The organism is Mesorhizobium sp. Cs1299R1N3 (genome assembly GCF_037179625.1).
In the GTDB taxonomy this organism is placed as follows: Bacteria; Pseudomonadota; Alphaproteobacteria; order Rhizobiales; family Rhizobiaceae; genus Mesorhizobium; species Mesorhizobium salmacidum.
In genome coordinates this window covers 111,201-206,410 of sequence record NZ_JAPYKQ010000011.1, presented here as the reverse complement: position 1 = coordinate 206,410, position 95,210 = coordinate 111,201, and the positions used below count along the sequence as shown (strand labels likewise).

Here is a 95,210-nt window from a genome sequence, read left to right as displayed (position 1 = left end):
ATTTGCGCGGTATTATCCGTCGAGCCATCGTCGACGATGATCGCCTCCCAATCAGCAATGCCCTGGCCGAGGAGGCAATCGAGCGCTTGTGTGAGCGTGACCTCGGCGTTCCGCGCAGGCACCACGACTGAAACCAAGGGATTATGCGCCACGCCGTCTTACCCTGGTTCGGAGGTAGAACAGGATTCCCGAAGCATAGCCGGCGATTTCCTGCCAAAGGAAATGGTCCTCAGGGACCCTGCGTCCAAGCAGCCTCCTGCGAACCCTGCCAAGGTACCAAAGTGGCTTCCATTTGAGAACCTGCGTCAAATTCGCCTTGACGCCGGTCCGTTCGTGCTGGACGAGCAACGCGGCTGAGTGACCGCGCATGTAGGAGTAGATTTGCTTGGCCAAGCCTTCCATCGTCCGCCTGTGGAAATGGAACGCCACGGAGGTGGGCTGGTAACGGCAGTCATATCCATTGGCGAGCAGCCGGTACCAATATTCGGAATCGCCCGAACATCCGGCCTGACCGACATCGAGGCGCTCGTCGAACAACCCGGCATGGTCGAACACGTCGCGCCGGAACGCCATGCTGGCGCCGGCACCGATTTTCCAGGCAGGGAACACCTCGTGCCTGCTGGCGGCAAAATCGGCCGCGCGGAAAATTCGGGGTGTATAGCCCTGCCCGAAACTCCAGAATGTCTCGAAATAGCGCTGCGCTTCGGTGGCAAGCTCGGCGGGCAATACGAGACCCGTCACCGCGCCGATCGAGGGGCTGTCGAATGCCGTGACCAGCCGCTCAAGCCATTGCGGATGAAGCAGAACGTCATCATCAGTGTATGCAACGATCTCCGAGGATGCACGCAAGGCTCCCCGGTTGCGGGCTATATCCAGGCCAGGTCGATCCTCGCGCACATAGATCGCGCCGGCAGCGAGCGCTACCTCGCGCGTTTCGCCGCCTCTCGATGCGTTGTCGACCACAATGACCTCTTCAGGCGGGAAGGTTTGCCGGGGAAGCGAGGCGAGGCAGCGCCGCAATTCGTTCGGCCTGTCGCGCGTGCAGATGACCACGCTGGCGCTCGGCAGGTCCAGAACCGGTGCAATCAGGCTTGAGTCTTGATCGGTCGCCATTGGGGCAATGCGGCACTCCCCGTCGCTCGCCCTGAGCAAATGCCCGACCGGCAGTCCGCCGCGCCACAAGACGATCATGCCGGCATCGCAGCCTTCGGGAGCATCTTGGATGTCCAAATCCACATGGCGGACACCCGCGCAGCCTTCCACGCCAAACATCTCGCGCAGTTCCGCTTCCAGTCTATTCGTGTGCCCGTCTGGGGTGGATGACATCTTCACCAGCTAATTTCGCCATAAACAGGCCGAAACTCGGCGTCTGTGCGTAGCATCCGTTTCATGCCAACCTTGATCCAGCGAGGAACCAGCCTGGCCCGGCAATATGCGTTTACCATGTCGGGCAAACACGAAATCGTCGTGCGCGGGTCCAGGGTGACTGACGTCTTCAACAGGCTGCCGGCCGCGCGAAACCGCCCCTCAATCAAGGCTCTTGTTGCAAGCCACTGGATCATGTCGACCAGATGGGCATCGAGATCGCTTTCGAATTGCGGATATTTTCGACGAAACTCGGCAAGGACAATTTCACAGGAACGAAGCATCTGCATGACATCGCTCGACATGTTGAAATTCGTCGTCCGGTAACCCACGAGGTACTGGGGCACGACGCGGAACTCGTAACTTTCCGCTATTCTCAGACACATCAGAAGGTCCTCGCAGCCCTGTGCGCTCCTGGCTCGCAGCGACGGATCGAATTGTCCGGCTCGCTCGAATGCTGAGCGGCGGACAAGCATCGAACTTCCGTTACCGACAAAATTCTGTCTGCACATGCGCTGGAGAACGTGACCTTGGGCATCGGGCTGATTGTGCAGCGAGAATACCCGATCGTCCTCGTCGATATGCGCAAACCAACAATAGGCCAGGCCTGCTGACGAGCCACCCTCCCTCAAGGCGCCCAACTGAAGGGCTATTTTGGATGGAGCCCAAAGATCATCCGCGTCGACAAACGCCAGAAACTCTGCGTCAGTAGAAGCGGCACCGCTGTTGCGAGCCTGCGCGACACCACCATTTGACTGCCCTATGAGGCGTATGCGCCGATCCTTCTCGGCGCAGGAGGCCACGATCGATGCGGACCCGTCCGTCGATCCATCGTCGACCACGACGATGTCCAATGTCTGGTAGCTCTGCCGGCAGATGCTGGTCAGGGTAGAGCGAATGGTTCGCTCGGCATTGAACATCGGCACCACGACGCCAACTGTGGCTTTGTCCGAGATCATCGGGACTTCGTTTTCTCCGCAAGGGTTGATAAAAATTATGCGGGCATGGTCGTCGGTACCGCTCTCGTCAAAGATCGGGGCGAATTCGCGGCGAAACCGCCAGTCCATTAGCTTTTCCTTAACAAGCCAGTCAACCGAAAGGCTCCGCTCGCCGAGTCCTGTCCGGTAGCGAATATCCTGGTCGCGCAGTGATTGCGGCGTCGCTGAATCCAAATTTGGCAGGCTCGGCCCTATTGCCCGATCAACGTCAACCCAAACAGAACGGCTAGCCACAGGCCTGTCGCCGCCACCGCCAGCCGGGGCAAGATGCCCTCGCTGGTCAGGTGCATGAACAGAGTGGCGATGATCGCGGCCTTGGCCGCCGCGATCGCCAGGTTGAGCGCGGAGTTCAATCCGCCGAGGTCGAGGAACGACGAGCCCACCGTCAATGCCAGCAAGGCCAGCAGCCCGAGATAAGCGACTATGAGTTTGCGGATGTGGCTCATCGGTTGATCAGATAGAGAACGGGAAACAGGAAGACCCAGACGATATCGACAAAATGCCAGTAAAGCCCGATTGCCTGGACACGATGGATGCGGCTGGCCTCCGTGGTTCCTGGCCAAAGCAGCAGCACGCCGGCGATCACGGCGATGCCACATATCAGGTGCAGCGCATGCAGCGATGTCATGGCGAAATAAAGCGCGAAGAAGAACTCGGCGTGGGTCGGATCGGGGCCTGTGAAACTGAACGGCGCACCAAGAACCGGCGCCAGGCCCTCCTTGAATTCCCTGCCGTACTCGACGGCCTTGATGAACAGAAAGACAATTCCAAGCAGGCTCGTGCAGATCAACGCCCAGACAGCCGGGCGCCAACGCCGGCTGGCCGTGAACGTGTGAGCAAGCACCATCGCAAAGCTGCTGGTCAAGAGAACGGCCGTGTTCAGCGTGCCGAGCGGCAGCGACAGGCGTTGTGAAGCAGCCGCAAAAGCCGTGCCGTAGCTGATCCTTGCGATCAGGAACACCAGCAGGATGGCGCCGAACAGCATCGCCTCGGACCCGATGAACACCCACATGCCGAACGTGTCGGCAGCCTTCTCGCGGGCCTTTGTATCGAAGGCGACACTTTCGGTGGATGAACGCATCAGGCTTCGTCCTTGTGGGGACTGAACGTCTCGTGCTGCAACCCCTTCATCGCATAGTCATAAGCGGGCCGGCTGACGCTCGGCATGGCATCGAAATTATGCGGTGGCGGTGGTGAAGCCGTCTGCCATTCGAGCCCGGTCGCGCGCCATGGATTGGCTGGCGCTCGCGCACCTCGAAACATCGACCAGCCGAGATAGAACAACGGCATCAGGTAGCCAAACGCCAGCACCACCGCGCCAGCGGACGACAGGACATGCCAGAATTGAAATTCGGGCGGATAGGTATGATAGCGCCGCGGCATGCCGATAAAACCGAGCACGAATTGCGGGAAGAAGGTCAGGTTGAAGCCGAGGAAGGTGACGGTCGCCGCGATCCGCCCCCACGTCTCGGAATACATGCGGCCGGTCAGTTTCGGCCACCAGAAATGCAGCCCGGCCATGTAGGCCGTCACCATGCCGCCAACCATGATGTAGTGGAAATGCGCCACGACGAAGTAGGTGTCGTGGACGTGGACGTCGATGGCGAGGGCCGCCAGGAACAGACCAGCCAGCCCGCCGAAGGTGAACAGCGCCAGGAAGAACAGCGCGTAAAGCATCGGCGTCTCGAAGGTGACCTCGCCCTTGCGCAGCGTCAGGCTCCAGTTGAACACTTTTATGGCCGAGGGGATGGCGACGCAGAACGACAGGAAAGAGAACAGCACCCCGGCATAGGCCGATTGGCCGGAGACGAACATGTGGTGGCCCCAGACGAGGAAGCCGAACACCGCGATTGCCATTGAGGACAGGGCAACGGCCTTGTAGCCGAACAGCGGCCGGCGGCTGAAGCAGGGCAGCACCTCCGAGACCACGCCCATGCCTGGCAAAATCATGATGTAGACGGCCGGGTGCGAATAGAACCAGAACAGATGTTGGAACAGCAACGGGTCGCCGCCGAGCGCCGGGTTGAAGATGCCGATGCCGAACGCCCGCTCAAGCACGATCAGGATCAGCGAGGCCGCCAGCACCGGCGTTGCCAGCACCATCACCAGCGCGGTGGCGTACATCGTCCAGACGAAGATCGGCAGCCGGAACCAGGTCAGTCCCGGCGCGCGCAACGTGTGGATGGTGACGATGAAATTGATGCCGGTCATGATCGTCGAGAAACCGACGATAAAGACGCCAAGCGCCGCCATGGAGACGAAGCCGTTGGCGTAGAGCGTCGAGAGCGGCGTGTAGAACGTCCAGCCCGTGTCGACGCCGCCGGCGAGCACTGAGGCCAGGGCAAAGGCACTGCCGAGGATGAACACATACCAGCTGGCGAGGTTGAGGCGCGGGAAGGCGAGATCGCGGGCGCCGATCATCAGTGGCAAAAGGAAATTGCCTAATGTCGCCGGGATCGACGGCACCAGGAAAAACCAAACCATGATGATGCCGTGCAGGGAGAACAATCGGTTGTAGGTATCGTCGGAGACGAGGTCGCCGGCAGGCGTGGCAAGTTCCACGCGCATCAGCACGGCAAAGGCGCCGCCGAGGAAGAAGAAAGCCGTAAGCGACATCAAATAGAGCCAGGCGACGCGCTTGTGGTCGGTGGTCAACAGCCATGCGGCGGGACCGGCGCCCTCGCCAAGATAGCTCGAAGGCCTCAGCGCTTCGGTGCTCATTGGGTCGCCTCGTTCCTGGTTGCCGCCCGCGGTGAAAGCGATTTGAGATAGGCGAGCAGCATCTGCATCTCGCCCTCGTCGACAATTCCATCGAAGCTCGGCATCACCGGATCGTAACCGGCGGCGATTTCCTTCTTCGGCTCGATGATGGAATCGCGCAGATAGCGTTCGTCGGCGATGACTGTCTGCTGGTTCTCCAACGCCACCGGCCGTCCGAAGATGCCGGCAAGATCCGGAGCCCTCACCTTGCTGGACTTTTCATGGCAGCCGGAACAGCCGAGCGCCCGAAACAGTTTTTCACCATCGGCCGCGAGCGTGTCGCCCTTGCCCTGGTTTCCCAGCCACGCCGCATAATCTTCCGGCGGCATCGCCGTTACCCAGCCACCCATTTCCGAATGCTGCGTGCCGCAATATTGCGCGCAGAACAGATGATAGCGCCCGGGCTCGTCAGCTATGAACCAGACATGGGTGGTGCGCCCCGGCACGGCGTCCTGCTTGACCCGGAAGGCCGGCACGAAGAACGAGTGGATGACATCCTGCGATGCCAGCGAGACGATCACCGTCTTTCCGACCGGCACATGCAGTTCGTTGATCTCGCGCTGGCCGCCGGGATGGCGGAACTCCCACATCCATTGCTTGCCGAGGCCGGCGATTTCGAGCGCGTCGAGCGGCGGATGTTCGCGGCGCAGGAACAGCACGGCGCCCCACCCGAAGATGACGAAAGCGATCAGCAGGCTCGCTACTGTCCAGGCCACTTCCAGGGGCAGGCTGCGCGCGCGCTCGCCGGTTCGTTCCGCCTTGGAGCCGGCGCGATATTTGATGGCATAGAAGACGACGAGGCTGGCCAGGAAGATCCCCAGGGCCGCGGTGAATGCCAGCAAGGTGTAAAACAACATGTCGACGCTGCCGGCGATCGACGAGGCCTCGGGTGGCGTGAAGGGGATGCCGAAGCTCAAACCCGCCTCCCCCGCGTCAGCATGAAAAGGCTCGCACAGAGCCCCAGCAGCGTTGCCAGCCCCGCTGTCTTCAGAACCGCCTGTATCGTCGAGGTGTACTGCCCTTTGGAGCTATCGAACCCGGCGCAGAGCAGGAAGACATGGTCGGCGATCGATCCCAGCCGCCCCGCCGACGCCTCGACCAGAGCAAGCCTCAAATCGCGCGGCTCGAAAGTCAGCGCCGGCAGCACCTGTGCGATCCGCCCTTGCGGCGTCAGCGCGATGACGGCGATCGGATGGACGTATTGGGCGATGCGGTCACGCCGGTCGAAGGTGATGCCGGCCTCCGATGCAAGGTCGGCACCGCCGCCATCAGCACTGGTCAGAAAGCGCCAGGCCGACAAGCCGGCCTCACCGGCGGACCGCGCGACCTCGCTCCGGACGAAGGCCGCGTCTGCAACGGCCTCGGAAGGATCTATCGAGACGAAAAGCGCGTGATAGGTCGAAGGATCCAGGCCGGTCTTGTTCAGATCCGAGGCCACCGCCTGCTGTGTGACACCGCACAAATTGGGACACTTGTCATAGCCGAAGATGACGAGCGCCGGCCGACCGTCGAGGATAGCAGACAACGGCGCCAGCTTGCCGGAGCTATCTCTGAAAACCCGGTCGAGATCGAGCTGGGCGCCGATTTGCGGATCGAAAGACGGCGGCGCCGAAGCGCTGGCGGCAGCTGGAAGAAGCAACAAGAATACCAGCAGCCCCAAACGCGTCATGGGCTCACCCCAGGAGCCGGTGCGGCTTGGCTCGGCTGGGGTGCCTTGTCGTTTGGCTGCGCGGTGAATGATCCGGCGTGGCAATCGCCGGCCTGTGGCGCGCGTGGGACCTGGTCTTCGAGCAAGCCGCAATCCTGACCTGGCGAAGCGGCCGCGCCTGCCCAGTCCGGCAGACCTTGCGCTGCAACCAGCTTCATCGCGTCTTGGATTGGAATGCGCGCTATGCCGGCACCGCGATCAACCCAGGCAAGCCTGCCGAGTTCCTCATCTTCCCGCTTGCGGAACGCCGCGAGGTCGGCTCCCGGCAAGCGCTGTAATGCGGGACCTGCTTCGCTGGTCTTCTCGGCATTCACCAAGGGCAAGTATGGCGCCGTGTCGAAAATCAGCTTCAGCGCCAGCGCCGCAAGCGCCAAGAAGACCAGCAGGGCGACCCCGAAGAGCAGCAGGGCGCGTGGCCAGACGTCACGCGTTTCAGGATGCGAGGCCTTAGCCACGGACCAGCCTCCTGCGCCACACAGCAATGCGATCCGGCCTCGCCCAGAGATAGAGGAAACACGCGCACCACGCGCCTCCCGCTCCTGCAAACGCCGCCAGGTCCGGCCACGACACCTGCGCACCGGCTGCCGACAGCGACGGGCGAACGCGCCAGACGACGTCAAGGAAATGTCCGGCAAGAACGACCGCGCCAAGCCCCAGCAGGCCACGATGGCTGCGCTTGACCGAACGTATGAGGAAGGCGAAGAACGGCACCACGAACTGCAGCGCGATCAGCAGCCAGAGCAGACATTGCCAGCCGTTCCGGCCACGAAGGACGTACCAGTGGATTTCTTCCGGCAGGTCGCCGGCCCAGACGATCAGCCACTGCATGAAGGACAGGTACGTCCACATCAGCATGAAGCCGAACAGCATGTTGGCGACGTCTTCGCCAAGCGCCACGTCCTCCTCGCCACCGGGCATCGTCTCGATCGCGCGGCTGGCTGCCAACACCACCAGAGCCAATGCACACGCGCCGACGACTTCGGCAGCGGCTTCGAGCAGCGCGTAGATGGTCGACGTGAACTCCGGCTCGATTGACAGCATCCAGTCGATGGCAAGCACTGTTGCTGCCAGGCCGTGGACGATGAGTCCGATCGCATAGCCGGTAGCGGTCCCGCGGCTGGATCTGTCGCCCTCAGGCGCTGTCCAGCCGACGACGAGCCAAGCGAGCACCAGCCACGCCAGTGCACACGCCAGGAAGCGACCGATGAAGAATGGCACGTTGAGATAGGCAAGTTTTTGCCGCACCGCTTCCGGCAGCATCGCAGGGTCCGCTCCCACCCAGGGAAAGACCAGATCGAGCCGGGCGAGAACAGGTAGAAACAACAACAGCCCCACAGGCAGTGTCGCGACGATGGCGCGCAGGGGCGGACGCAGCGCGTCGCCCCAGCGGCCGCCGGTCAGGCCATGGACCATCAGGACAGTCATCGCGCCAAGCGGGAATCCGAGCAGGAACAGCGCTGTCGTCAGCCAACCGGCAAGCGTTGCCTGCGGATTGAAAAAAAGTCCGATGCCGCAAAGCAGAAGTCCCGCGGCGGCCGCAACAACCATCGGAGCAAAAACACCATCGGGCCATGCGAAACGCCTCATCGCGCGGCCTCCGCATCTAGTTTCGCGCGAAGCGTATCCGGCAGCGCCTTGCCAGGTGCGTAGCGTGAATATTGCAAGGCCCTGATATAGGCGACGATCGCCCATCGATCGGTCGGTGGCACCCGCGCGGCATAGGAATACATCGCACCATAGCCGTTGGTGATCACGTCGTAGAAATGGCGATCAGGTGCCTTGCGCAGCGCGTCCTGATGATAGCTCGGCGGCGCCGGGAAACCGCGCTGAACCACCATCCCATGACCGTCGCCGGTGCGGCCATGGCAGGGCGAGCAGAAGATGTCGAAGCGTTGCTGCCCGCGCTGGAGAAGCGCTGTGGTGACCGGGTACGGAAATCTGTCCGGCGTTGCCGCGAGGTCGGTGTCGCGCGCCACGCTGCCATCGACCGGCGTCCGGGCCGACATGCCGTCGGCGAATTGCTTGCTGGCCTCGAGCGGATTGTAACGTGGCTGGTCGGCCATGTCCTGTTTGCAGCCGGCGAGCAGCAGGATGAATGGCAAGAGCGGCGTCCGCCATCTCATGCCTCCACATCCTCGACTGTCTCCGCGCCAAGCCGGGTCAGCTGCCGCTTGGTGATGCCCTTGCGGTATTTCGGATCGGCGGCTTCGACGAGAAGGTAGAATTTGCCGCCCTGCGCGTAGGTGAAAGTTTTGGCGTTGAACACCGGATGGTAATATTGCGGCAAACCGTTCGCGCGGAGCATGCCGACGAAGCCGGCCAGAGCCGCGCCCAGTATGGCTGCCTCGAAGGCGATCACCATGAAAGGCGGCCAGGAATGCAGTGGCCGGCCGCCGACATTGACGGGATAGTCGATCTCAACGGAATAGAGGATCAGCGCATAGACCAGCAGGCCACCGGCAATGCCGCCCGCCAGCACCGCCCATGGCAGCCGCGTCCTTGGCATGCCCAAAATTTCGGCAAGGTCGCGCACCTCGAAGGGCGAGAACGCATCCATGCGCCGGTAACCCTTGTCGCGCATCGTCCGCGCCGCCTGCGTCAGCGCATCGGCATCGGCGAATGCCGCGATGACGCCATGGAGGCTCATGCCGCCCCGCTTTTCTCTTCGACCAATTCCTCGACCTCGAAGATGGTGATCGCCGGCAGGATGCGGATGAACAGGAAGACCAGCGCGAAGAAGGTGCCGATCGAACCGAACAGGATGCCGAAATCGAGCCAGGTCAGCGACTGCTCGCCCCAGGACGACGGCAGGTAGTCACGGCTCGGACCGGTCACCACGATGACATAGCGCTCCAGCCACATGCCGATGTTGACGACCAGCGCGATGGAAAACAAAACCGGCATGTTGAGCCGCACGCGGCGCAGCCAGAGCAGCTGCAGCACGATGCAATTGCAAAACAGCATGATCCAGAACAATGGCGCGTAAGGACCGACGGCGCGCTGGGCCATCATCGCGCGCTCATAAGGCTGCCCGGAATACCAGGCGAAGAATGCTTCCGACGCATAGCCGTAGATGACGATCATGCCGGCCGCGATCATCAGCTTGGCGGCGTTCTCCATGTGGCGCAACGTGATCAGGTCTTCGACCGCGAAGGCCCAGCGCAAGGGAATGGCGATGGTCAGCACCATGGCAAAGCCGGAGAGCAGCGCGCCGGCGACGAAGTAAGGCGGGAAGATCGTCGAGTGATAGCCCGGCGTGATGGCATAGGTGAAATCGAGCGCGACGATCGAATGCACCGACACGACGAGCGGTGTGGCAAGGGCCGCCATCACGAAATAGACGGTCCGATAGCGCGCCCAATGGAAGGCCGAGCCGCGCCAGCCAAGCGCCAGGATGCCGTAGAAGAGTTGGCCGGCGCGCGATCTGGCGCGGTCGCGCAGCACGCCGAGATCCGGCAGCAGTTCCATGTACCAGAACAGCAGCGACACGCTGGCGTAGGTGGAAATCGCGGCAAAATCCCAGACCAGCGGGCTGCGCCATTGTGGCCAATGCATATGGGTGTTGGGCAGGGGCAGCAGCCAGTAGAAGAACCATGGCCGGCCGAGATGCAGGATCGGGTAGAGCCCGGCCATTGCCACGGCAAACAGCGTCATCGCCTCGGCGAAGCGGTTGATCGAGGCACGCCAGGGCTGGCGCAGCAAAAGCAGCACCGCCGAGATCAGCGTGCCGGCGTGGCCGATGCCGATCCACCAGACGAAGCTGGAAATCATCGTGCCCCAGACGACAGGAATGTTGACGCCGTAAGCGCCCACGCCGACCGAGATCAGGTAGGTGATGGAATAGAGGAACAGCAGCACGAAGGCGAAGCAGACGAAGAACGCCGCCCAGAAGAAGCGCGGCAGCTTGCCTTGCAGGACGATCGCGCTGATACGGCCGCTGATCTCGGGAAAATCATGGCGCCCCCGCAGCACCGGCGCTTGCGGCTGGGCTTTTCCGGCTCTGACGGCGACCGCTTCAGCCATCGCCGGTCTCTGTGCCTGGCTTGCCGGCGATCCCGGCGTTCGGATTGGTGATCTTGCCGAGATAGGTGGTGCGCGGCCGCGTGTTCAGCTCTTCGAGCAGGGCATAGTCATGCGGCGCGGCTTTCTCGCGCGATACCTGAGAACCCTTCCTGTTGAGGTCCCCAAAGGTGATGGCCTGTGTCGGGCATGCCTGCTGGCAAGCGGTGACGACTTCGCCATCGGCGATTTCGCGGTTCTCGATCTGCGCGCGGATGCGCTTTTCGGCAACGCGCTGGACGCAATAAGTGCATTTTTCCATGACGCCGCGCGAGCGCACGGTGACGTCGGGATTATGCACGGCCTGCTGTGGCCCGGCGCTGTCCTTGTCGAACTCCTGGTACTCGAGGAAATTGAAGCGGCGCACCTTGTAGGGGCAGTTCTGCGAACAGTAGCGCGTGCCGATGCAGCGGTTGTAGACCTGCGCGTTCAGGCCGTCATGGGTGTGGATCGTCGCGTTGACCGGACAGACCGCCTCGCAGGGCGCCTTCTCGCAATGCATGCAAGGCACGGGTTGGAAGAAGGTGTCGGGGTCGTCGACCGCGCCGGCGTAGTAACGGTCGATGCGCAGCCAATGCATTTCGTGACCGCGGGCGGCTTCATCCGGTCCGACGGTCGCGATGTTGTTCTCGGCCTGGCAGGCCGATACGCAAGCCATGCAGCCGATGCAGGCCGAGAGGTCGATCGACATGCCCCAGGCTTCCTGGTCGTAGGTCCAGTCGCGGTACAGCGATTCCGTCGGCGCCGGCGGCACACCGTCACGCACGAAATGCGGATCTTGCCTAAAGGCGTCGAGCGTCGCGTGCCGCACGATCGCCCTGCCCTCCATCGCCTGGTGGTGCTGGGTCGTCACCACCCGCGCCGACCCGTCGCGCGCGGTCAACACGAGGCCATCGGCAAACCACGGAGCCTCTGTGGTACGCAGGATGAAGGCATCGTAGCCACCGGACAACGCGGCGACCGAACCGATCTTGCGGCTGAACCCGAGCGACAGCGTCACCGTGTCGTCAGGCTGTCCGGGCATGATCCAGGCCGGCGCGTCGAGATCCTTGCCGCCTCGCGCCAGATTGACCACCTGCCCGTTTTCGAGCCCCAGGCGCTGTGCGGTCGCCGGCGAGATCAGGGCCGCATTGCCCCAGACGAGTTTGCTCAGCGGGCGGGGCAACTCCTGCAGCCACGGCGAATTGGCGTTGCGGCCGTCGCGAAGCCAGGGATCGGCTTCGAAGCGAACCTCCAGCCGATTGGCAACAGGAGCATGCGGCGCGGGATCGCCGATATCCGCCGGCATCGAGACGACGACAGGAGCAGTGACGCTGTTCGGTATGACGCCATCGCGCAATGCCTTTCGCCAGCCTGCCTCGTCCATGTCAGCCCATGTCGGGCGCACCAGGGCTTGCATATCGGCATCGAACTCACCGCCGAGCGCCGCCAGCAGCTGATGCAGGCTCCTGCCTCCGAACAGAGGCTGGATCAGCGGCTGCACGATCGAGGCCGTGCCGTCATACGCACGGATGTCGCTCCAGCTCTCCAACTCGTGCGCGGCGGGAATGTGCCAGCCGGCTATGAATGCTGTCTCGTCGCGATAGAGTCCCCAGTGTAGGAGAAGCTTCAGCTTCGAAAAGGCCTTGCGCACATCGACGTCCGACGGCGCCGTGTGCAAGGGATTGGAGCCGAGCACGATGGCGCTGTCGACCGATCCGCTCGTGATGGCTAGGCAAAGCGCGGCAAGATCGCCGTCGATCGGCATGGCGTCCGGCGGCTCGATGAAATCCAGCGTGTTGCCGACGGCTCCAAGCCTGGCATTCATGGCAAAGGTCACGGCATGCACGAACGGCGTCTGGTGCGCGCCAGGCACCACCAGGGCGTTGCGGCCGGCATCGCGGAGATCGTCGACAAGCGCGTATTCCATGCCGAGCGACGGCAAACTCGCCCCATCGTGCTCGCCTTCGAGAGTTGCCTTGATCGCCGCCGCAATGCCTTCCACCAGACTCGGTCTGACGGCACGGCGATGATCCGCCGCCGCACCCGTGATTGTGGGCGTCGTTTCGACGACGTAGAGACGGTTCATCGTGTCCGTCGGCTTGCGCACGCGCCGCCGCTGCGCGAAATCGCGGGCATAGGCCAGACGCCCCGGCCCTTCGCCGAGGAAATCGGCATCAAGGCTGACGACCACATCGGCGCGGTCGAAATGGTAGATCGGTGCCAGCGGCCTGCCGAACAGTTTAGCCGTTGCCTGCTCGTTCGCGCTGGCCGCAAGCGGGTCGTGCTTGAAGACGCGAAATTTGGGGTAGCGCTGCTTGAGCGATCCGATCTGCGCCTTGGTCGTCGGCGATGTTGTCGCCTCGATCAGCAGTGCCAAACCATGCCCGCCCGAAGCCGCCAATCCGCCGGCAAGCTTCGCCATGTCTTTGAGAAAGTCGCCGTAACTCGCAGGTTCGCCTTGCCTGAGCGGGGTGCGAGACCGTTCGGGATCGAATAGCGACAGCACCGCCGCCTGCATTATGGCGTCGGTAGCGCCGCGCGAGGCCGGATGATCCGGATTGCCTTCGACCTTGGTGGGTCGGCCTTCATGGCTCTCGACGACCGCGCCGATGCCGTAGCCATCGCTGGAAAGGGCCGTCGCATAATAGAGCGGCTTGCCGGGAATAATGTCTTCCGGCTGGCGCACGTAAGGCACGATGCGTTCGGCCTCGCTGCAGGCGGTCAGACCGGCCAGCGAGAGTGACGCGCCCATCAGCTTCAACAAGGTGCGCCGGTCGAGGCTGAACGGCAGGCGTTCGGCGATGGCCGGAAATTCCGCCTCGACGAAGCGCCGGAACTCGGCCGTATCGGCCAGTTCATCCAGGCTCCGCCACGGCTCGCGTCCCGTCGCTGCCCGCCGCAATGCCGCTAGATCGGAAGCCGAGACTGGCTTGATGTCAGCGATGGCAGACATAGCAATCCGTCATCGTCTCGGGGTGGATATCAAGGATGTTGATCAGGGAACGCCTGACCTGTTCGATGTCCCGCGGCGGATTCCAGTGCAGCAGGAAAACGTCCCGCGGCGGACGGAGATTGGGACCGGGATCGCGATGGCAGCCCAGGCACCATTCCATCGACAATGATTGCGCGCGCCGCATCAGCGGCATGTCGTCGACATCGCCGTGGCAGGTCTCGCAGGCGACGCCCTTGGCGATGTGGATGGAGTGGTTGAAGTAGACGAAGTCTGGCACCGAATTGACGCGCTGCCATTGCAGCGGCCGTCCTGAGGCAAGGCTTGCGCGCACCGGCGCCAGCATGTCGGCATTGGTGAATATCTGCGAGTGGCAGGTCATGCACACCTCGGTCGCGGGCAATCCCGCGGACGCCGATGTCTCGACGCCATTGTGGCAATAGCGGCAGTCCAGCCCGATATCGCCGACGTGGTGCTTGTGACTGAACGGGACTGCCTGTGCCACGGGACGGCCAACACCGGTGATGAACCCCGAACGCAAAAGTGCCGTGCCGCCGATGGCCGCGAAAATCGCGAAGAAACAAAGTCCCCACAGTATGAAGCGGGCAATCCCGTTGGCATTGCTGGAAAAGACCTGCGGCATCCCCTCGCCGATTTGCATGGCTTTTGGATCGAGCGCCTAACGGCGGCGGTGCGACAAAGGTTCCGTCGGTGGGGAATACTCACAAAATGGTGACTCTCGAGCGCAGCCGAAAACCGCCGGGAATCGCAACCCTGCGCAATCCCCGGCGTTCGAAATCATCACGGTCGATGCCACGCGGGAATGTTGCCATGAAGTCGGATGGGAACATAAACGCCGTACTTCGGTTAGACCGACAAACGCGCCCCCACAGAGGCGACAGCCCATGAGACAGGACATAGTGCCGGGAGCGGCATTGCCTGACCATATTCTTGCCGACCATACAAAGGCGCCTCGTCGCCTGTCCGGGGCGGTCGCTCGGTACGCAGGCCGGGCCGACGAGAGTTGACCGCTTTGACCGACGCACCACTGAAGATTGGCGTCGGCGTGCCGCTCGGCGGGATGGGCGAGACGCTCGGTCGCGAAATGGCCAACGCCATCCAGCTCGCCGTCGATGGCGCGAACGAGGCCGGTGGCATCAACGGCCACCGGATCGAAGCGGTCGTCCTCGACGACAAAGGTCGCGAGGAAGACGGCGAGCGGGTCGTGAAGGAATTCGTTCGCAATTCCGCCGCCGTCGCAGCGATCGGCCATTACAACAGCAATGTCACCTTGCAGGTCGCGCCTCTCTATGCCGCGGCCGGTCTGCCGTTGATCGGTCCGATCGTCTCCAACCCGGCACTAACGCACTCCGGATGGAGCAACGTTTACCGTTCCACCAACAGTGACGATGCGACGGGGCTCGCCATCGCCCAATACATGGTCCGCCAGTTGGGCAAGAAAACTGTTGTCGTCATCCAGACCGACACCGTCTATGGAAGGAGCATGAGCAAGGAGTTCGCCGCCGCATTTGAAGCTGCCGGCGGCTCTGTTCTGCGGCGGCACACAGTTCAGGAAGGCGAAAGAAATTTCGCGGACCTCGTGGCCTCCTTGCCTCGGGAAGCGAGCGCCATCTTCTATGGCGGGACCTTCGAGGGCGCCCCTCTGGTGAAGGAAATGCGGACCCGGCAGGATGATCGCCTGTTCGCCACCGGCGATGGTTGCTGGGACGTCGGAAATTTTCTGGAGCCGGCCGGAGCCGCCGCCGAGCAGGGTGAAGGCGTCCTCGTTCTTTCAGCTTGTCCGCAACTGGGTGAAATTGCCGGATCGCTGGAAATGGCCGATCGATACGAGCGGCGTTTCGGACAGATCAGGAATTATGCCGTCAATGCCTTTGACGCCGCGGCGACGTTGATCGATGCCATCCGGGTCGCCTCCCACAACGGCGACCCGACCCGCGATCGCGTCGCCGACGCTTTGCGCGGGATACATCGCCAGGGAATTGCATACGAACAAAAGATTTCCTGGGATGCCAACGGCGATAATCGCGCCGCGGTTACGGCCTTGCACAGGATCGAGAGCGGTCGATACCGGCAGGTAGCCGTTGTGAAGAAGGAGGGCAGCCAGGACAGCCCAGCAGGCTGAGGCGCTTGTGAAGGACAGCCCAGGCTGCCTCGATAAATCAAGGCGCGACTTCGAGCACGACCTTTCCGCGCACATGCTTGTTTTCCAGCCAGGCTTCGGCGGCAGCGGCGTCCTGCAGCGGAAAGGTCGCGTCGACGTGCGGCCGCACTTTGCCTTCGTCAATCAGGCGACCGATTTCGCCAAGCTGGGCTGCATTCGGCTTCGCCATGTAATGAATGCCGCGGGCGCCGGCTTTGCGTGCACTTTCAATAGAAGGTTCCGCCAGCGTCGACACGATTATCCCGCCAGGCTTGACGACGGCCCAGGAGCGATCCTGCGTCTCGCCAGCGACCAGATCGAAGACGAGATCAACCTTGCCGACAATATCCTCGAACCGCTCGTTTTTGTAATCGATGGCCTGGTCGGCCCCCAGTGAGCGCGCGAATTCGAGATCCTCGCCGGAAACGGTGGTCGCGACGAACGCGCCCTTTGCCTTTGCCAACTGGACAGCAAAATGGCCGACCCCGCCAGCCCCGCCATGGATCAGGACGCGCTGCCCGGCCGTCAGTGCACCATGGTCGAAAAGCCCCTGCCAGGCGGTGAGCGCTGCAAGCGGCACCGCGGCCGCATGCAGGTGGTCCACGGACTGTGGCTTGGCGGCCATTTCGATTGCCTTCACCACAACATATTCAGCTTGGCCACCGCGATCCGGTCCCAGCATCGCATAGAACGGATCGCCTTTCTTGAGCGTGTGCGCCCGCGTGCCGCAGAGTTCGACGGTGCCGGAAACATCACGGCCAAGCGTCATCGGCAGTTGGTCCTTCTTTCCGCCGCCGGATCTGATTTTGTAATCAACCGGATTGACGCTGCTGGCATGGACCTTCAGCAAGACCTCATCATCATGCGGCTGCGGAAACGGAGCGTCCTCGAGTGAGAGAACGTCCGGTCCGCCAAATTCATGGATGCGAACGGCTTTCATGGTCGCCATCATCGTACTCCCTGTCAGCTTTTTTCTTCCCCCTCACCGCGAGCTGTGGGCATGCGGAGAGCCGGGGCATGTGACCAAACAGCTGAGATGGCGGAAGGTTCAACTCGATCGCTATTTTTGGAAGCCAGGCAAGGTCCTCGAAGCCGCTTGCTATCTGCACGCGGCGTTCAGCCGTTCAAATTGTAGCGGATCCTTTGCCCTTCCGTTAAGGCGATACGCAGTAGGTCATCGACTGTGGAAGGGCTTGGGAGTTGTGGTCCTTGTTCGATATGTTCACCGTCGGGCTGCTGGCGGAAGCCGCATGCGCGCTGGGTTGCCTCATTGTCGTGATCACATGGGTGCGCGATCGCTCGACTAAATCCTATTCGTGGTGGGTGATCGGTTTTTTGCTCTCCGCCCTTGGCGTCATTCTTGCGGCACAGCGCCACGCGCTCCCCCAGCTCAGCGAACTGGGCATTCCCGGTTTTTTTGCCCTGTTCGGCGTCAGCGCATTTTGGTGTGGTCTTCGTGTCTTCGAGCAGCGGCCATTGCCGCGTCTGGCTTTGCTGCCGCCGCTCCTCTGGGCATTGGGGCTGCCCCTGGCCTATCAAAGCTACGCGCTGCGCCAGGTGGACTTCAACGTTGCCATCGGCACGGCGACGCTTCTCGTCGGCATCGATCTGTGGCGCTCATCTTTCAGGGAATTTTCGACGCGCCTCTGTATCGCGACAATCTGCCTGTTTGAGACCGTCGTCAGCTACAGCCAGGCGGTCGTTCTCGTTGCCATGCGCGACCAGATCGGCCAGGGACCACTCCGGGGATGGCTCACCTTTGCCCCCTTCCAGTCCGCGGTAGCAATGGTGGCAATCGTCGTTCTCGGAATTCTGATGATTGGCGAGCGTTCTCAACGTCGGCTTCGCGAGCTCGCCATGAGCGATCAACTCACCGGCGCTCTCAATCGCCGAGGCTTCTTCGAATCGAGCGCGGCCAAGTTCACAAATCGATCCGCAACATCCGGCGAGATCGCCGTTGCTCTTTTCGATATCGACCATTTCAAGGCTATCAACGACAGATACGGCCATCCAGGCGGAGACAAAGTCATTGCCGAATTCGCACAGCGCGTCGCGCGCGCCATCCGGCCAACCGACATTTTTGGCAGGATCGGAGGAGAAGAATTCGCGCTTCTGCTACCCGACACGACAATCAACGAGGCCAGGCTGTTGGTCGATCGCGTTCGCGCGGCTTTCGCGGAAACGCCGGTCCTGTTCGACAAAACCGAGATTGCGGCCACCGTGAGTGCCGGAATCTCGATCGCCAACACTCAAGAAGCGAATTTGGACCAGCTTATCTCCGGCGCGGATTCTGCCCTGTATGCCGCAAAGAGAGCCGGACGCAACCGGACGAGCATTCTGCGGGCGGTAGCGCTGCATGATCGTGAGCCGCCTATGTCCGTACGCAGCTCCTCGTGATTGGCGTACAAGATACTGTACCCGTTTCCCCCGACCGTGCGCGGCAACGGTGAGCCCTCGGAGATCGCAAGACCGACAACACTTATTGCGCTTCAACAAACTTCAACTTTGGAGGTTCCAAGGAACACGGGCTCGCTTGCGCGGGCCTCCGCAACCAAGGTGGAACAGGACTCCACCTCGCTCAACTGAGTCGCGGGTCCTTAGACCTGCATCACCACGCGGCTGTGGCGCGCGATGACGTTCTCCTCGTCGGTTGCAACCACGCGCACTTTCACCTTGCTGTCCGGACGGCTTATGATTTCGGCATGGATGTCATTGGCCGGCTCGTCGAGCGCCATGCCGAGCCAACTCAATTTCTCGCATATCGTCTTGCGGATGGACGATGAGCGTTCGCCGATGCCGGCGGTGAATACCAGACATTCGAGACCACCCATGGTGTTTGCGAGCGCGGCTGCTTCCCTCGCGGCACGGAAGGCGAAAAGCTCAATCGCCTCGTGGGCGCGAGGATCGCTGCTTGCCTCCAGCGTGCGCATGTCGCCCGAAATGCCGGATACCCCGAGCAGTCCGGATTTCTCATAGAGCATTGTCTGCAACTCGTCCGCTGCCATGCCTCTCTCCAGCAGGAGGTACAACAGCACGCCGGGGTCGATGGCGCCGCACCGAGTGCCCATGACAAGACCGTCCAGTGCCGAAAAGCTCATGGTGGTATCGACGCTTTTGCCCTCGCGCAGAGCGCAGAGGCTTGCCCCGTTTCCGAGATGAGCGACGATTGTCCGCTTCGCCGCGAGCGCGGGCGATATCTCGCTCAGCCGCCTGGCGATATATTCGTAGGAGAGGCCATGAAATCCGTAGCGCCGCAGTCCCTCCCGTTCATATTCTCGCGGAATGGCAAAGCGCCGCACCAGCGGATCGATCGTCTGGTGAAACGCGGTGTCGAAACATCCGACCTGTGGCAGATCCGGCTGCAATGCAGCTATCGCGCGAACCGGCGCGATACTGCGAGGCTGGTGCAAAGGCGCGAGTGCGGTCAGCCTGTCCAGTGCCTCGATGGTGGCGGGCGTCAGACGGACAGGTTTGCTGAACTCCTTTCCGCCATGCACGATACGGTGGCCGGCGCAGATCAGTTTTCTTCCACCAAGTTCCCCCTGCACCAAACTCAGTATTTCGCCTATGCCCGCCCCATGCGGATCGTCCGCGGTGAACTGCCTGTCGCACTGCACTGTTCCATCGGCCGCTTTCGCGGTGAGCCTGGGCGCGTCGCCCAAATCCAGAGTGCCGCGCGAAACGAGCTGCTGGCCGTCTGGCGAGGCAAGATCGTATAGGGCGAACTTGACACTGGACGAGCCGGCATTCAGCGCCAGGATCGATTGGCTCATCGACCAGCCTTTCCCCCGCTCGCAGCCGGCCAACTCCATTTCTGGATCTCGGGCATGTCTTCGCCGTACTCGCGGACATAGGCCTTGTGCCTTGCCAGCCTGCCGTCAAGGTCCGCGGCGAGGCTTTCCGCCCTTTCGGCCAAGCCCGGCACACGTGCGATCGCGGCAAGTGCGAGGTGGTAGCGATCGAGTTCGTTGAGCACCACCATGTCGAATGGCGTCGTCGTCGTGCCCTCCTCGCGAAAGCCGTGCACATGCATGTTGTCATGGTTGGCACGACGGTAGGTCAGGCGATGGATGAGATAGGGATAGCCATGATAGGCGAAGATGACCGGCCTTGTCTTCGTGAACAGCGCATCGAAAGCCTGGTCGGTGAGGCCGTGAGGGTGTTCGGTGTTCGACTGCAATGTCATCAGGTCGACGACATTGACGACGCGGATTTTCAGATCGGGAATTGCGGAGCGAAGAAGGTCCGTCGCAGCCAGCGTTTCCAGCGTCGGAACATCGCCGGCACAGGCCAGCACCACATCCGGCTCCTCGCCTTTCGAAACCGTGCCGGCCCATTCCCAGATGCCTGCGCCGGCCTTGCAGTGCGCTTCAGCGTCTTCGATGGACAGCCATTGCGGCGCCCGCTGCTTGCCGGCGGTGATGACATTGATGCGGTTGTAGGTTCTCAGGCAATGGTCGGTAATCCACAGCAGCGTGTTGGCATCCGGCGGGAAATAGAGCCTGACCGTGTCAGCCTTCTTGTTGGCGACAAAGTCGGCAAAGCCCGGATCCTGATGGCTGAAGCCATTGTGATCCTGCCGCCATACATGAGAGGTCAGCAGGTAATTGAGCGAGGCGATCGGTTTGCGCCAGGCAAGCTCGCCAGAAGTTTTCAACCATTTGGCATGCTGGTTGACCATGGAATCGACGATGTGAATGAACGCCTCATAGCATGAGAACAGACCGTGTCGGCCGGTGAGCAGATAACCTTCCAGCCATCCCTGGCAGAGATGCTCGCTCAGCACTTCCATGACGCGGCCGTCGCGGGAAAGATGGACGTCGTAAGGTTCGATGCGCTCCATCCATATCCGATCCGTGGCCTCGAACACTGCGTCAAGGCGATTGGAAGACGTCTCGTCCGGTCCCACCAGCCGGAAATTCCGCGCTTTGGCGTTAAGTCGAAAGACCTCGCGAAGATAGCCACCGCAAGTCCGTGTCGCTTCGGCAATGACGCCCCCGGGCCGAGGCACTTCGAGTGCCAGGCTTTTCCAGTCCGGTAGCACAAGGTCGCGCTTCAACAGCCCGCCATTGGCATATGGAGTTGCGCCCATGCGCCTTGTTCCGGCTGGGGCAAGGGCCGCGAGTTCCGGCAGCAGATGTCCATCCTTATCGAACAGTTGTTCCGGTTCGTAGCTTCGCATCCAGGTTTCGAGTATCTTGCGGTGCTCGTCATTGCCGCGGGCGTTCGATACCGGCACTTGGTGCGAGCGCCAGAAACCCTCGACTTTTTCGCCATCGACCTCTTTCGGCCCAGTCCAGCCCTTGGGGCTGCGCAGGACGATCATCGGCCATCGTGGGCGTTCGCCATGCCATCCTGAACGTCGGGCCTGCTCTTGAATGAAATGGATCCGATCGAGCACCGTGTCGAGCGTCCCGGCCATCGCCTGGTGCATGGCAACCGGCTCATGGCCTTCGACAAAGAATGGTTCGTAGCCGTAGCCGGTGAAGAGGTCGCGCAGTTCCTCGTCGTCCATGCGGCCGAGGATCGTCGGGTTGGCGATCTTGTAGCCGTTGAGGTGCAGGATCGGCAGGACGGCGCCGTCCGACGCCGGGTTCAGGAACTTGTTTGAATGCCACGCCGCGGCGAGTGGACCGGTCTCGGCTTCGCCGTCGCCGACGATGCAGGCGACTGTCAGATCCGGATTGTCGAATGCGGCGCCGAAAGCATGGACCAGCGCATATCCGAGCTCTCCACCCTCATGAATGGAGCCGGGTGTTTCTGGCGCCACATGGCTCGGCACTCCACCTGGAAAGGAAAACTGCCGGAACAGTTTTCTCAGGCCGTCTTCGCCTTGGCCAATATCGGGGTAGATCTCGCTATAGGTGCCCTCGAGCCAAGTGTTGGCGACCATTGCCGGACCGCCATGCCCTGGGCCGCAGATAAACAGCACATCGAGATCACGCTCGCGGATAATCCGGTTGAGATGCAGGTAGACGAAATTGAGCCCCGGCGTCGTGCCCCAATGGCCAAGCAGTCGCGGCTTCACATGCTCGGCCTTCAAGGGTTGGCGCAGCAGCGGATTGTCGAGCAGATAGATCTGGCCAACCGAGATGTAATTCGCGGCGCGCCAGTAGCGGTTCATGAGGTCGATCCGTTCGAGGCTGATCACCTGCGTCGTCGCGGCGGTCTTGTTGTCCATCACCCAGTCTCCAGCCTCGGTTCGCTGGATTAACTGGAGCGGCTTCGCGCCCGAGCAAGGCCAAATTGGCAGCAAGCGGAAACGACTGAACACTTGGAAACGACTGAAATTGCCCAGCGGCCGTCATGCGTACGGAACCATCGCCCGGCACAAGGGTTGTCTTCGACGTTTCGAAATAATCCAGGGAACGACGATGCGGATGTTGTTGATGATAGTTGCCGCGCTTTCCGGAGCGGTCGTCACGCAGTCCCTCTACGGGCAAGCCATCAACCCGCAGGTTCCCCGGATGACGCCTGTTCCTCAGATAACACCCTTGGAGCCCCAGCCGGACCAGATACCGCAGCCCGGGCAAGGGGCGGCTGACCAGAATTTCACCAATATTGCCGTTGTCGCCGTCGAGGATTTGCCCGCAGAAATCAAAGCGCAGGCGGAAGCCGTGATTACCCAGACCAGTGCGGAAGATCTGCTGCGGCTGCAGAACTCCATCGATGCATCGCCCCAGGCAACAACGGCGCTGAGGGCGAACGGGCTCAACTCTTCACAGGTCGTGGCCGCCAACATCGATGGCGATGGCACGTTGACCCTGATCATCCAGACCACAACTTGATCGGCACCCCGAACGATACGGTCGCGCCGTAAAGCACTGAAACGCAGATATCGCCGAGAGCCGCCATGGCCGAAGCCGCTGTTCGCAACTTCACCATCAATTTCGGACCGCAGCATCCGTCGGCCCACGGGGTTCTGCGGTTGGTGCTGGAACTGGATGGCGAGATCGTCGACCGTGCCGATCCACATATCGGCCTGCTCCATCGCGGCACTGAAAAGCTCATAGAGTACAAGAACTACCTGCAGGCCCTGCCTTATTTCGACCGGTTGGATTACGTCGCGCCGATGAATCAGGAGCATGCCTTCTGCCTCGCCGCCGAGAAATTGCTCGAAATATCGGTGCCAAGGCGTGGGCAACTTATCCGCGTTCTGTTCTGTGAAATCGGCCGGCTTCTGTCGCATCTCCTCAACGTCACGACCCAGGCCATGGACATAGGCGCCCTGACGCCGCCGCTCTGGGGTTTCGCGGAGCGTGAGAAGTTGATGGTCTTCTACGAGCGCGCCTCCGGCGCTCGCATGCATGCGAATTATTTCAGGATTGGAGGCGTGCACCAGGACCTGCCTGCCGCGCTTCTTGACGACATCTGGGATTTTTGCGACCCGTTCCTCAAGGTCTGCGACAATCTTGACGGCCTGCTCACCAACAGTCGTATTTTCAAGCAACGCAATGTCGATGTTGGCGCGATTGGCCTCGATGACGCCTGGGCCTGGGGCTTCTCCGGCGTGATGGTACGCGGATCCGGGGCGCCATGGGACCTGCGCAAGGCACAGCCATACGAAAGCTATCCCGAGATGGATTTCGATATTCCCGTCGGCAAGAACGGAGACTGTTACGATCGTTACCTGGTTCGCATGGAGGAAATGCGCCAGTCGGTCCGGATCATGAAGCAATGCCTGGAAAAGCTGCGCGCACCCGAAGGCCAAGGGCCTGTGGCGATTCCGAACCAGAAGATCACACCGCCACCGCGCGCCAAGATGAAGCGATCGATGGAAGCGACCATCCACCATTTCAAACTTTATACCGAAGGCCTTCGTGTGCCGGCAGGAGAAGTCTACGCCGCCGTCGAAGCGCCGAAAGGGGAATTTGGCGTCTATCTGGTTTCGAACGGAAGCAATGTTCCCTATCGATGCAAGATACGTGCGCCGTCTTTTGCCCACCTGCAGGCGATGGATTTCCTATCCAGGGGTCACATGATCGCCGATGTCGCCGCAATCATCGGATCCCTCGATATCGTCTTCGGCGAAATTGATCGCTGACCAATGCGCGGATCCGATCGATTGCCAATCTCCGATTTCGGCCGGCGGAATTTTTTCGTAGGCCGGAAACGTGAATGCTCCCGCATTGTGCCGTTTCGTCCCGCTACAACCTGTACCGGGCGCTCCTGATCCACCATCGATGGCTTCATCGCACGCTTCGGATCCCTTATTCCTCGTCATCCGGCTCCAGCAGGCCGATCAAGGCGGCCACGCGGGTCCCGGGCAGCGGCCGTCCTTCGCTCATCAACGCCTCGTCTTCATTGAGCCACGCCCAGGCTTCGCGAAGCTCCTCGGCGGAGGCGCCGGTTGCAATGATTTCCGCGACGGTAGCCTCCTCGATTGGACCGAGCACTGAAGTCACGTCGTCCTTTGTCAAAGCCGTGCGCATGTACGATTTCCTCCGGGGTGATCCAGGATCAACGCCCGCGAACCATCTGCCGTTCCGAGGGAACAAATTTTAACGAACAGCTCTTGACGGAAAAAAGGCGAATTACCAAATCGATTTCGCCGACGCCCAACGGGTCGGCAAGTCAAGGGGCGCCGCTTCCTTGGCGCTCCTCCTATGTTGCTCAATGGAGGATATAGCTATGAGAACCGCTTTCGACTTTTCTCCCCTGTTCCGATCGAGCATCGGCTTCGACCGGATGTTGAACGCTCTGGATGCCGCCAGCCGCATCGAAACGATCGACAACTGGCCTCCCTATGACATCGCCAAGACAAGCGAGGACGATTACCGCATTACGATGGCGGTGGCCGGCTTCTCGCAGGAAGAACTGACCCTCACCCAGGAGCAGAACATGCTGGTGGTGTCTGGTCAGAAGACTGGCGACGATAAGGGCGGCGACAACAGCCAGTACCTGCATCGCGGCATCGCCGGGCGAGCCTTCCAGCGTCGCTTCGAACTGGCCGACCACGTCAAGGTCGTCGGCGCTGCCCTGGTCAATGGTCTGCTGACGATCGATCTCAAGCGCGAGATTCCTGAAGAGATGAAGCCGCGCAAGATCGAGATCGCAGCCGACACGACGCTGCCCAAGGGCGCGACGAAGCAGATCGAGGCCGAGAAGAAGGTCGCCTGAAATCTCCGCACGGTGCCGGGCAATGCCCGGCACCGTCGGGATGACTTTGTCACCGAACGACCGAAAGGAGAAAATCATGAGTGTTCGTGATCTGATCCCTTGGGGCCGCGGCAATGGCGACCGGGCCCCCAGCCTTTTCCGCGACGGTGAGCGCGACCCGTTCCTGTCGCTGCATCGAGAAGTGAACAAGCTGTTCGACGATGTTTTCCGCGGCTTCGGCACAGGCATGCCGCCGTTCGGCAGGACCGCGTTCGACCGAAATTGGCCGAGCGTCGAGATCTCCGACAGTGAGAAACAGATAAAGGTCACCGCCGAGGTGCCCGGGCTGGAGGAGAAGGATATCGAGGTACTGCTCGAAGACGGTGTGCTGACGCTCAAGGGCGAGAAGCAATCCGAAACCGAAGACAAGGACAGGCAGTTCTCGGAGCGCTACTACGGCCGCTTCGAGCGCCGCATTCCGCTCGGCTATGAAGTCCGCGGAGACCAGGTCGAAGCCCGCTTCAAGAACGGCGTGCTGACCGTGGCCTTGCCCAAGACGGAGAAGGCGCAATCGCAGGTCAAGCGCATCGAAATCAAGAGCTGATCATGCCGAGAGCGACGCGAAATCAAGCCGGCCGAGCAAGGTGGCGCAGGAACCATCGGATTGCGTGGTCGGCAGCCTCGTCCAGTGTCCCAGGTTCCTCGAACAGATGGGTCGCACCCGGAACGATGGTGAGTTCCTTTTCAGAGCGCAGTGCCGCCAATGCCGAGCGATTGAGCGCGATCACCTGCGTGTCGGCACCACCCACGATGAGTAGCGTCGGTGCCCGGACGCGTGGCAGGGCCTCCGCCGCAAGATCGGGCCGGCCGCCGCGCGAGACCACGGCGGCAGCATGCTCCGGCCGCTCGGCCGCCGAGATAAGGGCCGCGCCAGCTCCGGTGCTGGCGCCGAAATAGCCGAGCCGCAGCCTGGATGTGCTCCCAAACGAACTCAACCAGTCCGTCGCCTGGACCAGACGATCGGCGAGCAGTCCGATGTTGAAACGCAGCTCGGCCGTGACCTGATCGATCCGCTCCTCGTCGGTCGTCAGCAGATCAATGAGCAGAGTGGCCAGTTTCGCCTCGTTCAGCCGTTCGGCCACATAGCGGTTGCGCGGGCTGTTCCGGCTGCTCCCGCTGCCGTGGGCGAAGAGCACCAGTCCTTGAGGATCGAGAGGCAGCGACAGGTTGCCTTCGAGCATGACGTCGCCTGCTGCAACATGCACAACCTGCTGGTTGGCGGCTATGGTTGAAGCTGGGCTCATTTCGCCTCGCTAAGCTGATCTTCTACACGCCGAATGGATAGGTTTCCGCCAGTTCGCCCGCATCCCATTCAGAGCTGCGTTCCAGCGGCTCGACCGCCCTGGTCTCGTCGAAATGCAGCACGGCGTCGAACTGTTCGGCCAGATTGGCATGGAAGTAGTGGCTGACCCGCTCGGTTTCGGGACGATAGATGACCCCGATCGCACGCTGCAGAAGCCGTCTTGGCAAGTCCTCGCCTGCATTGCGCACATCGAGGTGGAACCGGCCGGAAGAGACTTCGTGGAACAGCGCCTCATAGCTGCTTGCAAGCGCGGGTCGCACAGTCTTGCGCTCTGCTGGGCCGCCCCAGTCGGACGCCGCCGTCACCGTGCCGTGGTGCGTCGTGAAGCCGACAAGAAATGTATCGCTCTTATGGGTTTCGCGGAGGAGCTGACCGAGGTTGATCTCGTCGCGCCGGCTCTTGTCCGTCGCTCGCGCATCGCCAAGATGCGAATTATGCGCCCAGATCACGACCTTTGCCGGACGTCCTCGCCGGCTGAGATGGGCCGCAAGCGCCTCGAAGGTCTCTGCCATGTGCCGGTCGCGCAAATTCCAGGTCGATTCCGGCGCCAGGAACATGGCGCGGTAATAAGCCTCCGCATTCTTCACCAGCCGTGCATTCTGCTGGGCAGCGAAGAGCTCGTCTTCCGGAAGGAGCGAGTTAGGCTTCGCCGCGGGACGGCGTTTCAACGTCTCGACCAGTTGCGCGATCACGGCATCCTCACAGGACTTCTCGATGTCGCTGCCGGCGATGAAGCCATAAACCTGGGGATCCGGCCCAAAGTGATCGAAGCAGGCATAGCGCCGCCGCGCGACTTCCGCGGCGGCCGGCTCGACTGCCTCGAGATAGCGAAGCACCGCCTTCATCGCGCCGTGCAGGGCATAGAGGTCGAGGCCATAGAAGCCGGCCTTCGCCTGCGCGAGTGAGTCATTGTGGTCGCGCAGCCATTCGATGAACTCGACGACAACCCTGTTCCGCCACATCCAGGTCGGGAAACGCCGGAAGTCCGCCAGCGCCTCCTTGGCATCGAGATCGCCGTTTGCACCCTGGACGTAACGATTGACCCGATAGGCATCGGGCCAGTCGGCCTCGACAGCGACGGCCGAAAAGCCCTTCTCCTCGATAAGCCTTCGCGTGATCAGTGCCCGCTCTTGATAGAATTCATGCGTGCCATGCGAGGCCTCGCCGAGCAGCACGAAGCGTGCCTTCCCGATCGCCTCGATGAGCCGGTCGTAATCGCCTGCTCCGCCGGCAAGCCGCACGACGCGCCTGCGCAGTGTGCTCGCCGCCGGCTGCTCGGCTGCAACCTTTTCGGCCGCAGTGGATCGTTGCCCTGCCCTGGCCAAGAGTGTCTTCACTTCCTCATCGCTCGTCTGCGAAAAATCCTCATACCAGCGTCCAACACCGAGGAGCGGCTGCGGCGTCGTCGCACAGACAACTTCGTCGGCGTCGGCCCTCATCGCATCGCAGATATCCGGGCTGCCGACAGGAACGGCCGCGATGACGCGGGCCGGACGGCTCTCGCGAAGCGCACTGACAGCCGCCCGCATTGTCGATCCGGTCGCAAGGCCGTCATCGACGATAATGACGGTTCGCCCCTTGACCCGGAGCGGAGGCCTGCCGCCGCGATACAGGCGCTCGCGACGCAGAAGTTCCTGTTCCTCCCTGGAGGCAACCGCATCGATGACATGCTGCGGCACGGAGAGTTCATCAACAAGCTGTTCGTTCAGAACGCGCACGCCGGAGGTCGCGATCGCGCCCATGGCCAGTTCCTCATGGCCTGGCACACCTAGCTTGCGAACGACGAAGACATCGAGCGGCGCCTTCAACGCACGAGCGACTTCATAGGCGACTGGAACGCCGCCACGTGGAAGCGCCAGTACGATGACATCGCGGCGCCCGGCATAATCTTTCAGTTCGGTTGCAAGTTTTCGCCCGGCCTCGCGGCGGTCTGAAAATACGACGGTCATGAGCTTCGGTCCAAATGCGCGGTTTCCGCCTCGACCGACTTCGAGCAATCCCAAGCTGGCCGTGAGAGGCCCCGCCTGGAGCTTTTGTCGATGCTACTGGAACTCGCTCCAGGCCCATACGTTCCGAGTAAATCCAAGGACGACGCGAACGCTCAAGAATCACCACGACTGAGGTGAACGTCATGGCATTTTCGATTGAAAGTCCGGCCTTCCGGGACGGCGACAGGATTCCGGATGAATATGTGCGCGACGGGGAGAACCTGTCGCCCCCGCTGACCTGGAAGGAAGCGCCTCAGGGCACTCGAAGCTTCGTCTTGGTCGTGGAGGATCCCGACGCGCCCTCCGGGATCTTCCGCCATTGGGGCATCTACGACATCCCTGCGGAACGCGACCGCTTGCCGGAGGGTACGACGGCTGGCGCCAAGACCGAAAGCCTTGGCCATGGCGTCAATGATTTTGGCAACCCGCGCTACGATGGACCGCAGCCGCCCAAGGGCCACGGTGTCCATCACTATCATTTCCGCCTCGCGGCCCTCGATGTCGAAACGCTGCATTGTGGCGAGAAAGCCAAGGTCGCCGACATATTGGATCGGGCAAAGCCACATGTGATCGCACAGGCCGAACTTGTCGGCACCTACGAGAGGGCGTGATGCTCGTCTCGATGCCGAGATGTCCGCCGTTTCTCCGGACCCGGCGTGCCCCATTGGCATTCAAGCCGATGTCGTGGCGACCGGGCATCCCGGGAACCGGCTTTAGGAGGATAACATGAATTCCACGGGCCTCGATGTCTTCGACAAGACCCTGCAAACGACTCACGTCTGGCTGCGCGAACTCTCGCATAAGGACGCGATCGGTCCCGACAAACAACTCGCCTGGCACGCATTAGGAGCGGTTTTGCAAAAGCAGACTGTCCGCTTTTGTGTCCGTAGCGGAGATAGCTGACCTTCAAGGGAATCTCGCGGCCTGTTGAGTATCTTGGCTCCTAAAGCCTGAGAGCGGTCCTGAAGGTGGAGAACTCGTCATCAGTGATCTGAACCACGTGCTGCGGCTCGGGGTAGGCGCCGGTCTGGACGTCGGCGATAAACTCGCGATAAGCGGCGATGCGCTCGCGCTGCAGCCGCTCATACTCGGCGGCGAAGTTGCGGTAGGTCTTTGCATGGCGCGGCTTGTGGCCTGATGTGTGGCCGAGCACATCCTCGCTGAACAGATACTGCGCGTCGGCATGCGGTCCGGCGCCCATGCCCAGCATGATCATCGGCGTACTCCCAGTGATCAGTTCGGCAACGCGGTCAGGCACCACTTCCAGTTCGGCGCCGAAGCAGCCGATGGCTTCCAGCCGCTTGACGTGGTCCCACACCGCACGCGCGCTCTCGGCCGTCCTGCCGACGGCCTTGAAGCCGCCGGTCCAGGTGCATTGCGAAGGGATCAGGCCGACATGGGCGACGACCGGCACGGCGTTGTCGCAGAGCGCCTTTTGGATATCGAGCGAGGCGGCGCAGTAGAAGCAATCGCCGCCGATGCGCATGAAGTGGTAGGCGGTTTTCAGATAGTCCTCCGCCGTGACCAGATTGCCGGATGGCCCGTAAGGCAGCCCGACCTGCACGAAGCAGCGGCCCGCCGCCTCGCGCATCTCGGGCGAGAAGAAACGGCTCTCGATCGACAGCATGTCGACGCCGGCCGCATCCGCCGCCGCCGCCTCTTCGAGCGAGGTGACGTAGAGCATGGAAATCTTTTGGCCGCGGCTTTTCATGGCGCGGATATCGGCGACGGTTGGGCGAGTGCTCTTGGCGACCATTTTCGTTCCTTAGACGGTGAAAGCTTCGCGGAAGGCCAGCAGTGCTGCCTCGGGGTCGCCGGAGGCGAACGCCTCCATGCCCACCGGCCCGCGATAGCCCATGTCCTTCAGCGCACGGGCGATGCCCCGGTAATTGATCTCGCCGCTGCCGGGCTCCATGCGTCCGGGCACATCGGCCACCTGGATCTCGCCGATCCATGGCAGGCAGGCGCGGCACAGTTCGATCAGGTTCCCTTCGCCGATCTGCGCATGGTAGAGGTCGAGGTTGAGGCGCAGGCCCGGCCGGTTGACGCTCGATACCAGCGCAAGCGTGTCTTCGGCGCGTGCAAACGGCACGCCGGGATGGTCGACCGGAAGGTTCAAATTCTCCAGCGTGAATGTCACGCCTTCAACCTCGGCGAGGTCCGCAATGCGGTTCAGCGTGTCGCGTGCCTTGAGCCACATCGCGCCGGTTACGGTCTCGCAGGGCGTGACCGGCAGGCCGTCTTCGCCCAGCCCGGTGCCGTGCAGGTTGAGCCGCGCAACGCCAAGGCGCTTGCCGACCGCCGCGGTCTCCTTCGCCGTCTTCAACAGTTCGGCAGCACCTTCGTCATCGGCCAGCCGGCCGCGCAAATAACCGTTCATGATCGAGAAGGTCGCGCCGGATCTTTCCAGCATTGCGAGATCGTGCTCGGGCCAGTTCCAGAGGCCGACCTGAAAACCCATTTCGGTGAGGCGCTTGACGCGCCATTCCATCGGCCGGTCGCGCCAGAGCATCTCGGCGCAAGCCGCAAGCGTAAAGGTATCGGACATGTCAGGCCTCGATGTACACGCGGCCGTCCTCGACCTTCGTGGTGTAGGTTTTCAGGTTCACGCAGACCGGTGCGCGCAACGCTTCGCCGGTCCGGTAGTCGAACACGCCGTTGTGCTTCGGGCATTCGATCCTGTGTTCCATAACCAACCCGTCGCTCAGATGCACCTTCTCATGCGTGCACAGCCCATCGGTGCAGAAGAATGCATCGTCGGGGCTGCGGTAGATGGCGAATGTCCGGCCCTCGTGATCGAAGCGGATGACGTCCTCTTCTTCGATGTCATCGGTCGCGCACGCATCAATCCATTTTGCCATTGTCACTCTGCCGTCTGTTCCTTGGTCGGTTGAAAAAGGCGGCCGGCGGACCACGCATTCCGCCGGCCGTACAGGAAGATGCCCGGGAGGAGATGGGCGTCTTCACTGGTCACGCATGGCTCGCGCCCCGCGGCGCATGTCCGTTGTCAGCCGCCGAGAAGCTCTCGATCTCGGCTTCGAGCTCGGCCATCTGCTCGCCGCCCGCCATCAGGTCGGTGATCGCCTCGCGGCTTTTCTCGCCCTTGCGGAAGTCGGCGGCCTTGGAACCTCTGATGAGGACGGCGAAGTGGTCGCCCACGGTCAGCGCGTGGACGACATTGTGGGTGATGAAGATGACCGCAATGCCCTTGCGGCGCGCTTGCAGGACGATGCGCAGGACATGCGCCGCCTCCTTGACGCCAAGAGCCGCGGTCGGCTCGTCGAGGATCAGCACGCTGGCGCCGAAATGCACGGCGCGCGCGATCGCCAGCGCCTGGCGTTCGCCACCGGACAGTCCGCCGACCAGGCGGTCGCCGTCGTCGATGCGGGTGATGCCGAGCTGGCGCATCTCGGTGACGGCGATCTCGTTGGCCCGTTTGCGGTCGTAGATGGTCAGCGGCCCCCAGCGCCGCGTCGGCTCGGCGCCGACGAAGAAGGAGCGGCCGATGCTCATCAGCGGGAATGTCCCGCCGAACTGGTGGACGGTGGCGATGCCATGGTCGCTGGCGTCGCGGGGGCTGTCGAAGGCCACGGATTTGCCGTCCATCTCCATCGTGCCCGACGTGGGCTTGTGGACACCGGAGAGGATCTTGATCAGCGTCGACTTGCCGGCACCATTGTCGCCGAGCAGGCACAGCACCTCGCCTCTGTTGACCTCCAGCGAAATGTCGTGGAGCACGTCGATCGGACCGAACGACTTGTTGATCCCGGTCAGCCTGAGCAGGGGCGTGGTCATGAGCGAACCCTCGATTTGGTGCGCGGCGCGTAGGTCAGCGCCATGGTGCGGAAGGTGTTGTTCATCAGCACGGCCGCCAGCAACAGGACGCCGATGATCAGGCTAGCCCAGTTGGCGTCGAAGCCGGTGTAGAAAATGCCCTGGTTGACGATGGAGAAGGTCAGCGTGCCGAGCACGATGCCGACCACCGAACCGTAGCCGCCGGTGAGCAGCACACCGCCGATGACCACCGCGATGATCGAGTTGAAGATGAAAGACTGCCCCGCCGCCACCTGGGCGCTGTTGTAGAGGATCGCCTGCGACATGCCGACAAAGGAGGCGCACAGGCCGCTGCTCATGAACAGCGCGATGGTCACCCGGTCGGTCGGGATGCCGGCATTGCGGGCGCTCACCGCGTCACCGCCCATGGCCAGGATCCAGTTGCCGAAGCGCGAGAAGTTCAGGATGAAGCCGACGATGAGGATGGCGGCGATCCACCAGAACAGCGTCACCTCGAACTTGCCGCCGAGATAATCGCCGAACAGCAGCTTGGCGGTGGGGCCACTCTTCAGCGCGACGCTGGTGCTGCCGGACAGAATGACCGAGAGGCCGAGTGTCAGGCCAGCCAATGCGAACAGCGTTGCAAGGGTGACGACAAAGGACGGCACCTTGGTGCGGATGACCAGGACGCCGTTGATGAAGCCGACGGCCAGGCCCAGGCCGAGCGACGCGAGAATGCCGGCGATGATCGGCAGATCATAGTGGCCCGAGATGATGGCGACGGTCATCGAGCTGGCGGGGATCATCGACCCCACGGAGAGATCGAGATGCCCGGCGATCATCAACAACCCGATGGGAAGCGCGATGATGCCGAGTTCCGAGGCGACGTTGAGCCAACTCGCCGCACCCCCGGCCGACAGGAAATTGGCGCCGCCGAAGATTGAGAAGAAAATCAGGACTGCGATCATGCCGATCAGCGAGCCGACTTCCGGGCGACGCACGAGGCTGCCGACCGAGGGCATCGAAGAGCGCGGAACGAACGGCGCAGCCGTCGCCACGGAAGGTTGGTGATGGGCTTGGGATATCATCGAAGTGTCCCTGGCTTGAATAATAGGGAGCCTGGCGCGACCTTTCGGCGGCGGCGCGGGGCTGATGATGTCCGGCCCACGGAGGGCCGGACACTCCGAGCGAGCTATCGGGCGCCGGCCGCCGCACCACCCATCGTCGCGCCGACGTTGGCGGCATCGACGATCCCTGGTCCGGTCAGCACCGGCTTCGTCGGCAGGTCCAGCCCATAGTTGACGAAGCCGTTGAGCAGCGACACCGCGAGATAGCCCTGCAGGTAAGGCTGCTGGTCGACAGCGAACAATTGTGTGCCGTCCTTGATACGCTGCAGGCCGGTTTCGTCCATGTCGAAGGAAGCGAGCTTGACCTTGTCGCCAAGATTGGCCTGGCTGATGGCGTTGGCCGCACTGTTGGCGTCGCCGGCGCTGATGGTGATAAGGCCGTCGAGGGTGTTGTCTTTCAGCACAGCGGCCTTGATCGCCTCGGCGACCGCGGTCGGGTTGCCGAAGCTGGATGAAGGCAGCGGCAGCTGGGTGGATTTGCCGCCGCTCTTGGCGATGGCGTCAGCTATGCCCTTGCAGCGGTCTTCCGTGTTGGTGGAGCCTGGCAAGGTGTTGACGCATAATACATTCTTGGCGCCGTGGCTGCCGAAATAAGTGCCGCCGCCGAGACCGGCCACGTATTCCTCATTGCCGACATAGTTCATGGCGCCGAGCCGCTTGGCCGCGTCCATGCCGCCGGAATTGTAGATGATGAGCGGCACACCGGCGGCAACGACTTCCTTGAAGGCGTCATCCATGGCCTCGGGCACCCAGTCCGGCCCGACGATGGCGCTCGGCTTCTGGCTGAGCGCGGTGCGGATCAGCTTGGCGGCGTCCGGGCCGAGATTGTCGTAGTTCTGCGGACCGAGCCAGGTCACCGAGCCGCCGGTCAGTTCGGCGACCTTGCCGGCATCGTCGGCGCCCTTCTTGACCTTCGACCAGAACGGGTCGTCCGCCTTGCCGCCGATGACGAAGATCTTCGCCCCATCGGCCATTGCGGCTGTGGCACCTGTCGCGACCACGGCTGCCGTCATCACCGCCGTCAAAAGCTTCGTGATATGGTTCATTTCATTTCCTCCCGGTTGCCGTCATCAGACGGATTGGAAAACTTCGTTTCAAACGCTCCCCTCCCGGTGCGTCGGGTGATCGATGCTTTGCCTGGCGTCGGTCACGGCCTGGCGTTCATGCGCTCCTTCTTTTTCTGGAACCGGGCGTCCATCATGGCGTCACCCTCTCTGGTGCCGTCGTGCAAGGTGCCGAACCATCGATCGAGCGGGATCAGCCCGTCGCCGCCGTAGTTCACCTCGAAATATTTGTGATGCAGGTAGTGTGCGTAAGCGTGGCTCTCGACCGCTGTGTCCTCGGTCACCTCCAGCTTATCAAAGCCGAGATGGCCGTTGACCGCACCGAAGCCGGCGATATGCAGCTGGAATAGCGCGACAATGGGATTGGACGGGATGACCAGGTGCCAGAAGGCGACCGCGTGATAGAGGAACCCTTCCACCGGATGCATTGACAGCGACGACCAGGGCGACGGGTTGATGGAATTGTGGTGGACCGAATGGATCCAACGATAGAGCGGTCCCCAGTGGATCAGGCGGTGGATGAAGAAGAAGTGCACCTCGTGGATGGCCGGCCCGACCAGCACAAGGGCAGCGAGGTAGACCGGGTGATCAGACCAGCCGATCCACGGCACGTAACCATTGGCAAAGCACCAGAGGAAGACGACTTCGACAACGGTCCACAACGGGATGGTGATGAAGAACGAGCGCAGGAAGTTGTCGAGGTTCTGGCTCTGGAACCAGAACACGTCGGAGGGCGCGTCGCTCGGGAATTTGTGGTTGTATTTGAAGCGCGTCGCCTGAGCGCGCTTGATGTAGTAGCGCAGCTCGAAGATGCCGTAGAAGACAAGGATCGCCGCGGCGTTGACGGCATAGAGCCACAGCGCCCAGCCCCAGCCGATGGTCTTCATCGTCTCGACGCTCGACACGATATAGAACCAGTACAGCAGCGCCGTGGCCATATGGAAGGCATTCCACGGCCAGATATAGCCGGGCAGCCACGCCAGAATCTTCGGCAGCCTGGGCGGCCAGTTCCACAACGGCGCGCCCTCGATGCGTCCGTTGGGCTTCCAGTCGCCGCGCTTGTCGCGCACGCCGTATTTGAGATCGTCCATGCAATCCTCCACCCGCAATGCCGCACCTGCAGCGCCTTGGGACGGGCCGCACGCGCACGCTGCCTCACTCCGCCAGAGGGCGGTGGGCAAAAACCCGTCTGCGCTGTGCTGCTGCTATCCCTTGGGCTGGCGGTGCGTCCGCCTTGCTTGCTTTTGACGAGATAAACATCTTGATCCAAAATGAATCAAGAATAGAATGTTTGTTCCAAACTGATTGTGTCATTCATATCAATCTGGCATGATAAATGATATCTTCGTATCAATTGCCACAGGCGGATGAGACGAAATGGATCAAAATAAGCGGCCGACGATCAGGGATGTGGCCGCCGAGGCGAATGTTTCGGTGGCCACCGTCAACCGGGTGCTGAGCGGCACCGGCGCCGTCCGCCAAGGCACCCGCGAGCGCGTCAGGCTGGCGGCCGAGCAGATCGGCTTCTACGGCACGGGCGCGCTGCGCAGCCGCATAGCGGCCGCAAGGCCGCACTACCGTTTTGGCTTCCTGCTGCACCAGCCCGGCCGCGCCTTCTACCGCAACATCGCCGAGGCGCTGCGCGCGGTGGCGCCGACCATGCCCGACTGCGAGATTGAGCTGCGAATCGAGTTTCTTGACGACCTGTCGCCGCAGAATGTCGGAGCGCGCCTGCTGGCGCTCGGCGCCGAATGCGACGCCGTCGGCGTCGTCGCCGCCGTCCATCCGCTTGTCACCCAGGCGGTCGATGCGCTGCAGGCCCGCAACGTGCCGGTGTTTGCGCTGATCTCGCAGATATCGGCGACGGGTCAGGTTCATTACATCGGGCTGGACGGCTGGAAGGTCGGCCGCACCGCGGCCTGGGTGTTCGAACATGTCTGCAAGGTGCCCGGCAAGCTCGGCATCCTTGTCGGCAATCACCGCTATCGCTGCCAGGAAATGAACGAGAGCGGCTTCCGCTCCTATTTCCGCGAGCACGCCCCTGATTTCACGCTGCTTGAGCCGCTGCTGACCTTCGAATCGAGCGCCATCGCACAGGAGATGACCGAGAAGTTGCTGAACGAAAATCCGGATCTGTCCGGCCTCTATGTCGCCGGTGGTGGCATCACCGGCACTATCGCGGCCCTGCGCTCCACCGGCCGCGCCGGCAGCATCGTCGTCGTCGGCTACGAGTTGATGGAGTCGACCCGCCCGGCGCTGCTCGACGGCACGCTGACCTTCATCATCTCGCACCCGCTCGCCCGTATCGCGCTCGAAGCGCTGACCGGTATGGTCCGCGCCGTTGCCGCCCCGAACGATGGTGGCAATTTGACCGCCATCTTGCCGTTCGAGATATACACACGGGAGAATATTTAGAGCAAAGGTTACAGCACAGCGTTAGGAGCTTCATATGGAGGTTTCGACAAAGGTCAAACTATCTTGCGCTCTTTGGAAAAAGCGCTGAGCCTATCCTCAGCAGGGCGAGATGGGCACGACATTTCCGGCATCGACGCATAGCTTTCCACCGACGTCCGCTCTTGGACAAAGTCCAACACGCCGGAAAACGGCCGACATGAGGCGCGAAGCCGTCGTTCTAAAAGGGGTCACATGATCGCCGATGTCGCCGCAATCATCGGATCCCTCGACATCGTGTTCAGCGAGATCGATCGCTGACCAATGAGCGGATCACTTGGCGCTGTCTAAACCGGTGGCCTCACCGACATGGCGCATCATGCGGCGAAAGCTCATCGAGATATGAGCGCGCCTTATGTGGCCGATCGATTCCCAATCTCCGATTTCCGCCGCGGCAAGGACTTCCTCCATCTCCCGGCGGAAGGCAGTGAATTCTTCGACAAGACCCAATTGCGGCATCATCTTCAGGACGACCCGCGCCACCTGAAAATACAGGCGCTCGCTGATCTCGCGCAGTGGCTGATTGCCAGTCATCGCGGTAAGTTCGTAGAAGAAATCCATGTTAAGGCGAAGGAAGGCGCGCTGGTCGGGGTTGAGAATATCGGAATCACAGCGCGTGATGAGCGCTCGAATCCGATCGAGATCCTCCGCCGTGCGCGGGATCGGCGAAAGCTTGCCGACGAGGAGCGCCAGTTCCAGCCTCAGGTGATAAACCTGCTGCAATTCCTCGATATCGACATCGGTGACGATCGTGCCGACGCCATGGACGGATTGGACGAGACCCTCGGATTCGAGGCGCGCCAGCACACGTCGAACCGGTGTCCGGCTGATCTCGAATTCCTGAGCCAGCTCTTCCTCGGAAAGATGGCTTCCCGGTGCATAGTCAAGCAGACAGATGCGGTCGCGCAAGATGCGGTAGATGCGCTCGAACCGCTCGCGCGCCGAAAGCGGGCGCGGCTGCGGGTCGGCTGCTACCATGGGCGCGGCATCCGTCTCAAGCGTCATCCAGCCTCCAGGACAGCGTGCAGGAACTGCCGTGTTCGTTCATTCTTCGGCGCTCCGAACAGTTCGCCTGGCGGCCCCTGCTCGCAGATCTTGCCTTGGTAGAAGAAGCAGACGCGATCGGAAAACTCCTTGGCGAAGCCCATCTGATGGGTGACCATCAGCATGGTCAGATCGTGCTCGCGACCGATCTGCCTTATCACCTGCAGCACTTCGCCGACAAGCTCCGGGTCGAGCGCCGACGTTACCTCGTCAAACAGCATGATCTTGGGCCGCATGGCCAGCGCCCTGGCGATTGCCACGCGCTGCTGCTGACCACCAGACAACTGAGACGGGTAGTGGTCCTTCTTCTGGGATAGCCCGACCAGGTCGAGAAGCTCGGCCGCCCGTGCTTCTGCTTCCGTCCGCTTCATGCCGAGCACCGTCATCGGCGCCTCGATGCAGTTGGCCATTGCTGTCATATGCGGGAAGAGATTGAAGGACTGGAACACCATACCGATCTTCGCCCTGATGCGGCGAATATGGGCAAGGTCGGCAGGCACAAGTTTGCCGTTCTTCTTCATGTGGGTCAGCGGCTCGCCCTCGACCCAGATGACGCCATCGTTGATCGTCTCCAGCGTCATCAGCATGCGCAGCACGGTCGTCTTGCCGGAGCCGGACGGGCCGATGACGGAGACTTTTTCGCCACGCGCGATTTCAAGATTGAGCTCGTCGAGAACGGTCAGCGCGCCGTAGCGTTTCGAGACATTTTCGAAACGGACCATCGGTTGTTCGGTCATCGCATGGTCCTCCGGTTGAGCAGGCGTTCGAGAGCGCGGATGAGCGCGGCTGAAACCAGGCTCATGGCAAGGAAGAACAGGCCGACCAGCGTTATCGGCTCGGTGTAGCGGAAGGTGTCGGAGCCGATGATCTTGGCGGTCTGCATCAGCTCCATCACGGCGATCGCGGAGAGCAGCGGCGTCTCCTTGAACAGGGCGACGAGGTAATTGCCAAGAGCCGGAACGATCGGCGGGATCGCCTGCGGGATGATGATGTCGCGAAACGTCGTCCAGGCCGAAAGATTGAGCGCGATCGAGGCCTCCCACTGGCCGCGATGGATGTTGTCGAAACCGGCGCGATAAACCTCGGAGCAATAGGCGGCGTAGTGGATGCCAATGGCAAGCACCCCGGCGGTGAAGGCATCGAGCACCAGGCCAAACTTCGGGAAGACAAAATAGATGAAGAATATCTGGATGAGCAGCGGTGTCGAACGGATCAGCTCGACCAGCACCGAAATCGTCCAGCCGGTCCATGGCACGGCTATGCGCACAACCGCCAGCACCAGGCCGAGGGTGGCGGCCAGAACGAAGCCGATCAGCGTCGCCTCGACGGAGACGATTGCCGCGTGCGCCAGAACCGGCAGGATTTCGAGGGTGAAGCTCCAGTCCCAGATCATGCTGCCTTCCCCCGCGCCAGACCGGCCGATGCACGTCTTTCGAGAAGCCGCATGCCGATCGTGAGGACCAGCGACATCACGAGATACATCAGCAGGACGAGGGTGAAGATCGGAATGGTCTTGAACGTATTCTGGTTCATCTGTTGCGCCTTGAAGGCGAGATCCGCCAGGGTGATCAGCGAGACCAGCGACGTCGACTTGAGAAGTTCGATGAACAGATTACCCCAGGGCGGTATCATGGCGACGACGGCTTGCGGCAGGATCACTCGCCGCAGCATCTGGGCACGGCTCATATTCAACGCCGTGCATGCCTCCCACTGGCCGCGAGCGACAGACAGGATCGCGCCACGCACCACCTCCGATCCGTAGGCACCGACGTTCAGGCCGAGCGCAACAACCGCCACCAGAAACGCATTGAGCGTGACGCCGAATTGCGGCAGCACGAAAAACAGCCAGAAGAGTTGCACCAGCGCCGAGGTGCCGCGAAAGATCTCGACATAGACCGTTGCCAGCCACCTGAGCGGCGCCGGGCCATAGAGCCGGGCGAGCGCGGCGAGCACCCCCATGATAACCGCGAGCAGGCTGCCAAGGATGGCGATCTCGATCGTCAAAGTCGCGCCCTGCAGCAAGCCGGGCAGGAACAGGCTGTAGCTTGCCTGTGTCGCCAGGATACCGATGACGGCGAGCGCAATCGCGAGCATCGCCACAAGCGTGCCAATTCCCATCTGCCTCTCCGGAAAAAAGGGCGGCGCCTTCGCGCCGCCCAGCAGTTGGGACCCTATTTCCCGGCGCAGAGCTCGGCGGTGGTCTTGTTCGGCAGGTAATCCTTGCCGAAGCCGAGCGGCTCGACCAGCGCGATATGCTCCGGCGAGCCAAGGAATTTCTTCAGCTCGGCATTGAAGGCTTCCTGCAGATCGGTGTCTTCCTTGCGGAAGCCGAAACCGCCATGGCCCTTCACCGACTTGCCGGCGACCTCGCCGAAGGGCTTGGTCGATTCGACGCCGTCGGCCTTCTTGGCCATTTCGGCGATTGAAAGCGCGGTCAGCGCGGCAGCGTCGGCGCGGCCGGCCTGAACGGCTGCGACAAGGCTGGATTGGTCGGGCAGGGAAACGATCTGTCCTTCAGAGACACCCGCCTCCTTGGCGAAGCCGCCTTCGACCGCGCCGGCCATGACGGCGAGCTTGAGGTCTGGGTTGTCCTTGAAGGTCGAAAAGTCCTTCACACCCTTCGGATTGCCCTTCATCACCAGCATGGCTTCGCCGATGCCGTAGGACGGCTCCGAGTAGTTGATCTCGGCGCAGCGCTTCGGGGTTATGAACATGCCGGCGGCGATGATGTCGAAACGGCCGGCCTTGAGACCCGGGATGAGCGAGCCGAATTCGGTCAGCACGCCGTCGACCTGCGGGATGCCCATCTTGGCGAGCACCGCCTTGGCGACTTCCGGCGCCTCGCCGGTCAGCTTGCCGTCGGGCGTGGCGAAGCCGAACGGTGCCTCGTTGGCGAAGCCGACGCGGATGTAGCCGTCCTTCTTGGCCCGTTCGAGGGTGGTCTCCGCATGGGCGGGCAACGACGCCAGTGACGTCGCGGCAAGTGCAAGACAGGCCGCCGCCTTGACGACGACACGACGCGATATCGATGATTTGAACATGCTTTTCTCCCGTTGAACTACCGATGATGGTTCCCAGCGCAACGACCTTCTTCGAGGCTGAAACGCGCTTGACCAGACGTATACAACTGCCTTACAGATTGTGCAAGCAAAGACACGGAATTCTGCGAAACTTGGCCCAAATACAGGCCAAGCTTTCGTCAAGATGTGCACAATTTGGGCAAATTTGGCCAACTCAGTAGGACGACAGCATATCCGGAAGGCAGGGCGTGACGAACGCGGGAACATTCACGCGGCCGGAGTATCGCGGCGCGCCAACGCGTCGTTGTCGACCAGCATGACTGGCGGGAAACCGGGCCTGCCGAGAGACCACGACGGCGACAATGCCGGCAACAGCACGCATGAGGATGCCCGATGGACCGCAATCCCTTCTCCGAAACCGAAATCGCCGGCCGCCTCGCAAGGATCCGCAAAGTCCTGGCCGAGCGCGAACTCGACGCCGCTGTCTTCGCTTCGCCGGAGAACGTCTTCTATCTTACCGGGCTCGACCACTGGGGCTATTTTGCCCCTCACCTGCTGATCGTGCCGCTTCAGGGAAAACCTGTCCTCGTCACCCGTTCGATGGAAAGGGTGACGATCGAGAAGCAGGTGACGGCGGCGGAATTCCGCGGCCATTCCGATAGCGAAACAGCGGCTGATCTTGCCGCGCGTGTGCTGGCGGAACTCGGCCTCTCCGGCAAGCGGCTCGGCCTTGAATACTGGACGGCGGGCTTGAGTCATGGGCTTGCCGTGGCCTTGCAGACGCAAGTCGATGCCAAGTGGAGCGATGTCTCCGGCCTGGTCGACAGGATGCGGCGGGTGAAGAGCGCCGAGGAACAAGCCCTGATGCGGCTGGCCGCGGAAGTGACCGACGCCGCCGCCGGAGCCGCGATCGCGGCGATTTCGGACGGCGCCGCCGAACAGGAGGTCGCCGCCCAATGTGTTTCGGCGATGATCCGCGCCGGCGGCCATGCGCCAGGCTTTGGCCCTTTCATCCGCCCGGCAGCGCGACTGGGCGAAGAGCACACGACTTGGGGCGACGGTATCTATCGCAAGGGCGAACCGGTCTTCGTCGAACTGTCCGGCTGTATCTCGCGCTACCACGCACCGCTCGGCCGGCTTGTTCGTATCGGCCACATCAGCGACGAGGACGCCAGGATGGCCGAAGTGACCGCCAGGGCGTTCGACGCGGTCGTCAAGGCGCTGCGTCCGGGGGCCAAGGCGCGCGATGTCTATGCCGCCTGGCAGGCTGTCGCCGACGAAGCCGGCCTTTCCCACTATCGCCGCCATCACTGCGGCTATCTCGTCGGTGCCGGCCAGCCGCCCTCATGGACCGGCGGCAATTCGGTGACCGGGCTCCGGCACGATTCTGATCTCGAAATCGAGACGGGGATGAGTTTCCACATCCTGTCCTGGCTGATGGGCACGGGGAGTGGTGATGACTTCATCTCCAACACCGTGCTTTTGACCGATGCGGGCGCGCAAGTGCTGACCCGCACTCCGACCGGCCCGATCGTTCGGTAGGCCGCGCGCATGGCACCCTACTCGGCATTCTCGATTTTCCGCAATGCGCTGTCGGGCCAGAAGAACTGGCAGCGCGCCTGGCGGGCGGCGGAGCCCAAACCGTCTTACGACGTGATCGTCGTCGGCGGTGGCGGACACGGCCTCGCCACCGCATTCTATCTCGCCGAAAACCACGGCGTCCGCAATGTCGCGGTCCTGGAGAAGGGTTATATCGGTGGTGGCAATGTCGGCCGCAACACCACCGTCATCCGCTCCAACTACCTGCTCGACGGCAACACCCAGTTTTACGAATTCTCGATGAAGCTCTGGGAGGGCATGTCGCGGGCGCTGAACTTCAACGTCATGTTCTCGCAGCGCGGCCAACTCGTCACCGCGCATTCAGCCGACCAGCTCGACGGCTTCAGCCACCGCGCGAACATCATGCGTCTGAACGGCATCGACGCCGATATTCTCGATCGCGACGACGTGCGCCGGCTGGTGCCCTATCTCGATTTTTCCGACACGGCTCGCTTCCCGATCCATGGCGCCATCTTCCAGGGCCGCGCCGGCACGGCGCGCCATGATGCCGTAGCCTGGGGCTATGCGCGCGCCGCCGATGGCCATGGCGTTGACATCATCCAGAATTGCGAAGTGACGGGCTTTATCCGCGATGGCAACGGGATCGTCGGCGTCGAAACGACGAAAGGGCGGATCGGAGCAGGCAAGGTCGGGCTCGCCGTCGCCGGCCATACATCCACGCTCGGCGCCAAGGCCGACCTTGAACTGCCGATAGAAAGCCATGTCCTGCAGGCCTTCGTCACCGAACCGCTGAAGCCACTGGTCGACCATGTCGTCGCCTATGGCGCCGATCATTTCTACGTCAGCCAGTCGGACAAGGGCGGGTTGGTCTTCGGCGGCAATCTCGATGGCTACAATTCCTACGCCCAGCGCGGCAATCTCGGCGTCGTGCGCGAAGTGGCGGAGGCGGCGATCGCGCTGATGCCTTGCATCTCGCGCATCCGTCTGCTGCGTCATTGGGGCGGCGTCATGGACATGACACCCGATGCCAGTCCGATCATCTGCCCAACGCCGATCGACGGCCTCTATCTCAACGGCGGCTGGTGCTATGGCGGCTTCAAGGCAACGCCGGCTTCTGGCTGGTGCTTCGCCCATACCATCGCCACCGGCAAGCCGCATCCCTTGGTCGCTGCCTACGGGCTCGACCGCTTCCGGACTGGCCGCACGCTGGACGAGGCCGGCGCTGGCCCCTCCGCCTGGCTGCAATAGGAGGCGGGAAGAAAATGCTGCGCTTCGAATGCCCGTGCTGTGGTCCGCGTGACCATGACGAATTCCGCTATGGCGGCGATGCTTCCGTAAGGCGTCCGGCCCATGACGATCCCGACCCGGAGGCCTGGTATGCCTATGTCTATATCCGGAAAAACCCGGCGGGCCTTCATCGCGAATTCTGGCAGCACGTGACCGGCTGCCGCCAGTGGCTGGTGGTCGAGCGCGACACGCGCAACCACGTCATTTCTTCGGTCGCCTTCGCCAGGACGTCGCAAGCATGAATGCTCGGAACAAGCGGCTGCCAGAGGGCGGCCGCGTCGATCGCTCCCATTCCATCGAATTCAGCTTCGACGGCAAAGGACTAGCCGGATATCGCGGCGACACGCTTGCATCCGCATTGCTCGCCAACGGCGTCACCCTGGTCGGGCGCAGCTTCAAATATCATCGCCCGCGCGGCATTCTTTCCGCCGGGCCGGAGGAGCCGAACGCGCTGGTCACGCTCGGAACTGGCGGCAGGCGCGAGCCGAACCTGCCGGCAACGATGCTGGAACTTGGCGACGGCATGACCGCGGAAAGCCAGAACCGCTGGCCGTCGCTCGCCTTCGACGTGCAGAGCGCCAACGGCCTGTTCGCACCGTTCCTTTCGGCCGGCTTCTACTACAAAACCTTCATGGGTCCGACGCGGCGTTCCTGGAAGGTCTACGAGCATTTCATCCGCAGGGCGGCGGGTCTGGGCCGGGCCGGTACCGAGCCGGATCCCGATCGCTATGAGGTTCGTCATGCCTTTGCCGATGTTGCAATCATCGGCGCCGGTCCGGCAGGACTATCGGCGGCGCGCGCTGCCGCCGCGGCCGGCGCGCGGGTCGTGCTGATCGAGCAGGATTTCCTTCTCGGCGGCCAGCTTCTGGCCGAACAGTCCGACGGCGCGGCCGCCTCATGGCTGGGCCAGGTCGAAGCCGAACTGGAGAGCTTCGAAACCGTCACGTTGATGAAGCGGACCAGCGCTTTCGGCATCTACGACGGCAATGTCATAGGACTGGTCGAACAACGCAACCAAGACCGTCCGCTGTACTCGGGGCAAGCTCGGCAGACAGTCACCATGCTTCGCGCCCGCTCGGTCGTTTTCGCCACCGGCGCCATCGAGCGTCCGATGGTGTTCCCGAACAACGACCTGCCCGGCGTCATGCTTGCCTCCGCCGCCCGAATATATCTCAACCGTTTCGCTGTTCTGCCGGGCAGGAAAGTTATCGTCGCCACCACCAATGACGGCGCTTGGCGCACGGCCTTCGACCTTGCCGAGGCCGGCGCGGAGGTGACGGTATCAGACCTGCGCACCACTATCCCTGCGGCGCTTGTCGTGGAGGCCACACGCCTCGGGGTCGCGGTGCGGCCCGCAACACGCATTCTCGACCTGCGCGGAGGCCATTGCGTGAAGCGTGCAACGCTCAAGGGACCGGACGGACGATTCGAGGCCGCCTGCGATCTGGTCTGCGTGTCCGGCGGCTGGTCGCCGACCGTGCACCTCGCTTCGCATCTGGGCGTAAAGCCTCGATATCGCGAAGACATAGGCGGCTTTGTGCCAGGTGCGTTTCCGGCCAACCAGTTCGGCGCCGGCGCGATGATGGGAATCCATGCGACCGCCGATGCTAACGAGGACGGCCATCGTGCTGGCATCGAAGCGGCATCCTTCTGTGGCAAGTCGGCGCCGGTACCAGCTCCTTCGAAGCTCGATCTGGGCGAAACCGTCACGACCCCGTCTCGCGAAGTCCCGTGCGCCCAAGGCGGAAAAGCGTTCGTCGATTTCCAGATGGACGTGACGACAAAGGACATCGAACTCGCCCACCGCGAAGGCTATGAGTCGATCGAGCATCTGAAGCGATACACGACGCTCGGTATGGGGACCGACCAAGGCAAGACCAGCAATTTTCCGGGACTTTCCGCGATGGCCGCCTTGCGCGGCGCAACAATCCCCGAGACCGGCACCACGACCTTTCGCCCGCCCTTCACGCCAGTCGCCATCGGCGCGCTCGCCGGTCGCGCCACCGGCCACCATTTCAAACCGTTCCGCCGCACGCCGATGCATGACTGGCATTTGGCGAACGGCGCGGAGATGCTTGAAGTCGGTCTGTGGATGCGGCCCTGGTTCTATAGGCGGTCCGGGGCCGACGTGAACGAAGCCTATGTCGCCGAAATGCGGAATGTGCGCCGGGCTGCCGGCTTGATGGACATCTCCACCCTGGGCAAGATCGACGTCCAGGGTCCTGACGCCGCAACGTTCCTCGACCGTATCTACGCCAACGGCTTCGCCAAGCTGCAGGTCGGCCGCGCCCGGTACGGCGTCATGCTGCGCGATGATGGCATCGTCTTCGACGACGGCACCACGACGCGGCTGGCCGAAAGCCGGTTCTTCATGACCACGTCGACCGCCAGGGCCGCCGACGTGCTGTCGCGGCTGGAATTCCTGCTGGATACCGCATGGCCGGAACTGCGCGTCGCGGTTTCCTCGGTGAGCGATGAATGGGCGGCAATGTCGATCGCTGGACCGGAGGCTCGTGCGATCCTTGCGGCGGCGTTTCCGTCGCTCGACGTTTCTAACGAAGCGCTGCCGCATATGGGCTCGTACGAGGGCGAATGGCGAGGCCGCGCGCTGCGTATCCTGCGTCTCAGCTATTCCGGCGAGCGCGCCTATGAAATCTATGTCGGCGCAACCGCCGGTGAACAACTCTGGAGCTGCCTGCTCGAAGCGGGCGGGCCGCTGGAGTTGAAGCCCTACGGCATCGAGGCGCTCGGTGCGATGCGTGTCGAGAAAGGCCATGTCGCGGGACCTGAAATCGATGGGCGCACGACGCTCGACGATCTCGGCCTTGGCCGTATGGTCGGCCAGCGCAGCGGCTTTGTCGGCGATGTGCTGCGGCGGCGCCCTGCCCTGCTCGCGCATGACCGGCAACGCCTGGTCGGACTGGAATGCATGGAGGACGGAAAGCGGCTGCGCGGTGGCTCCGTCCTGTTCCGGCCGGGCGAGAAAGCAACCGGTCATGGATGGGGGCGCGTCACCTCCGTCACCTTCAGCCCCGAACGTGACCGCTATATCGGGCTGGCGCTGCTTGCCGGCGACCTCGCGACCGAGGGAAGCGAGGTCGTGGCCGTCTATCCCATGAAGGCCGAAACCGTGCGAGCCCGCGTCGTCTCGCCGATATTCCTCGATCCGCAAGGAGAACGGCTGCATGGCTAGCTCGGATTTCACCCTTGCCGTGGCCGATTGCCCGCTCATCCAGGTCGAAGGCTGGGACGGAACGCTGAGCCAATTCGAATCGAACCTCTCGGCGTCGCTCGGTGCAAAACTTCCCGCCTCGGTCGGAGAGACGGTTCGCCACCAGAGCCTTCTCGTCATCCGCATTGCACCGCGCCGCCTGTGGCTGGCTCTCGACGACGGGACGCAGGCGCCGACTCTCGCCATCGATCCGGATCTCGGCTGTTCGGTTTGTCTTGGCGAAGGTCGCGTGCGGTTCGGCCTGGCCGGGGTCGACATCTCGAGCGTTCTCTCAACCTGCATGGCCGTCGACTGGCATGCGCCGGCCGCCGCTCCGGGCCGGGCCGTGCAGACATCCTTCCACCATGTACCAGTGCTCTTGCTGCGCACCGGCGAGACCGCATGCGACGTCATTGTGCCGCGAACCTTCTCTCGCAGTCTCCATTATTGGATTATGGACCACCAGGCCAGTCCTGCGGGGAGCTGAGACGAAGCCATTTACCCTTGCTGACCAGAGCGGCGGCCAGACCAGGATCAGCAACCGCTGATCACATACCTCGTCCTGCTCTTTTCGGCCTCCGACCTCGAAGACCGCTCTCGCCCGCTCCCGTAGGCCGGAGGCTCCGATCAATCAGTAAACGCTCACGGAACGCGAGGTGCGCCTCGCCCAAAGGCGGGCATTGAGACTCAAGCCCAAGAAGAGCGTCCGTCTCGCCATCTCGCGGCGATCATCGACCGGCTACCGCAGTTGCCTTCGCCGCTCAGCGTTAAGCGTCTTGAGAAAAAGGCGGACTCTATCTCTGTTCTGGTCTATGCCGACGCTCGTTGCCGGTCCGCCGGCCTTTTGCAACTGGTCCATGAATGAAGCGCCAGCCCACGACGTCGAGCCTGTTACGCCGACTCAATCGTTCGGCCGTGGTGGATTTGATCCGCACCGAAGGAGTGGCATCACCTTCGAGCCTCGCCGAGCGACTGAACATCAGCATCCCGACGGTGATGCGGGTGATCGAGGATCTGATTGCCGAGGATTTGGTGGCGTATGACGGGTTTGACGAGCCTAATGTCCGGGGCCGTCCCCGGGCACGCATCAAGTTCCGCGGCGCGGCGCATGCGATCATCGGCATCGAGGCCGGCAAGGGCGAGTTCTACGGCGCCGTGGCCAATCTCGAAGGCGTCGTGCAGACAGAAATGCACGAGACGGCCGACGATGATGGCGAGCGCAATTTCGAGAAGCTGGTCGGCCTGATCCGCCAGCTGATGGCGGCCCCCCACCCGCGCGGCCAGACCATTCGCGGCATCGGCATTGGCCTGCCCTCGATCGTCAGGCAGCCGGAGGGCGAAGTGGTGCTGACGCTCGGGCTCGGCTGGCGCGACATGCCGTTGCGAGCGCGGCTCAGCCAGCATTTTCAGATGCCCATCGTCGTCGAAAACGGGCGCAACCTCGCCGCCGTGGGCGAATGGGGATTTGGGGCCGGGCGTGGCGCCGACAGCGTCGTGAGCCTCTCGATCGGGCCCGGCGCCGGCGCGGGCGTCGTCATCGACGGCAAGCTCTATGGCGGGCACTCGCATGCGGCGGGCGAGCTCGGCTGGTATCTCGACGACCCCCTCCTCACCGGGCGGCCGTTCGAACATCTGGGCGACAAGCAATCGCTGCGCTTTTTCGGCATCCCCGAACAAGCGACCAAGATGCTCGAAGAGGCCAACACCCAGTATGCGGCGGGAAAGCTCACCCTGGCCGCCGTCACCGACCGGCAGGTGGACAAAATCGCGCCGGTTGTCACCGAACTGCTCGACTATGCGACGATGGCGGTGGGCAGTGTTGCTGCCTTCATGAACCCGGAAATCATCGTACTCGCGGGCCGGATCGTCGGCGGCGGTGATCTGGTGCTCGATGTGCTGCGGCACCGCCTCAAGGGCAATGTGTACGACCCGCCGCGCCTCGTGATAGGCGCGCTTGGGCACCGCGACATCGTGCTTGGAGCGGTGCGCCTGGTGCTCGATGCGACGACCCTCAACCCTGCCGACAGCCTCGTGATGGCCGACTGACGATCAATCCATCGCAATTGACAGCGACCGTATGTCGGCATTAAGTTTCTAACTGAAAGAAAACCGCACCCTGCGTCGTGTGGGAGCGTCTCTTTCGTGGGAGGACTTCAATGACGAAGATTTTCAATCCGCTTGGGCGGACGATGCAGCGTCGTGACTTCTTGAAAGTTGCGGGTGCGAGCGTTGCGGTAGCGGCTCTGCCTGCGGCAGTTCGCGGTGCCGAGCCCGTCAAGGTGCTTGTGTGGTCGTGGGTGCCGAATCTCCAGCTTCAGGTCGACATGTTCAACGCCGCGCATCCGGGTATCCGGATCGAACTCGTGAATGCCGGCCAGGGCCGGAGTATCAGGCGGTCCGTGCGGGCCTGCAGGCGGGCAGCGGCCTGCCCGACGTCGTCCAGATCGAATACCAGCACCTCGAGAGCTTCCGCCAGGTCGACGCCTTCGCCGACATCGGCCAGTACGCCAATGCCCATAAGGGCGAGTTCCCCGACGCCACGTGGAAACAGGTCGCCAAGGGCGATGTGGTCAACGCCATGCCGCAGGATACCGGTCCGATGGCGATGCTCTATCGCAAGGACATCTTCGACAAGCAGGGGATCACGCCGCCCACCACCTGGGTCGAGTTTGCCGATGCGGCCAAGAAGATCCATGCGGCCGATCCGAATGTGTTCATCACCGACGCGCTGTTCAGCTCAGGCGACTGGGTCACTGCTCTGCTGTGGCCGATGGGCTGGAAGCCGGTCAGCCGCGATGGCGACAAGCTCGTGATTAGAATCAACGACAAGATTTCCAAGGACTTCGCCGCCTACTGGCAGGACCTTATTGCCGCGGGTGTCATCGAGACCAAGCCGGGGTTCAACAATGAGTGGTACACCGGCCTCGACACGGGCCGCTATGCCACCTGGCTCACTGCGGGCTGGGGTCCAGTGTTCCTGACCTCGTTCGCCAAGACCAGCGCGGGCCAGTGGCGTGCCGCCGATCTGCCGCAGTGGGACGCGAGCAAGTTCGCGACCGGCAGTTGGGGTGGCTCATCGCTGGCCGTGATGAAAGCGACCCAGCATCTGCCCGAGGCCGCCGAAGTCGCGATTTGGCTGACAACGAATCCCGAAGCCACAATGCTCTACACCACCAAGCAATTCTTCTTCCCCTGTACCTCCGCGCTGCTGTCGAGCCCGGAATGGGCGGGCAACAAGATGGATTTCTACGGCGGCCAGGCGGTGAACGAAGTGTTCGCCAAATCAGCGAACGCTGTGACGCCATTTGAGTGGAGCCCGTTCCAGGGCTTCTTGTACCAGTCGATGACCGATGAATTCGGCGCCTCGATCGGCGGCAAGGGCACGCTGTCGGACGCGTTCGACCGCATCCAGGACGCCGTGGTCACCTACGCGAAAGAACAAGGCTTCACCGTAGCCTGACTTCTCCCGGGCAACGGCCGGGCGCGCTTGACCGGCGCGCCCGATCTCTTCATCTTGCCGGACGGGGGACCATGGCATTGTCGAATTCGCCAGCCGCAGCGACGCGCCCAGCGCGATCGCGCGGTTTTACGTCACGAAAGCTCGCGCCCTATCTGTTCCTGGCACCCTTCGTGCTGCTGTTTGTCGCCTTTATCGTCGCGCCGCTGGTTTATGCGTTCTATATGAGCCTCTACCGCGACACGCTGGTGGGCGGACGGCAATTCGCGGGTGCAGCCAGCTACATCAAGGTCATGGGAGACGCCAAATTCTGGGGCGGCGTGTGGAACCTCGTTTTGTTCGGCATCGTGCAGGTGCCGATCATGCTGGGCCTGGCGCTGTTGTTCGCCATCGTGCTCGATCGTGGCCAGGTCTATGCCAAGGGCCTCTTCCGGCTCGGCTTCTTCCTCCCCTACGCCGTGCCGAGCGTGATCGCGACGATCATCTGGGGTTATCTCTACGGCCCCACCTTCGGCCCGTTCACGCAGATGGCCGAGGCGTTCAACCTGCCGCCGCCGGACTTCCTGTCGCCGGGCGCGATGATCTTCTCATTGGCCAATATCGTGACGTGGGAATATGTCGGCTACAATATGGTGATCTACTACGCCGCGCTGAAGGCGATCCCTTCGGACCTCGCCGAGGCCGCGCGGGTCGATGGCGCCTCGCCCTGGCAATTTGCGCGGATGATCCAACTGCCGCTGCTGTGGCCGGCGATCCTGCTCACCATCATCTTTTCGATCAACGGCACACTGCAGCTGTTCAATGAGCCGTATTTGATGCGCGCTCTCGCCAGAAACACCATCAATTCGAGCTACACGCCGAACCTCTATGCCTATTCGCTGGCGACTTCGAACCAGCAGTATGGCTATGCGGCCGCCGTCTCGTTCGTGCTTGGCATCGTGATCGCCGGGGCCTCCTACATCTTCACCCTGATCGCCAACCGCCGTCGGCCGGAGCAATGATGACTGCGACCACCGACATCGCCACTTTCGAAGCTGCCAGGCGCCGACCCGGCGAGCAGCGGCGCTCGCGGACCATGCTCACGCTGCTGCTGTCACTGTTCCTCCTCTACAGCTTCATGCCGCTGGTCTATCTGGTCCTATCGGCAACGAAGACGAATGGCGACCTGTTCACCACGTTCGGCTTCGGCTTCGGCACCGAGTTCAACTTCTGGCAGAATCTGAGCGATCTTCTGGCGCGCGACAACGGCGTCTTCATGCGCTGGATGTTCAACAGCCTGCTCTATTCGACCGTCGCCGGGCTCGGCGCCGCGATCTTGGCTACCGCGGCAGGGTATGCGTTAGCCAAATTCAAATTCGTCGGCCGCAATCTGCTGTTTGCACTGGTCTTGGGCGCTGTGATGATCCCGCAGACAGCCCTCGTCGTGCCGACCTTCCTGCTGCTGGCGCTTTCGGGACTCAGCGACAATCCGCTGGGCGTGATCCTGCCCTCGATGATCTCGCCTATCGGCGTCTATCTGATGCGCGTCTATATCGAGCAGGGCGTCGACGACGAACTGCTCGACGCAGCGCGTATGGATGGCGCCGGCGAGTTCGTGATCTTCCGCGCCATCGTGCTGCGGCTGGTGGCGCCGGGCATGGTGACCGTGGCGCTACTCTCGTTCGTCGGGACCTGGAACAATTACTTCCTGCCGCTGATCGTGCTGCGCACGCCGGAGTATCAGCCGATCACGGTGGGCCTTGCGACCTGGTATCAGCTCGCGCAGCAGGGCGGTGGCGGCGGACAGGTGCTCTTCTCGATCATCATCACCGGCGCGCTGGTCAGCATCATCCCGGTCATCGTGGTGTTCCTGCTGCTGCAGCGGTTCTGGCAGGGCGGCCTCACCGCCGGCGCCATCAAATAGACTATCGCCTGGAGTTTTCCGACTATGACGACTGCCTCGAAATCCGCGCCGCTCTCTGTCTGGCGGCCGATCGCAACCGACACTTTCCTCGTCGGTACCCCGCATTACCCGGAGCATGTCGATGAGAGCTATTGGCAGCGCGACGCCGACCGCATGGCAGCCGCGGGCTTCAACGCGGTGCGACTTGCGGAATTCGCCTGGCATATTATCGAGCCGCATGAGGGGACGTTCGACTTCGACTTGTTCGACCGCGCCATAGATGTGCTGGCCAAGGCTGGCATCAAGACCATCATGTGCACGCCGACGGCGACGCCGCCGCGTTGGCTGACGGCACGTTATCCCGAAGTGTTGCGCGTCGATGCCAATGGCCGCGCCATGAGCCATGGCTCGCGCCAGCACGCCAATCTTGCGAGCGGAGTGTTCCGCGAGCATTCGAAGCGCATCACTAAAGCGATGGCCCAGCATTATCGCGGCAATTCGCACATCATCGGCTGGCAGACGGACAATGAGTTCAATACCTCTGGATCACTGTCCTACGGTCCGGTGACTCTGGCCGAGTTCCAGGCCTTCCTCAAGGACAAGTACAAGACCATCGCCGCGCTCAACGATGCGTGGGGCGGGCATTTCTGGGCCACCGCCTACGGCGATTTCGATCAAGTGGTGCTGCCGCTCGACTACGCCCCTGCCCCGGTCGGGCCGACCCATGTGGTCGACTATCACCGCTTCCTCGCCTTCGTCACGGCGCGGTTCCAGCACGATCAGGTGCTGATCCTGCGCGCCACCAATCCAGACTGGTTCGTCTTCCACAATCTGGGACGGATCGACGACATCGACTTCCGCGGCGAGTTCTCGACCGATCTCGATTTTCTCGGCTTCGACATCTACCCGCATCTCTATGACGAGATGCAGCGGGTCGGCGGCGTCGGCGAGGTACAGGCGCTGCATCTCGACATCTGCCGCGGCTTCACCGGCAACTTCATCGTGCCCGAGCAGCAATCGGGCTTCGGTGCGCAGCCGAACATCTCTACGCTGACGCCCGAACCCGGCGAGATGCGCCGCATGGCCTATACGTCAGCGGCGCGCGGCGCCGATGGCGTGATGTTCTTCCGCTGGCGGCCGGCGCATTTCGGCGCCGAGATCTATTGGATGGGCATCATCGATCACGACGACATCCCGCGGCGGCGCTATGACGAGGCCAAGCAGTTTGCGGGTGAGGTCACGGCGCTCAAGGACAAGATCCTCGGCACGCATGTGCGCATGGATTTGGGCATCGCCGGATCAGATTTCGACAATCAGGAGATGCACCGCTCCTACCCAATCGGCATGCCGAGCCCGCAGGACGATGCGACGCTGCTGCACCGCTATTGTTACCGCCACAACATCGCCTGCGGCTTCATCCATCCCGAGGATGATCTCAGCAAGCTCAAGGCGCTCTACGTGCCGCATTGGCTGAAATGGACCGACGCGTGGACGGCGCGGATCGAGGCCTTCGCCAAGGCGGGTGGAACGGTAATCCTGGGCGGCCGCACCGGATCACGCGACGTTAACAACCACGTCATCCGCGACACCTCGCCGGGCAAGAGGCTCTCGGCGCTGGCCGGAATCACGGTCGAGGAGTTCGGGTTGCTGACGCCGATCGGCGGCGACGGCCTGTTCGAGCATGGCGGCCGCTTCGGCGCCAACACGGTGCGCAAGAAGCTGCCGGCGACATCGGCGAGCCGCCAATACGAGCTCAAGATCGGCAATGCGCAGGTGACGGCGGCGCATCTCTATGAGCTGCTGAAGGTGGCGCCGGGCACCGAGGTCATCGGCCGCTGGGCCAGCCGCTTCGCCGAGGGCCAGGCCGCGATGACTTCGCGCAAAGTCGGCAACGGCAATGTCATCTACCTGGGCACGTATCTCAGCGATGCTCTGGTCGAGGTGCTGGCCGATCAAGTGCTGGCGCCCGCCGGTATCGTGCCGCTCATCGCCGACATGCCGGCCGGCGTCGAGGCGACGATCCGCGAAAGCAAGGACCGCCGCCTGCTGTTCATCCTCAACACGCTGGGCGAGCCGGCAAGCATCGGCAATGTCCCCGCGGGCAAGGATTTGCTCGGCGACGCGCAGGTGAAGGCAGGCCGAATGAGGCTTCCCGGCTATGGCTGCAGCATCATCGAACTCGACTAGGCGATACTGAGATCGCAAAGGCTGTATTGTCGTGACCCATTATTGCCACGTCGCCTGGCACATGCGGACCCAGCTCCCTGGCAACACTCAAACCTCGAAAGCGACGAATCCCTCCAACAAAAGACCGCTTCGGGCGTGTTGTTTGTCGAAATAGTCGAAGCGCTTGTTTCGTGAACATCCTCTGATCACCATCCCGCCGCTGATCGTCTACCTGTTCTTCAACCGGCAGATCGTCGCGGGCATGACGGCTTGCGCGGTAAAGGGGTGGGAAGTTACGGATCCGTGTCCGCTTTGGACCGATCCCGGACATCATGTCGCCCAAGCCGAACAGCTGCTTGAGGAAACGGCGAATTTGATCTCAACAGCCGACATCAGGCGCAAAGCGGCCATTCCTGAGCCGTCGCCATCAGGCCTGGCATGGGTCAAGACCGCCCTTTCGCACGCCGCTGCCGCCGGCGCTGGAATATCAGTGGAGGACCGTATCTAGCCGCCCCGCCACTTGCACACATCGGAATGCCGCCAATCAGTCCGCGGTGGTGGGTTGGAGTTCGCCGGTGAGCACACGCTCGTTCGGATCGATCGGGCCAAGCTTCCGGACGACCCGGAAGCGACCGCGCTCCGCCTGCGCGATGTACATGTTCATGCGAACATGGTGCTGACCGGGAACCATTTCGGCCGGTCCGCCTGGCCCCTGATTGATCCGCGCATGATCGAGCGCCCGGATGACGGCGCCCTGCTCAAGCGTACCGGCTTCGTTCACTGCTGCTTCCCACATCTTGATCGCCCTGAAGTGGCCGGTGCAGCCGCTGCCTGCGGTCAACATAGCGCTGCCGGGAAAACGCTCGGTGTAGCGACCCAAAAGCGAGCGGCCATATGGATCGTCGAGTTCCTGGTAGTAATCGAGGCAGCTGTAGAGTCCCTCGATCTGCTCGGACGGGACGAGGTTGAGAAAGTTCTCATCAAAATAGGTGCAGACGATCTTGCCACCGCGTTTACCGAATCCGGCCTTATCCAACTCATCGAGGAACGGCGTCAGCCCCGGCGGAACGATCGTGTTGAACACGACGTCGGCGCCGCTGGCCATGATCTGCTGCACCGTGCGCCGGAAGTCGACGGTATCCAGCGGGAAATACTCCTCGCCGACGATCTCGCCGCCATTGGCGCGCACCACCCGGCTTGCCGCCTTGTTCAGAATGTAGGGCCAGATGTAGTCGGCCGACGGCAGATAGAAGCTTTTCGCCCCTGTGGTCTTCATCAGCCAAGGTATCAGTGGCTCGACCTGCTGCGCGGGCACCGGACCCGTGCAGAAGATCAAGGGGTCGTTCTCCTGTCCCTCATACTGCTCGGTGTAGATGTAGAGCGTCTTGCCGCGTGTGACGGCCTCGCTCTTGATGGCCAGGCGGGTTGAGCTGTAGATGCCGCCGACGACCAGGTCGACTTTGTCGACATCCACAAGTTTGGCGGCGCATGTCTTGGCGGCGCTGTCGGTGGTCTCGCCATCCTCGATGATGAGCTTCACCGGCCGGCCGAGGAGGCCGCCGCAGGCGTTGATATCGTCGACAAGCATGGTTGTGAGATTGGCGTTGGCAATGCCCATGAAGGACAATGGGCCGGTGAGTTCGGCGATGAGGCCGATCTTGATGGGATTCAGGTTCATCTGATCTCTCCGATATTGTGGGGTTTCATCTCCGGGTCTTCGCCGGGCGCGCCGCCGCCGATAGCAGGCGGCGCGCAGCGCCGTTCAAGCCTCGTAGTGGCCGAGCAGCAGTGCCGCCTGCGGCTTACCGACATGGCCGGCTTCCTGCAGGATCGCCGGCACTTCGGGGTCCGAGACGAAATTCTTCCAGCCCTCTGCATCCCAGTCGAATATCGCCCAGATGCGGTCGGCCTCGCTGGGGTCCCGGAATACGGCTGCGCCATTCGAGCCGTGCAGCCGGCGCTTGTCGGCGCCTTTGGTCGAAAAGATGCGGATGAACCGGTCGACGTCCGCGACCTTCGTCGTTGCGAGAAGCATCTGATTTCCTCCTGTCGGTCGCGGCCACCATTGGTCCGTCGACAGGATCACAATGCGCGCCTCGCGGCGGGCGCACATGGGGTGTTTTCCCTATGCCTTTGTTTCGCCCGGTCGGATAAGACCGTGCTCGACCGCGTAGAGCGCCGCGGCGGCACGGGTGGTTACGCCGATCTTGGAATAGACGCTCTGGATATGGTTGTCCGCGGTCTTGGGTGCGATATCGAGCTTGCGCGCCGCCTCCTTCGCGGTCAGGCCAGCGGCGATCAGGCGCAGCACCTCGATCTCGCGCGGCGTCATGCCGGCCAGAGACCGCGAGCGGGGCCGTCGCGACGGCTGTCCGGCAAACGACAACACGGCCTCTGCGGCGTCGGGGCAGATACAGCCATCGCGAACGGCGGCACGCAGCTGCGCCGCCGCCGCCTCGCTGGACAGCGCCTTGCGATGAGGGCGCTCCTCCCGCGACGTCTGGAACGCTTCGGCCGCAGCCAGGATCCTCGCCGCCGGCGATAGGTCGGAGCCGCCGACCTTGCGATGATAGCCCGAGCCGTCGAGGCGTTCGTGATGGCGCAGCACAAACCCGGCCATTGCATCGCCGTCGCGGCCGAAGGAGGCCAGTGCCCGCTCGCCATAATAAGCGTGCAGTTGCGCCGCGTCGCGCTCGCGAACCGACAGCGGACCATTGCGCATCCAGGTAGCCACCGGCACCACCAGTTCGCCAATGTCATGGATACAGCCCGACCAGCGCAGCGCGCGGACGTCAGGGGCCGGCAGCCCTGCCCTTGCCCCCGCGCCCTCGGCCAGTTCCGCCACCATCCGCGAGTGGCCCTGCGTGAATGGCATGCGCATGTCGATCATGTCGGCGATGGCGAGGAAAGCCTCGTCGCAAGCCGCCTCGTCCAGCATCACCGGCGGATCTGGCTCCAGTGCCAAAATAGTCTCACGGTCGACTGTCGCGCCGATGCCCTCCATCAGCGCGGGCGCGTTGGTGGAGACGAGCCGGGCCAGCTCGGCTTCGTAGGGGCCGTCGCCGCGACTGGCGATGGTTTCGGCCATCGCATCAATGCCGACGGCGTCGCTGAGGGCAATGACATCCTGTGCCAATGTAATCAGGCGCACGGCGGGCAAGACATCTTCGCCGCTCAGCCCACGCGGCAGGCCCTTGCCGTCCCAGCGTTCGTATATCTGTCCAAGGTTGCGCCGTATCTCGTCGGACAGGCCGAGCCGCTCGCCGATCCGCTGCGCGACCTCGCAATGGGCGGTGAGCACCGGGCGGGCCACCGCGAGCGCCTGCGACATCGCGGACTCGATCGCCTTGGCCTGCGCGTCGGGGTCAAGATCATAATAGAGCCGCTTGAAGGCCTGGACGAAGACCCTGCCCAGTTCGGCGCGGTTGCCCATGTCCAGACCGACAAGGTCCTGGCGAAGCGCGATTTCGTCGCCGAAAGTGGCCGACAGAAGGTCAGTGTCGGCATTGCAGCCGACATACCGCAGCATCGACTGGTGGTAGGCATTGCGCCGGACGTTCTCCGAAAGGCCGGCAAGCTCGGCGATACGCATCGCAAGCACGCAGGATTTCAGCGCGAAATCGCGCGAATGGCCGGTGGCGAGATCCGAAGCGTAGGCGAGGACCATCATGAAGTCCGCCCGGCGGATCGAAACCTTTGTCATCGACGACCTCCCCCTGGGCACGTTAGCCCCGCGAGCCGCTAATACCTAGGAAAAAGCGCGACAAGGCCGAGTTGCCGGGGCGATATCACTTCAGCCCATCAGCCGCTCTTATTGGCTGGTCGACAGCCCGCCTGATCGGGCGATTCAAGGCCTGCGGCCATTTCTCGCCAGTTGGTGCTCAAATTGCTCCCGATCAATAAGACGCCGTCCGCGCTGGTTGCCTCATGGCGACGGTCTTCCAATTTGCATCAGCTCGACCCAGCTGATTGCAGCCCAACATGCTCCGGGCCAGGCGGAATGTAGCCTGCCCCTCGGCATCAGCGGTGGTCGGCCGAGGCCCGATTGCGGACCAGATGATTCTTCTCGGCGGTGGGGGTTCGAGTCCACGTTGTGGGCCTCTTAGAAAAAATATATTAAAATCAAATAGTTATAGGTGAATTTTGGTGGGCCCGGAGGGTATGTGACTTCCAAGGAAAGTCAATGGCTTACAGGATGGTTAGCCAACCCATATCCCTCGTATCGTCTCGTACGGTCTGGCGAACCGAACGACCGGCAGGAGGAATAACATTCGAGCAAGAAGTATTCTATCCCACGGTTTGAGCGCCGCTCTTGGGGTGATGTATCAGGAATATTGATTTCATTGACTTTTTCGTGGGCCAAAATCAGAAAGTTTCCCGTATTGTTCCGTATGATCCCGCGACGTGGGCGGCGGTTCAGTGCCCTATAATGGCGTATCCCCGAGTGCGGCTCGATCTGCGGCATGCCAGTTCCGCACCTCCAGGGCCCCTCTGCGTAGCGCCGGAAAGTGGCTTGCCCGCTTTTTTCGGAAAAGACCAATGCATGCGCTCCTCGTCGCCGCGGCACCGGGAGCCGGACAGCGGCCATGTCGAAACGCCGGCCATGCGTGCCGCAGTAGCCCAGCGCCACCTTGCCGTCTAGCGCGAGGCGACGCGCAGCCCGGCGGCATCGAAAAGATGCATCCGCTCCGGCGGCAGAGCGAGGCTGAGCGGCGCGCCTCGTGTCTCGACGCCTTGCCGCTTCAGCACGGCGACGAGCTTGTTGTCGCCGGCAATGGTGGCATGGACGACGGTTTCCGGCCCCAGCGCCTCGGCCAGCGTGACGTGTGCTTCCACCGCACCCTTGCCGTCATCCGATAGCTCGATGTCATGCGGCCGGATGCCGAGCGTCGCACCGTCTCCCGGCTTCAGCGTAGCGCCATTGACGGCAATCGTGGCCGAAAGCCCACCCGAGCCGTCGACATGCACTTCGCTGCCGCTAGCGGAACGCACCTTGACCGGCAACAGGTTCATGCGCGGCGCGCCGATGAAGCCGGCAACGAACAGATTGGCCGGCGCATTGTAGAGATCGAGCGGCCGGCCGACCTGCTCGATCTTGCCGGCGCGCATCACCACGATGCGATCGGCGAGCGTCATCGCCTCGACCTGGTCATGGGTGACATAGATCATCGTGGTTGCCAGCCGCTTGTGCAGGGCCGCCAGTTCGGCGCGCGTCGAGATGCGCAGTTCGGCGTCGAGGTTGGACAGCGGTTCGTCGAGCAGGAAGGCGGTCGGATTGCGCACCACTGCCCGGCCGATCGCCACGCGCTGCTTCTGGCCGCCGGAGAGCTGCCCTGGCCTGCGGTCGAGATAGGCCGCGATTTCCAGCATGCGCGCCGCTTCCGCGATGCGCCGGTCGATCTCGGCTTTCGGCATGCGGATGTTTTCGAGCCCAAAGGCAAGGTTCTGGCGCACGCTCATATGTGGGTAGAGCGCATAGGACTGAAACACCATGGCAAGCCCGCGCTGCGCGGCCGAGACCTCGGTGACGTCGGCGCCGTCGATCTCGATCTTGCCGCCGGTCGGTTGGTCGAGCCCGGCAATCAGCCGCAGCAGCGTGGACTTGCCGCAGCCCGACGGGCCGACAAGCACCAGCATCTCACCGTCGCCGACATCTAGACTGATGTCGTGCAGGATCTTCACCTTGCCATAGGCGCGATCGATGTTGGTCAGGGTTATCCGTCCCATGGTGCCCTCACTTCAGTCCGGTGCCGGCAATGCCGGAGGTGATGTAGCGCTGCAGGAAAACGAAAACGAGCACGACGGGGATCATCGTCACCACGGTCATCGCCAGGATGTAGTGCCACTGCACATTGAGCTCGCCGGCATAAGTATTGAGCCCGACCTGGAGCGTGTAGAGCTCCTTGCGCGACAGCACCACCAGCGGCCACAGGAAGTCGTTCCAGCGCCAGACCACCGAGAAGATCGCCAGCACCGCCAGCGCCGGTGCCGCGAGTGGCAACACGATGCGCCAGTAGATCTGCCATTCCGACGCATTGTCCATGCGCGCCGCATCAAGCAGTTCGTCGGGGATGGTGAGCATATACTGGCGCAACAGGAACACGCCGGTTGGTGTGGCCACCGTCGGCAGGATGACGCCCCACAGCGAATCGAGCAGGCCAAAGGCGCTGACCACCGAATAGAGCGGCACCAGGATGACCGACAGCGGCACCATCAGCGTGCCGACGATCAGGAGCATGGTGAAATCGCGGCCGCGGAACTTGTATTTCGACAGAGCGAAGGCGGCCATCGAATTGGTCAGCAGCGTAATCAGCGTCGCCATTGCAGTGACGAAAACCGAATTGCGGAGATAGCGCAGGAAGTCGAAATGGACGAAGGGTTCGGTATAGTTCTCCGTCGCGAAGCCGATCTCGCGCACCGGCTGCCGGTCGGCAATATTGACCTTGATGATGTCCTTCGGCGCCTTGGGATCGATCATCTGCGCCACGATGCCGATGCGGCGGACCTCGGCCATCACCTTGCTCGAGCCGTCCGGCAGCTTCACCGTGTAGAGGGTCAGTGGCTTGTCGTAACCTTCGGCGCTCGCCTGCTGGCTGACATAGGGCAGGATGGTCGGCGGGAACTCTGAGAGCTGCGCCGGCGTCTTGAACGACGAGCCGACCAGCCAGACGGCCGGGCCGAACATGATGACGAGACCACCGACGAGCCAAAGCCAGGTCACGATGTCGGTCCAGTGCCAAGCACGGCCGCCGCGCCGGCGGGTCAGGAATGCCGCGACGCCGCTCATTGCCGCGCCCCCTTGCGTTCGCCCCGGCGTCCCACCTGCAGCTGCACCAAGGTCAGCACGACCAGCACCAGCCCCATCAGGATGGACGCCGCCGAAGCCAGCCCCGGATTGCGCAGCAGCGAGGCGAAGCCGATCTCATAGATGTACTGCGTGAGGTAGAGTGTAGAGGTTCCCGGCCCGCCGCCGGTCAGCACATAGACCTCGTCGAAAATCTGCACGGCGCGGATCAGCGCCAGCACGATGACGACCAGCAGGTTCGGCATCAGCAGCGGCAGCGTGATGCGCCAGAACACCCGCGCCGGCCTGGTGCCGTCCATCTCGGCCGCCTCGTAGAGGTCGCGTGGGATCGCCTGCAAGCCGGCAAGAAGGATGAGCGTGTAGAAGCCCATATGCGCCCAGACGGAGACGCTGACCGCGGCAGTGAAGGCCCAGAAGCTGTCGGTCAGCCAGTTGTAGGGTTCACCTCCCAGATCATGGACGATCAGGTTGAGCAGTCCCTGGCGTTGCAGGATCCAGCGCCAGATCAGGCCGGTGACGACAGGCGACAACAGCACCGGAAAGAAGAACACGGCGCGCCAGAACGAACGCCCGACGATCTCGCGGTTGAGGATCAGCGCGGTTGCCATCGACACGACGGTCAACAACGCCACCTGCACGATGACAAACAGGCCGGTGTTGTGCACCGCCTTCCAGAACAGGTCCTCGCGGCAGGTGGCGGTATCGAGATAGTTGCTGCAATCGAGCAGGCGTTGATACTGCTCCAGTCCGACATAGGTGCGGTCCTGCAGGAAATAAGCCGTCCCCGAGGTCGCCGAGTAGAAAAAATTGATAACCAGCGGCACCAGCACGAAGATGCCGAAGATCGCCATGTTGGGGGCGAGGAAGAAGGCGGCCATGCCGCCGGTGCCCGTCGCGCGCTGCCAGGCCTTGAGCGGCACGTTGACGATCGATGCCAGCCAGAAGACCGGCGCCGCGAGCAGAGCGCCAGTCCATGACTTCAATGTCGCAGCGGCGCTCACTTGGCCGCGGCGACCTTGTCGGCGATATCCTGGTCGATCTTGACCCAGGCAGTGTCGAGGGTAAGTTCGCCGGCCATCACCTGGCTGACACGGGTCACCAGTGCGGCGTAGTAGGCATTGGCCCATTTCCACGACGGCAGCGCGTCGGATGCCGGCAAGGTCTCACCCGCCGCCTGGACAAACTTGTCGAGCGCCGGACCGACATTCTTGTCGGCCGAACCCCACTTCAGCCCGCCCTTCGCGATAACGCCCTTGTGCGCCGGCAGGAACAGCGTGCGCTCGCTGAACTCCTTCACCACGGCTTCACTGGCCAGGTAGTCCATGACCTTGGCCACGTCCTTGGGGTTCTTGGTGTATTTGATGGCAACGAGTGCGGCGCCGCCTTTCACGCCCGAACACCCCGCGGTGCCGCAAGGCGAGCCGGTTGCCACCCAGTCGAAACTGTCGCCGATCTTGGTCGACAGATTGGCGACCTGCCAGCTGCCCGAATAATAGAATGGGATCTGGGCGTTGATGAAGTCGTCCGTTGCAGCGCGATAGGTCGAGCCTGCCGCCGACACCCAGGTGTCCTTCAGCATCAAGCCCTTGGCGGTCCAGTCGACCAGCTTGCCGACAAACGCCTTGGTGCCGTCGTCGACCTTCGCCGGCTTGCCGTCGGCGCCGATATAGCTCGCGCCGTAGGAAACGTTGGCTCCGGAAATTCGGTGGCCCGAGCGGTCGATAGCGAATGCTGCCGGCAGCTGCTGGCTCTTCGCAACTTCGGCGGCAGCGTTGATCCAGTCGTCCCAGGTCGCCTTGTCGCCCGGCAACGCCACGCCGGCCTGCTCGAACAGCGTCTTGTTGGCAAAGCCGCCGGTGAGTGTGAGCTGGGTCATGAAGCCGGTGATGGCCTTGGAGCCGTCGGGTCGCATCCAGTCCAACGTGTCGCCGAAATTGTCGTCCCAGTATTTCGCGTCGGCGACCAGTGGCCTGAGATCCAGCCAGTGCTGGGCGAGCTCCTTGATGTTGGTGACGCGGGCTATGTCCGGCCCCTGGCCCGCTTCGAGCTGGATCGGCAGCTGCTCCTGGATCACCTTGTAGGCGACATTGTCGAGCGTGATGTGGATGTCGGGATTGTCCTTCATGAAGCGGTTCAGAATGTCCTGGATGACGTCGCCTTCGACACCGTCCGAATACCACATGATGCGCACGTCGCCGGCAAACGCGCTGGTCGATGCGAGCAGGCTGACCGATAGCGCGGCCAGCAAAGTGCGGGTCTTGTTCATGCTGTGGTCTCCTCCTTTGTCCGGGGCTCGCCCCGTTGGTCCAAGCCGCCACACCCTCCTCCCATGAGGGGCGCGGCGATCCTCCTATTCCCTGCGCTGCATGCGCGTCGCCTCGCCGCGCACGGTCCAGACGGCAGGATTAAGTATCCGTCCCTCAGCCACCACTTTCGCGTCGGCAAGGAAACGCACGGTACCGTATTGCGGGTCCTCGACGATCAGTTCGCCATCGGCGCCCGACTGAACCGACAGCTCTCCAAAGGCGGCGACCCAGGCGTCGAGCGACGGCAGGTCAGCATGCCGGTCACCGAGGCGGACGATCCAGGTCGTCTTGCGCCCAGCCGCCCGCAATTCGTTGCCGGCCGTCGGTCCGCCCTTGACCTCGATCAACGGTACATCCGTCTTCAGCATGGCGAAGGCGTTGCCCGATTGCGCGAAGGCGCGGCGGCCATCCACCTGCACGGCGTCGAAGGCGCTGGCCGGGAACCAGGCGTGCGTGAAGTCGGGCTGTTCGTCCGAACAGGCAAAGCTGACGACGGCGAGGTCGCGGTATTGGTGGACCCGCGGCAAGGTGCCGGAGCCGCCCCAGTAGGACGGGCGGCCATAGCCGGACTGCAAGACTTCGCCCGGATGGTTGATCCAGATCTGCGCATCCGCATTGTTGCCCAGCCGGGCATGGATGACGGTCTCCTGATAGCCCCACTGGTTCCAGCGATAGCCGGCGGCGCTGCCCATCGCATGGTTGCGCGTCTTGTGATGGTAGAGCCGCGCGAAGCGGTCCTGTCCCTGGGCGAAAGTCCATTCCCACGCCGTATCGTCGGCGAGAGAGGCAATAGGCGCCAACTCGGCGGGAACGCTCAAGCCGTGGTCTCGAAGACAGAGCGCCAGCTGCGGCAGCGCATGGAAGCGCATGCCGTAATTGCCCTTGCCCCAGATCATGCGGCAGATGCCCGATAACTCCAGCGAGCGCGCGGCGCGCAGCGTGTGCTCATAGGAGCGGCCTTGCGCGCCGGTCAGCATGCCGTGATGCGCCGAGCGGGCGACGATCTCGAGCAGGCGTAGGATGGCTTTGCAGGCACGCTCGGCGATGTCCTTGTCCGGAGCGAGTGCATAGAGCGCGCACAGGCCCTTGAGGTCGATCGGGAAATAGGGCGCCGAGTTGAACTCGGCCATCTCCCATGCCTCGAAATGGTCGAGCCAAGCCCGCACCCGCGCCGCTCCCACAGCCGACTGCTCGCGGCCAAGACGGCCAGAGCGCACGAAGCTCGCTTCAGGCAGCAGCCCGCCGGCGATATAGGCGGCGGTGTGGAAGAGCAGTGCGTGGTTCTCGGAAAAATACCACTGCACATCGTTGCCGGGCTCGTCCATCCAGTAGCGATAGCCGAGAATGGCCTTGTCGACGCGCCCACGCAGGTCCGCCGCCAGCCGGTCGCCATAGACCCCACGGCACCACAGCAACGGCACCAGGATAAAGTCAGCGCAATCGTGACAATCCTCGATCGCCGGCAACGCGCCGGAGATCATGGCGTCGGTCTCCACACCCGCCTGCCCGATCGCCAGACGCGCCAGCGCGCGCACCGTATCGGCCTCGGCGTGACCCGCGACTTCGCCCAGCGCCTCGTCGATCCGTGCGGCGATCGTTGCCGGCGCGTCGCCCTGCCGGCGCGCATGACAAATCTCAACGCCGAACACACGCGATGCGCTGTAGTCGCCGACCGTCATCGTCACCTTGAAATGGCGAAAGTCGGCGGGCAGCTGCTCGGTGTTAGCGATCGGCAGCCGCGTTTGCCCTTTGGGCAGATCGAAGCCGAAGCGCACCGGCGCCTCGATAGACATGAAATCGCCCTCGATCTCGATCGCGACTATTGCGTCGCGCGGCAAGGCCAAGCCGGTGACCAGCGCCACCTGGCCGCCATCATAAGCAGGGCGCTCGAAATGCATGTCGTCGAGGGCTGCCTCCATCGCGTTGGCGACGCCGCCCTCGACCTCGATCGGCAGTGCGATACAGATTGCCGGACCTGAGAGATAGTCGAGCTGGAAATAGTAACGGGCGTCGCGTTCGGCGAGATCGTCGAACCAGATGCGGATGGTGTTGCGGCCGGCCTTCAGCGCGATGCGAAAATCCTCCGCGCTTTCCAGATTGCGGCCATAGGGCGCCATCCATCCGGCCTCGCCGCCATTGACGAAGAGGACGCCGCCGCCGCATGTGCGCAGCCGCAGGTGCGCCTCGCCGGCTGATGTCGCCTCGATGATCGTCTCGGCCCAGGTGCCCAGCACGGTCGGCCGGAACCAGAAGCCCGACAAATCGACGCGCGGCGAGGCAAAGGGCAGCCAGATGCGGGCGGCGCCGAACTCGGCTGTGATTTGAGGACGCTTGCCGCGGCGCTCGGCTGCGAACTCGGTGCGGCACGGATATTCATGCGGGATGAAATTCTTGTGCTTGGTCAGGAAGAAGAAGGGATCCATCTCCCCCTTCATCGGCTGGTCGGCGACGTCGTAGCGCTGCTCGGCGATTGAGCCCAGCCGCCAGTAGACGATCGGCTGACCCGACGCGACCAGCCGGCGCAACGCAAAGTCGGCTTGCATGGTCGGGGCGGCCTCGCTCATCGCAAATCCTTCACGGCAACGGGGTCGACATCGGTGTAGGCCTGGTTCTCGCCGGTCATGCCCCAGACGAAGGCATAGGGGCCGGTGCCGGCGCCCATATGGATAGACCAGGCCGGCGACAGCACGACGTCACCGTCGGCGACCATCAGATGCCTGGTATTGTCCGGCCGGCCCATCAGGTGGACCACGCGGTCCACTGCTGCGAGGTCGAAATAGCAATAGGCCTCCATGCGCCGTTCGTGCAGGTGAGGCGGCATCGTGTTCCACACGCTGCCGGGCGCGAGGTCGGTGATGCCCATCAGCAAGAGGCAGGACGGCGCCACTTCGGGATGGATATACATGCGCAGCGTGCGCTTGCTGGCGCGCGCCTCCTCGCCCAGCACCAGCGGCTTGGCTTCGCTCTTGGCTATGAGACGATGCGGTATGTCGGCGCCGGCTGGCACGGAATTCATGTAGAAGTGCGCCGGCCTCTCCGGATCGTCACTTTCCAGCGCCAATTCGCGCGCACCGCGTCCGACGTAGACGACATCGCGATTGGCGGCGGCGAAACGCGTGCCATCGACAGTGACAGCACCGCTGCAGCCGAGATTGGCGATGCCCATCTCGCGCGCGGTGAAGAACAACTCGGTGCCGACATCCGCCCCGTTGCCGAACACCAGCGGATTGGCCAGCGGCACCGCGCCGCCGACGATCATGCGGTCGATATGGGTGTAGACGAATTCGATCGCGCCGGGCCGGAACAGACCATCGACCAGAAATTCGGTCCGTAGCCGCTCCGTGTCCATGCCGGCAATATCGCCGGGCGATGCGCCGTAGATCGTCCGCATCATGCCGCCTCCACCTTTGCCTGCAGATGCCGCGAGCCTTCGGTCAGACACAGTATGGCCAGCGCCTGGCCGTAGCCGGTCGGCTGGATCGGGATGTCGCGATAAAATTGCAGGTCGTGGCCCATGCGCGTGCCGTAGGACACGTTCGCCACCACGCCCTTGTCGTCGATATTGGCTACCACCGCTTCGAGTGCGCGCAGGCCGGCGGCACGACATGCAGCCGGGCCGATGCCAATCCGTGCAGCCTTCATCAGCCCATAGCCGAAACCGGCGGTGGCGGAGATCTCTTCATAGGAGCTGGGGTCGTCAAGCAGCGTGCGCCATGCGCCCGAATCCGTCTGCAGTTTGAGCAAGGCCTCGATCTGCGTCTCCAGCACGCCGAGCAAATAGGCCCGCACCGAAGGCGCAATCTCGGCGAACTCGACCAGGTCGAGGATGCCCACGGTGATCCAGGCATTGCCTCTGGCCCAGCGGGCGCGGGCAAAATTGTGCCGGCCGTCGAACGTCCAGCCATGGAACCACAGTCCGGAAGCCGGGTCGGCGAGATAGCGGGCGTGGACGAGGAACTGCCGTTCCGCCTCGTCAATGAGGCGGCGATCACCGGAGGCCTGGCCATACGAAGCGAGAAACAACGCCACCATGAACAGCGTGTCGTCCCACAATTCGTCGTCGTTGACCCGGTCCGAAACATTGTGCTGGAAGCCGCCTTCCGGTGCCCGCGGCATGGCGGCGACCACCCTTTCGGCCCAGTCACGCAAGACTGGTTCGTAGCGCGGCTGGCGCCGGCGCCGCCACAATTCGCTGAGGCCCAGCAATGGCGCGGTGGTGTTGACATTCATCGCCGGCAGGCCGGCTGCAATATGACGATCGTACCAGGCCTCGATCGTCTGCAGCAGCCGCTCGTCGCCGGTCTGCGCCCACAACCGGACCAGCCCGTAAAGCCCGACGCCCTGCGGCCATTCCCAGCTGTCGAAGCTGACATAGTCGCCCGGCGTCCCGTCGAGATTCGGCTCATCGAACCGCCCGTCATGGCGCAGGCCGGTCATACCGGCGACAAGGCTGGCAAGCGCTGAATTCAGGTGTTCGGATGATAGCGGCATCACTCCTCCGGGTTTTCCGCTTCTGTCAGAACATTCTCATAGGCATTTTTCTTGCGCAATCTGAAAATTTTTTGCAGAATTAAGCAGCTTTTGCTGAAGAGGCAGGAAAACATGACCACTCAGGGCAAGCGCGGTCGCCCCAGCCGCCGCATTCGGCTCGAGGAGATCGCGGCGCGCTGCGGTGTATCCGTCAGCACGGCGTCGCGGGCGCTGAGCGGCGTCGACGGCGTCAGGGATGAGCTGCGCACCACCATCATCGAGACGGCGAAATCGATGAACTACGCCATCCCTGCTTCGGTCGCTGGCCGCAAGGTCATCCTGGCGGCAAGCAGCGTGGCCATGATCGATAGCGCCCGCAGTCAGTTCACCTACCATGTCCTCGACGGGTTGAACGAGCGTGCCCGCATGCTCGGCGTCGAACTGGTCACCCGGCCGGTGGCGACGCCGCAGGACGAGACCGCCCTCCTGCGCGAAGCCGAGCGCGATGACAGCGTCGCGGGATGCCTGTTCCTGACACTCGATGATGCCGATGTGTTGACGCTGACCGAAGGCTTTTCCAAACCGATCGTGCTCGTCAACGGCGACGATCCCTCGATGCGCCATTCCAGCGTGACGCCGTGCAACCGCTCTGGCGCCATGCTTGCCACGCAGCATCTGATCGGTCTCGGCCACCACCGCATCCTGTTCCTGATGCGGCGCGGCCGGCGCACGATCGAGCGGCGCTACGAGGGCTGGCGCGATGCGCTGATAGCCGGCGGATTCACTGGTGTCGACGAGCTCGTGGTCGAGGTACAGGACTGGCTGCCCGAACTCGCGAGCAAGGCCGTCAAGCAGCGTATCGCCGCCCGCGGCCTCGATTTCACCGCCGTGCTGACGGCCGGTGACAGCCTCGCCTTCGGGGCGATTGCCGGCGTCCAGGAGGCCGGTTATTCGGTGCCGGGCGACGTCTCCGTCGTCGGCATGGATGACCTGCCGCAGGCCGCCTTCTGCACTCCACCCTTGACGGCGATGCATATTCCGATGCGCGAAATGGGATCGGCGGCACTCAGCCTGCTGCTCGATGACATGGCCCATTCGGGCTTGCCATCGCGCCGCGTCGAACTCGCCTGCAATCTCGTGGTGCGCCAGTCGACGGCACCAGCCCGAACCGGCGCCGGCCATCATCAGCCGGCGCCTTGAGTCCGCGACTTGCCGCCGGCAAAGAGCAGCGGCGGCCCTTCCTGCGTCTCCAGTTCGAGCACCCGTCCAAGCAGGATCATATGATCGCCGGCCGGAAAACGGTCGGCGACGCTGCATTCGAACCGCGCCAATGCCCGCGGCAACAGCGGCACGCCGTGCTCGTTCCAGTTGAGATCGAGACCGACAAAGTCGGATCCGGATTTCGAAAACCGCCAGCACAGATCGGTCTGGTCTTCCGCCAGCACGTGGATGGCATAATGGCCTGCATTGGCGAAGGCATCGAAGCGGCGCGAATGGCGGCCGATCGACCACAGCACCAAAGGCGGATCGAGCGACACGGACGAAAAACTGTTGGCGGTGATCGCCACCGGCCCGTCGGCCGTGCCGGTGGTGACGACCGTAACACCGGTGGCGAAGCGCCCGAACGCATTGCGCAACAAAAGCGGGTCGCACATGAAATGTTCCATCAGGGCCGCACTCCAGTTCCCAATGGTGTCGCCGGGACCCGGTCCGGCACCCGGCCATAGGCGTGCGGCAGCGAGCAGGTCTTGAGTTGCGGCAGCACCTTGGTGCCGAAGTGACGCGCCTCGTCGAGGTGCGGGTAGCCGGAAAAGATGAAGGCGCGGATGCCCATCTTCATATAAGCCTCGATCTCCGACAGGACCTGGTCGGCCGAGCCCACCAGTGCCGCGCCGCAGCCTGACCGCGCCCGTCCGACCCCCGTCCACAGAAGCGGTTCGACATAGCCTTCCACGTCGGCGAGTTCACGGTTCCTGGCCTGGTGCGAGACGCCAAGCGACCCGGCATCGAGCGCCCGTTCGCGGATCGCCCTGCCCTGCTCGTCGTCCAACTTCGAAGCAAGCTCGCGGGCATAGTCCTTCGCCTCGGCCTCGGTATCGCGCACGATCATGTGGACGCGCAGGCCGTAGTCCAGCGTGCGCCCGTGGCGGGCGGCGCGTTCATGCACGGCTGTCATGCGGCCGGCGAGCTCCTCCTTCGTCTCCGGCCACATCAGATAGACGTCGCACTGTTCGGCGCAAAGCTCGAGCGCGTCGGGCGAATAGCCGCCGAAATAGAGCAGCGGGCCGCCATTCTGCTGGAAGGGCTTTGCCGGCGCCGTCGACAGGCCCTTGAAGCTGTAGATCTCGCCTTCGAAATCGATGCTGTCCCGGGTCCAGGCCTGGCGCAGGATCTGCACCACCTCGCGCGAGCGACGATAGCGGTAGCCGCTGCCGGCCGTCTCGCCGGGAAAGTCCGATGAGATGATGTTCACCGTCAGCCGGCCTTCCAGCATGTGGTCCAGCGTCGCGATCGTGCGCGCCAGCATGATCGGCTGCATCTCGCCGCAACGCACGGCGGCGAGCAGATTGATCTTCGAGGTGATCGGCGCGCAGCCGGCGACAAAACTCAGCGTGTCCTGGCCGACCTGATAGGATGACGGGCACAGAATATTGCGGAAGCCGAGTTCCTCCGACGTTTTCACGATCTCGGAGCAATGTGCCCAGCTCGACCGCAGCGCGCCATCCGGCACGCCGAGATATTGGTAGTCGTCGGAGCAGAGCGCGGCGAACCAGGAAATTTCGGCTGCGTTGAGATCCGGCGAGGTGATTGGGACTATCGTCATTGCGCTCTCTGGGGAAGGTCACTGACTTGCACGCCTCGAATGGGGCTTGCGTAGCATCCGGTTTGATGTAGATCAATACTGTATCAATTATTGGCGCCAGCCGAAGCTTAACTTGAGAAGCGGAATGCAGTTGACCAGGGCCGACCCCGGCCACCGATCAAGCCAGATGCGCGGGCCGCTCCCCGTGCATTTGCAGATCAGCGAGATGCTGATCCGTGAAATTGCCGCCGGACGGCTGGCCGACGGGACGCGGCTTCCGACTGAGCGCGAAATGGCGGCAAACCTCGGCATCGCCGTCGGCACGCTCAGGCGCGCGCTTGCCGACTTGACCGAGAAAGGCCTGCTCGACCGCATTCAGGGGTCGGGCAATTATGTACGGGCGCGCAACGACCTGCTCGGCGTCTATGCCTTCTTCCGGCTCGAGCGCATCGGCGGCGGTGGCCTGCCGACCGCCTACGTGCTGTCCGTCGACCGGCTGCCCAAACCGGCCGACCTGCCAGAATTCGGCAGCGCAGGCGAAGCCCACCGCATCCGCCGCCTACGTCGGCTCGACGATGAGCCGGCCGCGGTCGAAGAGATCTGGCTCGACGCCAGCCGCGCCGAGCGGCTCGATAGCGATGACCTCTCAGAATCACTCTATCTCCACTACCGGCTGGCGCTCGGCTTCTCGATCGCGCGCGCCGAGGATCACATCGCCGTTTCGCCCGTGCCCGACTGGGCGCCGGCCGATTTAAAGCCGCTGCCGGGAACGGTCGTGGGATTCATCGAACGCATCGCCTGGGCCGGCGACGGTGCCAGCGTGGAATACTCACGCACATGGTTCGATCCGGGTGCGGCGCGCTACATCTCGCGTTTCAGATAATCGGAAGGAAGAGCGTGACCAAAATATCGATCGGCTACGGCATCGTTGGCTGCGGCATGATGGGCCGCGAGCACATCCGCAACATCGCTTTGTTGCCGGACGCGCATGTCGCCGCGATCTTCGAGCCCGACTCAGAAATGCTGGCGGCAGCGCTGGCATTGGCGCCGGATGCCCGGCCGGCAGCGTCGGTCGCCGACCTGCTGGCCATGGACGAGCTCGACTGCGTCCTCATCGCCAGCCCCAACCACCGTCATCTTGCCCAGCTGGAGGAGATCGCTGAACTGCGGCCGCTGCCGGTGCTGGTGGAAAAGCCGCTGTTCACCGACGCCGCCGACGAGAAGCGGATCGCCGTGTTGCAGGCCCGGCTGCCGCTCGTCTGGGTGGCCATGGAATATCGCTATATGCCCCCGGTCGCCGCCTTCCTGGAACAGGCCGGCGACGCCACCGGTGGCATTCGCATGCTGACGCTGCGCGAGCATCGATTCCCGTTCCTGAGCAAAGTCGGTGACTGGAACCGCTTCAACCGCAACACTGGCGGCACCTTTGTCGAAAAATGCTGCCACTTCTTCGACCTGATGCGGCTGATCCTTAAATCCGATCCGGTGCGCGTGACGGCGAGTGCCGGACAGGCGGTGAATCATCTCGACGAACGCTACGACGGCGAGACGCCGGATATTCTCGACCACGGCTATGTGCTGATCGATTTCGCCAGCGGCGCGCGCGCCATGCTGGAACTGTGCATGTTCGCCGAGGGCAGCCGCTACCAAGAGGAACTCTGCGCCGTCGGCAGCAACGGCAAGATCGAATGCCTGGTGCCCGGACCCGGCCGCTTCTGGCCGGCGCATCTCGGCCCTGCCCCGGTGCCGCAGCTCATCGTCAGCCCGCGCAACCCGCCGGGACCGCAGGTCCTGGAAATCCCGGTTGATCCGCCGCTGCTCGCGGCAGGCGACCATAACGGCTCGACCTATTTTGAGCACGCCCGCTTTGTCGCGGCGGTGCGCGGACAGGGCAAGGTGGAGGTGACCTTGCAGGATGGCTGTTGGGCCGCCATCATGGGCCTCTCCGCTCAGAGATCGGCCCGCGAAGGCCGTACCATTCACCTCGCCGGTGAGTTCGCGTTGCCAACTTAGGGGGTGCTGACCTGGCAAGATGGCGCCCAGCGGCCACCATCATTTTCTAGCCGGCCAAGGCCAATATTCTCATATCGTTCCCCGAGGGGTTCGAGACCAAAACGCCGAGCCGTAGCGATCCCAAACTGCGAACGTCGTGTCCCACCGTATGCACCCAAGGCTCGCCTCCGGTGCGACGAGGTGTTGCCAAGGCCCATTGCCGAACCTCGAAGGTCGGCTGCACGAGGGCATTGATCAAGCTCGTCCGCCGGCAGATCCATATGTCACCCAGCCTCTGTCACAAGTGCCAGAAATTTGACTGGCGGCGCAAGGCAGAAAGTTCGAAAAGCTTCCAAGAACCCCAGGCAAACTGGACGCCGCATCGGACAAAAAGAGTGACGGATATCGCAGCGAACGTCCGCAATGGAGCCGTCAATATCGTCGGCAAAAGAGCGCCAAAATAGGCTATCGGCGGCCTCGTCGTGGGAACGAAAAAAGAAGAGAAGCAGAACTTTCGTGTGCGATTTTTGCGCACGGCCTCACGCAACTGCCTGATATTATGTATCCGCCCTATCCATCATGGGCGCCACGGCCAGCCTATGCTCTTGATTTTGCAACATTTTTTCTTTAACATCAAATCGTTAGAACCTGCCGAGTGCACACGAATTTACGCCAGAATACGACCCTTTTCGCCACGTTTCGATCTCTCACTGCACACGGAGCGCACACGAAAAAATGGCCACTTACACAAAGCTCTCGTCCGGTTCCTGGCGGGTCCAAGTCCGTCGCAAAGGTCGCTACGTCAGCGAGACCTTCCTGCGCCGAGACGACGCACGGCGCTGGGCGACCGACACCGAGCGCCAAGTCGATCGCGGTGAGACACTGACCACGTCCCGTATAGCGCGCCTGAAAACGTTCGGCGAACTCATCGACCTTCATATCGACGACATGTGCGATGTAGGCAAGTCCCCTCGCCGCTCCAAGGCCGCAGCCCTCGATATGCTCCAAAGACATCTGGGGAAGTACAACATCGCGGCTCTCGATCGCGAGCGGCTCATCCGTTTCGGTCGCGACCGGGCCGCACAAGGAGCCGGACCGATGACTCTCGGCATCGACATAGGCTTTGTGAAACTTATCCTGTCTCATGCTGCGGCTGTTCACGGTCTACCTGTCAAGGTCGAGCCGGTTGATCTGGCCCGCATTGCTCTGAAGAGGCTTGGCCTTGTTGGGAAAGGCCATCAGCGCGACAGGCGGCCGACGCAGGATGAACTCGACAGGCTCATCGGTCACTTCGATGCGAACCCTCGTCAAATTGCACCGGTTAGCCAGATTATACGCTTCGCCGTCGCAACCGCGATGCGCCAGGAGGAAATCTGCAAGGTGCGTTGGTCCGATTTGGAATCTCGCATGCGGATGCTCCTCATCCGCGACAGGAAAGACCCTCGGAACAAGAACGGCAACAATCAACGCATACCGCTATTCGCGGCAACTGGATATGATGCGTGGGCCATTGTTGAGGAGCAGCGGGCAAAGCGCAGCAATGATGATGATCGAATTTTTCCGTTCAATCACAGGTCAGTTGGCACCGCGTTTCGTCGAGGATGCGCTGACCTGGATATCCACGACCTTCATTTTCATGACTTGCGTCATGAAGGCACGAGCCGTCTTTTCGAGGCCGGATTCACAATTGAACAGGTAGCTCTGGTAACGGGGCACAAGGACTGGAAAATGCTGAAACGTTACACGCACCTTAAGCCCGAGGCTCTTCACGCAGTGCTGGCGAATCGCGCTGCCTAGCGCGATGATCCCCACCGTGTTCGATCGATTTCAGTGGTGAGCCAAAACTTCAAACCAAACTACAAATCTGCCCTTCAAGGTCCTGCTCTCTTTAGGCCCCGGCGCGCTTGCATGGCGCCGGCGAGCCATCGCGGCTCGGAGTTCACAACCCAGGAACGCGGCAAGTCCACTCTCCGCGCCAAGGCCGCGACACTAAGCAAACCTGGTTCCTCGATTGTGAACTCGGTCACGCCGCGGGGTACTGGTGCAGGAAAGCAGCCATTCCGCGTCCAGCCATCGTAACGCGCTTTGTGGCGCGCGAATGCGTGACGGCCAATCCCGACCGGGCTTTATTCGAAAGAGTAGGTAAATCCGTTCGCCGAGGCACTTACGATAACTTTCGTCATCTTCTTGCCCTCGAGCGTGCGATTGAGCACGCCGCGGCTGAGTTCCGGCAGCAGCGTGTTGGTAAGTATGGCGTCGATCATGCGCCCGCCGGATTCGATCTCGGTGCAGCGCGCCTTGACCATATCCATGACACCCTCGCCGATCACCAGCTCGGCTTCGTTGGTTGTTTTGAGACGCCGCGCGATCTTGGCGAACTGGTGTGCGGTGATGGCCTCGATCATTGCGTCCGAGAGCGGGTAATAAGGGATTGTCACCACGCGGCCGAGGAAAGCGGCAGGGAACACTTTCAGCAGCGGACCGCGCAAGGCGGTGTCCAGATCGTCGAGGCCGGTGCGCAAGGTGCCGTTCCTCGTGCGGTCCATGATGACCTCGGAGCCGACATTCGAGGTGAGCAGGATCAGAGTGTTCTTGAAGTCGATCCGGCGGCCCTCGCTGTCGTCCATCATGCCCTTGTCGAAGACCTGGAAGAAAATCTCGTGCACGTCCGGATGCGCCTTCTCGACCTCGTCGAGCAGGATCACCGAATAGGGCTTGCGCCGCACGGCCTCGGTCAGGATGCCGCCTTTGCCATAGCCGACGTAACCGGGCGGCGCGCCCTTCAGCGTCGAAACCGTGTGCGCCTCCTGGAATTCGGACATGTTGATCGAAATCAGGTTCTGCTCTCCGCCATAGAGAGTCTCGGCCAGTGCCAGGGCCGTCTCGGTCTTGCCGACGCCGGAGGGGCCGCAAAGCAGGAACACGCCGACTGGCTTTTCGGGCGCGCCAAGGCCGGCGCGGCTGGTCTGCACGCGTCGCGCAATCATCTCCATCGCATGATCCTGACCGACGACGCGCTCGGATAAAGTGGCGGCGAGCTTGAGCGCCTTCTCGGTCTGGCTAGATAGCATCCGTCCCGTCGGAATACCGGTCCAGTCCTGGACGACGGCCGCCACGGCATTGCGGTCGACCGACGGCAGGATCAACGGCGTCTCGCCCTGCGCGGCGGCAAGTTCGGCCGTCAATTCGCGCAGTCGGGCCAGATCACCTGCAGAATCGTGCGCAGGAGCAGGCTCGTGGGCGCCAACGGCCTGTGTCCTGTGCGCCTCGCCCCCTGGCGCGTCGACTGCTTCGGCCGCGGCTTCCTCGCCCTCCTCCGCGTCAAGGGGCATGCCCTCGCCACGGAGTTTGCCACGTAGGTCAAGAATCGCGGTCACAAGCGCCCTTTCGCGATCCCAGCGTGCTTGCGCTGCCGCAAGCGAAGTCTCGGTTTCCGCCAACCCGGCCTCCACGCGAGCCTGTCTGTCGGTCACTTCGATGCCGATCGCTGCCTCGCGGCAAATGATGCCCTTCTCGACCTCGAGCGCCTGGCGACGGCGCAGGATATCCTCGACCTCGGCAGGCGTCGCGTGCTGCGAGATGGCAACGCGGGCGCAGGCGGTGTCGAGCAGGCTGACCGCCTTGTCGGGCAGTTGCCTGGCCGGGATGTAGCGGTGCGAAAGGGAAACCGACGCCTCGATCGCCTCGTCAAGGATCTGCACCTGGTGGTGCTGCTCAAGAACGCCGGCGACACCGCGCAACATCAGTACGGCCACCGCTTCGGAAGGCTCGTCGATCTTGACGACCTGGAACCGGCGGGTCAGTGCCGGATCCTTCTCGATGTGCTGCTTGTATTCGGCCCATGTCGTGGCGGCGATGGTGCGAAGCTCGCCGCGTGCGAGCGCGGGCTTCAGCAGATTGGCTGCATCGCCGGTTCCCGCCGCACCACCCGCGCCGATCAGTGTGTGCGCCTCGTCGATGAACAGGATGATCGGTGTCTCTGAGTCCTGGACCTCTTCGATGACAGCCTTTAGCCGCTTTTCGAACTCGCCCTTGACGCTGGCGCCCGCCTGCATCAGCCCGACATCGAGCATGCGTACGCTGACATTCTGAAGCGGCGGCGGCACGTCGCCCTGGGCGATGCGCAAGGCGAAGCCCTCGACGACCGCCGTCTTGCCGACACCCGCCTCGCCCGTCAGGATCGGATTGTTTTGCCGGCGCCGCATCAGGATGTCGACGATCTGGCGGATCTCCGCATCGCGGCCGACAACCGGATCGATCTTGCCCTCACGGGCGCGCTGGGTGAGGTCGGTGGCGTATTTGGCGAGCGCCGAATCGCCGCCCGGGCCGCGTTTCATCGGTGTTTCGGCGGCAGCTGCCGCGGGCGGTGAGCCGGCTTCGAGCGAGCCCTCAATGACATCGGCGAAGCGGGCAATAACCCCATCCGCATCGATCTTGTCGAATTCGGCGCTAATCTTCGAAACCAGCCCTTCCAGCACCGGTGTCTTCAGGCAGGCGAGAAGAATATGCGCGCTGCGCACCTCCTCGACCCCGAATTCCAGTGTCGCCAGGTTCCAGCCTTCCTGTATGGCGTGGAAGATGTGATCGGAGAATTCCTCCACCGACGTCGCGCCGTAGGGCAGCTTGTCGACGGCACGCGTCATATCAGCCGTCAGCCGGCTGACATCCAGCCCGGCATCAGCGACAATCATCTGCACATCCGAGCGCTCGGACAGCACCAATTGCTGGACGAAATGGACGAGCTCGACATAGGGGTTGCCGCGCAGCTTGGCCGTGTCCGCGGCGGCCTTGAAGGCGCGCACCCCCGTGGGATTGAGCTTCGCAACGAGTTCCTTGCGCTTGACACTCCGCGACGACCGGCGCTGTTCCATTTGGACCTGCCCCCGAAATCTGCTGACCTTACCCTGCCACAGAAGCAGCTGCTTGACAAAGCCATGTGACGAGCTGGTCCTTCTGACCCTGTCCGGGCGGCACCTTGTGGTTACACAAGCCTAGCAAACTACCCCGCACTGCGATCCGAAATACGCGAGCCATTGCACATACCTGGTCCGCCGATAGCCCGATGGGTTTCGTCGGAAGATAACCGAGCATTCAGCTTCTGTTAGTTTTCGAGCATGTGCTCAATTGTCGTGGCATGGGACGGATGATAACGTAACGTCACATAGGAGGCCCCGGGGCCGCTTGCTGGGGGTACGTGTGATTGATCTCGCACTCTGGCTGAATCCTCTGGACGGTGCGAATCCGTCGGGAGCGGATTTGCGCAACGACCCGGCTTTTCACGAGCTGGAGCGGCTGACGGAAGCCCAGATCAAGGTCGTCCACGACGGCGGTAACAAGGCTTCGCAGTCAACCATCTCGGTCGACTGGGCGGCCATCCTCCAGAAGGCGGAAGAATTGCGCTCACGCGGCCGGGATTTGCGCCTTCTGGTCATCGTCGCGCGCGCGCTGGCCAATGAAGAGAGGCTCGCGGGCCTCGCCCAGGGCCTGACCCTGATCGCAAAGACTTTCGACCAGTATTGGGATACAATGCATCCGGCTCTGCGGACGAGTGCCACGCCGCGCGACGCGGCGCTGCGACGCATCAATGCGCTGCTTGACCTCCAAAACAGCCAGGAAGGCCTGCTGGCGAACCTGAGGCAGACCGTCTTCTTCTCACCACGCGCGATCGGCCCGATCAGCGGGCGAGACCTGGAACAGGCAGCGCTCGACGAGCGCGTAATGCTCCAAGAAGCTGCCTCCGGCCTGGGAACCACCGAGAGAGCGGCGCTAACGGCCGCGCACAACCAGATGCTGAACCGGGTGCGCACCGGGTGCGCGGCGCAGATCGATCAGGCCGCAGACGCTATCACCACAGTTTTGAGCGATGCGCGCGCCGCGATAACGGCACTGGAGGCGGTGGATACCGCGCTCAATGCGCGCATCGACGGTAATGGCGCGGCGGTCCCGGATTTGAAGAAGTTCCTGCAGCGCCTGCTGACGACGCTGGAGTGGAATTCCAGCGCCGCCGTCGCCAACGGTACGGCAAAGCCTGCCATGCAGCCGTCCCAACCGGCATCGACGCCCCCTCGAAACGGACATGGAGCCGAGACGATGGCCAGTGCGGCAGACACTCTGCAAGTCAGCACCGGCCTGCCTGACCGGATCAACTCGCGCGACGAGGTCGTCAAGTGCCTTGATCTCGTGGTTGAATTCTACGACCGCACCGAGCCGTCCAGCCCGATCCCGCACCTCGCCCGGCGCGTGCGGCGGATGGTGCACATGGATTTCGTGGAACTGATGGAAGATCTCGCCCCGTCGGGGCTGAAGGAATTCCGGCTGCTTGCCGGTGTTTCCGATCCCAAGAAGCCGGCCCAGAAGGATGAAAGGTAACAATCATGCCAGCAGAGAGCAAAGCCAAGGTCATCGAAAGAAACCGCGCCCCGCGCGTGCAGATCGCCTATGACGTCGAAACCTACGGCAGCCCAACGACCATCGAATTGCCGTTCGTCATGGCTGTCATGGCCGATCTTTCCGGCGCCTCGCAGACCAAGGAAGCGTCAAAGTCGGTCCTGGATCGCAATTTCGTCGAAACCGACGGCAATCGCTTCCCCAAATTCATGGAGGCGATGGGACCGCGCGTGAAAGCGCGCGTGAAGAACACGTTGCCGCAAGTGGAAGGTGCCGAGCGGGACGAGGAATTGGCAATCGATCTCACCTTCTCCAAAATGGGAGATTTCGCGCCCGACAAGATCGCCGAGCAGGTGCCGCAACTGGCCGAGATCCTCAAGATGCGGCGTCAACTCGAGGAATTGCTGGGCTTCATGGATGGCCGCGTCGACGCTGAAAAGCGCATTGCGCAGCTTCTCAACAACGAACCGCTGCTGAGCAAGATCGCCAGCCAGGCGATCTCTGAGGGCAAGGGCGAGGAGTAAGTCATGGCCGAACAGCAAAAAACCGCAGCCGCACCCGCCGAGGCGGAAGCCATCGATCTTGGCGAATTCAGCGGGCTCCTTGAAAAGGATTTCAAGGTCAGGAAGGACGACACCGAGAAGCTGCAGCAGTTGGTGCGCAACCTGGCGCTGGCCGCACAGTCCCGATCGGAGACGACGACCATATCGTCCAACGCGATCAAGTCCATCAAATCGCTGATCGCAGGCATCGACAAGATGCTGACGACGCAGGTCAACGAGATCCTGCATGCCCCCGAAGTGCGGGAGATGGAAGGCACTTGGCGAGGCCTTTGGTACCTCATCAACAACACCGAGACGGATGCCAAGCTCAAGATCCGGGTGATGAACATCTCCAAGGAGCAGTTGGCCGACACGCTGGAAGACTATGAAGGCCAGATGTGGGACCAGAGTCCGGTCTTCAAGAAAGTCTATACCGACGAGTATTCGATGCTGGGCGGCGAGCCGATCGGCTGCATCATCGGCGCCTACGAGTTCTCTAACCACCCGCGCGATGTCGGCCTGCTGCGCAACATCTCGGGTGTCTGTGCCTCGGCGCACACGCCGTTCATCGCGGCCGCCTCGCCGCGACTGTTCCGCATGGACAGTTGGCAGGAACTGCCGAACCCGCAAGACCTGCAGATGATCGTCAACAACCCGGCCTATGCCTCATGGCAGTCGCTGCGCGAGAGCGAGGACGCCCGCTATATTGGGCTCACCATGCCGCGGGTGCTGGCACGCCTGCCCTACGGCTCGGAAACCGTTCCGGTGAAGGGCTTCACCTTCGAGGAAGAGGTGGGCGGCGACCACAACAAATATGTCTGGATGAACGCTGCGTTCCCGATGGGCGTCAATATCAACCGCAGCCACAAGCTCTATGGCTGGGGAACGCAGATCCGCGGCGTCGAGAATGGTGGCACGGTGCTCAATCTCCCGGTGCACGCTTTCCCGACCGATGACGGGTCAATCGCGATGAAATGCCCGACCGAGGTCGCCATCGACGACCGGCGCGAGGCGGAACTGGCAAAGCTCGGTCTGATGCCGATCTTGCACCGCAAGAACACCGATCTCGCAGCCTTCATAGGCGCGCACTCGCTTCAGGACGACGAGACTCGTGCTGGGCGCCTGGTCGACCCCGACGCCCAGTCGAACGAACGACTGAGCGCCAACCTGCCTTACCTCTTCCCGGTCTCGCGCTTCGCGCATTACCTCAAGGCGATCGCACGCGACAAGATCGGCTCGTTCAAGGAGCGCACCGATATGGAAATATGGTTGACCGAATGGATCAACCGATACGTGCTGGCCAATCCAGCCTTTGCCGACGACAAGGCGCGGGCCAAGCGTCCGCTTGCCGCAGCCGAGGTTCAGGTCGACAGCGTCGAAGGGAGACCCGGCTACTACAACGCCCGTTTCTATCTGCGTCCGCATTACCAGTTGGAAGGCATCAACGCCTCCCTGCGGTTGGTGTCGGAACTGCCGTCAGTGAAGGGCTGAAGCGCAGCGAAGTCATCTTGTTTGGTTTGAAAGCGGTGGAGAAAGACAATGCCGACCACAGAGAGAAGCGATGCACCTTCAATGAAGATTGATGGTTTTTTGAAAGTTCCCGACATCAAGGGCCCGAGCAAGCGCGACGGCCACGAAGACGAGATTGAAGTGCATGGCATCGATTACAAGATCATGGCGCCCTATGATCCGAATTCGCTTTCGCGACGCGGCCGTGTGTCGATGGGAATGATCAAATTCTTCAAGCACTACGACAAGTCGTCGCCATATCTGAAGAAGGCGCTATTCGAGAACAAGGCGCTCGACGAGGTGGTGTTTTCGGCACGCCGCACGATTGACGGCGAGACCAGCGACTATCTGGTCGTGACGCTCACCGACGCCTCGATCATGGAGTACGATATGCGGCAGGCCGCCGACGAGGCGGACCTCATCGAGGAAGAAGTCAGCTTCGCCTACAAGAAGATCAAGTTCGTCTACGACAAGGACGACGAGATCGAAATGGATGTCTATGTCGGCAAGTGAGACCAAGCGGCCTGGCGCGAGAGCGCAGCTTGCCGGCAGTTCGCGGGCAAGGCGCGAGGCGGTTCAGCCGTCCCTGTGGGACCGCCTCGTCAACGACTTGCCAGGGCTGACGTCGGAGATCGATGGGCTGCGCCGTCTCTTGGATGAAGAACTCGGCGCCGAGCGCGTCGAGGCTCTACTTGCCGGCACTGCGCGCGCCATCGATGCCGACGCCGAAATCACATCCGAGCAGAAACGGCGCCTACACCGACTGGTCTTCCAGACAGAGCACCGCGCCGAGATCGAAGGCCGCGGCGTGGTCGTTTCGGCACGCGTGTTGAGAGAGGCCGTGCGGCGCGATATCGAGGCCCTGTTCAACACCGAGCGTTTCGAATCCGTACCGATGCTCTCCGACGCCGAACACGAACAGCCCCTGGACGAACTGCCCTCGCTCGCGGATTTTCCGCAGGTGCGTCGCAGCGTGGTCAATTTCGGCGTGCCGTCTTTTTCCGGCCGCTCGTCGCGGGATTTCGACCGCGATGCGCTGGCACGTGAAATCCGCGCGGTGCTTGCCACCTTCGAGCCGCGCCTGAAGGAGAGCGCCACGATCGTCAACGTTTCGCTCGGCGACAAAAACGTCGGCCTCAAGATCGAGATCGACGCGGTGCTGATCATGGCACCGACACCGGAGCGCATGCGGCTGCGCACCACAATCAATCTCGACAACGGCCTGGCACGAACCGAATTCCGGGAGACCTGAGATGGATCGGGTCTTTGTGGAGTATTACGAAGAAGAACTGACCCATATCCGAGCGCTGGCGGCGGAATTCGCAGACATGCATCCGGCGGTTGCCCGTAATCTCTCCCTCGACACGGTCCCATGTCCCGACCCTTATGTGGAACGGCTGCTTGACGGCGTCGCCTTCCTGGCCGCGCGCACCCGTCTGAAGGTCGACGCAGAGCGCTCGCGCTTCTCGCGCGCCGTGCTCGATGTGCTTTACCCCGATCTGGTGGCGCCGGCGCCGGCGACGGCGATGGCCGTGCTGAAACCCGGCCAGCAAGTGCACTCGATGATCGCTGGGCACGCCATCGCGCGCGGCGCACGACTGGTCTCCGGCCTGCATCCAGGGCTTTCGACGCGCTCCACCTTCACCACCGCGCAGGAGGTCACGCTGTGGCCGATCGCCATCACCGCGGTCAGCTATTTCCAGGATCGCAGCGCGCTCGCCGCCGCCGGAATCGCGCCGATCGGCGAGGTGCGCGGCGAGGCGGCGCTTCGCGTGAGCCTCGCCCGGACAGGAAAAGGCAAGCTGAGCGACCTGTCGCTCGACCGTCTCGACCTTTATTTCGCCGGGCGTGCCAAGGCGCCGGTGCTTTTCGATGCAATCTTCGGCGCCTGCTCGGCCGTCGGTGCGAGGGCGCAAGGCAAGACTAAGCCACTGTCGATGTTGCCCGAGCCCGACATGGTGGGCATTCGCGACGACGAAGCGCTGATGCCTCGCACCCGTCCCACCTTCGAGGGATATCGGCTGCTGCGCGAATATTTCATGATCCCGGAGCGCTTCCATTATGTACGGGTTGCGGGGCTGCAGCCGGTGGTGCGCACGTGCGAGGCGGCGATCGAGATCATCTTCCTGTTCCGGCGTGCGGTGCCTGAACTCGCCGATGTGACGGCTGCCGATTTCGAGCTCTTCGTGACGCCGGTCATCAATCTCTTCGAACGCGAATGCAACGACATTGAGATCGATCCGCGCAAAACGCGTCAGGTGCTGCACGCCGACCGCACCCGGGCGCGGGATTTCGAAATTTTCCGGGTCACCCAGGTCGAGGATGCCGACGCAGAGAGCAGCGAGGCGACCATTCCCGAATTGTTTAGCCTCGGGCAGAACCGCGGCAGCGGCTGGGTCTATTCGACCGAGCGACGTCCGCGCCGGCCCACCGAGGACGAGCGGCGCGACGGCCTGACCCGCACCTCCTATACGGGCGACGATGTCTTTATCGCCGTCTCGCGCCCGCCAGGAAGCGTGCCAAACCGGCTGCTCAAGCGTCTCGGCATCGTCGCGCTTTGCACCAATCGCGACCTGCCGATCCTGGACGACACGCCGACGCTTACGCTGGAAACGGCCGATCCGGTCGAAGCGGTCCGCTTGCTTGGGGCATTGCGGCCGCCGCAGCCGGCCATCCCGGCATCCCTGCCGGCCGGCGCTGAAGGTGAATCGCGCGCCGACAATCTTGCCTGGCGGCTGGTCGCCCAGCTCTCGCTCAACTTCCTCAGCCTTGCCAAGGAAGGCCGTGGTGTCGATCCGCTGCATGCCTTGCTCGACCTTTATGCCGATCGGGGCGATCCGGGCCTTGCCCGCAACGTGCATTCGATCGTGCGCATCGATTCGCACCCGGTGATCGAGAGACTCCGGATCGACGGGCCAATGTGTTTCGGACGCGGCACCGAGATCACACTGCATATCGACCAGTCCGTGCTGGCGGGTCAAAGCTCGTTGCTGCTTTCGGCCCTGCTTTCGCGACTGTTCGCCCGACATGCGGGGATAAACGGATTTGTGCGGACCCGTACACGATTGCTGCAGAAGCAGGAGGATGTGCCATGGCCGATGACGCCCGGCAATCGCTACCTGATCTAGCGGAGCCCGCAAGGATCGCGGCCGAAACGTTGTCGGAGAGCTTCGACTTTTTCGAGTTGCTGCGACGCCTGGAGCAGCGCGGCGGATTGTTCGGCCATTCCGGGACGGCCGACCGCGAGCCGGCGAGACTTGGCCAGCATGTGCATCTGAGCTTTTCGGCCCGGGACGTCGTCAAGCTCCAGGACGCCGGGGACAAGACCCTGGCGCGGGTGACCGTCGCCAATCTCGGGCTGCTTGGACCGGAAGGACCAATGCCATTGCATCTGACGCGCTGGGTGCTCGACCGGCTGTCGCAGCGCTGGTTCACCGGGGCTGATGCCGAGCAGACCAGCGACACGACCTTCGTCGATTTCGTCAACATCCTGCAGCACCGCATGATAGCGCTTTACTACCGCGCCTGGGCCGACGCGCATCCAGCGGTGCAGGTCGAGCGTTCCGTCGGAGGGCGCATTCGCGCCATGCTGGAGGCAATGTCGGGGATCGGCCTCCCCGGCACCCAGGATCCCGATCTCGACACTGTGCGACTGCGACAGGCTGGATCGCTGGTCAACCAGGTCGACGGCGTGGAGCGGCTGACGCTCTTTCTCGCCACCGCCTTCAAGGTGCCGGTGCGGATCAAGGAGTTCGTTGCCGCTTGGATCACCATACCGACGGCACTGCAGACGCGTCTCGGCAAGGCCTATGCCGGGCTCGGACGCGGCGCGACCATTGGGCCGCGGGTGTTCAGCCGCCAGAGCAGGATCGAATTGCGCGTCGGTCCGCTGAGCCTCGACGAATTCAAGTCGTTCCTGCCCGGCGAACGGCGTCTAGGCCTGTTCAAAAAGGCAGTGCGTGACATGATCGGCGAGGCGCTCGATGTCGATTTGCGCATCGTGCTGGCGCGCGATGACGTGCCGCCGCCACGGGTCGGGACCGTCCAGCTTGGCCGGACGGCCTGGCTGGAACGGCCCGCCGACAGGGGTGACGCCGACGATCTCAGATTGCACACCATCGTCGGCTGGCGGCCCGAAATGGCGGAGGCGGCCGCATGAGCCTGCTGCTGACCCTGGAACAAGGCCCCCGCTCGCAAGTGGTCCGGCAGAGCCGGCTCGACGAGGGCGAACTGGTGATCGGGCGCAGCGCCGATGCCGGCTGGCAGATCGACGATCCGGACATGTTCGTCTCGCGGGCGCACTGCAAGATCAGCGGCGGCCGCGACGGCTATTACGTCACCGACACGTCGAGCAGCGGATTGTTCATCGACGACTCCGACAGCCCTCTGGGGACTGGCAGGTCGACGCGCCTGCAAAACGGCATGCGGCTGCGCATGGGCGACTATGTGCTCCATGTCGAGGTCCAGCCAAGCGCTGGCCACACTTCGGTCGGTCAGGCGCCGATCGCCAACCATTCGACGCCGGCATGGTCATCGCCACAGCCAAGAACGCCCGCCAGCATTGACGACGACGACTTCTTCTCGGCCAAGGCCGAGGAAGAGCCGCAGCGGCCGCGCCCGGCCGGGCTGCCCAATCCGTTCGAGCAGCCTGTGGCCGGCGCTTACGATCGCGCTTCGAGCCAGCGCAGCTCACCGGCCTTCGACGATCCATTCAGCCTCGATCCCGTGGCGACGCCGGCCTCGAACGAAGAGCCCGCCGCTGGCCGGTCGGATCCGTTCGGGTTCGGCGAGATGCCGTCGCGCAACGATACGGCCGAGCCCGCGCCGAAACCGTCCGGCTTCGATGACGATTTCAGCTTCGCGCCAGCAGCGACGTCCGCTTCCGGCAACAGCACCGATCCAGTTAGTCGTGTCGGGCGTCCCGCCGAAAAGCCGCAAGCCGCTCGGCCATGGGAGATACCGCTGCAGGTGGCCGATCGCCCTGCTCCGCCATCGCGCCCCGCGCCCGCGCCCAAGGTGCCCAAGCCATCGCGTCCGACGCAACCGGCGCCCAGCAACATGGCGCTGCGCGCCGCGTTCCTGCGCGGCATGGGCGTCGAAGAAGCCGATTTTCCCGGGCGCGATGCGATCGCCGAAATGGAAAAGTTCGGACGGGAATACAGGCTGATGCTCGATGGCCTGATCCAACTCCTGCGCAAGCGCGCCGAGGAGAAGGGAAGCGCGCGCGTCGCCCAGACGATGGTCGGCGCCTCCGAGGTCAACCCGCTCAAATTCCTGCCGACGGTCGAGGATGTCATCGTCACCATCATTGCGGAACGCAGCCCGGGGTTCCTGTCCGGCGAGGCAGCGATCGGCGACGCGGTGAAGGACCTTGCGCAGCATCACGTACGCGCGTGGCGCGGCGTGCAGGCAGCGCTGCGGCGCATGATCGACCGCTTTGATCCGGCCGCGATCGAGGAAGAGCTCAAATCCAATTCCGCGATCGGCAACCTGCTGTCCGGCGGACGCAATGCCAAGCTGTGGGAGCTCTACCAGAAACGCCATCGCGACATCGCCCAGAGCGCGGAATCGAGCTTCCTGGGCGAGATCGGCGCAGATTTCAGGGATGCATATGAAGAGGAGTAGGGATATGATCGACAGACGCGAATTCATTGTTGCCATCGGCGCAACGGGGTTGCTGGCGGCTTGCCAGAGCGGCCCGCCGAAACCTTCGGTCATCTCGGTCAACGTGACCGGTGGCGCCGGCATGAATCCGGGTCCGGGCGGCGGCGATCGGCCGGTGACCGTGCTGGTGATGCGGCTTGCCAGCACCGGCAAGTTCAATTCGGCCGACTATTTCGCGCTGCAGGGTGATGCCGGCTCGGCACTCGGGGCGGACCTTGTCGGTTCGGATACGATCTCAGTCGCGCCGGGCAAGACGGCGGCCAAGACCATCACGGTCGAACCGAATGCGACCGCGCTCGGCTTCGTGGCGCTGATCCGCGAACCTGGCGGACGCAACTGGCGCACGGCCAAGTCGGTTTCGCCGGGGTCGAAATTCACCATCAACGTCAGCCTCGGCAAGGGCGGCATTTCCGCTTAGAGCATGATCCCAAAAAGTGGGAACCGGTTTTTGGAAAAGATCATGCTCCTGACCCAATCGACAGCAGGTGGTTCCGTGCAGAGAGTAACGGCATGAGCGATGCAAACAGGGTGCTGTGGTCGGAGGGCCTGTTTCTCAGGACCCAGCACTTCCAGCAGCAGGACCGGTTCTTCGAGGGGATGGTGCGCGGCGCCTTGCAGGCCGGCCAGCTCCATACTTTCGGCTTCCAGCATCTGACGCTCGACCAGTCGCTGCTCGATGCCGGGCAGGTCTCGATCGTGTCCGCCCGGGGCATTTTCCCGGACGGCACGCCTTTCTCCATCCCGGAGCTGATGGACGCGCCGAAGCCGCTGCCGGTGACGGCCGACACCGGCGCGGGACCGGTGCTGGTGGCGCTGCCGCTCGAGCCGCCCGGCGGTGTCGGTTTCGATCCGGCGCATGCGACTTCGACAGGCGCGCGCTATCACGGCAAGATCGTCTCGGTGCGCGACGCCGTCCAGAGCGGCGCCGATCCCGAAGAGATCGAGATCGCCCGGCCGCAAGCGGCCATGCTTGCGCCCGGCAAATCGGTCGGCGGCTATACCGCCTTGCCGATCGCCGACATAAAAGGTCTGCGCGCCGACGGCGGCATCTCGCTCGACGAGACGTTCCTGCCGCCGACGCTGATCACCGGCGCAGTCCATTGGTACCGGCAATTGCTGCAGGAGGTCGTCACCGGGCTCGACCAAATCGCCGAAGCCCATGGCAAGATGGTGATGGGCGGCCCAGGCCGCAGCGTCGAAGACCTTTTGATGCTGCACCTAGCCAATGCCGCTCGCCCGCGGCTTGCCCATATGCTTGCTCAGGATGTCTTTCATCCGGCGGAACTCTATCTCGAACTTGCCGGACTCGCCGGCGAGATGGCAACCTACGGCTCGAGCTCGCGGCGGCTCGGCGAATTGCCGGCCTACGACCACATGGCCCCCGGCCCCGCTTATATGGCATTGGCCGACGCCTTGCGTTCGCTCATCCTCAGCCTGCGTTACATCGAGCCGAAATCGCGCGCGCTGCCGGTCATGCGGCACGCGACCAATGTCTGGAAAGTGCGCATCGACAACCCCAAGCTCCTCGTCGCCAGCCGCATCGTCATCCGTGTCGGATCGGACCTTTCGGAAGACGCGCTGCGCAAGATCTTCGTCAACCAGGCGACAGTCGGCGCCGCAGATCAGTTCGAAGGGCTGTGGAAGTCGCGCCTGCCCGGCATTCCGCTCAAACCGCTCCATTCGCAGCCGCGCGAGATCCCCTATGACGGCGACCGGCTGTGCCTGGAGCTGGACCAGAAGAGCGAGCATTGGGCCTCGCTGCTCGACGCCCCCGGCTTCGTCATCGGCGTTTCCGGTGTCCTCGAGAGCGAGCCGCAGGTCGACTGCTATTCGGTGAACAGGTGAGGCCATGAGCCGGGATGATCCTTTCGGACTGTCGGAGGATCGCGAGCGCACACGCATCCGGCTGACGGGCGCTGCACCCCGGCCGATGGCGCCGCTGGCGCCGGGCGCGCCGGTCAAAAGCGCGCGCGCTCATTCCAACCCGCTCATCAACAGCTTCGCGCCACTACTCGAATTCGCGCCCGAGCTCGAAAACGCGCTGGCGCCAGAGAACCCGGAAGCAATGCGCACACGCCTGCTTGACGAGTTGGTTCAGGCGCGCGATGCCGTGATGGCTGCGGGCTCCTCGCTGGAGCGCGCCGACCAGGCGGCATGGGCCGTGGCGGCGTTGCTCGACGACCTGGCACTCAACACGCCATGGGGCGGCGCCAGCGCCTGGCCGCGCCAGCCGCTGGTGGTCATGCTGCGCGGCGACGTCGACGCCGGCACCCAGTTTTTCACCCGGCTTGACGAGCTGGAGCGCCATCCGAGCCGCGACCGCGAAATGCTGGAGCTTCAGTATTACTGTCTGGCGCTCGGCTTCCGCGGCAAGTATCGGGTGCCCGGCCGCGCCGGCGACCGCTCGCTCAACGCCGTGCGCGTCGCCGCGGCACGCTTCCTGCGCGACGCCGACGCCGAAGACGCCCCGCTGTCGCCGCAGTGGAAAGGCGTGATCGCCTCCGACGAGCCGCAGCGCTTCATCGTGCCGATCTGGGTAATGGCGCTTGCCGCAATTGTCGTCGCCGCCGCTGCCTATATCGGTCTGTCAACGGGCTTGAGCAGCCAGGCGGTTGAACTCTCCGCGCTGGTACGCACCCTGCCCCCGGCCTCGCGCGGCGACGTAACCCGCGCCGCGCCCAAGCAGGATGCTCCTGAACCCGAGGCACCGCAGCCGGTCGATTTCGCGCTGCTGCCGGAATTCCAGGCTGAAGCACCGGAAAAACTCAAGCGGGCGCTCAGCGGCACCGAAAGTGTCTCGCTGGCCAAGCTGGTCATCCAGTCCTCCAACCCCGAGCTCTTCCAGTCCTCCCGACCGACGTTGTCCCAAGGCTATGAGCCGCTGATCGCCTCGATCGCCAAGGTAATTCTCGCCAATCAGGAGCTGATCGGAAACATCACGATCATCGGCCATACCGACAATGTGCGCCTGCAACGGTCCAACCCGCTCGCGAGCAACCAGCGGCTCTCGGAGGCGCGCGCCAAGACCATAGCGGACCTCCTGGTTCAGGCTGGCGTGCCACAGGAGCACATCCATTCCGAAGGCCGCGCCGAGACCGATCCGGTGGCCGACAACGCGACGCGCGAGGGCCGCGCGCTCAACCGGCGCGTCGAGGTCTTGGTCGAGAAGAGGCTCTGAGATGTTCATCCTGCGCTTCTTCTGGGCCGTCATCACCTCGCGATTCCTGTGGACGCTGATCGGCATTGCGCTGCTTTCGCTTTTGATCTGGGTGTTTGGCCCGATCGTCCAGGTCGGTCCTTACGCGCCGTTCGAATCCGACAATGTGCGCATCGCCATGATCGCAGGGCTGATCATCCTGTGGTTGATCTGGCTGATCGTCGCGCAGCGCCGTGCAATCCGCGCCAACCGCATGTTCGTCGCCGAAATCGCGGCGCCCGTGGCGGAAAAGCAGCTAACCCCCGGCGAGGAGAGCGTCGCGGCGGTCGGCGCCAAGTTCGGCGAGGTGATGGCCGAGCTCAAGCGGCGCAAGCTCGGCGGCCGCAAGTTCCTGCGCGAGATGCCCTGGTATGTGATCGTCGGACCGCCGGCCACGGGCAAGACCACGGCATTGCGGCAGTCGGGCCTCAATTTCCCGATCGACCTCACCGATGATTTGCAGGGCGTCGGCGGCACGCGCAATTGCGACTGGTTTTTCTCGGAGAACGCGGTGCTGATCGACACCGCGGGCCGCTACGTCCAGCAGGAAAGCCAGCCGGACGTCGACGCGGCGGAATGGCTGGGCTTCCTCGACCTTTTGAAGAAGCACCGGGGTCGCCGCGCGCTCAACGGCGTCATCGTCGCCCTGTCGATCGATGCGCTCTCGGAGGGCGACGAGGCGATCAAGGCGCATGGGCGCAAGATCCGCCGCCGGCTGGCGGAGCTGAACGATCGACTGGAGATCCGCCTGCCCGTCTACCTGATGCTGACCAAGGCCGACCTCATCAAAGGGTTCGAAGCGTTCTTCGGCGGCTTGTCGACGACGGCGCGCGAGCAGGTTTGGGGAACGACTTTCCCGCTCGACGCCCGTGTCGACGCCGGCACGATCCAGACGGAACTTGCCAGGCTTGCTGCTGAACTGGAGCGGCGGCTGGTGCCGCGGCTGGAGAATGAGGACAAGCTCGGCCAGCGTGCCGAAATCTTCCGTTTCCCGGCCCAGCTTGCCAGCCTCTCCGAGCCGATCCAGGTGCTGATCGAGGCGATGTTCGGCGAAAGCCGCTACGAGGAGGCCGCCTGGCTGCGCGGCCTCTATCTCACGTCGGCGACGCAGGAAGGCGCGCCGATCGACCGGCTGACCGCGGCGCTGTCATCCTCCTTCGGGCTGCCGCCACGCCGCGCCTTGCCGGCGGCGCGTGTCGAGAAGCGCAGCTTCTTCCTCAGGAACCTTCTCACCGAAGTGATCTTCAAGGAAGCCGGCCTCGGCACATTCGATCCACTAGCGCAGCGTCGCCGCGCCTGGATCTGGCGCGGCGCCGCCGCCGCCTGCGCGCTCGCCGCCTTGCTGGCCGGCGGGCTGTTCACCTGGTCCTACCTCGACAACCGCAATGCGATTGCCGAACAGGCCCGCCAGTTCGAAGCTCTGCAGCGGCCGCTGACCGAGGTCGCCGCCATGCCTGCCGCGGTCGAGCAGCCGACCTTGGATGGCGCGCTGGCGGCGATGGGCGCAGTGGCGACGGCTCGAACGCCCTCACCAGACGCCGTCCATAACCTGCTCGGGCCGACCGCTTCGGCGGAGTTGGTGCGCGCGCAGACCGATACCTACGACCATGCGCTGCGCAACGTGCTCGAGCCGCATATGGTTGCCCTGCTCGAGGCCACGATGTGGCGGCAGATCCGCGATCCGGACTTCATGCTTGGCGCGCTGAAGACCTACCGGATGATGACCGGCCTGTCGCAGATGGACACCGATTTCGTCCAGAACTGGTGGGTGAACAGCCTGCCGCAATTCGCGCCGGCTCCGCCCTTCCCCACCACCGACGCCGAAGAGCACCAGCTCGCCGCTATCCGCCGCATGGCAGTCGACGACAGCTACATCGCCCCGGACAAGGAGCTGGTCGCCGAGGCGCTGAAGACGGTGTGCACGATTTCGCTGCCTGAGCGCGCCTACAGGCAGCTCCTGGCCGACCCGGAAGTGACAGCCGTGAAGGAGTGGGTGCCAGCCAATTTCGCTGGTCCGAACGGCGCCAAAGTGTTCGCTCGCCGCTCCGACAAGACGTTGCGCGTCGGTGTTCCTGGCCGCTATACCTATGCCGGCTTCCACACCGCGATCCTCGATCGGGTCGAGGATGTCGCGGGACAGGCCGCCCTCGACCGCGCGGTGTTTGCCGGCGGCTGCGCGGAGAATTCGGAGACGTCGGTTTCGGCGCTCTCGCAGGACATCTTGAAGCTCTACTACGACGATTATATCGCGCAGTGGGACTCTTTCCTGCGTGACATGCGGCTTTCGCCGCTTACCGATCTCAACATCGCCAGTGAGAACCTCAAGGATCTTTCAAGCGCCGACTCCGCGCTGAAGCGCCTGTTGACGGCAGTGGTGCAGGAGACCGACCTCACCCGCTCCGACGATGCGCCGGCCGATGGCAAAAGTGGCGCGGCCGGCAACACCGGCTCGAAGCTGCTCAGCAAACTCGGCAAGCTGGGCAAAGTCGTGACCACAGGCGCGAAGCTCCTGCCGCGCGCCGGCTCCGCCAGCCAGGTGGACATGACCGGCAGCCTGGTTGCCGAGCATTTCACGCCGCTCAAAGGCACCATCGCCCAGGTCGACGGCCAGCCGCCATCGCTCGACGCCGCCGTCGTCGCCCTGACGGCGCTGTCGAATGTGCTGCAGACGGTGACCGCCAATCCGAACCCGCAGGATGCGATCAAGAAGCAGGGCGGCCTTGCCGAACTGACAGGCGCGGTCGCCAGGCAGGCGCAGATCCTGCCCTCGCCGATCAACGACTGGCTAAGCGGTATTGCCGGCGACACCAGCGGCCTGTCGCAGAAGGCCGTAACCAACGAGCTCAACGCCATCTGGCGGGCCGACATACTCCCCTTCTGCCAGGCGGCGCTAAACAACCGCTATCCATTCAGCGCCGACAGCGCGGTCGACGTCAATGTGCGCGACTTTCAGCGTCTGTTCGGCCCGACCGGCATGATCGACGCGTTCATCAACGACCATCTGATCAACTATGTCGACACCGCCAGCGAGCCATGGAAATGGCGGGCCGATTTCGGCCTCGACCCAGCGGCGCTCGCAGCGTTCGAACAGGCCAGGCATATCCGCGACGACCTGTTTCCCGGCGGCACCGGCCCGGTGATGAACTTCACGCTGGAACCCAAGGACCTCTCACCCAACGTGGCGCGGGTCACGCTCAACCTCGATGGCCAGAATCTCGTCTACTATAACAACGCCACCAGGCCGCAGCCGATGACGTGGCCCGGCAAGGATGGCACCGGCGTCATCTCGCTCGCCTTCCAGCCGGTCGACGGCTCGCCCGAAGTGATGCTCAACGAGACCGGCAGCTGGGCGTGGCTCAGAATGCTGCGTGGCGGCCGCTTCGCCGCGACCAAGCTCACCGATGTCTACAGCCTGCGGCTCGGCACGAAAGGCGTGTGGGCCGATTTCGAACTCAAGGCCGCCAGCGTCGAGAATCCATACACACTCGAAATGTTCAAGAAGTTCACATGTCCGCCGCAGATCTGATCCTGCCCGGCTTATACGGCAAGATGCCCGCTACCGGCGATTTCGTGACGCGCCGACTGCCGGCGGATTTCGTGCGCGTATGGGACCGGTGGCTCGCGCAGCATATCGTGCCGATGTTCGGGATGGAAAGCTGGCCCCAGAGCACGGCGCTGCGCTTCCTGGCTGGCCCGGCCTCCTTCGGCGCCTCGATGGGCATCATTTTGCAGAGCGCCGATCGGGTCGGCAGACTGTTCCCGCTCAGCGTCGTCGCTCGGCTGCCGGAAGCACCGCTGAAACTGGCCTACATGGACGAATGGTTCGATGGCATCGAGACTGCCGCAGTCGCCGCGCAGCGGGGCGAGCTGGCGCCCGATGCGCTGGATGCCACCCTGATGGCCTTGCCCGTGCCGCTAATCGAGGAGCATGGCGATGTCATCCACGACCTCGTCATGTGGACCGCTCAGACGGACATTTTCGACGTCGAACCTCAGACGCCGCAGCCAACCCTGGAACAGATGCTGACCGCCAGTTGGAAGACCAACTGATGCAGATTTGGAATCAGATGGGCTACCCGCACCAGTTCACCATGGGGATGGACAAGGCCGGCCACGAATGGATCGTCGTTGTGGTGAAGGGCACGTTCGATTTTCCGGCGAAGCCTGGTGACCTGATTCAAAAATCGGCAGTGCAGGTTCCGCTGGTCATGGCCGACACGCAAACCGGCGTGCCCGGCTATTCAGCGACGCTCTGGGAAACCGATTTTGCTTTCCGCAAACCACGCTGCGATGTGGTCGCCAATGGCTTTGCCTATGCACCCGGGGGACGGCCGGCAGAACGCGTGCGGGTCGGCGTCAAGGTCGGCAACTGGTCAAAGATGTTTGATGTTGTTGGGCACCGCGAATGGCGGTCGATCGGCCCAATGTTCACCTCGACGGCGCCGCAGCCCTTCCTGAAATTACCAATCTCCTATGACGTTGCCTGGGGCGGTGTCGACCGGCTGGACCCTGTAGACAAGCTCCCCGCCAGCCATAAACACAACCCCGTCGGCACCGGCTGGTCGCGCACCAAGAACCAGCGCCTCATCCCAGGCTTGCGACTGCCAAACACCCAAGCCGTCGGGGAAGAAATCCGCTCACCCTTCGGCGACTACAAGCCGATGAGCTTCGGGCCGATGGGTCGCGGCTGGCCTGGCCGCATCGAGTTTGGCGGCACCTATGACGACAACTGGACGAAGAACATCTTTCCGTTCCTGCCGCCGGACTTCGACGAACGCTATTTCCAGATGGCGCCTGAGGACCAGCAGATCGACCATCCAAAAGGCGGCGAGGAGGTGGCTCTGGTGAACCTCACGCCGGATGGGCGGATAAGCTTTCGGCTGCCGGCAACCGCATTGCCAATCACCTTGTTCAAAGGAAGCCAAAAGGCCTTCGAAGCCGATATTTTTCCAGACAGCCTCCTCCTTGACCCCGAGAGGCGCCGCTTCTCATTGGTGTGGCGCGCCTCACAGCGGATCCAGCGGACCATCCTCGACTTCTCGGAGTGCTGGGTCGGTCCG

Annotated in this window: 82 protein-coding genes and 4 pseudogenes (1 of these 86 only partly in view); 40 read left to right on the top strand and 46 right to left on the bottom strand. The window is 63.0% G+C overall.

Annotated elements, in window-relative coordinates:
* The 15 genes from O7B34_RS22640 to O7B34_RS22570 all read right to left on the bottom strand — a co-directional run.
* The coding region (locus tag O7B34_RS22640) for a glycosyltransferase family 2 protein (RefSeq protein ID WP_337148203.1) at window positions 1-122 on the bottom strand (122 nt) is incomplete at its 3' end.
* Between the two features lie 19 nt (window positions 123-141).
* The gene (locus tag O7B34_RS22635) at window positions 142-1,236 is read right to left on the bottom strand and encodes a glycosyltransferase family 2 protein (RefSeq protein WP_337148183.1); all 1,095 of its coding nucleotides are present in this window, start codon (window positions 1,234-1,236) and stop codon (window positions 142-144) included.
* 92 nt (window positions 1,237-1,328) lie between these two features.
* Window positions 1,329-2,537 (bottom strand): glycosyltransferase family 2 protein, encoded by a 1,209-nt coding sequence (locus O7B34_RS22630; RefSeq protein WP_337148181.1) that lies wholly within the window; start codon window positions 2,535-2,537, stop codon window positions 1,329-1,331.
* Between the two features lie 17 nt (window positions 2,538-2,554).
* Complete coding sequence (locus O7B34_RS22625) at window positions 2,555-2,809, bottom strand: cytochrome C oxidase subunit IV family protein (protein WP_051442783.1); 255 nt, start codon at window positions 2,807-2,809, stop codon at window positions 2,555-2,557.
* Window positions 2,806-3,444, bottom strand: a complete 639-nt coding sequence (locus O7B34_RS22620; protein ID WP_337148180.1) for a cytochrome c oxidase subunit 3 — start codon at window positions 3,442-3,444, stop codon at window positions 2,806-2,808. The genes O7B34_RS22625 and O7B34_RS22620 overlap by 4 nt, the downstream gene beginning before the upstream one ends.
* Complete coding sequence (gene ctaD, locus O7B34_RS22615; protein WP_337148179.1) at window positions 3,444-5,084, bottom strand: cytochrome c oxidase subunit I; 1,641 nt, start codon at window positions 5,082-5,084, stop codon at window positions 3,444-3,446. Before ctaD ends, O7B34_RS22620 begins: the two co-directional genes overlap by 1 nt.
* The gene (coxB, locus tag O7B34_RS22610; RefSeq protein ID WP_337148178.1) at window positions 5,081-6,040 is read right to left on the bottom strand and encodes a cytochrome c oxidase subunit II; all 960 of its coding nucleotides are present in this window, start codon (window positions 6,038-6,040) and stop codon (window positions 5,081-5,083) included. The genes ctaD and coxB overlap by 4 nt, the downstream gene beginning before the upstream one ends.
* Window positions 6,037-6,792 (bottom strand): SCO family protein, encoded by a 756-nt coding sequence (locus O7B34_RS22605; RefSeq protein ID WP_337148177.1) that lies wholly within the window; start codon window positions 6,790-6,792, stop codon window positions 6,037-6,039. Before O7B34_RS22605 ends, coxB begins: the two co-directional genes overlap by 4 nt.
* Window positions 6,789-7,286 carry a hypothetical protein gene (locus O7B34_RS22600; RefSeq protein ID WP_337148176.1) on the bottom strand — a complete coding sequence of 166 codons (498 nt, stop codon included), beginning with the start codon at window positions 7,284-7,286 and terminating at the stop codon, window positions 6,789-6,791. The genes O7B34_RS22605 and O7B34_RS22600 overlap by 4 nt, the downstream gene beginning before the upstream one ends.
* Window positions 7,279-8,418, bottom strand: coding sequence for a hypothetical protein (locus O7B34_RS22595; RefSeq protein ID WP_337148175.1), 1,140 nt, complete (start codon window positions 8,416-8,418; stop codon window positions 7,279-7,281). The genes O7B34_RS22600 and O7B34_RS22595 overlap by 8 nt, the downstream gene beginning before the upstream one ends.
* A complete protein-coding gene (locus tag O7B34_RS22590; protein ID WP_337148174.1) occupies window positions 8,415-8,954 on the bottom strand; it encodes a c-type cytochrome in 540 nt (179 codons plus the stop codon). Before O7B34_RS22590 ends, O7B34_RS22595 begins: the two co-directional genes overlap by 4 nt.
* Window positions 8,951-9,478: a DUF3341 domain-containing protein gene (locus tag O7B34_RS22585; protein WP_337148173.1), complete on the bottom strand. Its 528-nt coding sequence runs from the start codon at window positions 9,476-9,478 to the stop codon at window positions 8,951-8,953. Before O7B34_RS22585 ends, O7B34_RS22590 begins: the two co-directional genes overlap by 4 nt.
* Complete coding sequence (nrfD, locus tag O7B34_RS22580) at window positions 9,475-10,854, bottom strand: NrfD/PsrC family molybdoenzyme membrane anchor subunit (RefSeq protein ID WP_337148172.1); 1,380 nt, start codon at window positions 10,852-10,854, stop codon at window positions 9,475-9,477. Before nrfD ends, O7B34_RS22585 begins: the two co-directional genes overlap by 4 nt.
* Window positions 10,847-13,825, bottom strand: a complete 2,979-nt coding sequence (locus tag O7B34_RS22575; protein WP_337148171.1) for a TAT-variant-translocated molybdopterin oxidoreductase — start codon at window positions 13,823-13,825, stop codon at window positions 10,847-10,849. Before O7B34_RS22575 ends, nrfD begins: the two co-directional genes overlap by 8 nt.
* A complete protein-coding gene (locus O7B34_RS22570) occupies window positions 13,809-14,483 on the bottom strand; it encodes a cytochrome c3 family protein (RefSeq protein WP_337148170.1) in 675 nt (224 codons plus the stop codon). The genes O7B34_RS22575 and O7B34_RS22570 overlap by 17 nt, the downstream gene beginning before the upstream one ends.
* A gap of 372 nt (window positions 14,484-14,855) precedes the next feature.
* Between O7B34_RS22570 and O7B34_RS22565 the strand changes: the two genes are divergently transcribed.
* Window positions 14,856-15,965, top strand: a complete 1,110-nt coding sequence (locus O7B34_RS22565; protein WP_337148169.1) for a branched-chain amino acid ABC transporter substrate-binding protein — start codon at window positions 14,856-14,858, stop codon at window positions 15,963-15,965.
* A gap of 37 nt (window positions 15,966-16,002) precedes the next feature.
* Here the strand turns inward: O7B34_RS22565 and O7B34_RS22560 are convergent, their stop codons facing one another.
* Complete coding sequence (locus O7B34_RS22560) at window positions 16,003-16,932, bottom strand: NADP-dependent oxidoreductase (RefSeq protein WP_337148168.1); 930 nt, start codon at window positions 16,930-16,932, stop codon at window positions 16,003-16,005.
* Between the two features lie 269 nt (window positions 16,933-17,201).
* Here O7B34_RS22560 and O7B34_RS22555 point away from each other — a divergent pair, with 269 nt between their 5' ends.
* Window positions 17,202-18,380, top strand: a complete 1,179-nt coding sequence (locus O7B34_RS22555; RefSeq protein WP_337148202.1) for a GGDEF domain-containing protein — start codon at window positions 17,202-17,204, stop codon at window positions 18,378-18,380.
* Window positions 18,381-18,580: 200 nt separating this feature from the next.
* On the opposite strand, the gene O7B34_RS22550 is transcribed toward O7B34_RS22555, so the two are convergent.
* The gene (locus O7B34_RS22550) at window positions 18,581-19,756 is read right to left on the bottom strand and encodes an acetate/propionate family kinase (protein ID WP_337148167.1); all 1,176 of its coding nucleotides are present in this window, start codon (window positions 19,754-19,756) and stop codon (window positions 18,581-18,583) included.
* Window positions 19,753-22,164, bottom strand: coding sequence for a phosphoketolase family protein (locus O7B34_RS22545; RefSeq protein ID WP_337148166.1), 2,412 nt, complete (start codon window positions 22,162-22,164; stop codon window positions 19,753-19,755). The genes O7B34_RS22550 and O7B34_RS22545 overlap by 4 nt, the downstream gene beginning before the upstream one ends.
* Between O7B34_RS22545 and O7B34_RS22540 the strand changes: the two genes are divergently transcribed.
* Window positions 22,157-22,771 (top strand): hypothetical protein, encoded by a 615-nt coding sequence (locus O7B34_RS22540; RefSeq protein WP_337148165.1) that lies wholly within the window; start codon window positions 22,157-22,159, stop codon window positions 22,769-22,771. The genes O7B34_RS22545 and O7B34_RS22540 overlap by 8 nt on opposite strands.
* A 65-nt stretch (window positions 22,772-22,836) precedes the next feature.
* The gene (locus O7B34_RS22535; RefSeq protein ID WP_337148163.1) at window positions 22,837-24,027 is read left to right on the top strand and encodes an NADH-quinone oxidoreductase subunit D; all 1,191 of its coding nucleotides are present in this window, start codon (window positions 22,837-22,839) and stop codon (window positions 24,025-24,027) included.
* A 166-nt stretch (window positions 24,028-24,193) separates the two neighbouring features.
* On the opposite strand, the gene O7B34_RS22530 is transcribed toward O7B34_RS22535, so the two are convergent.
* Entirely contained in the window at window positions 24,194-24,415 is a 222-nt protein-coding gene (locus O7B34_RS22530) for a hypothetical protein (RefSeq protein WP_027145652.1), read from the bottom strand.
* Window positions 24,416-24,614: 199 nt separating this feature from the next.
* On the opposite strand from O7B34_RS22530, the gene O7B34_RS22525 reads away from it, so the two are divergent.
* Window positions 24,615-25,103, top strand: a complete 489-nt coding sequence (locus O7B34_RS22525; protein ID WP_337128693.1) for an Hsp20 family protein — start codon at window positions 24,615-24,617, stop codon at window positions 25,101-25,103.
* Between the two features lie 76 nt (window positions 25,104-25,179).
* Window positions 25,180-25,686, top strand: coding sequence for an Hsp20/alpha crystallin family protein (locus O7B34_RS22520; protein ID WP_337148162.1), 507 nt, complete (start codon window positions 25,180-25,182; stop codon window positions 25,684-25,686).
* 22 nt (window positions 25,687-25,708) lie between these two features.
* Here O7B34_RS22520 and O7B34_RS22515 read toward each other — a convergent pair whose 3' ends face one another.
* Window positions 25,709-26,323, bottom strand: a complete 615-nt coding sequence (locus O7B34_RS22515) for a dienelactone hydrolase family protein (protein WP_337148161.1) — start codon at window positions 26,321-26,323, stop codon at window positions 25,709-25,711.
* A gap of 85 nt (window positions 26,324-26,408) precedes the next feature.
* Entirely contained in the window at window positions 26,409-28,394 is a 1,986-nt protein-coding gene (locus O7B34_RS22510) for an erythromycin esterase family protein (protein ID WP_337148160.1), read from the bottom strand.
* 182 nt (window positions 28,395-28,576) lie between these two features.
* Here O7B34_RS22510 and O7B34_RS22505 point away from each other — a divergent pair, with 182 nt between their 5' ends.
* Together O7B34_RS22505 and O7B34_RS22500 are read left to right on the top strand one after the other, a co-directional pair.
* Window positions 28,577-29,044 (top strand): YbhB/YbcL family Raf kinase inhibitor-like protein, encoded by a 468-nt coding sequence (locus O7B34_RS22505; RefSeq protein WP_337139919.1) that lies wholly within the window; start codon window positions 28,577-28,579, stop codon window positions 29,042-29,044.
* A 115-nt stretch (window positions 29,045-29,159) separates the two neighbouring features.
* Window positions 29,160-29,294: pseudogene (locus tag O7B34_RS22500) on the top strand (DUF2267 domain-containing protein); the annotation flags it as partial.
* 82 nt (window positions 29,295-29,376) lie between these two features.
* Here O7B34_RS22500 and O7B34_RS22495 read toward each other — a convergent pair.
* The 7 genes from O7B34_RS22495 to O7B34_RS22465 form a co-directional block, all read right to left on the bottom strand.
* Window positions 29,377-30,189, bottom strand: a complete 813-nt coding sequence (locus O7B34_RS22495) for a 3-methyl-2-oxobutanoate hydroxymethyltransferase (protein WP_337148159.1) — start codon at window positions 30,187-30,189, stop codon at window positions 29,377-29,379.
* A 9-nt stretch (window positions 30,190-30,198) separates the two neighbouring features.
* A complete protein-coding gene (locus tag O7B34_RS22490) occupies window positions 30,199-30,981 on the bottom strand; it encodes a hydroxypyruvate isomerase family protein (RefSeq protein ID WP_337148158.1) in 783 nt (260 codons plus the stop codon).
* Window position 30,982: 1 nt separating this feature from the next.
* The gene (locus O7B34_RS22485; protein WP_337148156.1) at window positions 30,983-31,294 is read right to left on the bottom strand and encodes a MocE family 2Fe-2S type ferredoxin; all 312 of its coding nucleotides are present in this window, start codon (window positions 31,292-31,294) and stop codon (window positions 30,983-30,985) included.
* A gap of 109 nt (window positions 31,295-31,403) precedes the next feature.
* A complete protein-coding gene (locus O7B34_RS22480; protein ID WP_337148155.1) occupies window positions 31,404-32,228 on the bottom strand; it encodes an ATP-binding cassette domain-containing protein in 825 nt (274 codons plus the stop codon).
* Window positions 32,225-33,229 carry an ABC transporter permease gene (locus tag O7B34_RS22475; RefSeq protein ID WP_337148201.1) on the bottom strand — a complete coding sequence of 335 codons (1,005 nt, stop codon included), beginning with the start codon at window positions 33,227-33,229 and terminating at the stop codon, window positions 32,225-32,227. Before O7B34_RS22475 ends, O7B34_RS22480 begins: the two co-directional genes overlap by 4 nt.
* 170 nt (window positions 33,230-33,399) lie before the next feature.
* The gene (locus tag O7B34_RS22470; protein WP_337148154.1) at window positions 33,400-34,380 is read right to left on the bottom strand and encodes a sugar ABC transporter substrate-binding protein; all 981 of its coding nucleotides are present in this window, start codon (window positions 34,378-34,380) and stop codon (window positions 33,400-33,402) included.
* Window positions 34,381-34,481: 101 nt separating this feature from the next.
* Complete coding sequence (locus O7B34_RS22465) at window positions 34,482-35,489, bottom strand: sterol desaturase family protein (protein ID WP_337148153.1); 1,008 nt, start codon at window positions 35,487-35,489, stop codon at window positions 34,482-34,484.
* 286 nt (window positions 35,490-35,775) lie between these two features.
* Here O7B34_RS22465 and O7B34_RS22460 point away from each other — a divergent pair, with 286 nt between their 5' ends.
* Window positions 35,776-36,813 (top strand): LacI family DNA-binding transcriptional regulator, encoded by a 1,038-nt coding sequence (locus tag O7B34_RS22460; RefSeq protein ID WP_337148152.1) that lies wholly within the window; start codon window positions 35,776-35,778, stop codon window positions 36,811-36,813.
* A 222-nt stretch (window positions 36,814-37,035) separates the two neighbouring features.
* A pseudogene (locus O7B34_RS22455) lies at window positions 37,036-37,110 on the top strand (hypothetical protein); the annotation flags it as partial.
* A 12-nt stretch (window positions 37,111-37,122) separates the two neighbouring features.
* On the opposite strand, the gene O7B34_RS22450 reads toward O7B34_RS22455, so the two are convergent.
* From O7B34_RS22450 to ehuB, 5 genes are read right to left on the bottom strand one after another with little or no spacing between them, the layout of a single operon-like run.
* Complete coding sequence (locus tag O7B34_RS22450; RefSeq protein ID WP_337128681.1) at window positions 37,123-37,854, bottom strand: GntR family transcriptional regulator; 732 nt, start codon at window positions 37,852-37,854, stop codon at window positions 37,123-37,125.
* Window positions 37,851-38,630 (bottom strand): ectoine/hydroxyectoine ABC transporter ATP-binding protein EhuA, encoded by a 780-nt coding sequence (gene ehuA, locus O7B34_RS22445; RefSeq protein ID WP_027146715.1) that lies wholly within the window; start codon window positions 38,628-38,630, stop codon window positions 37,851-37,853. Before ehuA ends, O7B34_RS22450 begins: the two co-directional genes overlap by 4 nt.
* The gene (ehuD, locus tag O7B34_RS22440; protein WP_027146714.1) at window positions 38,627-39,286 is read right to left on the bottom strand and encodes an ectoine/hydroxyectoine ABC transporter permease subunit EhuD; all 660 of its coding nucleotides are present in this window, start codon (window positions 39,284-39,286) and stop codon (window positions 38,627-38,629) included. Before ehuD ends, ehuA begins: the two co-directional genes overlap by 4 nt.
* On the bottom strand, window positions 39,283-40,011 hold the full coding sequence (gene ehuC, locus O7B34_RS22435; RefSeq protein ID WP_337139909.1) for an ectoine/hydroxyectoine ABC transporter permease subunit EhuC: 729 nt from the start codon (window positions 40,009-40,011) through the stop codon (window positions 39,283-39,285). The genes ehuD and ehuC overlap by 4 nt, the downstream gene beginning before the upstream one ends.
* 53 nt (window positions 40,012-40,064) lie before the next feature.
* Window positions 40,065-40,934: an ectoine/hydroxyectoine ABC transporter substrate-binding protein EhuB gene (ehuB, locus tag O7B34_RS22430; RefSeq protein WP_337148151.1), complete on the bottom strand. Its 870-nt coding sequence runs from the start codon at window positions 40,932-40,934 to the stop codon at window positions 40,065-40,067.
* Between the two features lie 372 nt (window positions 40,935-41,306).
* Between ehuB and O7B34_RS22425 the strand changes: the two genes are divergently transcribed.
* From O7B34_RS22425 to O7B34_RS22375, 12 genes and pseudogenes are all read left to right on the top strand, one after another.
* A complete protein-coding gene (locus O7B34_RS22425) occupies window positions 41,307-42,455 on the top strand; it encodes a M24 family metallopeptidase (RefSeq protein WP_337148150.1) in 1,149 nt (382 codons plus the stop codon).
* 9 nt (window positions 42,456-42,464) lie between these two features.
* Window positions 42,465-43,721, top strand: coding sequence for a sarcosine oxidase subunit beta family protein (locus O7B34_RS22420; RefSeq protein ID WP_337148149.1), 1,257 nt, complete (start codon window positions 42,465-42,467; stop codon window positions 43,719-43,721).
* A gap of 14 nt (window positions 43,722-43,735) precedes the next feature.
* A complete protein-coding gene (locus O7B34_RS22415) occupies window positions 43,736-44,002 on the top strand; it encodes a sarcosine oxidase subunit delta (RefSeq protein ID WP_027146709.1) in 267 nt (88 codons plus the stop codon).
* A complete protein-coding gene (locus O7B34_RS22410; protein WP_337148148.1) occupies window positions 43,999-46,953 on the top strand; it encodes a sarcosine oxidase subunit alpha family protein in 2,955 nt (984 codons plus the stop codon). Before O7B34_RS22415 ends, O7B34_RS22410 begins: the two co-directional genes overlap by 4 nt.
* Window positions 46,946-47,458, top strand: coding sequence for a sarcosine oxidase subunit gamma family protein (locus tag O7B34_RS22405; protein WP_337148147.1), 513 nt, complete (start codon window positions 46,946-46,948; stop codon window positions 47,456-47,458). The genes O7B34_RS22410 and O7B34_RS22405 overlap by 8 nt, the downstream gene beginning before the upstream one ends.
* A 374-nt stretch (window positions 47,459-47,832) precedes the next feature.
* The gene (locus tag O7B34_RS22400) at window positions 47,833-49,017 is read left to right on the top strand and encodes an ROK family transcriptional regulator (protein WP_337148146.1); all 1,185 of its coding nucleotides are present in this window, start codon (window positions 47,833-47,835) and stop codon (window positions 49,015-49,017) included.
* Between the two features lie 110 nt (window positions 49,018-49,127).
* Window positions 49,128-49,217 (top strand): annotated as a pseudogene (locus O7B34_RS32225) (twin-arginine translocation signal domain-containing protein); the annotation flags it as partial.
* Window positions 49,218-49,264: 47 nt separating this feature from the next.
* Entirely contained in the window at window positions 49,265-50,431 is a 1,167-nt protein-coding gene (locus tag O7B34_RS22395; RefSeq protein WP_337148145.1) for an extracellular solute-binding protein, read from the top strand.
* A 71-nt stretch (window positions 50,432-50,502) separates the two neighbouring features.
* Window positions 50,503-51,429, top strand: coding sequence for a carbohydrate ABC transporter permease (locus tag O7B34_RS22390; RefSeq protein ID WP_337148144.1), 927 nt, complete (start codon window positions 50,503-50,505; stop codon window positions 51,427-51,429).
* Entirely contained in the window at window positions 51,429-52,331 is a 903-nt protein-coding gene (locus O7B34_RS22385; protein WP_337148143.1) for a carbohydrate ABC transporter permease, read from the top strand. Before O7B34_RS22390 ends, O7B34_RS22385 begins: the two co-directional genes overlap by 1 nt.
* Window positions 52,332-52,355: 24 nt before the next feature.
* Window positions 52,356-54,497: a beta-galactosidase gene (locus O7B34_RS22380; protein ID WP_337148142.1), complete on the top strand. Its 2,142-nt coding sequence runs from the start codon at window positions 52,356-52,358 to the stop codon at window positions 54,495-54,497.
* Window positions 54,498-54,678: 181 nt separating this feature from the next.
* Window positions 54,679-54,762, top strand: a pseudogene (locus O7B34_RS22375) (carbohydrate ABC transporter permease); the annotation flags it as partial.
* A gap of 258 nt (window positions 54,763-55,020) precedes the next feature.
* Here O7B34_RS22375 and O7B34_RS22370 read toward each other — a convergent pair.
* From O7B34_RS22370 to bglB, 10 genes are all read right to left on the bottom strand, one after another.
* Window positions 55,021-56,154: a substrate-binding protein gene (locus O7B34_RS22370; RefSeq protein WP_337148141.1), complete on the bottom strand. Its 1,134-nt coding sequence runs from the start codon at window positions 56,152-56,154 to the stop codon at window positions 55,021-55,023.
* Window positions 56,155-56,238: 84 nt separating this feature from the next.
* Window positions 56,239-56,511: a hypothetical protein gene (locus tag O7B34_RS22365; RefSeq protein WP_337148140.1), complete on the bottom strand. Its 273-nt coding sequence runs from the start codon at window positions 56,509-56,511 to the stop codon at window positions 56,239-56,241.
* A gap of 90 nt (window positions 56,512-56,601) precedes the next feature.
* Window positions 56,602-58,179 (bottom strand): HD domain-containing phosphohydrolase, encoded by a 1,578-nt coding sequence (locus O7B34_RS22360; protein WP_337148139.1) that lies wholly within the window; start codon window positions 58,177-58,179, stop codon window positions 56,602-56,604.
* Between the two features lie 935 nt (window positions 58,180-59,114).
* Window positions 59,115-60,203, bottom strand: coding sequence for an ABC transporter ATP-binding protein (locus tag O7B34_RS22355; protein WP_337148138.1), 1,089 nt, complete (start codon window positions 60,201-60,203; stop codon window positions 59,115-59,117).
* A gap of 7 nt (window positions 60,204-60,210) precedes the next feature.
* Entirely contained in the window at window positions 60,211-61,263 is a 1,053-nt protein-coding gene (locus O7B34_RS22350; protein WP_337148137.1) for a carbohydrate ABC transporter permease, read from the bottom strand.
* On the bottom strand, window positions 61,260-62,264 hold the full coding sequence (locus tag O7B34_RS22345) for a carbohydrate ABC transporter permease (RefSeq protein ID WP_337148136.1): 1,005 nt from the start codon (window positions 62,262-62,264) through the stop codon (window positions 61,260-61,262). The genes O7B34_RS22350 and O7B34_RS22345 overlap by 4 nt, the downstream gene beginning before the upstream one ends.
* Before the next feature lie 14 nt (window positions 62,265-62,278).
* Window positions 62,279-63,547, bottom strand: coding sequence for an ABC transporter substrate-binding protein (locus O7B34_RS22340; RefSeq protein WP_337148135.1), 1,269 nt, complete (start codon window positions 63,545-63,547; stop codon window positions 62,279-62,281).
* 84 nt (window positions 63,548-63,631) lie between these two features.
* On the bottom strand, window positions 63,632-66,151 hold the full coding sequence (locus tag O7B34_RS22335) for a hypothetical protein (protein WP_442920993.1): 2,520 nt from the start codon (window positions 66,149-66,151) through the stop codon (window positions 63,632-63,634).
* On the bottom strand, window positions 66,148-66,981 hold the full coding sequence (kduI, locus tag O7B34_RS22330) for a 5-dehydro-4-deoxy-D-glucuronate isomerase (RefSeq protein ID WP_337148134.1): 834 nt from the start codon (window positions 66,979-66,981) through the stop codon (window positions 66,148-66,150). The genes O7B34_RS22335 and kduI overlap by 4 nt, the downstream gene beginning before the upstream one ends.
* Complete coding sequence (bglB, locus tag O7B34_RS22325; protein WP_337148133.1) at window positions 66,978-68,078, bottom strand: beta-galactosidase BglB; 1,101 nt, start codon at window positions 68,076-68,078, stop codon at window positions 66,978-66,980. Before bglB ends, kduI begins: the two co-directional genes overlap by 4 nt.
* Window positions 68,079-68,189: 111 nt before the next feature.
* On the opposite strand from bglB, the gene O7B34_RS22320 reads away from it, so the two are divergent.
* The gene (locus O7B34_RS22320; protein WP_337148132.1) at window positions 68,190-69,257 is read left to right on the top strand and encodes a LacI family DNA-binding transcriptional regulator; all 1,068 of its coding nucleotides are present in this window, start codon (window positions 68,190-68,192) and stop codon (window positions 69,255-69,257) included.
* On the opposite strand, the gene O7B34_RS22315 is transcribed toward O7B34_RS22320, so the two are convergent.
* Window positions 69,242-69,724, bottom strand: a complete 483-nt coding sequence (locus O7B34_RS22315) for a flavin reductase family protein (RefSeq protein ID WP_337148131.1) — start codon at window positions 69,722-69,724, stop codon at window positions 69,242-69,244. The genes O7B34_RS22320 and O7B34_RS22315 overlap by 16 nt on opposite strands.
* The gene (locus O7B34_RS22310; protein WP_337148130.1) at window positions 69,724-70,881 is read right to left on the bottom strand and encodes an LLM class flavin-dependent oxidoreductase; all 1,158 of its coding nucleotides are present in this window, start codon (window positions 70,879-70,881) and stop codon (window positions 69,724-69,726) included. Before O7B34_RS22310 ends, O7B34_RS22315 begins: the two co-directional genes overlap by 1 nt.
* A 124-nt stretch (window positions 70,882-71,005) precedes the next feature.
* On the opposite strand from O7B34_RS22310, the gene O7B34_RS22305 reads away from it, so the two are divergent.
* The 3 genes from O7B34_RS22305 (at window position 71,006) to O7B34_RS22295 (ending at window position 74,649) form a co-directional block, all read left to right on the top strand.
* Window positions 71,006-71,743: a GntR family transcriptional regulator gene (locus O7B34_RS22305; RefSeq protein WP_337148129.1), complete on the top strand. Its 738-nt coding sequence runs from the start codon at window positions 71,006-71,008 to the stop codon at window positions 71,741-71,743.
* A 23-nt stretch (window positions 71,744-71,766) separates the two neighbouring features.
* Window positions 71,767-72,873: a Gfo/Idh/MocA family protein gene (locus tag O7B34_RS22300; protein ID WP_337148198.1), complete on the top strand. Its 1,107-nt coding sequence runs from the start codon at window positions 71,767-71,769 to the stop codon at window positions 72,871-72,873.
* Window positions 72,874-73,587: 714 nt separating this feature from the next.
* A complete protein-coding gene (locus O7B34_RS22295; protein ID WP_337148128.1) occupies window positions 73,588-74,649 on the top strand; it encodes a tyrosine-type recombinase/integrase in 1,062 nt (353 codons plus the stop codon).
* 329 nt (window positions 74,650-74,978) lie between these two features.
* On the opposite strand, the gene tssH is transcribed toward O7B34_RS22295, so the two are convergent.
* Window positions 74,979-77,723: a type VI secretion system ATPase TssH gene (tssH, locus tag O7B34_RS22290; protein ID WP_337148127.1), complete on the bottom strand. Its 2,745-nt coding sequence runs from the start codon at window positions 77,721-77,723 to the stop codon at window positions 74,979-74,981.
* 325 nt (window positions 77,724-78,048) lie between these two features.
* Between tssH and tssA the strand changes: the two genes are divergently transcribed.
* The 14 genes from tssA to O7B34_RS22220 form a co-directional block, all read left to right on the top strand.
* Window positions 78,049-79,221 carry a type VI secretion system protein TssA gene (gene tssA, locus O7B34_RS22285; RefSeq protein ID WP_337148125.1) on the top strand — a complete coding sequence of 391 codons (1,173 nt, stop codon included), beginning with the start codon at window positions 78,049-78,051 and terminating at the stop codon, window positions 79,219-79,221.
* A 5-nt stretch (window positions 79,222-79,226) separates the two neighbouring features.
* A complete protein-coding gene (tssB, locus tag O7B34_RS22280) occupies window positions 79,227-79,763 on the top strand; it encodes a type VI secretion system contractile sheath small subunit (RefSeq protein WP_337148124.1) in 537 nt (178 codons plus the stop codon).
* 3 nt (window positions 79,764-79,766) lie between these two features.
* On the top strand, window positions 79,767-81,272 hold the full coding sequence (tssC, locus tag O7B34_RS22275) for a type VI secretion system contractile sheath large subunit (RefSeq protein ID WP_337148122.1): 1,506 nt from the start codon (window positions 79,767-79,769) through the stop codon (window positions 81,270-81,272).
* Between the two features lie 81 nt (window positions 81,273-81,353).
* The gene (locus O7B34_RS22270; protein ID WP_337148196.1) at window positions 81,354-81,803 is read left to right on the top strand and encodes an Hcp family type VI secretion system effector; all 450 of its coding nucleotides are present in this window, start codon (window positions 81,354-81,356) and stop codon (window positions 81,801-81,803) included.
* Complete coding sequence (gene tssE, locus O7B34_RS22265) at window positions 81,790-82,542, top strand: type VI secretion system baseplate subunit TssE (protein WP_337148195.1); 753 nt, start codon at window positions 81,790-81,792, stop codon at window positions 82,540-82,542. Before O7B34_RS22270 ends, tssE begins: the two co-directional genes overlap by 14 nt.
* Window position 82,543: 1 nt before the next feature.
* Complete coding sequence (gene tssF / locus O7B34_RS22260) at window positions 82,544-84,418, top strand: type VI secretion system baseplate subunit TssF (protein WP_337148121.1); 1,875 nt, start codon at window positions 82,544-82,546, stop codon at window positions 84,416-84,418.
* Window positions 84,382-85,449, top strand: coding sequence for a type VI secretion system baseplate subunit TssG (tssG, locus tag O7B34_RS22255; protein WP_337148120.1), 1,068 nt, complete (start codon window positions 84,382-84,384; stop codon window positions 85,447-85,449). The genes tssF and tssG overlap by 37 nt, the downstream gene beginning before the upstream one ends.
* The gene (tagH, locus tag O7B34_RS22250; protein ID WP_337148119.1) at window positions 85,446-86,915 is read left to right on the top strand and encodes a type VI secretion system-associated FHA domain protein TagH; all 1,470 of its coding nucleotides are present in this window, start codon (window positions 85,446-85,448) and stop codon (window positions 86,913-86,915) included. The genes tssG and tagH overlap by 4 nt, the downstream gene beginning before the upstream one ends.
* 4 nt (window positions 86,916-86,919) lie before the next feature.
* Window positions 86,920-87,372 (top strand): type VI secretion system lipoprotein TssJ, encoded by a 453-nt coding sequence (gene tssJ / locus O7B34_RS22245; RefSeq protein ID WP_337148118.1) that lies wholly within the window; start codon window positions 86,920-86,922, stop codon window positions 87,370-87,372.
* Between the two features lie 92 nt (window positions 87,373-87,464).
* On the top strand, window positions 87,465-88,799 hold the full coding sequence (gene tssK / locus O7B34_RS22240) for a type VI secretion system baseplate subunit TssK (RefSeq protein WP_337148116.1): 1,335 nt from the start codon (window positions 87,465-87,467) through the stop codon (window positions 88,797-88,799).
* Window positions 88,800-88,803: 4 nt separating this feature from the next.
* Window positions 88,804-90,132, top strand: a complete 1,329-nt coding sequence (tssL, locus tag O7B34_RS22235) for a type VI secretion system protein TssL, long form (protein WP_337148115.1) — start codon at window positions 88,804-88,806, stop codon at window positions 90,130-90,132.
* 1 nt (window position 90,133) lies between these two features.
* Window positions 90,134-93,676, top strand: a complete 3,543-nt coding sequence (gene tssM, locus O7B34_RS22230; RefSeq protein WP_337148114.1) for a type VI secretion system membrane subunit TssM — start codon at window positions 90,134-90,136, stop codon at window positions 93,674-93,676.
* Window positions 93,658-94,200 (top strand): type VI secretion system-associated protein TagF, encoded by a 543-nt coding sequence (gene tagF / locus O7B34_RS22225; protein ID WP_337148113.1) that lies wholly within the window; start codon window positions 93,658-93,660, stop codon window positions 94,198-94,200. Before tssM ends, tagF begins: the two co-directional genes overlap by 19 nt.
* Window positions 94,200-95,210 carry the 5' portion of a DUF2169 family type VI secretion system accessory protein gene (locus O7B34_RS22220; RefSeq protein WP_337148194.1) on the top strand. The gene runs 87 nt beyond the window's last position, so 1,011 of the gene's 1,098 nt are visible here — the first part of the coding sequence; it begins with the start codon at window positions 94,200-94,202; its stop codon lies off the right edge, out of view. The genes tagF and O7B34_RS22220 overlap by 1 nt, the downstream gene beginning before the upstream one ends.

Bases quoted from the DNA above. Each gene is read 5' to 3' on its own strand.
- O7B34_RS22625 (WP_051442783.1), bottom strand. From the start codon at position 2,809: ATGAGCCACATCCGCAAACTCATAGTCGCTTATCTCGGGCTGCTGGCC.
- O7B34_RS22620 (WP_337148180.1), bottom strand. From the start codon at position 3,444: ATGCGTTCATCCACCGAAAGTGTCGCCTTCGATACAAAGGCCCGCGAG.
- ctaD (WP_337148179.1), bottom strand. From the start codon at position 5,084: ATGAGCACCGAAGCGCTGAGGCCTTCGAGCTATCTTGGCGAGGGCGCC.
- O7B34_RS22605 (WP_337148177.1), bottom strand. From the start codon at position 6,792: ATGACGCGTTTGGGGCTGCTGGTATTCTTGTTGCTTCTTCCAGCTGCC.
- O7B34_RS22595 (WP_337148175.1), bottom strand. From the start codon at position 8,418: ATGAGGCGTTTCGCATGGCCCGATGGTGTTTTTGCTCCGATGGTTGTT.
- O7B34_RS22590 (WP_337148174.1), bottom strand. From the start codon at position 8,954: ATGAGATGGCGGACGCCGCTCTTGCCATTCATCCTGCTGCTCGCCGGC.
- O7B34_RS22585 (WP_337148173.1), bottom strand. From the start codon at position 9,478: ATGAGCCTCCATGGCGTCATCGCGGCATTCGCCGATGCCGATGCGCTG.
- nrfD (WP_337148172.1), bottom strand. From the start codon at position 10,854: ATGGCTGAAGCGGTCGCCGTCAGAGCCGGAAAAGCCCAGCCGCAAGCG.
- O7B34_RS22575 (WP_337148171.1), bottom strand. From the start codon at position 13,825: ATGTCTGCCATCGCTGACATCAAGCCAGTCTCGGCTTCCGATCTAGCG.
- O7B34_RS22570 (WP_337148170.1), bottom strand. From the start codon at position 14,483: ATGCAAATCGGCGAGGGGATGCCGCAGGTCTTTTCCAGCAATGCCAAC.
- O7B34_RS22560 (WP_337148168.1), bottom strand. From the start codon at position 16,932: ATGGCGACCATGAAAGCCGTTCGCATCCATGAATTTGGCGGACCGGAC.
- O7B34_RS22555 (WP_337148202.1), top strand. From the start codon at position 17,202: ATGTTCACCGTCGGGCTGCTGGCGGAAGCCGCATGCGCGCTGGGTTGC.
- O7B34_RS22550 (WP_337148167.1), bottom strand. From the start codon at position 19,756: ATGAGCCAATCGATCCTGGCGCTGAATGCCGGCTCGTCCAGTGTCAAG.
- O7B34_RS22545 (WP_337148166.1), bottom strand. From the start codon at position 22,164: ATGGACAACAAGACCGCCGCGACGACGCAGGTGATCAGCCTCGAACGG.
- O7B34_RS22535 (WP_337148163.1), top strand. From the start codon at position 22,837: ATGGCCGAAGCCGCTGTTCGCAACTTCACCATCAATTTCGGACCGCAG.
- O7B34_RS22530 (WP_027145652.1), bottom strand. From the start codon at position 24,415: ATGCGCACGGCTTTGACAAAGGACGACGTGACTTCAGTGCTCGGTCCA.
- O7B34_RS22525 (WP_337128693.1), top strand. From the start codon at position 24,615: ATGAGAACCGCTTTCGACTTTTCTCCCCTGTTCCGATCGAGCATCGGC.
- O7B34_RS22520 (WP_337148162.1), top strand. From the start codon at position 25,180: ATGAGTGTTCGTGATCTGATCCCTTGGGGCCGCGGCAATGGCGACCGG.
- O7B34_RS22515 (WP_337148161.1), bottom strand. From the start codon at position 26,323: ATGCTCGAAGGCAACCTGTCGCTGCCTCTCGATCCTCAAGGACTGGTG.
- O7B34_RS22510 (WP_337148160.1), bottom strand. From the start codon at position 28,394: ATGACCGTCGTATTTTCAGACCGCCGCGAGGCCGGGCGAAAACTTGCA.
- O7B34_RS22505 (WP_337139919.1), top strand. From the start codon at position 28,577: ATGGCATTTTCGATTGAAAGTCCGGCCTTCCGGGACGGCGACAGGATT.
- O7B34_RS22495 (WP_337148159.1), bottom strand. From the start codon at position 30,189: ATGGTCGCCAAGAGCACTCGCCCAACCGTCGCCGATATCCGCGCCATG.
- O7B34_RS22490 (WP_337148158.1), bottom strand. From the start codon at position 30,981: ATGTCCGATACCTTTACGCTTGCGGCTTGCGCCGAGATGCTCTGGCGC.
- O7B34_RS22485 (WP_337148156.1), bottom strand. From the start codon at position 31,294: ATGGCAAAATGGATTGATGCGTGCGCGACCGATGACATCGAAGAAGAG.
- O7B34_RS22480 (WP_337148155.1), bottom strand. From the start codon at position 32,228: ATGACCACGCCCCTGCTCAGGCTGACCGGGATCAACAAGTCGTTCGGT.
- O7B34_RS22475 (WP_337148201.1), bottom strand. From the start codon at position 33,229: ATGCCCTCGGTCGGCAGCCTCGTGCGTCGCCCGGAAGTCGGCTCGCTG.
- O7B34_RS22470 (WP_337148154.1), bottom strand. From the start codon at position 34,380: ATGAACCATATCACGAAGCTTTTGACGGCGGTGATGACGGCAGCCGTG.
- O7B34_RS22465 (WP_337148153.1), bottom strand. From the start codon at position 35,489: ATGGACGATCTCAAATACGGCGTGCGCGACAAGCGCGGCGACTGGAAG.
- O7B34_RS22460 (WP_337148152.1), top strand. From the start codon at position 35,776: ATGGATCAAAATAAGCGGCCGACGATCAGGGATGTGGCCGCCGAGGCG.
- O7B34_RS22450 (WP_337128681.1), bottom strand. From the start codon at position 37,854: ATGACGCTTGAGACGGATGCCGCGCCCATGGTAGCAGCCGACCCGCAG.
- ehuA (WP_027146715.1), bottom strand. From the start codon at position 38,630: ATGACCGAACAACCGATGGTCCGTTTCGAAAATGTCTCGAAACGCTAC.
- ehuD (WP_027146714.1), bottom strand. From the start codon at position 39,286: ATGATCTGGGACTGGAGCTTCACCCTCGAAATCCTGCCGGTTCTGGCG.
- ehuC (WP_337139909.1), bottom strand. From the start codon at position 40,011: ATGGGAATTGGCACGCTTGTGGCGATGCTCGCGATTGCGCTCGCCGTC.
- ehuB (WP_337148151.1), bottom strand. From the start codon at position 40,934: ATGTTCAAATCATCGATATCGCGTCGTGTCGTCGTCAAGGCGGCGGCC.
- O7B34_RS22425 (WP_337148150.1), top strand. From the start codon at position 41,307: ATGGACCGCAATCCCTTCTCCGAAACCGAAATCGCCGGCCGCCTCGCA.
- O7B34_RS22420 (WP_337148149.1), top strand. From the start codon at position 42,465: ATGGCACCCTACTCGGCATTCTCGATTTTCCGCAATGCGCTGTCGGGC.
- O7B34_RS22415 (WP_027146709.1), top strand. From the start codon at position 43,736: ATGCTGCGCTTCGAATGCCCGTGCTGTGGTCCGCGTGACCATGACGAA.
- O7B34_RS22410 (WP_337148148.1), top strand. From the start codon at position 43,999: ATGAATGCTCGGAACAAGCGGCTGCCAGAGGGCGGCCGCGTCGATCGC.
- O7B34_RS22405 (WP_337148147.1), top strand. From the start codon at position 46,946: ATGGCTAGCTCGGATTTCACCCTTGCCGTGGCCGATTGCCCGCTCATC.
- O7B34_RS22400 (WP_337148146.1), top strand. From the start codon at position 47,833: ATGAAGCGCCAGCCCACGACGTCGAGCCTGTTACGCCGACTCAATCGT.
- O7B34_RS22390 (WP_337148144.1), top strand. From the start codon at position 50,503: ATGGCATTGTCGAATTCGCCAGCCGCAGCGACGCGCCCAGCGCGATCG.
- O7B34_RS22385 (WP_337148143.1), top strand. From the start codon at position 51,429: ATGACTGCGACCACCGACATCGCCACTTTCGAAGCTGCCAGGCGCCGA.
- O7B34_RS22380 (WP_337148142.1), top strand. From the start codon at position 52,356: ATGACGACTGCCTCGAAATCCGCGCCGCTCTCTGTCTGGCGGCCGATC.
- O7B34_RS22370 (WP_337148141.1), bottom strand. From the start codon at position 56,154: ATGAACCTGAATCCCATCAAGATCGGCCTCATCGCCGAACTCACCGGC.
- O7B34_RS22365 (WP_337148140.1), bottom strand. From the start codon at position 56,511: ATGCTTCTCGCAACGACGAAGGTCGCGGACGTCGACCGGTTCATCCGC.
- O7B34_RS22360 (WP_337148139.1), bottom strand. From the start codon at position 58,179: ATGACAAAGGTTTCGATCCGCCGGGCGGACTTCATGATGGTCCTCGCC.
- O7B34_RS22355 (WP_337148138.1), bottom strand. From the start codon at position 60,203: ATGGGACGGATAACCCTGACCAACATCGATCGCGCCTATGGCAAGGTG.
- O7B34_RS22350 (WP_337148137.1), bottom strand. From the start codon at position 61,263: ATGAGCGGCGTCGCGGCATTCCTGACCCGCCGGCGCGGCGGCCGTGCT.
- O7B34_RS22340 (WP_337148135.1), bottom strand. From the start codon at position 63,547: ATGAACAAGACCCGCACTTTGCTGGCCGCGCTATCGGTCAGCCTGCTC.
- O7B34_RS22335 (WP_442920993.1), bottom strand. From the start codon at position 66,151: ATGAGCGAGGCCGCCCCGACCATGCAAGCCGACTTTGCGTTGCGCCGG.
- kduI (WP_337148134.1), bottom strand. From the start codon at position 66,981: ATGATGCGGACGATCTACGGCGCATCGCCCGGCGATATTGCCGGCATG.
- bglB (WP_337148133.1), bottom strand. From the start codon at position 68,078: ATGCCGCTATCATCCGAACACCTGAATTCAGCGCTTGCCAGCCTTGTC.
- O7B34_RS22320 (WP_337148132.1), top strand. From the start codon at position 68,190: ATGACCACTCAGGGCAAGCGCGGTCGCCCCAGCCGCCGCATTCGGCTC.
- O7B34_RS22315 (WP_337148131.1), bottom strand. From the start codon at position 69,724: ATGGAACATTTCATGTGCGACCCGCTTTTGTTGCGCAATGCGTTCGGG.
- O7B34_RS22310 (WP_337148130.1), bottom strand. From the start codon at position 70,881: ATGACGATAGTCCCAATCACCTCGCCGGATCTCAACGCAGCCGAAATT.
- O7B34_RS22305 (WP_337148129.1), top strand. From the start codon at position 71,006: ATGCAGTTGACCAGGGCCGACCCCGGCCACCGATCAAGCCAGATGCGC.
- O7B34_RS22295 (WP_337148128.1), top strand. From the start codon at position 73,588: ATGGCCACTTACACAAAGCTCTCGTCCGGTTCCTGGCGGGTCCAAGTC.
- tssH (WP_337148127.1), bottom strand. From the start codon at position 77,723: ATGGAACAGCGCCGGTCGTCGCGGAGTGTCAAGCGCAAGGAACTCGTT.
- tssB (WP_337148124.1), top strand. From the start codon at position 79,227: ATGCCAGCAGAGAGCAAAGCCAAGGTCATCGAAAGAAACCGCGCCCCG.
- tssC (WP_337148122.1), top strand. From the start codon at position 79,767: ATGGCCGAACAGCAAAAAACCGCAGCCGCACCCGCCGAGGCGGAAGCC.
- O7B34_RS22270 (WP_337148196.1), top strand. From the start codon at position 81,354: ATGAAGATTGATGGTTTTTTGAAAGTTCCCGACATCAAGGGCCCGAGC.
- tssE (WP_337148195.1), top strand. From the start codon at position 81,790: ATGTCGGCAAGTGAGACCAAGCGGCCTGGCGCGAGAGCGCAGCTTGCC.
- tssF (WP_337148121.1), top strand. From the start codon at position 82,544: ATGGATCGGGTCTTTGTGGAGTATTACGAAGAAGAACTGACCCATATC.
- tssG (WP_337148120.1), top strand. From the start codon at position 84,382: ATGGCCGATGACGCCCGGCAATCGCTACCTGATCTAGCGGAGCCCGCA.
- tagH (WP_337148119.1), top strand. From the start codon at position 85,446: ATGAGCCTGCTGCTGACCCTGGAACAAGGCCCCCGCTCGCAAGTGGTC.
- tssJ (WP_337148118.1), top strand. From the start codon at position 86,920: ATGATCGACAGACGCGAATTCATTGTTGCCATCGGCGCAACGGGGTTG.
- tssK (WP_337148116.1), top strand. From the start codon at position 87,465: ATGAGCGATGCAAACAGGGTGCTGTGGTCGGAGGGCCTGTTTCTCAGG.
- tssL (WP_337148115.1), top strand. From the start codon at position 88,804: ATGAGCCGGGATGATCCTTTCGGACTGTCGGAGGATCGCGAGCGCACA.
- tssM (WP_337148114.1), top strand. From the start codon at position 90,134: ATGTTCATCCTGCGCTTCTTCTGGGCCGTCATCACCTCGCGATTCCTG.
- tagF (WP_337148113.1), top strand. From the start codon at position 93,658: ATGTCCGCCGCAGATCTGATCCTGCCCGGCTTATACGGCAAGATGCCC.